Origin of the sequence: Brotonthovivens ammoniilytica, from assembly GCF_025566885.1 — a bacterium.
GTDB lineage: Bacteria > Bacillota > Clostridia > Lachnospirales > Lachnospiraceae > Brotonthovivens > Brotonthovivens ammoniilytica.
In genome coordinates this window covers 256,023-362,551 of the sequence record NZ_JAOQJQ010000004.1, presented here as the reverse complement: position 1 = coordinate 362,551, position 106,529 = coordinate 256,023, and the positions used below count along the sequence as shown (strand labels likewise).

General features: G+C 44.5%; 92 protein-coding genes, 13 tRNA genes, 1 rRNA gene, 2 pseudogenes and 1 other annotated feature (1 of these 109 only partly in view). Of the genes and pseudogenes, 99 read left to right on the top strand and 9 right to left on the bottom strand.

Annotated elements, in window-relative coordinates; genetic code table 11:
• From OCV88_RS11645 to OCV88_RS11580, 14 genes are all read left to right on the top strand, one after another.
• Nucleotides 1-96: ribosomal RNA gene (locus tag OCV88_RS11645) — 23S ribosomal RNA — on the top strand; the annotation flags it as partial.
• A gap of 239 nt (nucleotides 97-335) precedes the next feature.
• Nucleotides 336-409: transfer RNA gene (locus OCV88_RS11640), tRNA-Asp, on the top strand.
• A 5-nt stretch (nucleotides 410-414) separates the two neighbouring features.
• A tRNA-Val gene (locus OCV88_RS11635) sits at nucleotides 415-487 on the top strand.
• Nucleotides 488-605: 118 nt separating this feature from the next.
• Nucleotides 606-678 (top strand) — tRNA-Thr (locus OCV88_RS11630).
• Nucleotides 679-722: 44 nt separating this feature from the next.
• Nucleotides 723-804 (top strand) — tRNA-Tyr (locus OCV88_RS11625).
• A 26-nt stretch (nucleotides 805-830) separates the two neighbouring features.
• Nucleotides 831-904: transfer RNA gene (locus tag OCV88_RS11620), tRNA-Met, on the top strand.
• A gap of 5 nt (nucleotides 905-909) precedes the next feature.
• Nucleotides 910-982: transfer RNA gene (locus tag OCV88_RS11615), tRNA-Phe, on the top strand.
• A 22-nt stretch (nucleotides 983-1,004) separates the two neighbouring features.
• Nucleotides 1,005-1,077 (top strand) — tRNA-Lys (locus OCV88_RS11610).
• 30 nt (nucleotides 1,078-1,107) lie between these two features.
• Nucleotides 1,108-1,182: transfer RNA gene (locus OCV88_RS11605), tRNA-Pro, on the top strand.
• A gap of 6 nt (nucleotides 1,183-1,188) precedes the next feature.
• Nucleotides 1,189-1,259: transfer RNA gene (locus tag OCV88_RS11600), tRNA-Gly, on the top strand.
• A gap of 27 nt (nucleotides 1,260-1,286) precedes the next feature.
• Nucleotides 1,287-1,360: transfer RNA gene (locus tag OCV88_RS11595), tRNA-Arg, on the top strand.
• Between the two features lie 50 nt (nucleotides 1,361-1,410).
• Nucleotides 1,411-1,484: transfer RNA gene (locus OCV88_RS11590), tRNA-His, on the top strand.
• Nucleotides 1,485-1,517: 33 nt separating this feature from the next.
• Nucleotides 1,518-1,589: transfer RNA gene (locus OCV88_RS11585), tRNA-Gln, on the top strand.
• A 15-nt stretch (nucleotides 1,590-1,604) separates the two neighbouring features.
• Nucleotides 1,605-1,677, top strand: a tRNA-Lys gene (locus tag OCV88_RS11580).
• A 223-nt stretch (nucleotides 1,678-1,900) separates the two neighbouring features.
• On the opposite strand, the gene OCV88_RS11575 is transcribed toward OCV88_RS11580, so the two are convergent.
• Complete coding sequence (locus tag OCV88_RS11575) at nucleotides 1,901-2,668, bottom strand: SDR family NAD(P)-dependent oxidoreductase (protein ID WP_158425625.1); 768 nt, start codon at nucleotides 2,666-2,668, stop codon at nucleotides 1,901-1,903.
• A gap of 123 nt (nucleotides 2,669-2,791) precedes the next feature.
• On the opposite strand from OCV88_RS11575, the gene OCV88_RS11570 reads away from it, so the two are divergent.
• Genes OCV88_RS11570 through OCV88_RS11560 form a run of 3 tightly spaced genes read left to right on the top strand, consistent with a single transcriptional unit; the run spans nucleotide 2,792 to nucleotide 5,008 of the window.
• Nucleotides 2,792-3,682, top strand: coding sequence for a LysR family transcriptional regulator (locus OCV88_RS11570; protein WP_158425624.1), 891 nt, complete (start codon nucleotides 2,792-2,794; stop codon nucleotides 3,680-3,682).
• Nucleotides 3,682-4,215 (top strand): gamma carbonic anhydrase family protein, encoded by a 534-nt coding sequence (locus tag OCV88_RS11565; protein ID WP_262591233.1) that lies wholly within the window; start codon nucleotides 3,682-3,684, stop codon nucleotides 4,213-4,215. The genes OCV88_RS11570 and OCV88_RS11565 overlap by 1 nt, the downstream gene beginning before the upstream one ends.
• A gap of 43 nt (nucleotides 4,216-4,258) precedes the next feature.
• A complete protein-coding gene (locus tag OCV88_RS11560; protein ID WP_262591231.1) occupies nucleotides 4,259-5,008 on the top strand; it encodes a helix-turn-helix domain-containing protein in 750 nt (249 codons plus the stop codon).
• Nucleotides 5,009-5,170: 162 nt separating this feature from the next.
• Here the strand turns inward: OCV88_RS11560 and OCV88_RS11555 are convergent, their stop codons facing one another.
• On the bottom strand, nucleotides 5,171-5,875 hold the full coding sequence (locus OCV88_RS11555; protein WP_158425622.1) for an HAD family hydrolase: 705 nt from the start codon (nucleotides 5,873-5,875) through the stop codon (nucleotides 5,171-5,173).
• 288 nt (nucleotides 5,876-6,163) lie between these two features.
• On the opposite strand from OCV88_RS11555, the gene OCV88_RS11550 reads away from it, so the two are divergent.
• The 17 genes from OCV88_RS11550 (at nucleotide 6,164) to OCV88_RS11470 (ending at nucleotide 22,683) form a co-directional block, all read left to right on the top strand.
• Nucleotides 6,164-7,024: a patatin-like phospholipase family protein gene (locus OCV88_RS11550; protein WP_158425621.1), complete on the top strand. Its 861-nt coding sequence runs from the start codon at nucleotides 6,164-6,166 to the stop codon at nucleotides 7,022-7,024.
• A gap of 1 nt (nucleotide 7,025) precedes the next feature.
• On the top strand, nucleotides 7,026-7,613 hold the full coding sequence (locus OCV88_RS11545) for a histidine phosphatase family protein (protein WP_262591229.1): 588 nt from the start codon (nucleotides 7,026-7,028) through the stop codon (nucleotides 7,611-7,613).
• 24 nt (nucleotides 7,614-7,637) lie between these two features.
• Nucleotides 7,638-8,081, top strand: a complete 444-nt coding sequence (locus OCV88_RS11540; RefSeq protein WP_158425619.1) for a GNAT family N-acetyltransferase — start codon at nucleotides 7,638-7,640, stop codon at nucleotides 8,079-8,081.
• Complete coding sequence (locus tag OCV88_RS11535; RefSeq protein WP_158425618.1) at nucleotides 8,071-9,429, top strand: MATE family efflux transporter; 1,359 nt, start codon at nucleotides 8,071-8,073, stop codon at nucleotides 9,427-9,429. The genes OCV88_RS11540 and OCV88_RS11535 overlap by 11 nt, the downstream gene beginning before the upstream one ends.
• 121 nt (nucleotides 9,430-9,550) lie before the next feature.
• Nucleotides 9,551-10,294 carry a GNAT family N-acetyltransferase gene (locus tag OCV88_RS11530; RefSeq protein WP_262591227.1) on the top strand — a complete coding sequence of 248 codons (744 nt, stop codon included), beginning with the start codon at nucleotides 9,551-9,553 and terminating at the stop codon, nucleotides 10,292-10,294.
• Between the two features lie 175 nt (nucleotides 10,295-10,469).
• Nucleotides 10,470-11,864 (top strand): radical SAM/SPASM domain-containing protein, encoded by a 1,395-nt coding sequence (locus tag OCV88_RS11525; RefSeq protein ID WP_158425616.1) that lies wholly within the window; start codon nucleotides 10,470-10,472, stop codon nucleotides 11,862-11,864.
• A 16-nt stretch (nucleotides 11,865-11,880) separates the two neighbouring features.
• Nucleotides 11,881-12,915 carry a lysylphosphatidylglycerol synthase transmembrane domain-containing protein gene (locus tag OCV88_RS11520; protein WP_158425615.1) on the top strand — a complete coding sequence of 345 codons (1,035 nt, stop codon included), beginning with the start codon at nucleotides 11,881-11,883 and terminating at the stop codon, nucleotides 12,913-12,915.
• 76 nt (nucleotides 12,916-12,991) lie between these two features.
• Nucleotides 12,992-14,842 (top strand): glycerophosphodiester phosphodiesterase, encoded by a 1,851-nt coding sequence (locus OCV88_RS11515; RefSeq protein WP_158425614.1) that lies wholly within the window; start codon nucleotides 12,992-12,994, stop codon nucleotides 14,840-14,842.
• 254 nt (nucleotides 14,843-15,096) lie between these two features.
• Complete coding sequence (locus tag OCV88_RS11510) at nucleotides 15,097-15,321, top strand: FeoA family protein (RefSeq protein WP_158425613.1); 225 nt, start codon at nucleotides 15,097-15,099, stop codon at nucleotides 15,319-15,321.
• Nucleotide 15,322: 1 nt separating this feature from the next.
• Nucleotides 15,323-15,544, top strand: coding sequence for a FeoA family protein (locus OCV88_RS11505; RefSeq protein WP_158425612.1), 222 nt, complete (start codon nucleotides 15,323-15,325; stop codon nucleotides 15,542-15,544).
• An 83-nt stretch (nucleotides 15,545-15,627) separates the two neighbouring features.
• Nucleotides 15,628-17,772 (top strand): ferrous iron transport protein B, encoded by a 2,145-nt coding sequence (feoB, locus tag OCV88_RS11500; protein ID WP_158425611.1) that lies wholly within the window; start codon nucleotides 15,628-15,630, stop codon nucleotides 17,770-17,772.
• Between the two features lie 22 nt (nucleotides 17,773-17,794).
• On the top strand, nucleotides 17,795-17,935 hold the full coding sequence (locus OCV88_RS11495; protein ID WP_158425610.1) for a FeoB-associated Cys-rich membrane protein: 141 nt from the start codon (nucleotides 17,795-17,797) through the stop codon (nucleotides 17,933-17,935).
• Nucleotides 17,936-17,937: 2 nt separating this feature from the next.
• Nucleotides 17,938-18,207: a Fur family transcriptional regulator gene (locus OCV88_RS11490; protein WP_158425609.1), complete on the top strand. Its 270-nt coding sequence runs from the start codon at nucleotides 17,938-17,940 to the stop codon at nucleotides 18,205-18,207.
• Between the two features lie 252 nt (nucleotides 18,208-18,459).
• Entirely contained in the window at nucleotides 18,460-20,505 is a 2,046-nt protein-coding gene (locus OCV88_RS11485; protein WP_158425608.1) for a DHH family phosphoesterase, read from the top strand.
• The gene (rplI, locus tag OCV88_RS11480) at nucleotides 20,505-20,951 is read left to right on the top strand and encodes a 50S ribosomal protein L9 (RefSeq protein WP_158425607.1); all 447 of its coding nucleotides are present in this window, start codon (nucleotides 20,505-20,507) and stop codon (nucleotides 20,949-20,951) included. The genes OCV88_RS11485 and rplI overlap by 1 nt, the downstream gene beginning before the upstream one ends.
• Nucleotides 20,952-20,955: 4 nt before the next feature.
• A complete protein-coding gene (gene dnaB / locus OCV88_RS11475) occupies nucleotides 20,956-22,290 on the top strand; it encodes a replicative DNA helicase (protein WP_158425606.1) in 1,335 nt (444 codons plus the stop codon).
• Between the two features lie 15 nt (nucleotides 22,291-22,305).
• A complete protein-coding gene (locus OCV88_RS11470) occupies nucleotides 22,306-22,683 on the top strand; it encodes a metal-dependent transcriptional regulator (RefSeq protein ID WP_158425605.1) in 378 nt (125 codons plus the stop codon).
• Nucleotides 22,684-22,788: 105 nt separating this feature from the next.
• Here OCV88_RS11470 and feoB (OCV88_RS11465) read toward each other — a convergent pair.
• A pseudogene (gene feoB, locus OCV88_RS11465) lies at nucleotides 22,789-25,028 on the bottom strand (ferrous iron transport protein B).
• Nucleotides 25,029-25,476: 448 nt separating this feature from the next.
• On the opposite strand from feoB (OCV88_RS11465), the gene OCV88_RS11455 reads away from it, so the two are divergent.
• The 5 genes from OCV88_RS11455 to OCV88_RS11435 all read left to right on the top strand — a co-directional run bounded on the left by OCV88_RS11455 (nucleotide 25,477) and on the right by OCV88_RS11435 (nucleotide 29,793).
• Nucleotides 25,477-25,986, top strand: a complete 510-nt coding sequence (locus OCV88_RS11455; protein WP_158425604.1) for a hypothetical protein — start codon at nucleotides 25,477-25,479, stop codon at nucleotides 25,984-25,986.
• Nucleotides 25,987-26,400: 414 nt separating this feature from the next.
• Complete coding sequence (gdhA, locus tag OCV88_RS11450) at nucleotides 26,401-27,735, top strand: NADP-specific glutamate dehydrogenase (protein WP_158425603.1); 1,335 nt, start codon at nucleotides 26,401-26,403, stop codon at nucleotides 27,733-27,735.
• Between the two features lie 114 nt (nucleotides 27,736-27,849).
• Complete coding sequence (locus OCV88_RS11445) at nucleotides 27,850-29,019, top strand: cation diffusion facilitator family transporter (RefSeq protein WP_158425602.1); 1,170 nt, start codon at nucleotides 27,850-27,852, stop codon at nucleotides 29,017-29,019.
• Between the two features lie 148 nt (nucleotides 29,020-29,167).
• Nucleotides 29,168-29,425 carry an HPr family phosphocarrier protein gene (locus OCV88_RS11440; RefSeq protein WP_158425601.1) on the top strand — a complete coding sequence of 86 codons (258 nt, stop codon included), beginning with the start codon at nucleotides 29,168-29,170 and terminating at the stop codon, nucleotides 29,423-29,425.
• Between the two features lie 14 nt (nucleotides 29,426-29,439).
• A complete protein-coding gene (locus tag OCV88_RS11435) occupies nucleotides 29,440-29,793 on the top strand; it encodes a DUF3783 domain-containing protein (protein ID WP_262591220.1) in 354 nt (117 codons plus the stop codon).
• A 184-nt stretch (nucleotides 29,794-29,977) separates the two neighbouring features.
• Here OCV88_RS11435 and OCV88_RS11430 read toward each other — a convergent pair whose 3' ends face one another.
• From OCV88_RS11430 to murC, 4 genes are all read right to left on the bottom strand, one after another.
• A complete protein-coding gene (locus OCV88_RS11430; RefSeq protein ID WP_158425599.1) occupies nucleotides 29,978-31,165 on the bottom strand; it encodes a ribose-phosphate pyrophosphokinase in 1,188 nt (395 codons plus the stop codon).
• A gap of 165 nt (nucleotides 31,166-31,330) precedes the next feature.
• Complete coding sequence (locus OCV88_RS11425) at nucleotides 31,331-32,314, bottom strand: ATP-binding protein (protein ID WP_158425598.1); 984 nt, start codon at nucleotides 32,312-32,314, stop codon at nucleotides 31,331-31,333.
• A gap of 11 nt (nucleotides 32,315-32,325) precedes the next feature.
• Nucleotides 32,326-33,375, bottom strand: a complete 1,050-nt coding sequence (locus OCV88_RS11420) for a DnaD domain protein (protein ID WP_158425597.1) — start codon at nucleotides 33,373-33,375, stop codon at nucleotides 32,326-32,328.
• Nucleotides 33,376-33,670: 295 nt separating this feature from the next.
• Nucleotides 33,671-35,047, bottom strand: a complete 1,377-nt coding sequence (murC, locus tag OCV88_RS11415) for a UDP-N-acetylmuramate--L-alanine ligase (protein WP_158425596.1) — start codon at nucleotides 35,045-35,047, stop codon at nucleotides 33,671-33,673.
• A 602-nt stretch (nucleotides 35,048-35,649) separates the two neighbouring features.
• On the opposite strand from murC, the gene OCV88_RS11410 reads away from it, so the two are divergent.
• From OCV88_RS11410 to OCV88_RS11280, 27 genes are all read left to right on the top strand, one after another.
• Nucleotides 35,650-36,921, top strand: a complete 1,272-nt coding sequence (locus OCV88_RS11410) for a glucose-1-phosphate adenylyltransferase (protein WP_158425595.1) — start codon at nucleotides 35,650-35,652, stop codon at nucleotides 36,919-36,921.
• On the top strand, nucleotides 36,921-38,039 hold the full coding sequence (glgD, locus tag OCV88_RS11405) for a glucose-1-phosphate adenylyltransferase subunit GlgD (RefSeq protein ID WP_158425594.1): 1,119 nt from the start codon (nucleotides 36,921-36,923) through the stop codon (nucleotides 38,037-38,039). The genes OCV88_RS11410 and glgD overlap by 1 nt, the downstream gene beginning before the upstream one ends.
• Before the next feature lie 221 nt (nucleotides 38,040-38,260).
• Nucleotides 38,261-38,851 carry an aminoacyl-tRNA hydrolase gene (pth, locus tag OCV88_RS11400; protein WP_158425593.1) on the top strand — a complete coding sequence of 197 codons (591 nt, stop codon included), beginning with the start codon at nucleotides 38,261-38,263 and terminating at the stop codon, nucleotides 38,849-38,851.
• On the top strand, nucleotides 38,844-42,389 hold the full coding sequence (gene mfd / locus OCV88_RS11395) for a transcription-repair coupling factor (RefSeq protein WP_158425592.1): 3,546 nt from the start codon (nucleotides 38,844-38,846) through the stop codon (nucleotides 42,387-42,389). The genes pth and mfd overlap by 8 nt, the downstream gene beginning before the upstream one ends.
• A gap of 56 nt (nucleotides 42,390-42,445) precedes the next feature.
• Nucleotides 42,446-43,471 (top strand): peptidylprolyl isomerase, encoded by a 1,026-nt coding sequence (locus tag OCV88_RS11390; RefSeq protein WP_158425591.1) that lies wholly within the window; start codon nucleotides 42,446-42,448, stop codon nucleotides 43,469-43,471.
• A gap of 247 nt (nucleotides 43,472-43,718) precedes the next feature.
• The gene (locus OCV88_RS11385; RefSeq protein ID WP_158425590.1) at nucleotides 43,719-44,222 is read left to right on the top strand and encodes a shikimate kinase; all 504 of its coding nucleotides are present in this window, start codon (nucleotides 43,719-43,721) and stop codon (nucleotides 44,220-44,222) included.
• A 255-nt stretch (nucleotides 44,223-44,477) separates the two neighbouring features.
• Complete coding sequence (locus OCV88_RS11380) at nucleotides 44,478-45,770, top strand: UDP-N-acetylglucosamine 1-carboxyvinyltransferase (RefSeq protein WP_158425589.1); 1,293 nt, start codon at nucleotides 44,478-44,480, stop codon at nucleotides 45,768-45,770.
• Between the two features lie 246 nt (nucleotides 45,771-46,016).
• Nucleotides 46,017-47,204: a methionine adenosyltransferase gene (metK, locus tag OCV88_RS11375; RefSeq protein WP_158425588.1), complete on the top strand. Its 1,188-nt coding sequence runs from the start codon at nucleotides 46,017-46,019 to the stop codon at nucleotides 47,202-47,204.
• Between the two features lie 331 nt (nucleotides 47,205-47,535).
• Nucleotides 47,536-49,044 (top strand): sensor histidine kinase, encoded by a 1,509-nt coding sequence (locus tag OCV88_RS11370; RefSeq protein WP_158425587.1) that lies wholly within the window; start codon nucleotides 47,536-47,538, stop codon nucleotides 49,042-49,044.
• Nucleotides 49,037-49,726 (top strand): response regulator transcription factor, encoded by a 690-nt coding sequence (locus OCV88_RS11365; protein ID WP_158425586.1) that lies wholly within the window; start codon nucleotides 49,037-49,039, stop codon nucleotides 49,724-49,726. Before OCV88_RS11370 ends, OCV88_RS11365 begins: the two co-directional genes overlap by 8 nt.
• Before the next feature lie 19 nt (nucleotides 49,727-49,745).
• Nucleotides 49,746-50,429 (top strand): RluA family pseudouridine synthase, encoded by a 684-nt coding sequence (locus OCV88_RS11360; RefSeq protein ID WP_158425585.1) that lies wholly within the window; start codon nucleotides 49,746-49,748, stop codon nucleotides 50,427-50,429.
• Between the two features lie 100 nt (nucleotides 50,430-50,529).
• Entirely contained in the window at nucleotides 50,530-51,570 is a 1,041-nt protein-coding gene (locus tag OCV88_RS11355) for an AI-2E family transporter (protein WP_158425584.1), read from the top strand.
• A gap of 35 nt (nucleotides 51,571-51,605) precedes the next feature.
• Nucleotides 51,606-51,807, top strand: a binding site (T-box leader).
• 101 nt (nucleotides 51,808-51,908) lie between these two features.
• Nucleotides 51,909-53,348, top strand: coding sequence for a proline--tRNA ligase (gene proS / locus OCV88_RS11350; RefSeq protein WP_158425583.1), 1,440 nt, complete (start codon nucleotides 51,909-51,911; stop codon nucleotides 53,346-53,348).
• 100 nt (nucleotides 53,349-53,448) lie between these two features.
• Nucleotides 53,449-54,783 carry a CCA tRNA nucleotidyltransferase gene (locus OCV88_RS11345; protein ID WP_158425582.1) on the top strand — a complete coding sequence of 445 codons (1,335 nt, stop codon included), beginning with the start codon at nucleotides 53,449-53,451 and terminating at the stop codon, nucleotides 54,781-54,783.
• Nucleotides 54,784-54,850: 67 nt separating this feature from the next.
• Complete coding sequence (locus OCV88_RS11340; protein ID WP_158425581.1) at nucleotides 54,851-55,840, top strand: CotS family spore coat protein; 990 nt, start codon at nucleotides 54,851-54,853, stop codon at nucleotides 55,838-55,840.
• 129 nt (nucleotides 55,841-55,969) lie between these two features.
• Nucleotides 55,970-57,703 (top strand): phospho-sugar mutase, encoded by a 1,734-nt coding sequence (locus OCV88_RS11335; protein WP_158425580.1) that lies wholly within the window; start codon nucleotides 55,970-55,972, stop codon nucleotides 57,701-57,703.
• Nucleotides 57,704-57,861: 158 nt separating this feature from the next.
• Nucleotides 57,862-58,134 (top strand): HU family DNA-binding protein, encoded by a 273-nt coding sequence (locus tag OCV88_RS11330; protein ID WP_158425579.1) that lies wholly within the window; start codon nucleotides 57,862-57,864, stop codon nucleotides 58,132-58,134.
• 183 nt (nucleotides 58,135-58,317) lie between these two features.
• Nucleotides 58,318-58,557: an RNA-binding S4 domain-containing protein gene (locus OCV88_RS11325; protein WP_158425578.1), complete on the top strand. Its 240-nt coding sequence runs from the start codon at nucleotides 58,318-58,320 to the stop codon at nucleotides 58,555-58,557.
• Nucleotides 58,558-58,613: 56 nt separating this feature from the next.
• On the top strand, nucleotides 58,614-58,901 hold the full coding sequence (yabP, locus tag OCV88_RS11320) for a sporulation protein YabP (protein ID WP_158425577.1): 288 nt from the start codon (nucleotides 58,614-58,616) through the stop codon (nucleotides 58,899-58,901).
• 1 nt (nucleotide 58,902) lies between these two features.
• A complete protein-coding gene (gene yabQ / locus OCV88_RS11315; RefSeq protein ID WP_158425576.1) occupies nucleotides 58,903-59,352 on the top strand; it encodes a spore cortex biosynthesis protein YabQ in 450 nt (149 codons plus the stop codon).
• Between the two features lie 13 nt (nucleotides 59,353-59,365).
• Nucleotides 59,366-59,671, top strand: a complete 306-nt coding sequence (gene ftsL, locus OCV88_RS11310; protein ID WP_158425575.1) for a cell division protein FtsL — start codon at nucleotides 59,366-59,368, stop codon at nucleotides 59,669-59,671.
• 324 nt (nucleotides 59,672-59,995) lie between these two features.
• On the top strand, nucleotides 59,996-61,837 hold the full coding sequence (locus OCV88_RS11305; RefSeq protein ID WP_158425574.1) for a SpoIIE family protein phosphatase: 1,842 nt from the start codon (nucleotides 59,996-59,998) through the stop codon (nucleotides 61,835-61,837).
• A complete protein-coding gene (gene tilS / locus OCV88_RS11300) occupies nucleotides 61,834-63,249 on the top strand; it encodes a tRNA lysidine(34) synthetase TilS (RefSeq protein ID WP_262591216.1) in 1,416 nt (471 codons plus the stop codon). Before OCV88_RS11305 ends, tilS begins: the two co-directional genes overlap by 4 nt.
• On the top strand, nucleotides 63,246-63,770 hold the full coding sequence (hpt, locus tag OCV88_RS11295; RefSeq protein WP_158425572.1) for a hypoxanthine phosphoribosyltransferase: 525 nt from the start codon (nucleotides 63,246-63,248) through the stop codon (nucleotides 63,768-63,770). The genes tilS and hpt overlap by 4 nt, the downstream gene beginning before the upstream one ends.
• A 9-nt stretch (nucleotides 63,771-63,779) precedes the next feature.
• Nucleotides 63,780-65,654: an ATP-dependent zinc metalloprotease FtsH gene (gene ftsH / locus OCV88_RS11290; RefSeq protein WP_158425571.1), complete on the top strand. Its 1,875-nt coding sequence runs from the start codon at nucleotides 63,780-63,782 to the stop codon at nucleotides 65,652-65,654.
• 285 nt (nucleotides 65,655-65,939) lie between these two features.
• Nucleotides 65,940-68,066 carry a glycoside hydrolase family 13 protein gene (locus OCV88_RS11285; RefSeq protein ID WP_158425570.1) on the top strand — a complete coding sequence of 709 codons (2,127 nt, stop codon included), beginning with the start codon at nucleotides 65,940-65,942 and terminating at the stop codon, nucleotides 68,064-68,066.
• Nucleotides 68,067-68,121: 55 nt separating this feature from the next.
• On the top strand, nucleotides 68,122-69,072 hold the full coding sequence (locus tag OCV88_RS11280) for an L-lactate dehydrogenase (protein WP_158425569.1): 951 nt from the start codon (nucleotides 68,122-68,124) through the stop codon (nucleotides 69,070-69,072).
• A gap of 142 nt (nucleotides 69,073-69,214) precedes the next feature.
• Here the strand turns inward: OCV88_RS11280 and OCV88_RS11275 are convergent, their stop codons facing one another.
• Nucleotides 69,215-70,990, bottom strand: coding sequence for a Na/Pi cotransporter family protein (locus OCV88_RS11275; protein WP_158425568.1), 1,776 nt, complete (start codon nucleotides 70,988-70,990; stop codon nucleotides 69,215-69,217).
• A gap of 272 nt (nucleotides 70,991-71,262) precedes the next feature.
• On the opposite strand from OCV88_RS11275, the gene OCV88_RS11270 reads away from it, so the two are divergent.
• A complete protein-coding gene (locus OCV88_RS11270) occupies nucleotides 71,263-72,015 on the top strand; it encodes a NifB/NifX family molybdenum-iron cluster-binding protein (RefSeq protein ID WP_158425567.1) in 753 nt (250 codons plus the stop codon).
• Nucleotides 72,016-72,067: 52 nt separating this feature from the next.
• Entirely contained in the window at nucleotides 72,068-72,646 is a 579-nt protein-coding gene (locus tag OCV88_RS11265; RefSeq protein ID WP_158425566.1) for a TetR/AcrR family transcriptional regulator C-terminal domain-containing protein, read from the top strand.
• Here OCV88_RS11265 and OCV88_RS11260 read toward each other — a convergent pair.
• Nucleotides 72,643-72,924, bottom strand: coding sequence for a GNAT family acetyltransferase (locus OCV88_RS11260; RefSeq protein ID WP_158425565.1), 282 nt, complete (start codon nucleotides 72,922-72,924; stop codon nucleotides 72,643-72,645). The two genes, OCV88_RS11265 and OCV88_RS11260, sit on opposite strands and share 4 nt — an antisense overlap.
• A 181-nt stretch (nucleotides 72,925-73,105) precedes the next feature.
• Between OCV88_RS11260 and OCV88_RS11255 the strand changes: the two genes are divergently transcribed.
• The 31 genes and pseudogenes from OCV88_RS11255 to OCV88_RS16150 all read left to right on the top strand — a co-directional run.
• Nucleotides 73,106-73,744: a corrinoid protein gene (locus OCV88_RS11255; protein ID WP_158425564.1), complete on the top strand. Its 639-nt coding sequence runs from the start codon at nucleotides 73,106-73,108 to the stop codon at nucleotides 73,742-73,744.
• 298 nt (nucleotides 73,745-74,042) lie between these two features.
• Entirely contained in the window at nucleotides 74,043-75,611 is a 1,569-nt protein-coding gene (locus OCV88_RS11250; RefSeq protein ID WP_158425563.1) for an ASKHA domain-containing protein, read from the top strand.
• A 137-nt stretch (nucleotides 75,612-75,748) separates the two neighbouring features.
• Nucleotides 75,749-76,441 (top strand): cobalamin B12-binding domain-containing protein, encoded by a 693-nt coding sequence (locus OCV88_RS11245; RefSeq protein WP_158425562.1) that lies wholly within the window; start codon nucleotides 75,749-75,751, stop codon nucleotides 76,439-76,441.
• Nucleotides 76,416-78,152, top strand: a complete 1,737-nt coding sequence (locus OCV88_RS11240) for a B12-binding domain-containing radical SAM protein (RefSeq protein ID WP_158425561.1) — start codon at nucleotides 76,416-76,418, stop codon at nucleotides 78,150-78,152. The genes OCV88_RS11245 and OCV88_RS11240 overlap by 26 nt, the downstream gene beginning before the upstream one ends.
• Before the next feature lie 36 nt (nucleotides 78,153-78,188).
• Nucleotides 78,189-78,821, top strand: a complete 633-nt coding sequence (gene nth, locus OCV88_RS11235; protein ID WP_158425560.1) for an endonuclease III — start codon at nucleotides 78,189-78,191, stop codon at nucleotides 78,819-78,821.
• Nucleotides 78,815-79,543, top strand: coding sequence for a 3'-5' exonuclease (locus OCV88_RS11230; RefSeq protein ID WP_158425559.1), 729 nt, complete (start codon nucleotides 78,815-78,817; stop codon nucleotides 79,541-79,543). The genes nth and OCV88_RS11230 overlap by 7 nt, the downstream gene beginning before the upstream one ends.
• A 224-nt stretch (nucleotides 79,544-79,767) precedes the next feature.
• On the top strand, nucleotides 79,768-81,357 hold the full coding sequence (locus OCV88_RS11225) for a VanW family protein (RefSeq protein ID WP_158425558.1): 1,590 nt from the start codon (nucleotides 79,768-79,770) through the stop codon (nucleotides 81,355-81,357).
• A gap of 156 nt (nucleotides 81,358-81,513) precedes the next feature.
• Nucleotides 81,514-82,497, top strand: coding sequence for an AIR synthase family protein (locus tag OCV88_RS11220; RefSeq protein ID WP_158425557.1), 984 nt, complete (start codon nucleotides 81,514-81,516; stop codon nucleotides 82,495-82,497).
• A gap of 72 nt (nucleotides 82,498-82,569) precedes the next feature.
• A complete protein-coding gene (locus tag OCV88_RS11215; protein WP_158425556.1) occupies nucleotides 82,570-83,052 on the top strand; it encodes an Lrp/AsnC family transcriptional regulator in 483 nt (160 codons plus the stop codon).
• The gene (locus tag OCV88_RS11210; protein WP_158425555.1) at nucleotides 83,049-84,224 is read left to right on the top strand and encodes an aminotransferase class I/II-fold pyridoxal phosphate-dependent enzyme; all 1,176 of its coding nucleotides are present in this window, start codon (nucleotides 83,049-83,051) and stop codon (nucleotides 84,222-84,224) included. The genes OCV88_RS11215 and OCV88_RS11210 overlap by 4 nt, the downstream gene beginning before the upstream one ends.
• A 16-nt stretch (nucleotides 84,225-84,240) precedes the next feature.
• Nucleotides 84,241-84,747, top strand: coding sequence for a tRNA (cytidine(34)-2'-O)-methyltransferase (locus OCV88_RS11205; RefSeq protein ID WP_158425554.1), 507 nt, complete (start codon nucleotides 84,241-84,243; stop codon nucleotides 84,745-84,747).
• Nucleotides 84,748-84,846: 99 nt separating this feature from the next.
• Entirely contained in the window at nucleotides 84,847-85,707 is an 861-nt protein-coding gene (locus tag OCV88_RS11200) for an energy-coupling factor transporter ATPase (RefSeq protein ID WP_158425631.1), read from the top strand.
• On the top strand, nucleotides 85,683-86,525 hold the full coding sequence (locus OCV88_RS11195; RefSeq protein ID WP_158425553.1) for an energy-coupling factor transporter ATPase: 843 nt from the start codon (nucleotides 85,683-85,685) through the stop codon (nucleotides 86,523-86,525). The genes OCV88_RS11200 and OCV88_RS11195 overlap by 25 nt, the downstream gene beginning before the upstream one ends.
• A complete protein-coding gene (locus OCV88_RS11190) occupies nucleotides 86,519-87,319 on the top strand; it encodes an energy-coupling factor transporter transmembrane component T family protein (protein ID WP_158425552.1) in 801 nt (266 codons plus the stop codon). The genes OCV88_RS11195 and OCV88_RS11190 overlap by 7 nt, the downstream gene beginning before the upstream one ends.
• Nucleotides 87,316-88,053 carry a tRNA pseudouridine(38-40) synthase TruA gene (truA, locus tag OCV88_RS11185; protein WP_158425551.1) on the top strand — a complete coding sequence of 246 codons (738 nt, stop codon included), beginning with the start codon at nucleotides 87,316-87,318 and terminating at the stop codon, nucleotides 88,051-88,053. The genes OCV88_RS11190 and truA overlap by 4 nt, the downstream gene beginning before the upstream one ends.
• A gap of 36 nt (nucleotides 88,054-88,089) precedes the next feature.
• Nucleotides 88,090-88,584 carry a zinc ribbon domain-containing protein gene (locus tag OCV88_RS11180; protein WP_158425550.1) on the top strand — a complete coding sequence of 165 codons (495 nt, stop codon included), beginning with the start codon at nucleotides 88,090-88,092 and terminating at the stop codon, nucleotides 88,582-88,584.
• A 290-nt stretch (nucleotides 88,585-88,874) separates the two neighbouring features.
• On the top strand, nucleotides 88,875-89,303 hold the full coding sequence (gene rplM / locus OCV88_RS11175; RefSeq protein WP_158425549.1) for a 50S ribosomal protein L13: 429 nt from the start codon (nucleotides 88,875-88,877) through the stop codon (nucleotides 89,301-89,303).
• 22 nt (nucleotides 89,304-89,325) lie between these two features.
• Entirely contained in the window at nucleotides 89,326-89,718 is a 393-nt protein-coding gene (rpsI, locus tag OCV88_RS11170; RefSeq protein ID WP_158425548.1) for a 30S ribosomal protein S9, read from the top strand.
• A gap of 442 nt (nucleotides 89,719-90,160) precedes the next feature.
• Nucleotides 90,161-90,325 (top strand): hypothetical protein, encoded by a 165-nt coding sequence (locus OCV88_RS11165; protein ID WP_015535538.1) that lies wholly within the window; start codon nucleotides 90,161-90,163, stop codon nucleotides 90,323-90,325.
• Nucleotides 90,326-90,470: 145 nt separating this feature from the next.
• Nucleotides 90,471-91,319 (top strand): ParA family protein, encoded by an 849-nt coding sequence (locus OCV88_RS11160; RefSeq protein ID WP_105204999.1) that lies wholly within the window; start codon nucleotides 90,471-90,473, stop codon nucleotides 91,317-91,319.
• Nucleotides 91,273-92,244, top strand: a complete 972-nt coding sequence (locus OCV88_RS11155; protein ID WP_015535536.1) for a ParB/RepB/Spo0J family partition protein — start codon at nucleotides 91,273-91,275, stop codon at nucleotides 92,242-92,244. Before OCV88_RS11160 ends, OCV88_RS11155 begins: the two co-directional genes overlap by 47 nt.
• Nucleotides 92,245-92,527: 283 nt before the next feature.
• Entirely contained in the window at nucleotides 92,528-96,757 is a 4,230-nt protein-coding gene (locus OCV88_RS11150; RefSeq protein WP_015535535.1) for a SpaA isopeptide-forming pilin-related protein, read from the top strand.
• Between the two features lie 189 nt (nucleotides 96,758-96,946).
• Nucleotides 96,947-97,189 carry a hypothetical protein gene (locus tag OCV88_RS11145; protein ID WP_015535533.1) on the top strand — a complete coding sequence of 81 codons (243 nt, stop codon included), beginning with the start codon at nucleotides 96,947-96,949 and terminating at the stop codon, nucleotides 97,187-97,189.
• Nucleotides 97,182-97,421: a hypothetical protein gene (locus tag OCV88_RS11140; protein ID WP_015535532.1), complete on the top strand. Its 240-nt coding sequence runs from the start codon at nucleotides 97,182-97,184 to the stop codon at nucleotides 97,419-97,421. Before OCV88_RS11145 ends, OCV88_RS11140 begins: the two co-directional genes overlap by 8 nt.
• Nucleotides 97,421-98,044: a hypothetical protein gene (locus OCV88_RS11135; RefSeq protein ID WP_015535531.1), complete on the top strand. Its 624-nt coding sequence runs from the start codon at nucleotides 97,421-97,423 to the stop codon at nucleotides 98,042-98,044. Before OCV88_RS11140 ends, OCV88_RS11135 begins: the two co-directional genes overlap by 1 nt.
• Nucleotides 98,041-98,679 carry a DUF7007 domain-containing protein gene (locus OCV88_RS11130; protein ID WP_015535530.1) on the top strand — a complete coding sequence of 213 codons (639 nt, stop codon included), beginning with the start codon at nucleotides 98,041-98,043 and terminating at the stop codon, nucleotides 98,677-98,679. Before OCV88_RS11135 ends, OCV88_RS11130 begins: the two co-directional genes overlap by 4 nt.
• Nucleotides 98,679-99,635 (top strand): hypothetical protein, encoded by a 957-nt coding sequence (locus tag OCV88_RS11125; protein ID WP_015535529.1) that lies wholly within the window; start codon nucleotides 98,679-98,681, stop codon nucleotides 99,633-99,635. Before OCV88_RS11130 ends, OCV88_RS11125 begins: the two co-directional genes overlap by 1 nt.
• Nucleotides 99,632-100,177 carry a hypothetical protein gene (locus OCV88_RS11120; protein WP_015535528.1) on the top strand — a complete coding sequence of 182 codons (546 nt, stop codon included), beginning with the start codon at nucleotides 99,632-99,634 and terminating at the stop codon, nucleotides 100,175-100,177. Before OCV88_RS11125 ends, OCV88_RS11120 begins: the two co-directional genes overlap by 4 nt.
• Nucleotides 100,178-100,187: 10 nt before the next feature.
• Entirely contained in the window at nucleotides 100,188-100,496 is a 309-nt protein-coding gene (locus tag OCV88_RS11115) for a hypothetical protein (RefSeq protein ID WP_015535527.1), read from the top strand.
• A gap of 18 nt (nucleotides 100,497-100,514) precedes the next feature.
• A pseudogene (locus tag OCV88_RS16155) lies at nucleotides 100,515-104,837 on the top strand (LPD25 domain-containing protein); the annotation flags it as partial.
• A gap of 21 nt (nucleotides 104,838-104,858) precedes the next feature.
• Nucleotides 104,859-106,529 carry the beginning of an LPD11 domain-containing protein gene (locus tag OCV88_RS16150; RefSeq protein ID WP_416795187.1) on the top strand. Its footprint extends 3,747 nt past the window's final position, so the window shows 1,671 of its 5,418 coding nt (coding positions 1-1,671); its start codon is at nucleotides 104,859-104,861; its stop codon lies off the right edge, out of view.

Genomic DNA, 106,529 nt, shown 5'->3' with positions numbered 1-106,529 from the left:
TAAGGACCCTTAGAGAGTATGAGGTAGATAGGTCAGAGGTGGAAGTGCAGTAATGTATGGAGCTGACTGATACTAATCGTCCGAGGGCTTGACCAAAAAGGGAAGAAAGCGGGTTTCCGAAACCGGGAGCACAGGGAAGAAAAGTTATTTTCTGAGCTGTGGGAGCTGGTTGAAGGAAAGGTATTTGCAGAGCAAATGGCACCGAGAAAGCGAAGCTTTTGAGGTGACCCGGTTTCAAAAAAGGAAAATGGTTTTAGTGAATCGAACTTCCTTAAACATGTCTGGAATGCTTTCACGGAAATCTGTATGAAGTTTTGAAGGTATATACCTTTAATGGCCTAGTGGCTCAGTTGGTTAGAGCGCCGCCCTGTCACGGCGGAGGTCGTCGGTTCGAGTCCGATCTGGGTCGTTAATGGGATCTTAGCTCAGCTGGGAGAGCATCTGCCTTACAAGCAGAGGGTCACAGGTTCGAGCCCTGTAGGTCCCATTGATTTTCGAAAATTAAATATGCCGGTGTGGCTCAATTCAAGACAATTGAGGATTGGAATGAGTCAAGCGTAGATATAAGCAGACTGATTGTAAATCAGCTGCGACAAATAGCATACGCCGATGTGGCTCAATTGGCAGAGCAGCTGATTTGTAATCAGCAGGTTATCGGTTCGAGTCCGATCATCGGCTTTACATTATGCATGTTTTATTGTAAAATGTTGTATAGTGTTAATGGATGGATTCCCGAGTGGCCAAAGGGGACAGACTGTAAATCTGCTGCAAATTGCTTCGGTGGTTCGAATCCACCTCCATCCATTTGGCATAAGCCTTTAATTTCATAACGCGGGGTGGAGCAGTCTGGAAGCTCGTCGGGCTCATAACCCGAAGGTCATAGGTTCAAATCCTATCCCCGCAACTCATGCCCAGTTAGCTCAGTTGGTAGAGCAGAGGACTGAAAATCCTCGTGTCTCTGGTTCGATTCCGGAACTGGGCATTCTCAAGGAATTGAGAGTGATGGGATATTAGCTCAGTTGGTAGAGCACTTGACTTTTAATCAAGTTGTCCGGGGTTCGAATCCCCGATGTCTCATTATATAATTTGATAGTGAAAATAGTAATACGGGGTGTGGCTCAGCTTGGCTAGAGCGCCTGGTTTGGGACCAGGAGGTCGCAGGTTCGAATCCTGTCACCCCGATTGTATGCGGGTGTAGTTCAATGGTAGAACACCAGCCTTCCAAGCTGGATACGTGGGTTCGATTCCCATCACCCGCTTTCTTTTTTCAAGAATATTTGATATTTGTGTTTGTAGCTCAGCTGGATAGAGCAACGGCCTTCTAAGCCGTGGGTCGGGGGTTCGAATCCCTCCAAGCACGTTTCTGGGAAAGCAGATTTTCAGAAGTACTATGTATACTTGGCAATTATGGTGGGTATAGCGCAGTTGGTTAGCGCGCCAGATTGTGGCTCTGGAGGCCCAGGGTTCGAATCCCTGTATCCACCTTTTACAGTATAAAAGCTGTAAGTTTGTAATGTTGGGCTATCGCCAAGGGGTAAGGCATAGCACTTTGACTGCTACATTCGTTGGTTCGAATCCAACTAGCCCAGTTTATTTTTATGTGTGGGATATTAGCTCAGTTGGTAGAGCACTTGACTTTTAATCAAGTTGTCCGGGGTTCGAATCCCCGATGTCTCATGAAAAAAGAGACTATCAGTGAAAAACGCTGATAGTCTTTTTTCGATTCTAAGAAATGTAAAACCAGAGCAGCGAATATCTTTCTATTGCCCATATTTTATGGATTAAGAAGAAGGGAAAATATAGAGACATATGGCATGGCTTGCAGGAAATAAAGGATTTTGCTAAAATAAAAACCATCATAAAAGTAAAATCCCCTATTCAATGAATAGAGGATTAGAAATTATACGAATGAGGTGCCTCCGTCAATAATCATAAACTGTCCCGTAATATAGCTGGAAGCATCGCTGGAGAAAAATAAAATTGCACCGTTTAATTCTCCGGGCTGCCCAGGTCGTCCAAGGGGGCACTGGTAGCTATACGCTTTTAGAAATTCTTCGGACTGGAATAAAGTACTTGAGGTCATTTCTGATTCGAAAAGACCGGGGCAGATAGTATTTACTGTGATATTGTATTTTCCGTAGGAAGCAGCCATGCCCATGGATAAACCTAGTACTGCGCTTTTGGAAGCATTGTAGGAATGGCGGATGAACAGATCTGCTTTATCGCCTATGAATGCGTTTACAGAACTTGTATTGATGATCTTACCATAGTGTTGTTCCATCATATGTGGGACCACATATTTAGAAACAAGAAAGATACCTTTTACATTTGTATCCATAGAACGATTCCAATCATCCTGAGACAGGGTATCTACACCGCCCTTAACTGCAATGCCGGCATTATTCAGAAGGATATCAATTTTACCGAAATGTTCAATTACCTGCTGCACAGCAGATTTTACACTAGCTTCATCGGTTACGTCACAGGAAACAGCCAGGACGTTTGTGTGATCGCTTTTTAGTTCTTCAGCAAGGGCCTCTAATTTTTCTTTCCTGCGCGCCAAAATAGCAACCGAAGCTCCGGCTTTTGCATAAGCTCTGGCAGCATCGGCTCCAAGACCGCTGGAAGCACCTGTTACAACAGCAACTTTTCCTTTTAAATTAAACATAGTTAAATCTCCTTTTGTACTGAAATAAATACAATATTTATGAGCTAAGTATACGGTGCGGGCCTGCAGATGTAAAACAGTTAATAATTGTGCTGGTACAAATTTTAGTTGTGGAGGATTAAAATGGAGTTAAAGCAATTAGAATATTTTGCAGCAGTATACAAACAGAAAAGTTTTACAAAGGCGTCAGAGAAAATGTTTGTTTCCCAGCAGGCGCTGAGCAAAGCCATTTCAGCTCTAGAAGAGGAACTAGAGGTAAAGCTTTTTTTAAGAAATAATAAAGGCGTTCAGGCTACAGAGGCCGGATATTATCTGAAAGAAAAATTAGATAAGATTCTTCCGGAATTATATACTGTAAAGGAGGCGATATGCCGTTTTCGGAAAAAAGATGTTGTTCGTATCTGCCTCACAACAGGAGCCTCCATAGTTTATCCTTTATCTATGGAACAGGAATTTTTGCAGAAATACCCGGAATATTCTCTGCAGCTTTTGGAGCTTCGGGAAGAAGATTGCATTAAAAATCTGCGAAAAGGTTTATGTGATGGAATTATTATCAGTGAAGCAAAGCCCTGGGCGGGATGTGAAACTTTTGAAATTGCTCAGGAGGGTTTGAGCATTATGCTCCATAAAGAGCATGAGCTGGCAGGCACGGGTGTAAAAAGCTGGAACGATTTTGAAGGCGTTTCTTTTATTGTGGTAGAGTCCCTTCAGAAAAGTAACCGCAAAGTATTGAAAATCCTGGAAGAGCAGGGAGTGAAATTAGCTCATGTTTATACAGTGAATAATATTGTAACAGCTTTGGAGATGTGCCGGGATCAGGTTGGAGGTACTGTATTCATATCAAAATTGTGCAATACTATTTCATATCCGGATATTCTTTCCATACCGATTCCGGAGGAACTGTTTCAATGGAATTTGTATTTTGTAAAACGAAAGGGAGAGAACATACCATTGCTGCCGGAGTTAATACAATTTTTCTCAGCAGATAAAAATAGAAGGGAGGAAAAAAGATAGTGGACAAAAAATACAGCACGGCAAATCGTGTTTTTATTGCGGAAAGCGCAGATGTATGGGGAGATGTAAGTTTGGAAGAAGACAGCAGTGTATGGTTTCATTCTGTAATAAGGGGAGACCATGACAGCATTAAAATTGGAAAAAGCAGCAACATTCAGGACGGATGTATTCTTCATGCGGATGCCGGGTTTCCGGTTAAAATAGGCGATTATGTAACCATTGGCCATGGGGCAGTTGTTCATGGGTGCGAAATTAGTGATGGAGCATTAATTGGCATGGGAGCTATTATTTTAAATGGGGCCAGAATCGGGAAAAATTCAATAGTTGGCGCCGGAGCACTGGTTACTCAAGGGATGGTGATACCTGATGGAATGGTCGCTCTGGGAAGTCCTGCGAAAGTCCGCAGAAAAGCCACATATGAGGAAATTACAGAAAATCGGAAGAATGCCATTGATTATGCCGTTTTTGGGAAAAAGTATCTGTCCGGGGAAATAATCCGTATGGATTCAAGTCAGAGAGTAGAAAAGCAGTAATTGTACTTTTAAATAGATTGGATGGAAAGAGGTGGAACAGTAGTTGAGGACTGTAGCGGCAAATAACTGGAGTGTTTTGAATAATATTATTTATAAAATATATACCACTGCTGACTTAACGCTGATGCGTCAGCAGTTTCTGGAACAGATGAAAATGGTATTGGATTTTGACGGAGCAGAATTTTATCTTACAGAGGTGAATGAGGGACACAAATTTTGCAGATCTGTAAAATATAATTGTGAGATTGACGGTGAGGGAATGTTTCATGAAATGATGAAAAAAAGCACCCTTTCTTTTTTGGGAAAGAGTATTGTTTTTAGGGAAACAGATATTATCCCCACGGAAATCCGTCTGAAGTCCTCTTATTATAAAGAATATTATGTGTTAAATAATTGGCAGTATTCCATGCATCTTTTACTTGGAGATGGGAAAGACTGTGTGGGATTGGTGACGCTGTACCGAACGATCGGGAAAGATAATTTTGACTCTGATGATATGTTTATATTTGAGTTAATGAAAGATCATCTGTTATTTCGATTATCTGAAGAGCGGAGAAACCGGCAGGAAATTCAGGAAAAGCTTACAGTGTCAGAAGCGGTACAGAAATATCATTTAACAAAACGGGAAAACACGATATTGTCCCTGCTTATGAAAGGAAAGGATAACAATGAGATCAGCGGGGAACTGGTAATCAGTGTGAACACATTGAAAAAACATATTTTAAATATATATAGGAAGCTTGATATTAATCATCGTGTTCAGTTATTTAAGATGATTAAAGAAAAAGAGTAACTGTTATAAAATAAAGTGCTAAAAATACCTGACAGACTATATAGGAATGAAGGGCTTTTAAATATCAGACAAAAGTCTGGCAATTGAAGGCCTATTCCGATATAAATGCTGTCAGGTTTTTTGCAGCTGTTTATTCTGCTTTTATAAAACCGAAGATAACGTCTAATTTGAACAAGGATTTGCATTTGAAGAATCAGACATTTTAAAAATTTCCTTTAACAGCTCATCCGGAGAGGAGACAATCACCGAGGCGTGATGCTGCTGTAAGAAGGCAGTATCTTTAAATCCCCAATTTACTGAAATACATGGAATCCCGGTATTGGCAGCTGTTTCAATATCTACTTCAGAATCTCCTACATAAATGCAGCGGCTGGGTATTGAATGAAGCTCTTCTATAGCTTTAAAAACCGTGTCCGGTGCAGGTTTTCGGGCGATATGCGGGGATTCACCAATGGCCGAAGAAATATAGCGGGAAAAGAAATCATTACAAAGTCCCTTTACCGCTGCATCGAATTTATTGGAAACGACAGCAAGTTTATAGTCTTTTGCTTTTAAAGCCTGGAGCATAGGGATAATTCCGGAAAATGGGCCGGTCTGATCCAGCATATGATTTTTATAGTATTCCTGGAATACTGCAACACAGTCAGAATAAAAAGGAGTGTTTCTGCCGTTGGGAAGTGCTCTTTCCAGCAGGGAATTAACACCGTTTCCAACCATCTTGCGGACATCCTCACGGGAATGCAGGGGACAGCCGAATTTTTTCATACAATAGTTTACGCTGGCTGTGAGATCGTCTAAAGTATCCAGCAGTGTGCCGTCAAGGTCAAAAATAACAGTGTCAAATTTTAAAGCAGTTTGTTGTTTCACAGTGATACCTCCATAAGGTTCTTGTCTGCCCGGCCAGGATACAAAAGAAAAGTATTCTAATTGCTAGATTTCTGTAAACAGTTTTGTATGGCCTCTGGCAGTTGAGGTTAATATTTTTCGAGAAGTAATATAGCATAAAAGACCGGGCTTGAAAAGAAATTTTATGAGTAAAAGGGTAATTTATTTTCAGATCAGGAAGAAAAAAGAGTAATACAAATTTTGAAATATAGTAAAAATCATGTTATATTGGTTTATAAATCTGTTGTTTGGAGAGAAAGGGGCGGAAAAATGAAACTGGGCATCGTTATGGAAGGCGGAGCAAGCCGGACAATATTTTCCTGCGGGGTAGCAGATGTATTTTTAGATGAGCATATTATGCCGGACTATTTTATCGGCGTATCCGCCGGAATTGCATATGGAGTTTCTTACATATCAAAACAGCGGGGCAGAAATGCGGAGTTTACAAAACTATATATGCATGACAGGCGATATATGGGAGTCCATCATTTATTAAACCCGAAAAAACGCTGTTACTATAATCTGGATTTTGCTTTTGATGAGATTCCCAATAAATTAGTACCCTATGATTATGATGCGCTGGCGGATTATTCTGGCAAAGTGGTAGCTGTAGTTACTAATATTGCAACCGGGGAGGCGGAATATATGGAACTTCCGGCATATGAGAAGCGTTGGGAAACAACCATCGCCAGTTGTTCCCTGCCTGTGTTGTTTCCACCGGTAAAGCTGGGTGAAAACTATTATATGGATGGCGGGATTGCCGATTCCGTGCCGTTTAAGAAGGCTATGGAGGAGGGCTGTGATAAAATTATTGTAATATTGACCAGAGAACGGGATTATGAAAAAGGACCGGAGAGGTCTCAGAAACTGATTAATCGTCTTTGCAGAAAATATCCCAAGATTGTAGAGCGGATGAATCGAAGAGCCCAGGAGTATAATGAAACCTGCAAAGAATTATTTAAATTGGAAAAACAGGGAAAGGTGTTTGTAATAGCTCCAAAGAATACCTATGGTGTGGGCCGGACAGAAGGTGATTGGAACCGCCTTGAACCTTTGTATCAGGAAGGAATACGGGAGGCCCAGGAGCAGATGGAAGCCTTAAAACAATATCTTGTCAAAGAGGGGGACTAGGTTGGAAATCTATTTAATCAGACATGGAAAAACGAAAGGTAATCTGGAAAAACGTTATGTGGGACGGACAGATGAAGCATTGCTGGAGGAAAGCTGCCGGCAGCTTAAGCGTATAGGAGGCATGCTTAGGGATGTTCAGCTGGTGTATACAAGCAGAATGAAACGCTGCCGGCAGACAGCACAGATCTTATTTCCGAAACAAAATATACTGATATGGAACGGACTGGAAGAGACGGATTTCGGTGATTTTGAGTACAGGACATATCATGAATTGAAGGATCTGCAGGCATACAGGAGCTGGATTGACAGTATTGGGCTAGGAGACATTCCTCATGGAGAATCTGGATCAGACTTTCGGGTTCGGTGTCAAAATTCATTTTTGGAATGTCTGCGGGATGCGGCAGAAAGAAAGCTGTCACGTATTGGAATCGTCGCCCATGGGGGAACGATAATGTCTGTGATGGAAAAATTTTCAGCACAGCAGAAAGATTTTTATTTTTGGCAGGCAGCTAACGGGGGAGGCTATCTGGCTGTATGGGACGAAAATGTAAAGGACGTACGATTACAGGTAAAAATGAAGCTGGAGTAATTTGAAAGAAAAGAGGAATTTATTATGGTGCAGGGAAAGTTTTATTCGGGACAGGAGGATTTAGCTGTAATAAAAGAAATCAGAAAGCAGGTATTCAAAGATTCCTTTATGTGGGAGGATGAAAAGGAGTGTTTAAGTATGCATGCCGTTGTCTATGCTGATGACAGGGCTGTAGGGACAGGACGCATTTTTTATGATGGATGGGAATGCATCATCAGCCACGTAGGAGTGCTTAAAGCTTACAGAGGACGGGGGCTTGGAGACTTTATTGTCAGACTGCTTATTGATAAAGCGGTATTGTCTAATGTGGAAGAGATCTGCCTGACAGCAGGAAAAGACACCTTTGCTTTTTTTGAAAAAATTGGTTTCAAAAAAGAAAGCGGGAAACACGGTCAGGAAGAGGAAGCCGTGAATATGAGGCTGAACAGGAAAGACATTTCCAGGTGCTGCGATTGTCATGAGAACTGAAAGTGATTTTTCAAAAGGCAGTATTGTAAAAATATTAATGCGTCTGGCTGTGCCAATGACCATCGCCCAGCTGATTAATGTACTATATAATGTAGTAGACCGTATGTACCTGGGCAGATTAAAGGGCGCTTCTATGAACGCCCTGACTGGTGTGGGGGTCTGTCTCCCAGTAATCACCATGATTATAGCCTTTGCCAATTTAATCGGAACCGGAGGAACGCCGCTTTTTTCTATTGAGCGGGGACGGAAAAATACAGAGGAAGCCTCTGCCATACTGGGAAATAGTTTTACCTTGTTATTAATATTTTCTGGGGGACTCACTGTGGCGGGACTGTTGGCACGTGAGCCGCTGCTATGGCTGTTAGGAGCCAGTCAGGAAACGTTTCCTTATGCGGTACAGTATTTAACGATCTATTTGTTTGGAACGGTTTTCGTGCTTATAAGTCTGGGGCTGAATTCATTTATTAATGCCCAGGGATTTGGAACGATTGGACTATTGACTGTCTTAATTGGAGCCGGGCTTAATATTGTACTGGATCCTTTGTTTATCTTTGTATTCCGGCTGGAAGTGCGCGGTGCAGCCATTGCTACAGTAATCTCTCAGGCGGCTGCAGCATTGTGGACCTGGCGTTTCCTGCGGGGAAAAAAGGCGCTGATACCGCTTCGGATAAAAGATATGAAGCTTCAAAAACGAAGAGTTTTAAAAATTCTTTCTCTTGGGCTTTCCGGATTTACTCTTTCAGTTACCAACTCAGTGGTGCAGATTGTATGCAATGCAACCCTTCAGGTGTTTGGCGGAGATATTTATGTGGGAATTATGACGATTATTAATTCCATAAGGGAAGTCATATCCGCTCCGGTGCTGGGACTGACCAATGCCGGGCAGCCGGTGCTGGGATTTAATTATGGGGCCAAAGCCTTTTCCAGAGTAAAGAAAACTATTCGCATTTTGTCGTTGATAACCATTGTATATACCCTGGCTGCGTGGGCAATGGTAGCTGGCTTTCCGGAGATATTTATAAACCTTTTCAGCAGTGATACACAGGTGGAAACTCTGGGACGTTCGGCAATTCATATATATTTCTTTGGATTCTTTATGATGGCTTTCCAGTTTTGCGGACAATGTACATTTACTGCGCTGGGAAAATCCATGCGGGCAGTATTTTTTTCTATTTTCAGAAAAATTGTAATTGTAGTGCCGTTAACGCTGCTGCTGCCTGGTTTGTTTCAGATGGGCGTAAATGGTGTATTTTGGGCAGAGCCTATCTCCAATGCCATTGGCGGGCTGGCCTGTTTTATAACAATGCTGATTACTGTTTATTTCAGGCTTGGAAAAAAAGATGTATAAAAGGGTGTATTTTTTTGGAAGAATACGTTAATATAACAGAATAGGACTTTAGATGATAAGGACGCAGCTGGAGAGCCATCTGCAGATAATTATAAGAAACAGAAGATCGGGAGGAAAATGTATGGAGAAAATACTGCTTCCGGAAAGCAGCTTTAGCGACCTGTGCCAGTTTATTTCAGATACGGAGGGAAAGATGGTACAGACCGGTAAGGGGTACCGCTTTTATAATGTAGAAACCAGCAGATGGAGCAACCGTTTTTGTCTGGATAAAATGGATGAGGATACAGTACCATATATTATAGAAGGAATCCGGATACATAAGCCCGGACTGATCAGCTATACAAAAGAGTGTGTTCCTGAAAATGTGGCAGGGACACTCAGAGAACTTGGGTATGAAGTGCGCAAAGAGCAGACAGGAATGCTTTTTCATATAGAAGAAAATTTTAAAATTTCTGAAAAAGATCTTAGTCCTAATATTGAGCAAATCAATGCTGATCGTTTGAAAGAATGGTGTGATGTGACGGCAGAAGCCTTTCCCAAACCAAGTGAGTATCCGGCATTTCGAATGCTGATGGAACGGCACCCTGAAAAGCTGGCCTTTTTTGGTTATGTGGAACAGGGAAAGATTATTGGAACGATAATGGTTTATAAAAAAGGGCCCAATCCTGGGATTCATGAAGTTGCGGTTCTGCCTGACCAGCGGGGGAAGGGAATTGCGCGTAAGCTTGTAATGGCGGCTTTAGAGGAGTGCAGGATGGAAGGTTTTAGGATGGCATCCCTTCAGGCTTCTGAAATGGGACGTGGATTATATGAACATCTTGGGTTCGAGGCAGTCAGTACCCTGGTAATTTGGAATCAGGTTTAGGATAAAAAATTTAATTTACAGAACAAAAGAATAATGATGTCACTCATAAAGATACAAAGTGGAGTAAATGTATTAAAATGAAATACAACTAGATCAATTTGCATATATTCAAGCTGATAAAATCCAGATATACTGTGTGGCAGTTGGTTCAGTTATATTTAATGGAGGAGAAAGCATGGCAAATTTAAAACATACAGTACAGAGAAAAGCATTTAGTGCAGCGATTGACATTGCATTGAAACGTTTAAATAAAGATCGTCAGAAAGGTTTACTGGAAATCGTTGATCTTGCCCAGAAATTTATGGGAGACAATTTCAGTGCAGAAGCATATGACGGTGCAAGAGCAATTATTAAGAATCCGGATCATAAATGGATGAGATTTGTCAATACTATGTTAGATGAGTTACATCCAAATGTGGCAAAAATGACAGCACTGAACCTTGGTTTTGAAGCGGCTTTTTATGGAACAAAGCAGATTCGTAAGAACAGAGATATATATAATTGCAATATTCCATGGTTAATTCTCATGGATCCTACCAGCGCATGTAATTTAAGATGTACCGGCTGCTGGGCTGCAGAATATGGTTATAAATTAAATCTTACTTTTGAAGAGATGGACAGTATTGTTACACAGGCAAAAGAGCTTGGTGTATACTTCTATATGTTTACCGGCGGTGAGCCTCTTGTCAGAAAAGCAGACATTATAAAACTGTGTGAAAAACACCGGGATTGTGCATTCCACAGCTTTACAAATGGAACACTTATTGATGAAGAGTTTTGTAAGAAAGTTCAGGAACTTGGAAACTTATCTTTCTCTTTAAGTCTGGAAGGGTTTGAAGAAGCAAATGACGGACGCCGTGGTGAAGGTATTTTCCAGAAGGTTCTTCATGCTATGGATTTAATGAAGGAATACGGATTATTCTTCGGGACATCTGTATGTTACACAAGAAAAAATATGGATGCAGTTACTTCTGATGAATTTTATGATCTGATGATTGATCATGGATGCCGTTATGCATGGTATTTCCATTATATGCCGGTTGGAAATGAAGCAGATGTTGAGTTAATGCCTACTATGGAGCAGCGTGAATATATTTACAAGAGACTTCGTGAGGTTCGTGCCCTTGAAGGCGGAAAACCAATTTTCCTTATGGACTTCCAGAATGATGGTGAATTTGTAGGTGGATGTATTGCCGGAGGAAGAAACTACTTCCATATAAATGCTAATGGAGATGCAGAACCATGTGTATTCATTCACTATTCAGGGGCAAACATTCGTGAGAATACAATTCTTGAATGTCTGCAGCAGCCATTATTCCAGGCATACAGAGACAATCAGCCATTTAATGATAATATGCTGCGTCCGTGTCCGATGCTGGAAAATCCGGAAATGCTTCAGAAAATGGTAAAAGAAACTGGGGCTAAATCAACCGATTTACAGTCTCCGGAGACTGCAGAGCATCTCTGCGGTAAGTGTGAACCATATGCGGCAGAATGGAAAGAGCATGCGGAGAAAATCTGGTCAGAGCATCCATTTGAGAAAAAAGGTTATAAAAATTATAAAAAATAGCTAGGAGTTGAGGCTTTTGAAGAACAAAAAAATGTGGGCGAAGATTATTTTCGTAATTGTTCTTCTTGCAATTATCGCATACACGTTTCGTGATTTGGCGGGGCCTATTTTAGGTCAGCTGAGGAAGACCTCGGCGGTGGTGCTGATAGCAATCTGTATTTCATCCGTCATCTATCATCTGTTTGAAGCCTGGATTACATATTCGCTGGCGAAGCGGTATAATCCGGATATCAAATATAGCAGAACGGTGTGCTGTGCCTTTTACTGTTCCTTTTACCGTCTTGCTACTCTAGGAAGTGGCAGCGGAGTTGCGGCAATATATTATCTTGGGCAGTCGGGAGTGGAATACTCTAAAGGCGCTGGATTATATATGATCCAATACGTAATGCATAAGGTCAGCATCGCACTTTTCAGTGGGATGCTGTTTCTTATTAACTGGAATTTTATGGTAAGGAACTACAGTGAATATGCAGTGTATCTTGTCCTGGCTTACGGGCTGACAGCGATAATCTCCATTTTTTTAATTCTGTTTGCGGTTTCGGCAAAATTTCACTGGCTGCTTTTTAAGATTGGTGGAATTTTCAATAAATCCGGCAAATTAGATGGTGTAATGGAAAGTTTGCGGAAGAACTGTGATATTATGGAAGTGTCTACAGCAGAGTTACTGAAAGATAAAAAGACATTAGTTACTACCGTTTTGAAGAATCTGATAAAGTGCTGTTTCTGGTATGGAATCCCTTTTTTGATTTTGTTTGGAACCGGGGGTCTGACTTTGTTTCAGTCTCTTGCGGTATGCTCTCTTTCTGTAATGACAGCTGCCGTGATACCTACTCCGGCCGGAATCGGCTCTGTTGAGGTGATTATGACAAGCTTAATCGGGGTGGTTGTAGGTGTCCATGTTTCCGGTGCGGTAACCCTTCTGTACCGTTTCGCAACATTTATTTTTCCGTTTGCTGTGGGAGGCATATATGTTTTGTACAGGCGCTGGAAGGTAAAGCAGGACAGACAGCAGAGTGAGATGGAAAAACCTAGCGGCGTCATAAAAGATTAACAAAATAGAAATGAATTTACACGAAAAAAAACTCTTATTTGTGCTATACTAAGAAAAGTACAAAAGGAGTTTTTTTATGGTTAAAGTTTTTCGATTTATAAAATTTGCGTGGGGGCTGTTGAAATATAATATAGGTACGCTGCTTGTTTTCGAGATTTTATATAAATTTTCTATGGCAGCGATTTTCAGGCCTGTATTGCTGGCGGCCTTCAGGCTTTCCCTTAAGGTTCGGGGGCTTTATTATCTTTCGGATGAAAATATCGGGGTTTATCTGAAAGGGCCAGGCGTCTGGATTATTTTGTTTTTGCTGCTTTTGTGCCTGGCATTTTTTACGCTTCTGGATATCTGCTGCATCATTACCTGCCTTCATGCGTCTTACAGGAAGCAAAAGATACCTCTGCTGGCGCTGCTGCGCAAAGGGACTCTCAGCGCTTTAAACATCTTTAAACAGAAAAACTGGCTGATGATACTTTATCTTCTGATTATTATACCGGTTACACATTTTGCACTGATCAGCGGTTATATTTCCAGCTTTGAGCTTCCGGAGTTTATTTTTGAGTATATTCAAAGCCATACACTGCTGTTTATAGTTTATATTGCATTCTGGGTTTATATAGGCTATAGATCCTTTCATTGGATATACAGTATTCATTATTTTTGCCTGGAGAAGGCTTCTTTTAAAGAAGGACGGAGAAACAGCTGGATTTTAATCAAGGGACATTTCTGGAAGGATATTTTGGTTTTGTTTGTCTGGAACGGAATTATTCTGGGTGTCTATTATGGTATTATCATGGGCGGAGCTTATCTGATTTCGGCTATCAACAGAGCTATGGCGTCATCGGATTTGTTCAGCAGTCTGACACTGTCAGGAGTATCCATTCTGCTGGGTGTTATGGGAATGCTGTATTTTTGCTTCTGCCTTTCTAGTGTATATCTGTGCATTAGTATGCTGTTTTACTACCGGAAAGCAACTTCAGGGGAGCCTATTACAGGTCCCTATGATGATCTGCAGAATGCATACAGGCTTCAGGAAACAAAGTGGGCTAAAAAGCTGTATCAATACAGGAAACGGATTATTGCAATTGCAGTGGTGGCGGCTCTGGGTATTAATTTTATTTATTCCTTCGGCGAGAAAAAAGGTGTTATAGATCTTGGACTGCAGAGTGATATTAAGATCACGGCTCACCGGGGATATTCTGAGATGTATCCAGAAAATACGATTCCGGCTTTTAAAGGTGCTGTAGAAATAGGTGCTGACTGCATTGAATTGGATGTCCAGCAGACAAAAGACGGCGAAATAATTGTTATGCATGACTCTAACTTAAAGAGAACCACCGGTGTAGATAAAAACATATGGGAGACAACCTATGATGAGATGAAATATCTGGATGCGGGCAGCTGGTTCGATAAAAAATATAAAGAAACAGTGATTCCAACTCTGGATGAGGTGCTGACTTACACCAAGGGTAAGATCAGGCTGAATATAGAATTAAAACCTACCGGATACGAAACGGACTTTGAGCAGTCAGTAGTGGATATTGTGGAGAAGCATCACTGCCAGAAGGAAGTGGTGTTATCGTCCATGAAATATGAATGTCTTGAGAAGATAAAGGAGATTAACCCTAAAATTCAGACGGTATATATTACATCGGTATCTCTTGGGAATTTTACCGTACTGGATGCGGCGGACGGATACAGTGTTGAGGCTATGATGCTGACGCAGAAGTTTGTAAATCAGGCTCACCGGGCGGGAAAAGAAGTGTTAGTCTGGACAGTAAATTCTGAGGACTCTATGGAGCGGGTGTTGGAAATGGGGGTAGATGGCATTATTACAGACAAGCCGGCAGCGGCTCAGAAGCTGATTTATCAGAAAAAACACAGCGGACTGTGGGACCAGTATATTGAGAAGCTTCTGGGACTTCAGTAAGACGCCGGCATTTATAACGGTATCAAAAAATAATACAGACCTTCAGACTGAGGTAATGATAAATTATCTGGTTTGAAGGTTTGTTTTTTATGCCAAAGGAAAGAGCCGTGTCTCCTATAGCGTAAAAACACATTTTATTCTTAAATAATTGAAAAAAAGTTTCAATAAGGAAGAAAATGGTTGACATGTGGGTTAGATGATGCTAACCTTTGGGTGTTAGAAAGAACTAACCTAAAATACAGATAGGAGATGTTATGATGCCGTTGACCTTTGTAAAACCGGGAGAAAAGACAACAATCAAAAAAGTGGGAGGAAAAGAAGAAACAAGAAAATTTCTTGAGACCCTGGGATTTGTGACCGGAGGATTTGTGACAGTAGTGAATCAGATCAATGGGAACGTGATTGTTAATGTAAAAGAATCGCGGGTTGCAATCAGCAAAGAAATGGCAGGTAAGATCATGGTTCAGATGGAGGATTAAGATGAAAACGTTAAAAGACATAAAGCCAAACGAAACGGCTTCCGTTGTAAAGCTTCATGGGGAAGGAGCAGTTAAGAGACGGATTATGGACATGGGAATTACAAAAGGCTGCCAGGTGTTTGTACGGAAAGTAGCACCGCTGGGAGACCCCATTGAAGTAACAGTAAGGGGATACGAATTATCCATCCGGAAAGCGGATGCAGAGATGATAGAAATATCATAAAAAGAAAAATAGCAGGGACTATTTTTTTTACATAGCGGTTAGCAGGGACTAATCAGGAACAAGAAATGCAGGAGGAAATGAAAATGTCAATAAAGATTGCACTCGCCGGCAATCCAAACTGTGGTAAAACCACACTGTTTAACGGATTGACGGGAGCAAATCAGTTTGTAGGAAACTGGCCGGGCGTAACGGTAGAGAAAAAAGAAGGAAAATTAAAAAATCATAAGGATGTAATTATTACAGACCTTCCAGGTATATATTCTCTTTCACCATATACGCTGGAGGAAGTTGTAGCAAGAAAATATTTATTAGAGGAAAAACCGGATGTTATTTTAAATATCATTGACGGAACCAATCTGGAGAGGAATCTGTATCTTACCACCCAGCTGGTAGAACTTGGAATCCCGGTAGTTCTTGCCGTAAACATGATGGATATTGTAAGCAAAAACGGCGATGATATTAACCTGAAAAAATTGTCGGAAAAAATCGGATGCGAGGCAGTTGCCATCTCCGCGTTAAAGGGCGACGGAATTATGGAAGCAGCTAAAAGAGCAGTAGCTCTTGCCAGCAAAAAAGCAGCAGTTCCGGTTCACTCTTTTTCAGATGAAGTGGAAATTTATCTGAAAGATATTGAGAATAAGCTGGGGGCTGATATTCCTCAGGAGCAGAAACGTTTCTTTGCTATTAAATTATTTGAAAGAGACGATAAAATTAAGGCAGAAATGAAATCTGCACCAAATGTAGAGTCAATTATCACAGAGGCAGAAGGCGCGCTGGATGATGATTCCGAGAGTATCATCACAAACGAACGTTATGTATATATTGCATCAATGATCGACAGCTGCTATAAGAAATCCAGCAGAGGGAAAGAGACACTTTCTGATAAAATTGATAAGGTGGTTACCAACAGAATCCTGGCGCTGCCAATATTTGCAGGAATTATGTTTCTGGTATATTTCCTTTCCGTAACAACTGTTGGCGCGACGCTGACTGACTGGGTAAATGATGTAGCCTTTGGCGAAAATGGAATCCCGATGTTTTTAACTACGTTCCTCACAAATGTGCATTGTGCAGAATGGCTGATGGATCTGATTGTAAATGGTATTGTAGCCGGTGTAGGTGCGGTGCTTGGTTTCGTACCTCAGATGCTTGTACTGTTTATCTGCCTGGCATTTTTAGAGGCGTGCGGTTATATGGCCCGTGTTGCATTTATTATGGACCGTATTTTCCGTAAATTCGGACTTTCCGGAAAATCATTTATTCCAATGCTGATTGGTACCGGCTGCGGCGTTCCCGGAGTTATGGCTTCTAGAACAATTGAAAGTGACAGAGACCGTAAGATGACAATTATGACAACTACCTTTATTCCATGCGGAGCAAAACTGCCGATCATCGCTTTGATTGCCGGTGCTTTGTTTAATGATGCATGGTGGGTAGCTCCAAGTGCATATTTTGTAGGTATTGCAGCAATTGTATGCTCTGGTATAATACTTAAAAAGACGAAACCTTTTGCAGGAGAACCGGCGCCGTTTGTTATGGAGCTTCCGGCTTACCACATGCCTACGGTTGGAAATGTTCTGCGCAGCATGTGGGAACGCGGCTGGTCCTTTATTAAAAAAGCCGGCACAATTATTTTACTTTCCACAATCTTTATCTGGTTTACCTCCAACTATGGTATGGTGGACGGACACTTTGGAAGAGTCGATGAGCTGAGTGAGGGAAGTATTCTCTGCGGAATTGGTACAGCAATTGCATGGATCTTCAAACCTCTCGGATGGGGCGAATGGAGAATGTCCGTGGCAGCTATCACCGGTCTGGTAGCGAAGGAAAATGTAGTAGGAACACTTGGAATACTCTTTGGTGTGGCAGAAGTTTCGGAAAATGGAGCTGAGATCTGGGGAACTCTTCAGGCAAGCATGACATCAGTAGCAGCATATTCCTTCCTGGTATTTAATCTTCTTTGTGCTCCATGCTTTGCAGCAATGGGAGCTATCAAACGGGAGATGAATAATCACAAATGGTTCTGGGCGGCAATTGGATATCAGTGCCTGCTGGCTTATGTGGCATCCTTGTGTATCTTCCAGCTTGGAACATTCTTCACAACAGGCGTATTTTCTGTAGGAACTGTTGTTGCAATTGTAATTGTAATCATCTTCCTGTATTTGCTGCTTCGTCCGTATCGTGAGAATAAGTCTTATGTGGTTGGAACAAAAATGATGAAAGCATAGTTTATAGAAAAGAGGTAATTTCATGGCAGCTACAATTATTGTCGCTCTGCTTGTTGTGGGAGCAGTGATACTGGCCGTTAGGTCGTTAATCAAAGATAAAAAGAGCGGGAAGTCCTGCAGCGGGTGCAGTGGGAATTGTGCGGGCTGTCATAAGGAGAGCTGAACATGAGCAGACAGGACTATGTACTGCAGGAATTAAAGAAACATGGAAAACGGATTACCGGTCAGCGGAAAATAATTCTCGAAATAATTTTGCAGCAGGACTGGGAAAACTGTAAAGATATCTACTATGAAGCAATTAAAAAGGACAGTAGTATCGGAATCGCCACGGTATACCGTATGCTGGATACTCTGGAGGAAATCGGTATTCTCGAAAAACGATGCAGTTACTGCGTCAGACAAGAGAAATTTGTAAACTGTCAGGAGGCAAAATAGTAGTATGATATTAGGCGCCGGGACCAGCGGCTGTCCCTGTAAACCGGGTAATTACCGGGGGTACAGGAATAGCCGGGGTTTCGGCGTTTTTGCATACTCACGTGCTGTGACATAAAAATAATTTAGAAAGACCGCGCTGCCGCGGACAGGAATAAGCTGCCGGGGCTTTTTTCAAAACAGGTATTGTGTTATAATAACATAATCGGTGTATTTATACCCTGATGCCTAGTTAGTATTGAGAAGGAGAAATTTATGGGATCGGAGATTAAATTAAAAGGAAAATTGAAAGCCTATATATTAACACCATTAATGCTGACGTTTTTATTTCTGGCGATGGATATCTGGATGTATTTCCTGAATATTAAGGCCGGAGTGTTTGGAACTGTTTGTGTGGGAGTATATTTTGTGATTGTTTTGGCGGCGTATCAGTATCACAAACCTGTTATATTAAATGAATTAATTGACTTTGCAACACAATATGGAACTGTTCAGAAACGTCTGCTTAATGAGTTTGAAATTCCTTATGGACTGCTGGATTCTAATGGGCGAATCCTCTGGATGAATAAAGAATTTTCAAGGATTACCGGAAAAGAAAAACGTTACAATAAATCCATCGCGTCTATTTTTCCTGAAATGACCAGAGAACAGCTTTTAAAAAGCGATGAGCAGGAGTTTGAAGTTCCTTTCGAACAGCAGATATACAGGGCATCTCTGAAAAAAATATATTTTACGGAAATGATGCGTGAGAAGGGGCTGGTAGATACAGAAGATAAGCAGCAGTATCTGATGGTTGTATATTTATATGATGAGACAAAACTCAACCGGTACAGGAAAGAGATTCAGGATGTGCAGCTGGTTGCGGGGCTGGTCTATATCGACAATTTTGAAGAGGTAATGGAGAAAGTCGAAGAGGTAAAACAGTCATTGCTGCTGGCACTGGTAGATCGTAAAATAAATAAGTATTTTTCGGAAGTGGATGCTCTAATTAAGAAAACAGAAAAAGACAAATATTTTGTTGTATTTAAACAGCAGTATCTTGGAAAATTGGAAGAAGATAAATACAGTATTCTGGAAGAAGTAAAGACGGTCAAGGTCGGAAATGAAATGGCAGTGACTTTGAGTATTGGTATTGGAAGCGGCTGTAAGGAATATATGCAGAACTATGAACATGCCAGAACATCTATTGATCTGGCATTGGGCAGGGGCGGCGATCAGGTAGTCAGAAAAACAGAGAATAATGTTTATTATTATGGAGGCAACAGCCGCCAGGTAGAGAAAAATACCCGGGTAAAGGCTCGTGTGAAGTCTCTGGCATTGCGGGAAATTATGATGAGCCGTGATAAATTTTTTGTTATGGGGCATTGTATTGCGGATATAGATTCCTTTGGAGCGGCCATTGGTATTTATTGTGCGGGGCGTCAGCTGGGAAAAAAAGTCCAGATTGTGCTAAATGAGGTGACTACATCTCTGCGTCCGGTAAAAGAAGGATTTTCGGTGGAAAACGGATATCCGGAGGATATGTTTATCAGCAGTAAAGAGGCTATTGAGAATTATGATTACCATACGGCAGTGGTGGTGGTAGATACGAACCGGCCAAATTATACAGAGTGTCCCCAGCTTCTGAATAAATCCAAAACGATTGTTGTTTTCGACCACCACCGCCAGGGAAAAGATGTTATTAAAAACGCGGTTCTTTCTTATATAGAGCCATATGCATCTTCCACCTGCGAGATGATTGCAGAAGTACTGCAGTATTTTGATGAGGATATTAAACTGTCGACCAGAGAAGCAGATAGTATTTATGCAGGTATTTTAATTGATACCAATAATTTTATGACTAAGACAGGTGTACGTACTTTTGAGGCAGCAGCCTATTTGAAGCGCTGCGGTGCAGAGGTTACACGGGTGAGGAAAATGCTTCGGAATGATATGAATGCCTATAAGGCCAGAGCGGAGGCTGTGCGCCATGCTCAGGTATACCGGGGACAGTTTGCCATCAGTGTCTGCCCGGCAGACGACATAGAAAGTCCAACTGTAGCGTGTGCCCAGGCAGCCAATGAGCTGCTGAACATAATAGGAATCCGGGCCTCTTTTGTACTGACTGAATACCAGGGAAAAATATATATCAGTTCCAGGTCTATAGATGAAATAAATGTTCAGAGAATTATGGAGAGGCTGGGAGGCGGCGGTCATATGAACACGGCCGGTGCCCAGCTTACCAACTGTACCATGGAGGAAGCCTGCGAAACCATTCAGGACACTCTGGATGAAATGATGAAAGAAGGAGACATAAAATAATGAAAGTAATTTTATTACAGGATGTAAAATCACTGGGGAAAAAAGGTGAAATTGTTACTGTAAGCGATGGCTATGCAAGGAATATGATTCTGCCTAAGAAGCTTGGTTTGGAGGCTACCGGAAAAAATCTTAATGATCTAAAACTTCAAAATCAGCATGCAGAAAAGGTGGCGCAGGAACAGTACGAGGCAGCTTTAGAGCTTGCGGATCACATCAAAGATAAGATTGTGGAAGTTAAAATTAAATCCGGGGAAGGCGGCCGTACATTTGGCTCGGTATCCACAAAAGAAATTTCAGCGGCAGTAAAGCAGCAGCTGGATTTGGAACTAGATAAAAAGAAAATGATTCTTTCTGAACCCATAAAGAGCCTTGGAATGGTTGAGGTGCCGGTTAAGCTGCATCCAAAAGTTACGGGAACGCTGCGGGTAAAAGTTACAGAGGCATAATAAAATGGAAGAGACACTGTTAAACAGAATGATGCCAAACAGCAAAGAAGCAGAAGGGGCCGTTATTGGTTCTATGATATTGAACCGGGATGCCATTGTTACTGTTTCGGAAATGCTGACAAAAGGTGATTTCTATTACAGCCAGTATGGAATTTTATTTGAGACCATAGTGGAGCTTTATAATGAAGGAGCTCCAGTGGATCTGATTACACTGCAGAATCGCCTGAAAGAAAAAAATGTTCCTCCGGAGATCAGCAGCCTGGAGTATGTAAAGGATCTGTATGAAACAAATCCTGTTTCAGCCAATATAAAACATTATGGGAAAATAGTGTCCGAGAAAGCGGTTCTGCGCAGATTAATTAAAGCAGCAGAGACCATAGAGAACGATTGCTATCAAGAACAAGAAGGGCTGGATTCTATTCTGGAAGAAACGGAAAAGAATATATTTGGACTGCTTCAGAATCGTTCCAATGATGATTATGTGCCAATTCGAAAAGTTGTTATGAATGCGCTGGACCGGATTGAGGCGGCGTCAAAAACACAGGGTAATGTTACCGGTATTCCCACTGGATTTAACAGTCTGGATTATAAGCTGTCCGGATTGCAGCCCTCTGATATGGTACTGGTTGCCGCGAGACCTTCTATGGGAAAAACTGCTTTTGTGCTGAATATCGCACAGCATGTTACCCTAAAGGAGCATATGGCTACGGCCATCTTCAGTCTGGAAATGTCAAAGGAACAGCTGGTAAACCGACTGTTTGCTCTTCAGGCGCCTATGGATGCTCAGGTTTTAAGGAGCGGTAATCTGGCGGATTCCGATTGGTCAAAACTGATGGAGGCCGCGGGACAAATTGCGGCATCCCCGCTGATTATTGATGACACTCCGGGTATTTCCATTTCGGAACTGCGCAGTAAGTGCAGAAAGTATAAGCTGGAACATGATCTAAAACTGGTAATTATTGATTACCTTCAGTTAATGTCCGGAAGTGGAAAAAGCGATTCCAGACAGCAGGAAATCTCGGATATTTCTAGATCTTTAAAGCAGCTGGCCAGGGAGCTGTCCGTACCGGTGGTTGCATTATCCCAGCTGAGCCGCCAGGTGGAACAGCGTCCGGAACACCGTCCCATGCTTTCTGATTTAAGGGAGTCTGGTGCAATTGAACAGGATGCCGATGTAGTTATGTTTATTTATCGTGACGATTATTATAATAAGGATTCTGAAAAAAAGGGAATTGCGGAAATCATTATAGCAAAGCAGAGAAATGGTCCTATTGGAACTGTTGAACTGGCTTGGCTGCCCGAATTTACCCGGTTTGAAGATCCGATTCAATATGAATAGCAGGAGGAGGCAACTATGGAGATACATGAATCTGCAGAAGACTATCTGGAATGTATATTAAAGCTGAGTAAAGAAAAACCGGTTGTAAGGTCCATTGACATAGCGGTGGAAATGAATTATTCAAAGCCCAGTATCAGTGTGGCTATGAAAAACCTCCGGACAAACGGATATATTAATGTTGATAAAAGCGGTTTTATTACATTGACAGATATGGGGAAGGAGATTGCGGAGGCCATCTATGAAAGGCATCTTCTGATCAGTGAATGGCTGGTATGGCTGGGGGTAGATCAGGAGACTGCGGCAAAAGACGCCTGCAGAATTGAACATGATTTAAGCCCGGAAAGTTATGAAGCCTTAAAGAAACATGTGCTGACTGAAATAAAGAATGGTTAATATCTGTCCTGTGGACATAAGAAAATGCCTGTTCCTTGAACCGCTCCTGACAGCCAGAGTCTGCTCTGGCTGTCAGGAGCGGTTCTATTTGGAACAGGCATTTTTTTATCCCAATATAATGCGCATAATCTGATATGCAAGAAAGGAGGCTGCCCAGGCGGTACCGCACTGGAGAACAACTACACCCGCTGCCTGCTTTACGGAGCCCATTTCTCTGCGGATTGCCGCAATTGCTGCTACACACGGGGTATAAAGCAGAGTAAATACAAGAAAACTTACGGCGGAGGCGGGAGAAAATATCTGGCTTAAGGTCGCGGTTACTCCGGATGCGGTGGACCCGGATAATACACTGATGGTGCTGACAACTGCTTCCTTGGCGGTAAAGCCGCTTACAAGTGCAGTGGCGGCTCTCCAGTCGCCAAATCCCAGGGGGGCAAAGATAGGGGCGATCAGCTGTCCAATCAGGGCCAGAAGGCTGTCATGGGCATTTGTAACCACATTCAATCTGGCATCAAAAGACTGCAGAAACCAGATGATGATGGTTGCAAGAAAAATTACGGTAAAGGCTCTGGAAAGAAAATCCTTTGCCTTTTCCCACATAAGCAGAAGGACACTTTTTAAGGACGGCAGACGGTAATTGGGAAGCTCCATTACAAAGGGAATGGGTTTTCCTTTAAAAGCTGTCTTCTTAAAAATAAGTGCAATTAGAATACCAGCAGCGATACCGGTTACATACAGTGCCAGCATTACAATGGCGCCATGATCCGGAAAGAATGCTGCCGTAAAAAAGGAATATATCGTAATTTTGGCAGAGCAGCTGATAAATGGTGTCAGCATAATGGTCATTTTCCTGTCCCGTTCAGAGGAAAGGGTCCGGCTGGCCATAACGGCAGGTACCGTGCATCCAAATCCAATAAGCATAGGAACGAAACTTCTTCCGGACAGGCCTATTTTCCGGAGCAGTTTATCCATAACGAAAGCAATTCGGGCCATATATCCTGAATCTTCCAGAAAGGATAAAAAGAAGAAAAGAACAATAATAATAGGAATAAAGCTCAGTACGCTTCCAACTCCTGTGAAAATACCGTCAATTACCAGACTGTGTACCACCGGGTTTATTCCATAGACCGTAAGCGCATGGTCTGTAAGGGCGGATAAAGAATCTATGCCGAAGCTTAAAAGATCGCTGAGAGCGGCTCCTATCACTCCGAAGGTCAGCCAGAAGATAATCAGCATAATTCCAAGAAAAACGGGGATTGCAAGAATACGGTGTGTCAGCAGTTTGTCAATTTTAACGCTGCGGCGGTGTTCTTTGCTCTCCTGGCATTTGATAACTGTCTGGCGGCAGATATCTTCTATGAAGGCGTATCTCATATCTGCCAGCGCCGCATTACGGTCCATCTTGTGTTCGTTTTCCATCTGGGCGACGCTGTGTTCAATTAGTTCTAGCTCATTTGGATCCAGCCGAAGCTTCTGAACCATTTCGTGATCGTTTTCAATTAATTTTGTTACAGCAAAGCGCAGAGGGATACCAGCATTTTCTGCGTGGTCTTCTATCTGCAGGGCGATGGAGTGGATGCAGCGGTGAATAGGACCGGGAGCGCAAAAGTCAGTAATGGCGGGCAGTGTCTTTTTACGCGCAGTTTCCAGTGCTGTGTGGATTAACTCATCTACCCCTTCGTTTTTGCTGGCAGCAATAGGAATTACAGGAATACCCAGTTTTGCAGAAAGCTGTTCTGTGTCAATGGAACCGCCGTTACTGCGTACTTCGTCCATCATATTTAATGCAAGAACCATGGGAATCTGCATTTCTATTAACTGCAGTGTCAGATATAAATTTCGTTCAATATTGGTAGCATCTACAATATTTATGATTCCGTCGGGTTTTTCGTTGAGGATAAAATCCCGGGTAACAATCTCCTCGCTGGTATAAGGGCGGAGAGAGTATATTCCGGGCAGATCAACGATGGAACAGTCCTTGTGAGAACGAATGGTGCCGGTTTTCTGATCTACAGTGACACCGGGAAAGTTGCCCACATGCTGATTGGAACCTGTCAGCTGATTGAAGAAAGTGGTTTTACCACAGTTTTGGTTTCCTGCTAAAGCAAAAATCATGGCTTTTCCTCCGTGGAAATAATAATTTTTTCCGCATCTTCTTTTCTCAGGGTCAGCTCATAGCCCCGGAGGTGGATTTCAATTGGATCCCCAAGAGGTGCAGCTTTTTGCATAGTAACAGCAGTTTTTGGAATAAGTCCCATATCAAGAAAACGGCATCTGAGAGATCCTTCTCCTCCGACGCGGATAATTCGTGCTGTGCTTCCGATTGGAAGTTCATTTAATGTCATAATAATCTCCCGTCATAATGTAATGGCTGATCTGATTTACAGAAATCCGAAAGCCGTAGAAAATAGATAAAAGGGCGGATTTCTGCTTTTGATAGGCTATAAGTTAGGATATAATAACTGATAAAAAATGTCAATAACAGCAGGAGAAGCCTTTTGGGGAATAGAGATTATGTAAACAGTAAAACAGGAAGCTGGAAGAAATTTCAAATAAAGTTATCTGGTAGAGGAAATAAAAGGAAACCATATATATAGTGTTTTTGTGAAAAATATAAGAATTGAATCAGAAACGGAAGGAAATAAAAACGTCCTTTGGTAGATTTACATAAAATTGAAAAAAATGTAATTTTTTGTACACTTATGACGAATTTTCGTATATACTAGATATAGTAGTTAACAAATATTATTCTACAAGTCGGAAAAAATTATGTACAGCAGTTTGGAGTAAAAAGTGGATTCAGATTATAACATAGATTATGAGCCAAAAGGACGGTACTATAAGTTTGAAACGGGTGCTAAAGGTTCCGTTGTATTAAAGCCGGTTAAGGTTCCTGCTCATGTTCTGGCAGAACGAAAAGAGCAGTTTCGAAAAAAAGAAATACAGCGGAATGTAGTAAAAAATCGTGAACGTGCGGCGTCCATGAATATAGGCTTTATTTTTTTTATGACTATCGCACTGGGAATCTGTGGATTTGTCTGTTATATCTATATTTCCCTTCAGGGAGAAGTGGCTTCCCAGATGACGGAGGTTGCGGCGTTAGAGCAGCAGTTAGAAGAGTCTGTATCAGACAATGACGCTTACGAGAAAAGAATAGATGCCAGTCAGAATTTAAAGGAAATAAAAGAAAAAGCAGATAGGGAGCTTGGCATGACGGCAGCAGACCCGGGACAAATTAAATATTATTCTGTGGCCAGTGAAGATTATATGCTTCAGTATCAGGATATAGAGGAAACAGATTAGAGCAGAGATGATGAGCAGGTGTCATTTCTGCTCTTTTGCTTTAGGGAGGGAAAGAGGAGCTTTTGGGCTGTAAAAACACTTGAGTAATCACGAATAATAAAGTTGGTACTTTTTGAGTAAGAAAGTAAATAAAAATAATTATATAGAACTTATTGAGTAATAAAAATAATTATTTAGTTCTAGACAAAGTGCAAAAAATAGTAGAAAAAATTAGTGAGGATTATGTTATAAGCACAAAAATACAAAAAAAGTGTGAAATCAGAGAAAAAAAGATTGCACATTTGGAAACAAAATACTAAAATAGATATCGACAAGTTAACGTAATAAATTATGCCGCTGATGCGGCCCGCCGCAGGCGGAGAATTCTGCATATGCGGGATTCTTTTAAAGAATAAGATAAAGGAGATTTGAAACATGGGTTACATTGATGAAGTACTTGCTAAAGTGAAAGAAAAAAATGCAGCTGAACCTGAATTTCTCCAGGCAGTAGAAGAGGTTCTGGAGTCCATTCGTCCCGTTGTGGAAGCGAATGAGGAAAAATACCGCAAAGAGGCGATTCTGGAGCGTATTACAAATCCGGACAGACAGCTGATCTTCAGAGTGCCATGGGTGGATGATAATGGCCAGGTACAGGTGAACACCGGTTACAGAGTACAGTTTAACAATGCCATTGGACCATATAAAGGAGGGCTTCGTCTTCACCCGTCTGTATATCTTGGAATCATTAAATTCCTTGGTTTTGAGCAGATTTTCAAAAACTCTTTAACAGGACTTCCTATTGGCGGCGGTAAAGGCGGTGCAGATTTTGATCCAAAAGGAAAATCTGATCGTGAAGTAATGGCATTCTGCCAGAGCTTTATGACTGAACTGTGCAAATACATTGGAGCTGATGTGGATGTTCCGGCTGGTGATATTGGTACCGGTGCCCGGGAAATCGGATATATGTTTGGCCAGTATAAAAGAATTAAAGGTATGTATGAAGGGGTTCTGACAGGAAAAGGGCTTACATACGGAGGCTCTCTGGCGCGTACAGAAGCAACAGGATATGGTCTGCTGTATATTGTAGAGGAACTGATGAAATGCAAAGGCCAGGAGATGGCAGGCAAAACAGTGGCAGTTTCCGGTGCCGGCAACGTGGCAATTTACGCAATACAGAAGGCACAGCAGCTGGGTGCAAAAGCAGTAACTTGTTCTGATTCTACCGGGTGGATTTACGATCCGGAAGGAATTGATGTGGCTTTATTAAAAGAAATAAAAGAAGTAAAGCGCGCACGTCTGACAGAATATGCAGATGCAAGACCCAGTGCAGAATATCATGAGGGCCGCGGCGTGTGGTCTGTAAAATGTGATATTGCGCTGCCATGTGCAACACAGAATGAACTGCTTTTAGATGACGCTAAGGCTCTTGCAGCCAACGGATGTATTGCAGTAGCAGAAGGCGCAAATATGCCAACGACTATGGATGCAACGAAATACCTGCAGGATCAGGGAATATGGTTTATCCCCGGTAAAGCCTCAAATGCAGGCGGGGTGGCAACATCGGCGCTTGAGATGTCACAGAACAGCGAGAGACTCAGCTGGACATTTGAAGAGGTAGATGCTAAATTAAATCAGATTATGGTAAACATTTACCACAATATTGATGATGCTGCAAAGCGTTATGGAAAAGAAAATGATTATGTAGCAGGCGCTAATATTGCAGGCTTTGAGAAAGTTGTAGAAGCCATGATTGCCCAGGGAGTCTGCTAATAGTTTACAGTTTGGATAAAACGGCCGCACCGCCTGTGAGACGGTGCGGTCTTCTTTGCATGTGGGGAAGGACAGCATTGACTGTTGAGTCTGAAGAAAAGGGAGAAAAGATTTATGATTAAACTACTGGCAAAGATATTTCTTAAACGCCAGGAGGCAGGGAGCGCCGGGGAGCGGGAAGCATATGGTATTCTGTGCGGACTTGTAGGAATTTGCCTGAACTTGCTGTTGTCTGCAGGGAAATTTCTGGCAGGAACTTTAAGCGGTTCCATTGCTATTACGGCAGATGCCTTTAATAACCTGTCGGATGCAGGTTCATCCCTGGTAACTATGGTTGGATTTAAGCTGGCCGGGGCCAAACCGGACTCGAAACACCCCTTTGGGCATGGGCGTATTGAGTATGTTTCCGGGCTTATCGTATCTGCGATTATTCTGCTTATGGCATTTGAACTGCTGAAAACATCTGTAGAAAAAATAATTCATCCGGAAGAGGTAGATTTCAGCTTTGCAGCGATTTTAATACTGGCCGTGTCTATACTGGTAAAATTATATATGGCGTTTTATAATCGGCGGATTGGAGAACGAATACGTTCTGCCGCTATGAGAGCAACTTCCGTGGACAGCTTCAGTGATGCGGCAGCTACCGGAGTGGTTCTTGTTTCTGCCATTGTATCAAAAACAGCAGGAATCGGGATTGACGGCTGGTGCGGTGCCGCTGTCAGCATATTTATTTTTTATGCAGGTATCAGTGCGGCCAGGGAAACGCTGAATCCGCTGCTGGGGCAGCCGCCGGAACCGGAGTTTGTAGAGGAGATTGAGCGGATCGTGATGGAGTATAAAGAAATCAGGGGGATTCATGATCTGATTGTTCATGATTATGGGCCCGGAAGGGTAATGGTTTCACTTCACGCAGAGGTTTCTGCCCAGGGAGACATTTTAATTCTGCATGATGTGATAGATAATGCAGAACAAAAAATTAGGGAAAAAATGAAATGTGAGGCAGTGATTCATATGGACCCGGTAATAACCCGGGACCCTGTGGCTTTAAAATTAAAGCAGCAGGTGTACGAGCTGGTCCGTCAGATTGATGAAAAAATGTCTATACATGATTTTAGAGTTGTTGCAGGTCCTACTCATACAAATCTGATCTTTGATGTAGTTGTTCCGTTCCGCTATCGAATGTCGGATGAAGAGGTGGAAAAGATTATAGAAATAAAAGTAAAAGAGCAGATGGGAACGGAATATACCACAGTGATACAAGTTGACAAATCATATACAGGTTAATTGGCAGTATTATTTGACTATAAAAATGCATAATAAAAAAACAAAAAAAATATTTCCTTCGTTGAAAATAACAGTTTTGTTTAAAGATGCTTGTAAAAAGTATATTTTCGGTCTATAGTAACAAGCAGTAATAGTTGGAGGTAATGCTATGCTTAAAGAAAGAATTGTCGCTGCTGATATTATAAAACAATATGAAAATCCCATTGGTGAGCTGGTTCAGGTTGCATGTCGGTTTTCAAGTGATATTAATCTTTTAAATGGCAGTAAAAAGATTAATGCAAAAAGTATTATGGGAATCATGGCATTTCAATTGTGCAAAGGAATGGAAGTCGACATTGAGGCCAGCGGAGAGGACGAAACGGACGCGGTAAAAGCAATGTCAGATTTTTTGAAGTGCCAAAGATGACCCGGGCGGTTTTAATGTATAATCTGGATTCTGAAAAGGGAAGAAAGATAAAGATGATCTGTTTAAAGATGAAATTAAGGATCATAATGGTTTCTTCCGGACAGTATCTAGAGCCCATTGGCAGTCTGGCTGGGGTGTCTGGAATAGAGCCGGCGGGTACAGTATATGAAGGAAACGGCTTTGGGGATGAGATGCTTGTATTTAAAGGGTTTGATAATGGAACATTGGACCGGTTTCTGAGAGAGTTAAAGGCCAGTGGTGCCGGGAAAGTCTCATTAAAAGCAATCTTAACACCGGATAATGTAGTCTGGTCTTCTTTAGAACTGTATGAAGAGTTAAAAAAAGAACACGAAGCATTAAATTCATGATGCTTCGTGTTCTTTTTTTGCTCTATAGGATATACCGTGTTGTGATAAAGCTGAAAAGCACCGATTCCTATAGAGCAAAAAAACGCTCCGCTGTGGATCGCACTGCGGCAGAGTGAAATCATGTTGCTTGCGCAACCCGCCGCAGGCGGAGAATCCTGCCGTGGCAGGATTCTTTTGTACATTCTTAAGATAGATCACCGTTATTTGCAATATATTTGGATACCAGACGCTGGATTTTCTCGTATGGATCCAGTAAATCACTGATGGAAGTGTCGTGATTTAAGGTATCTATGATATAAGCAATATATTTGCCCATATCACAGTTAATGTAGTATGGTTTGCTTAAAAGCTCAGGTGTCTGATATGTAAGATTTGTAGTAACAATACGGTAAATAGTACCGTCTTCTACTGCTTTGTCAAATTTTGCAAGGCCGTTGGTAAATAAACCGAAGGTTGCCACAACGAAAATTCTGTTGGCTTTTCTCTTTTTCAGCTCAGTTGCTACATCAATCATGCTGTCTCCGGAAGAGATCATATCATCCACAATAATGATGTCTTTGCCTTCTACAGAGGAACCTAAAAATTCATGTGCTACAATGGGGTTGCGTCCGTCTACAATGCGGCTGTAATCCCGTCGTTTGTAAAACATACCCATATCAATACCAAGAACGTTTGCCAGATATACAGCGCGGTTAGTTCCCCCCTCATCCGGGCTTACAATCATCATATGGTTGTTGTCTAACTGCAGGTCGGGTTCAGAATATAGAATGCTCTTAATAAACTGGTAAGATGCGTTAACTGTTTCAAAACCGTTTAAAGGTATGGAATTCTGCACCCGGGGATCATGAGCATCAAAGGTAATAATGTTATCTACGCCCATAGAAATTAATTCCTGAAGAGCAAGGGCGCAGTCTAAGGATTCTCTAGAAGTACGTCTGTGCTGGCGGCTTTCGTACAGGAAAGGCATAATAACTGTAATTCTTCTGGCTTTTCCGGCAACGGCAGCGATCATACGTTTCAAATCCTGATAGTGATCGTCCGGGGACATGTGGTTAACCATGCCGCATAATTTATAGGTCAAGTTGTAATTGGTAACATCTACTAAAATAAATAAGTCATAACCGCGGACAGACTCGTTTAATGTACCTTTAGCTTCGCCGGTACCAAAACGGGGGCAGTTCCCTTTGATTAAATAGGAATCTCTTGTATACCCTGTAAAAGTTATATCTCCCTCATGTTCATGTTCGCGTACGCGTCTCCATTTTACAAGATACTTATCAACTTCTTCGCCGATAGAACGGCAGCTTTCTAATGGCAGTAAACCTAAAGCTCCCGCAGGGATCGTCTGTAAATTTCTTCCGTCATCTTGCATTGAAAAGTTCCTCCATCATCTTTTCTTTTGGTTATATATTATTGGCTTCATACCTCAAAACGAAGTCGGTTAAATTTGCAACGTATGCATTATAGCATTCCGTAAGTTGCATTACAAGAAAAAAATCGCCTTTTACCTGAAAGTAAAACTGTAAAACGGCAGGTTCTAGTCGGAAAGTTTCTTTAAAATCCGGATATCATCTCCGAAAAGCTTTAATAATACAAAGTGGCTTGTGATTCTGGATGCAATTCTTTCTGAATAGATTCCAGCAATATCATTTAAAGCCAGATTTGTTGATATAATCGTGGATTTATGTCTTAATATTCTTTCGTTGAGGCATTGGAAAAACTGCGAAATTGTAAAGGAATTGGGAACCTCTGTTCCAAGGTCATCAATAATCAGCAGATCGCAGTTAAAAATATTCTGGTAGTCGCCGGCAGTTTCCGGAGATTTTCCAAATACATTTTTTGCTAAAATATCAAATAACTGAAAGGCGGAAAAGTAAATAACAGAATGGCCGCTGTCTAAAAGCTCTTTTGCGATGCAGTTTGTTAAAAAAGTTTTCCCGGTGCCGGTATTTCCATATAATAACAGGTTAGGGTGCGTCTGATCAAATTCGCTGATAAATGCTTTGCTTTTAGCCGCTGCATGACGGGCCAGCTCCAGGGAAGAGACCTGGCTTTCCGGATCTATCAGGTTTTCCGGGTAATACTGAAATGTATATGTATTGAAATTTTCCCGTTTCAAAATCGTCCGCAGATTTGATTGCTTATAAACATAGTCAACTTCAGCCTGACGGAAACAGTGGCATTTCTTTCCGTTTATATATCCGGTATCTTTACAGTCCGGACAATGATACTGTGGTTCTAGATCCTGTGGTTGATAGCCCAGCTCCTGTAAAATATGTTCCTTTTGGAGTGCCAGTTTTTGTATGGACTCTGTAAGACCGATAAGGGAGGCTGTATTTCCGTTAATAAAGTTTTTAGCCTGGGAAACGCTGATAGATGCAATTTCCTCATCAATCCGGGCCAGCTTCGGAGCTTTTTGGTAAAGTTCATTTTTCAGCTTTTTTGAGGCCTCATGGGCCTTTAATTGTCTGTGGTTATATTGACGCATTATTTCGTCATATTGAGCATTTGTTAAAGACATTAGACAGCTCCTTAACGTATAGATTTCTCAAGCAGTTTTCGGGAGAGCTGATCGTAATCATAGTCCCGCTGCTGAAAATTATTAAATTTGTTGTTTTTGGCTGTGTTTCCGGTAATTTTAATACGGTTGGACGCAGTTTTGGCCGCTTTGCTTTTTTGAAAAGCTTCATCCGCATTTTTAATATCTTCTATAGTATGAACGCCGGCCTGATGCCAGTTGCTAAGAATGGAATCTGCATATTCAAAGCTGGGTTCGTGTATCTTTTGGATTGTGCGCCGGCATGCTTCTGAAATAATCTCTCTGGAAAAACCATAGCTGCCTGTCCATTTTTTCAGTAAATTCATTTCAGAAGGAACTAGATTGCGTCCCCGGATGCCAAAAGCTTTCATTACCATATAGTAAGTCTCGTTATTACTGCTTACGAGGCGTTTGGCTTCTTCTGGTGTTTTAATATTCTCAGAGGCCCAGTCTTCAGCGACTCTTTGCATATAGTGAAGGCTGGAGTGTCCCTTGGCAATACAGTTTTCTACCAGAAATTCAATTAATTCCGGAGAAAAAGAAAGCTGATCGTACCATGAAAATATAAAATTCAAATCGCTCTGATTCATAGTACGGCCAAGGTAGGTTTCGGTGAGAAAAATAAGCTCCCGTATTTCCTCACGCTGGCAGAAGGCCTTCATCCCGTCGGCAGTAAGATCTGTCTTTGGGGCGGTATTTTCACTGCCTGATGATGCCGGACGGGGGAGTGTGTCTGTGCTTTCCGGCTGGCTGGGCAGCAGACAAATACCGGAAAGATGATTTTCTCCATCGTATTCCAGTTTTAAAAGCTGTACTTTTTCCCAGTATTTTAGTGCCCGGCGGATGTCTTTTTCCGTGTGATCAAAATGGTCAGCCAGTTTAGACAGCGAAAAATTGCAGCCAGGCTGATTGATACAGCGCAGAAGATATAAATAAATTTTAACATACTCGCCGTTAGCCGTGGTCATATAGTCGTCAATAAACTTGTTTGGGACATAGGTTGCAGTGTCGGACAAGCTGTTGTACAGTGTAATATTTGCCATAAAACTCTCTCTCTTTCACCCAATAAAACTGGTTCACATTATAGCATAACTAAAATAAAATGAGAAGCTATAAAACCTCGTTTCAACTCTTTAAAAAGTATGGATAAACAGAGTGTGGAAAATGTGGATAATGTGGAAAATTGACAATAAAATATAGTAGAAACCTGGAATGTTTTAAGAAAACGCCGCATACATTAGGATATAAACAGGCTTGTCCAAACATGAATAAGGTAAAAAAGTATCCACATAAAATATCGCATCTGTACACGATAATTATGTGGATAATGTGGATAACTTACAGTCCCAGAAGGCTTTCGCCGATTTTATATACATCTCCGGCACCCATAGTTATCAACAGATCGTTGTTCATAGAATTTTCTAATAAAAAGTTTTCTATTTCATCAAAGCTTGGAAAATAATGGCATTCTGTACCTGCGGCCAAAACAGCGGCAGCCAGATCTCTGGAAGAAATTCCCAGTGTATCGGTTTCCCTTGCGGCATAAATATCAGCCAGTACAACAATGTCGGCCAGGGCCAGAGCATCTGCAAATTCATGAAAGAATGCTTTGGTACGGGTGTATGTGTGAGGCTGAAAAACACATATAATCCGGTCGTGAGCTACATTTTTTGCGGAAGATAAGGTGGCTTTAATCTCGGTTGGATGGTGTGCATAGTCATCTATGACGGTGACACTGCCAAGTTTTCCTTTAAATTCAAAACGTCTGGCGGCACCCCCAAAGGATTTTAGCCCCAAAATGATTCTATCCGGTTTGATGCCGGCCTCAAGGGCGCAGGCAAATGCAGACAGAGCGTTTGAAACGTTATGTTCGCCGGGAACCTGAATCTGAACAGGATATGTGTTTTGGCTGTGGTTTACAGTAAATGAGGCGCAGCCATGATTATTGTAAGTAATATCCGAAGCAAAATAATCTTCTGTACCGGACAGGCCAAAGGTTATAACCCGGCAGGAAAGATCCGTAGTAATTTCCGAATAATCCGGAATACCGCTGTTTATAAATACAATTCCGTTCTCTGCGGTATTTGCGGCAAACTGCCGGAAAGAGTGACGGATCTCCTGAATATCTTTGAAAAAGTCCAGATGATCTTCTTCTATATTTAATATGATGTTGTATTTTGGATAAAAGTTTAAAAAACTGTTTGTGTATTCGCAGGCTTCCGTTAAAAAGATATCGGAACTTCCCACTCTGATATTCCCGCCAATTGATGAAAGCATACCGCCTACAGAGATAGTGGGATCTGCCTCTGCAGTGAGCAGAATTTCTGTAAGCATTGAAGTTGTTGTGGTTTTACCGTGGGTACCGCAGACGGCGATAGAGTTATGGTAATGTTTCATAATCTGACCAAGGAGCTCGGCACGGGTCAGCATGGGAATCTCCTGTTTCACTGCCTGTGCAAATTCCGGATTATCTTCATGGATGGCCGCTGTATAAACAACGAGATCTGTATCATCTGAAATATTTGCCGCCCGTTGTCCGATATAGATTCGTGCCCCCTGTAAAGCCAGCAGTTTGGTAAGATGAGACTCTCTTGCATCAGAACCGGAAACTGTGAATTTTTCTTTTAATAATATTTCGGCAAGGCCGCTCATGCTGATGCCGCCGATACCAATAAAATGAATGTGGATTGGTGAGTTGAAATTTATTTCATACATAAAAATACCTGCCTGTTATAGATTTAGATGAAAAGTATTTGACGATTCTGTAGTTATCGTATTAGCGATAAGTACTTAAGAATCTGGCAAAAAATCAAATGTCTGTTTCATAGCGCTTGATTTTTTACTGAAAAGTAAAAGCACTCCAGAATCCAGCTGCAAAAGCAGCTGCCGTGCCTAAAGGCACTCAAAGATTCTGTCGTTATCATATCAACAAAAAATCAAATGTCTGTTCCACAGCCGCTTGATTTTTTACTGAAAAGTAAAAGCACTCCAGAATCCAGCTGCAAAAGCAGCTGCCGTGCCTAAAGACACTCAAAGATTCTGTCGTTATCATATCAACAAAAAATCAAATGTCTGTTCCACAGCCGCTTGATTTTTTACTGATATGATATATTATACCATAAATTTATGATTTGAAAATAAAATAATATACAGTATGTGGAAGGGAGGATTCGTTGTAAAAATATAGTGAAATTGTATGAAATGTCAAAAAAATACAAAAAAAATGAAAATTATTGGTAAAAATGTGTACGATTTATGAAAGTTGTGTTATAATATTTATGAGATTTTTTAATGAAAAGAAACAAGAGGTGAACAATATGATCCGTAAGGAAATGATAGCTATGCTTCTGGCCGGGGGACAGGGAAGCAGATTGGGGGTACTTACATCAAAAGTTGCAAAGCCGGCAGTTGCTTTTGGTGGTAAATATAGAATTATTGATTTCCCATTGAGCAATTGTATTAATTCCGGAATTGATACGGTGGGAGTATTAACACAGTATCAGCCGTTACGGTTAAATACACATATTGGAATAGGAATTCCCTGGGATTTAGATCGTAATCATGGAGGCGTTACCATACTTCAGCCCTATGAGAAGAGTGAATGCAGTGAGTGGTATTCTGGTACTGCAAATGCCATTTATCAGAATATGAACTATATTGATAGCTATGATCCGGAATATGTGCTGATTCTTTCGGGTGACCATATTTATAAGATGGATTATGAGGTGATGCTGGATTTCCATAAAGAAAATAAGGCGGATGTCACCCTTGCTGTTATGCCGGTTCCCATGGAGGAAGCCAGCCGTTTTGGTATTGTGGTGACAGATGAGGAGAAACGGATCAGGGAATTTGAGGAAAAGCCTGCCAATCCAAGCAGTAATCTTGCTTCCATGGGTATTTATATTTTTACATGGAAGGTTTTAAGAGAAGCTCTGATCGCCATGGCAGATGTGGAGGACTGTGATTTCGGAAAGCATATTATTCCGTATTGTCATGGAAAGGGCGATCGTATATTTGCATATGAATATAATGGTTACTGGAAAGATGTAGGTACATTGGGGTCCTATTGGGAATCCAATATGGAATTAATTGATCTGATACCAGAGTTTAATCTTTACGAAGAGTATTGGAAGATTTATACCCGTACAGAAGTAAATGCACCTCAGTATATTGCAGCCGGGGCAAAGGTGGAGCGTTGTATCCTTGGGGAGGGAACAGAGATATACGGAGAAGTTAAAAACTCTGTGATCGGCTCTAATGTTACTATTGGAAAAGGCTGTGTGGTTCATGACTCTATTATTATGGGGGATACCAAGATCGGGGATCATACAATGATAGATAAAGCTATTATAGCGGAGAATTGTAAGATTGGTTCCGGCTGTGAACTTGGCATTGGAGAAGAGAAGCCAAATAAATTAAAAGAATCCGTATATTCCTTTGGCCTGGTGACCATCGGGGAGGATTCTGTTGTGCCGCCCAATGTAAAGATCGGAAAGAATACAGCCATTGCCGGTGTAACAGAACCGGAGGATTATCCCGGAGGATTACTAGACGGCGGAGAATATATTATTAAGGCAGGTGGCAGATAATGAAAGCTCTTGGAATTATTTTAGCAGGCGGCAATAACAATAAAATGCAGGAATTATCAAATAAACGTGCGATTTCGGCTATGCCTGTAGGAGGAAGTTACCGCTGTATAGATTTTTCCCTCAGTAATATGAGCAACTCGCGTATTCAGAGAGTAGCGGTGCTGACCCAGTACAATTCGCGGTCTTTGAATGAGCATTTAAGCTCTTCTAAATGGTGGGATTTTGGACGTAAACAGGGCGGCTTATATGTCTTTACGCCTACATTGACAGCAGATAATGGCTTCTGGTATCGGGGGACGGCAGATGCTATTTATCAGAATATTGATTTTCTGAAACGCAGCCATGAGCCATATGTCATAATTGCAGGGGGAGATTGTGTATATAAAATAGATTATAATAAAGTTCTGGATTTTCATATTGAAAAGAAGGCGGATATTACCATTGTATGCAAGGACATGCCGGTAGGAACAGATGTCAGCCGGTTTGGCGTGGTCCGTATGAATGAAGAATCCAGAATTGTGGAATTTGAGGAAAAGCCTATGGTTGCCAACTCCAATACGATTTCCACAGGTATATACATACTGAGAAGACGGCAGCTCATTGAAATGCTGGAGAAATGTGCGGAAGAAGAACGCTTTGATTTTGTAAATGATATTTTAATTCGTTACAAGAACATGAAGCGTATTTATGGATACAAAATGGACAGCTACTGGAGCAACATTGCTACGGTTGACGACTATTACAGAACCAATATGGATTTTCTGGATCCTAAGGTACGCAGCTTCTTCTTTAAACAGGAACCAGCAGTTTATTCGAAAATTGATGATCTTGCACCAGCGAAATACAATATCGGCGCGGATGTACACAACAGTTTAGTTGCAAGCGGCTGTATTGTGAATGGTACTGTTGAGAATTCTGTCTTATTCAAACAGGTATTTGTGGGAAAAAACTGTGTGATTAAAAATTCCATTATACTGAATGACGTATATATTGGTGATAATACACATATTGAGAACTGTATTGTGGAGAGCCATGATACTATTCATGCTAACACCTATCTGAGTGGGGAAGACAGCGTTAAAATTGTACACGAGCGAAATGAAAGATACATAATGTAAGAATGATCCGCGGCGGGGATTGGCCAGGAAAGCTGGATACTGTTCTATAATGTATTGGATTATTATATAATTCAGGCAGAAGGCCTGCGGCACGATTCGTAAGAATTGCGCCGCAGGTCTTTTGCTTATGAAAAATAGATGACATCCGCAGGAAAATTGGGTAGAATAAAATCTGAAACCAGAAAAGCGTTATGTTTTAAGAAGAAAAGGAAAGGGAAATAATGTATTTAATAGCCGGACTTGGAAATCCTGCAGCTAAATATGAAAAAACCCGTCATAATATTGGATTTGATGTCATTGATGCTGTAGCGGACAGATATAATATACATGTAACAGAAAAAAAATCAAAAGCTTATTGTGGCAGCGGCTATATGGAGGGGCAGAAGGTTCTGCTTGTAAAGCCGCAGACCTTTATGAATCTTTCGGGAGACAGTATCGCTCCTTTGATGAAGTTTTATAAATTGGATCCGGCGGATCAGATGATTATTATCTATGATGATATCAGTCTGGAGCCCGGAAATTTAAGAATCCGCAGAAAAGGAAGCGCCGGAGGCCACAACGGAATAAAGGATATCATTGCCAAAACCGGATCGGATCAATTCTCCAGAATAAAAGTTGGAGTAGGTCAAAAGCCTGCAGACTGGGATCTGGCTGATTACGTACTAAGCAGATTTTCAACAGGTGAACGCTGTCTTGTGGATGAGGCGGTAATGGAAGCTGTGGAGGCGCTTGGGCTGATGGTTCAGGGTGAGACGGATGAGGCGATGAACCGATATAATAGAAAGAAAACGGTGAAACAGGAAGATGCTTGAGGGATTTTATCAACCATTACAAGAACTGGAATGTTACAGGCTGCTGGAAGAACACGTTTGTCATAATCAGGGGCCGGCCCTGGCGGCAGGATGTATTGATCCTTTAAAGCCTCATATTATGAGTGCGTTAAAGAGGGATGAAAGCAGCAGATTAATTGTTACTTACAGTGAGCAGAGGGCCAGAGAGCTGCTGGCGGAATATCATTTTTACAACCGGAAGGCAGTTTATTATCCGGCCAGAGATATTTTATTTTACCAGTCGGATATCAGAGGGAATGTGCTGACTAGAGACCGGATGCTGGCGTATCAGGCAATTTTTGAAGAAGAATATCCGGTAGTTATTACGACTGTAGATTCCCTGCTGGAAAAACTAATCAAGCCGGAGCTGTTAAAAGATGCGGTAGTGGGGCTGCAGAGCGGTCAGGAGTGGAATCTGGAACAGCTGCGTTTAAAACTGGTTCAAAATGGCTATGAATGTAGCTATCAAGCTGAACAGCCCGGTCAGTTTGCTGTGCGGGGAGGTATTGTGGATGTTTTTCCTTTAACGGAAGAGGTTCCCTACCGAATTGAGTTCTGGGGAGATGAAATAGATTCTATCAGAAGCTTTGAACCCGGCAGTCAAAGATCTATGCAGAATCTGGAGGAAATCCGGATTTATCCGGCCACGGAGCTGGTTTTGGATGATGAGACACTGAAGATCGGCGTACGAAAAATAAAAGAAGAGCGGGATGTTCTCTGTGAGAGATTTCGCCAGGAGATGAAAACAGAGGAAGCTTTTCGGCTAAAAGAACATACGGATATGCTGTTAGAGCAGCTTGGGGAATTAAGTAACATTGCGGGTGCAGAAACATGTCTGCCGTATTTTTATGATGAGGCTGTCAGCGTTATAGACTACTTTTTGGCGGTGGGGAATGGCCGGCAGCCGCTGCTGCTGATTGATGAGCCGGTCAGATGCCAGGGGCGCGCAAAGGCTTTGGAAAAGGAGTTTTCAGAGAGTATGCGTCATCGGCTGGAGAAAGGTTATGTTCTTGCCCGGCAGCTGGATGTTTTGTATGGAGCCGGAGAGATTTTTGCCAGATGCAGCAATTGCTGCTCGGTATTTTTTTCTATGCTGGATGCTGCTTTGGAAAATATTTCTTTTCAAAATATCTGCCGCTTTCAGGTAAGAGCTGTGAATACATATAACAGCAGCTTTGAGCTTCTAGTGAAAGATCTGAAAAATTATCAGAAGCAAAAGTACCGGGTGATTGTTTTGTGCGGGTCCAGAACAAGAGCTGCCAGGATGGCAGAGAATCTGCAGCAGGAAAATATCGGAGCCTTTTACAGTGAGGATACGGACCGCATTCTGGCTCAGGGTGAGATTATGGTTCAGTACGGCAAGCTGGCCAGAGGCTTTGAGTATCCGGAAGTTAAGTTTGTAGTGCTTACGGAGACGGATATTTTTGGTGCCGAAAAGACCAGGCGTAAAAAACGCCGTCAATATGAAGGGGAAAAAATTCACAGCTTCTCTGAATTAAATACTGGGGATTATGTAGTTCATGAGAATCATGGACTTGGGATTTACCGCGGAATAGAGAAAGTAGAAATCAATAAAGTAGTAAAGGATTATATTAAAATTGAATATGCCAAGGGCGGGAATTTATATATTCTGGCCACACAGCTGGATTTGATTCAAAAATATGCCGGTTCCGATGCCAGGAAGCCAAAACTGAACCGGCTGGGGGGCCAGGAGTGGGTCAGGACAAAGTCAAAGGTGAAAGGTGCGGTATGGGAAATTGCCCAGGAGCTGGTAAACCTGTATGCGGTCAGGCAGAACCGGGAAGGATATGCCTACAGTCCGGATACTGTCTGGCAGCGGGAGTTTGAGGAAATGTTTCTATATGAAGAAACAGAGGATCAGCTCAGCGCCATTGAGGCAGTCAAAAAGGATATGGAGAGCCGTAAAATTATGGACCGGCTGATCTGTGGTGATGTAGGTTACGGGAAGACGGAGGTTGCTATACGGGCGGCATTTAAGGCAGTGCAGGATGGAAAACAGGTGGCATATCTGGTTCCCACGACGATTCTGGCTCAGCAGCACTATAATACCTTTGCAAAAAGGATGAAAGATTTTCCCGTTCAGGTAGATCTGCTCTGCAGATTTAAGACCGCCGGAGAACAAAGACAGGCAATCCAGGATTTAAAGCGGGGGATGTGTGATGTAGTGATTGGAACACACCGGCTTTTGTCAAAAGATGTGGAATTTAAAAATCTGGGACTGCTGATTATTGATGAAGAGCAGCGTTTTGGGGTGACCCATAAAGAGAAAATCAAACAGATGAAACAGGATGTTGATGTATTGACGCTGACGGCGACGCCAATTCCAAGAACCTTACATATGAGTCTTATCGGTATCCGGGATATGAGTGTGCTGGAAGAGCCGCCAAATGACAGAATGCCGGTGCAGACTTATGTGATGGAATACGATGAAGAAATGGTCAGAGAGGCGATTTTGAGGGAGCTGGCAAGAGACGGCCAGGTATATTATGTGTTTAACCGTGTCAACCAGATTGAGGATATGGCGGCCCGGTTGTCGGCACTGGTTCCAAACGCAGCGGTGGCATTTGCCCACGGGCAGATGCATGAACGGCAGCTGGAAGATATTATGTACCGTTTTATTAACGGTGAAATTGATGTGCTGGTCTCAACGACAATTATTGAGACAGGACTGGATATTTCAAATGCCAACACGATGATTATCCATGACGCAGACAATATGGGATTGTCCCAGCTTTATCAGCTCCGGGGAAGGATCGGCAGATCCAGCCGTACATCCTATGCATTTTTGATGTATCGAAGGAATAAAATGCTCAGAGAAGTTGCAGAGAAGCGGCTGTCCGCCATCCGGGAGTTTTCAGAGCTGGGCAGCGGATTTAAAATAGCAATGAAAGATTTGGAGATCAGGGGAGCAGGAAATCTTTTAGGGGAGCAGCAGCATGGACATATGGAAGCTGTGGGATATGATATGTATTGTAAAATGCTGAATCTGGCAGTGAAAACGCTGAAAGGTGAAAGCAGTCAGGAAGAATTTGATACGGTGATGGACGTGGAGCTGGATGCGTTTATACCGCCTTCTTATATTCAGAATGAGGGGCAGAAGCTGGATATTTATAAGCGGATTGCATGCATAGAAAATGAGGATGAAAGCGTGGAAATGCTTGATGAGTTAATTGACCGGTTTGGGGAACCTCCAAAGAGTGTGGAAAATCTATTGCTGATTGCAAAATTAAAAGCCATGGCTCATGAAGTATATCTTACTGAGATCAAGGAAACAGGTACTCAGATTCAATTTAGCTTTTATGAGAAAGCCTGTATTGATCCGGCAAAAATTCCGGAACTGGTTTTAAAATATCAGCCTGATCTGCTGTTTCGGGCTGACAGCAAGGCTCCGATTCTTTCTTACAAAAGGAAAAAGGGAAGTCCGGAAGCGGTAACGATCATTGGAAAGATTCTAACGGATTTGAAATCTATCGTTATAAGTGAAAACATTGCAGGATAGGCGGAAAGAAGATATACTGTAAAAAACAAAGGAAGACAGGCTACAGGAGGAATCAGATGAAAATAAAAAGAATAGCGGCGTTAATGATGGCAGGGGCACTTACTGCGGCATCTTTAACCGGCTGTGGAAGTATAGATCCACAGGCAGCAGCCGTAACAGTAGATGGAACAGAGGTATCTATGGGATTTGCCAATTTTGTGGCAAGATATCAGCAGGCTTTATATGATCAGTATTACATTCCGTATATTGGTGAAGATGCCTGGCAGCAGGAATCCAGTGCTGATTCAGGGAAAACCCGGCAGGAAGCACAAAAAAGTACTATTATGGAAATGCTGGAAAACTGGTGTCTGCTGGATGCCAATAAAGAAACTTATAAAGTTTCAGTTTCAGAAGATGAGAAGGCGGAAATTAAAAAAGCAGCAGAGCTTTTTATGGATGACAATTCCAAAGCTGCAGTAGAACAGGTCGGAGCAAAACAGGAATATGTGGAGCAGATGCTTTATTATTACCTGCTGGAGAGCAAAATGAAAACAGCCATCCAGGATACTGCCGATGTAACAGTAACGGAAAAAGAGGCGGCCCAGAGAACATTCAGTTATCTGAGCTTTGATGTGAAAGGCTATCGGGATTCTGATCAGAATTACGTAGAATACAGTGAGGATGAGTCAAAGCAGCAGCTTAAAAAGGCAGAAGAGATTGCAGAAAAGGCAAAACAGGACTTTGATGCGGCTGCTAAAGACAATGATCTAGAAGCATCCACATATTCTTACGGGGCTGATGATGAGAGTATGGATGATGCTGTTATCGAAGAAGCAGACAGTCTGAAAGAAGGAGAAGTCTCTGATCTGATTCAGGGAGAAGATAAGTATTATGTGCTCCGCCTTGACAGCGAACATGATAAAGAGGCGACTGCAGCGAAGAAAGAAGAGCTGCTTGCCCAGAAAAAGACAGAATTTTATAATGAAATGCTGGAAAGCTTTCGGAATGATGTAAAGATAGAAGTGAATAAAGCACAGTGGAAAAAAGTGGCTTTTAAAGAACTTTTTAATGTAGTTTCAGATGAAACTGAGACTCAAGAATAAAAGTAAATGAAAAAGACAGCCGGTGGGCTGTCTTTTTCTTGGGGAGATTGAGTTATGAAAATGTTAATCTATATCTTTTATTGAACATTGGGGGGTTCAATAAAGATGAATAAGAGATATTTCGTATTTGATGATTTTATTATAGGAATCAAATGTGTACGAAGTGTGGCAAAACTATGAAAACTATCTTAAGGAATCTAAAAGAAAATTAAAAAATATAAAGAAACTCTAATGAGAAAGGCGAAAAATGTTGAAAAATGTAATTTTAATTGGAATGCCCGGTGTGGGTAAGAGTACTATTGGAGTGATTCTGGCAAAGGTGCTGGGATATCAGTTTATAGATGCCGACCTGGTAATTCAAAAGGAAGAGGGAAAGCTGCTGAAAGAAATTATTGCAGAAAAAGGGACACAGGGTTTTATTGAGGTGGAGAACAGAGTCAACAGTAACCTGCAGGTGGAGCATTCGATTGTGGCTACCGGGGGAAGTGTGGTATATGGCAAAGAGGCTATGGAACACTTAAAATCTATTGGTACGGTGGTTTACTTAAAGCAGTCTCTTTCTGTCCTGGAAAAAAGGCTTAAGAATATTCGGAACCGGGGTGTGGTTTTAAAAAAAGGGCAGACGTTAAAAGATTTATACCGGGAACGGACATTACTTTATGAAAAGTATGCCGATATTGTTGTGGATGAATACGGGCTTGGTATTGAAGATACAGTTTCGGCTGTCCGCCGTGCCCTTGAAGAACAGTAACAAAATAACGGGATTCGCATATATATAATAAGAGAACTTTTGTCAATTATGTAAAATTCTGTTAATGGAAAGTTAATATTTTTTGATTTTACAAGGATTTTATTTATGATATAATATATTTTGAATCTTTTTGGGCTGATTGAAACACTGGTTGTTTGAACTTGTCTGAAAATAATGAATTGAAATGATTGACATTGAGAATGAAAAGTTACTATAATAAGAACTTGTTATAAATAGACAGCATAGAGGTGCGATATGGATCAATATGTAATAAAGGGTGGAATCCCGTTAAACGGTAAAGTTGAAATCGGCGGCGCAAAAAATGCGGCTCTGCCTATTTTGGCCGCTGCTGTTATGACGGATGAAACTGTTGTAATAGATAACCTGCCAAATGTAAGAGATATCAATGTACTGCTTCAGGCCATTCAGGAGATTGGGGCAAAGGTTGAGAGAACCGGTGAGCACTCGGTGAAGATCAATGGCTCTTTTATCCATGACATAAGCGTTGATAATGAATTTATAAAAAAAATCAGAGCTTCCTATTATCTGCTGGGGGCATTACTTGGAAAATATAAGAAGGCTGAGGTTGCGCTTCCGGGGGGCTGTGATATTGGAAGCAGACCCATTGATCTGCATCAGAAAGGTTTCCGGGCTCTGGGTGCAGAAGTGGAAATCCGCGGAGGATTGATTTCGGTGAAAGCTGAGAATCTGCGGGGAAGTCATATTTATCTGGATAAGGTTTCCGTAGGAGCTACCATTAATATTATGATGGCTGCTGCCATGGCAGAGGGAAAAACTGTCATAGAGAATGCGGCAAAGGAGCCTCATGTTGTAGATGTGGCAAACTTTTTGAATTGTATGGGCGCTAATATCCGCGGTGCGGGTACAGATGTCATCCGCATTGAAGGCGTGGAAAAGTTACATAAAACAGAATATTCCATAATACCTGATCAGATTGAGGCGGGAACGTTTATGTTTGCCGCTGCTGCTACTAGAGGAGATGTAACGGTGCTGAATGTAATTCCCAAACATCTTGAGGCAACTACCGCCAAACTTCTTGAGGTTGGCTGCCGGGTAGAAGAAGGGGATGATTATGTTAGAGTCGTTGCCCCTGAGCAGTTAAAGCACACCCAGGTTACGACACTGCCTTATCCTGGTTTCCCTACAGATATGCAGCCTCAGATGGGGGTTGTTCTGGGAATTTCCCAGGGAATCAGCACAATTACAGAGAGTATTTTTGAAAATCGTTTCCGGTATGTGGATGAACTCACAAAAATGGGGGCGGCTATAAAGGTGGAGAGCAATATTGCCATTATCAGTGGAGTCCACAGATATACTGGTGCTCGCGTCAGTGCGCCGGATTTAAGAGCAGGCGCAGCTCTTGTAATTGCAGGGCTGTCAGCTGAGGGAATTACAGTTGTAGATGATATTTTTTATATAGAACGGGGTTATGAAGCGTTAGAGAAAAAGTTTATGGCTTTGGGAGCCCGGATTGAACGGGTCAGTTCAGAGAAGGAAATACAGAAATTTAAGTTGAAAATATCTTAAGACATGGGGCCTTCATAAAAAACACCTGAGGGGAATCGCTCTGGGGGCGGATAAGGTTTAAGACAAATAGTATAAGATGATCACTAAAAAGAAATAAAATTTAAAAAATGTATTTTGAAAATATACAAAAATGTATCAGTGTATAAAAACAAAATACAAAAATAAAAGATTGCATATATTCAATCTGATAAATTACCGATATACTTTGTGGCAGTTGATTGAGATAAATAAAACGGAGGAGAAATTATGGAGAAATTATTATTTACTTCTGAATCAGTTACAGAAGGACATCCAGATAAAATGTGTGACGCGATTTCTGATGCGATTCTAGATGCCTGCATGGCTCAGGACCCCATGAGCCGTGTTGCCTGTGAAGCTGCAAGCTGTACAGGATTTGTGCTTGTGACAGGAGAAATTACAACAAAAGCTCAGCTGGATATTCCTGCAATTGTTCGTGAAACAGTAAATGAGATAGGATATGACAGAGCAGAGACCGGATTCGACGGACATACATGTGCGGTTATGGTAGCGTTAGATCAGCAGTCACCGGATATTGCAATGGGTGTTGATAAAGCATTAGAAGCAAGGGAAAACAGCATGTCAGATGCACAGATTGAGGCAATCGGAGCCGGAGATCAGGGAATGATGTTCGGATATGCATCTAATGAGACAGAAGAATTTATGCCGTATCCCATTTCACTTGCTCATAAAATGGCTCTTCAGCTTACCAAGGTGCGTAAAGACGGTACATTAAGCTATTTAAGACCGGATGGAAAGACCCAGGTTTCTGTAGAATACGATGAAAGCGGAGCTCCAAAAAGACTAGAAGCGGTAGTTTTATCTACCCAGCATGATGATGATGTAACACAGGAACAGATTCATGAGGATATCAAGAAATATGTATTTGATCCGGTGCTTCCAAAAGAAATGATTGATGATGAAACAAAATTTTTCATTAATCCTACCGGACGTTTTGTAATCGGCGGACCTCATGGTGACGCAGGTTTAACAGGACGTAAGATTATTGTTGATACATACGGTGGATATGCACGTCACGGTGGCGGCGCATTTTCCGGAAAAGACTGCACAAAGGTAGACCGTTCTGCAGCGTATGCAGCGCGTTATGTTGCGAAAAATCTGGTTGCGGCAGGTCTTGCAGATAAATGTGAGATTCAGCTTTCTTATGCAATCGGCGTTGCACAGCCCACTTCTATTATGGTGGACACATTTGGAACCGGCAGGCTGTCTGATGATAAACTGGTAGAGATTGTACGTGAAAATTTTGATCTTCGTCCCGCTGGTATTATTAAAATGCTTGATTTAAGAAGACCAATCTACAAACCTACAGCTGCATATGGACATTTTGGAAGAAATGACCTGAACCTTCCCTGGGAAGCACTGGATAAAGCTGAGGATTTAAAAAAATATTTATAAGTGAATGACCAAAGGCTGCGCCATTTTTGTAACGGCGCAGTCTTTATTTTTTTATATCATAAGAAATTGCTCCTATGATATAGAAAACGCTCCGCTGTGGACCGCACTGCGGCGGAACGGAATTATGCCGTTATGGCGACCCGCCGCAGGCGGAGAATCTTGCAAGCGAGATTCTTTTTAAAAATTAAGATCCGGCAGGGCTTTTTGAACAATAAATAGGTTCACCTGTGAAAAGTTTATTAAATATATGCGAATCAGTGCCGTCAGAGATGAAAAAATGGTATAATATAAAAAATTTTACTGTTTTAGAAAGATAGTGACAGGTGAAGCTATGAAATTAAAAACACGTCTAATCTTTTCATTTTGTTTTATCCTCTTTCTGCCCATTGCTCTTTCCTGTGCGGTATTGTTTGGATTTTATCAGCTTCAGGTGCATTCTATGAAGCAGACTTATGGGCTGGAAAAAGAAGAAGGCTCTATTTTTTTTATGAATTCCGTTCAGGTGCTGAATAGATATACAAAGGCTGATTTTGAGGAGTTTCAGAAACTGGCCCGGACAAATGCTGACAAGCTTGAGAATGTATCCTATCTGAAAGAAAAAAATGAAAAGCTAAAAGAAAAAGAAACATTTCTTGTGGTCAGTAAAGGAAATCAGATTATTTATAATGGTGATGAGGGAAGCAGTGCCTATACAGAACAGGAACTTGCTAAAATGCTTCCCGATTACAGTGATAAAAGTAATGGAAAAGAAGAGAGCGGATATTATCTAGATGACGCCATGCAGCTGATTGTGAAACAGGTAAATTTTGAGGATTCAGCTGGGGTGAAAGGGAGTTTGTATCTTTTAACAGATACAGACAGTATTTTACCGGAAATGCGGCAGCTTATTTTGGATATGGGGATTTCCATTGTACTGATTCTTATTTTGACAGCTGCAGTGATGACCATATGGATTTATAAGGGTATTATAAATCCCATTGCCAAGCTGAAAGTGGCTACACAGAATATCCGGGATGGAAATCTGGACTTTACTATAGATGCGGAAAATGATGATGAGATCGGTGAGCTTTGCAGAAACTTTGAGCAGATGCGGCAGCGGCTGAAGTATTCTACAGAGGAGAATATTTCTTCGGAAAAGGAAAATAAGATACTGATCAGTAACATTGCCCATGACTTGAAGACCCCCATAACTACTGTAAAAGGTTATGCTGAGGGTATTATTGACGGGGTTGCGGATACTCCGGAGAAACGGGATAAATATATCCGCACAATATATAATAAAGCAAATGAGATGGACAGGCTGATTAATGAACTGACCCTTTATTCTAAAATTGATACCAATCGTATTCCATACAATTTTAAGAAGATAAATGTAGCGGACTATTTCAATGACTGTATTGAGGATATTGGACTGGAACTTGAGGCAGGCGGAATCGGACTGGCATATTATAATTACGCGGATGAAAAGACGGATATTATTGCTGATCCGGAGCAGTTGAAGCGGGTAATCAGTAATATTATCAGTAATTCTGTTAAGTATATGAATAAACCCAAGGGATTTATCAATATAAGAATTAAAGATGTGGGTGATTTTATACAAGTGGAACTGGAAGATAACGGATGCGGTATCCCGCCCAGGGAGCTTCCGTACATTTTTGACCGTTTTTACCGGACGGATTCTTCTAGAAATTCCAGTACCGGAGGCAGCGGGATCGGATTGTCTATTGTTAAGAAAATTATTGAAGATCATGGCGGAAAAATCTGGGCAACCAGTAAGGAAAATACGGGTACAATTATGTATTTTGTAATCCGGAAATATCAGGAGGTAGTGAATGAGTAAGATTTTGATTATTGAAGATGAAGAGGCGATAGCGGATCTTGAAAAAGATTATCTGGAGTTAAGCGGGTTTGAGGTGGAAATTGAAACCCGGGGAGACAGCGGACTAGAGCGGGCGCTGAATCACGATTTTGATATGTTTATTCTGGATTTGATGCTGCCTGGTGTGGATGGATTTGAAATCTGTAAGCAGATTCGTGAAGTAAAGAATACACCTGTTTTAATGGTATCTGCAAAGAAGGATGATATTGATAAAATAAGGGGACTTGGTCTGGGTGCTGATGATTATATCACAAAACCCTTTTCACCAAGTGAACTGGTGGCCAGAGTGAAAGCGCATCTTGCCCGTTACGAAAGGCTCATTTCTAGTAATGTTCAGGAAAATGAAGTTATTGAGATCAGAGGGATTCGGATAGATAAAACGGCCCGTCGTGTCTGGGTTAATGATGAAGAGAAGCAGTTTACCACAAAGGAATTTGATCTGCTGACATTTCTGGCTCAGAACCCTAATCATGTGTTTACCAAGGAAGAATTGTTTAGCAGAATATGGGACATGGAATCCATTGGAGATATTGCAACCGTTACGGTTCATATTAAGAAAATCAGAGAGAAGATTGAATATAATACAGCAAAGCCTCAGTATATCGAGACAATCTGGGGTGTGGGGTACCGTTTTAAATTGTAGAAAGATTCAGGGGATGGAAATGAGAAACAGTGCACCAGAAATTATATATGAAGATGAAGCAGTTCTGGTTTGTATAAAAGCGGCGGGAATGCCGGTGCAGACAGCGGGTTTAGGGCGTCAGGATATGGTAAGTGTTCTTAAAAATTACCGGGCTGCCCGAAAGGAAGAGCCTTATCTTGGACTGGTTCACCGGCTGGACCAGCCTGTGGAAGGGGTTATGGTATTTGCAAAAACTAAAATGGCGGCGGCAGCTTTAAGCCGTCAGATGGCGGATCAGGGGATGGATAAATGTTATCTTGCCGTTGCATCCGGTGCAGTAAACTCCGGGCAGGGACGGATAGAGGATTATCTTTTGCGGGATGGCAGACAAAATATATCCAGAGTGGTTCCTGCGGGGACGCCTGGGGCAAAGCTGGCCAGGCTGTCCTATCAGGTGCTTGGATATACGCCGGATGGGGCAGCGTCTTTGGTGAGGATTGATCTTGAAACCGGGCGGCACCATCAGATCAGAGTGCAGATGGCCAATGCGGGGTTTCCGCTGGAGGGAGACCGGAAGTATAATCCCGGCTGGAGAGGCAGTGAAAATATCGCCCTTTGTTCTTTTAAAATCGGATTTGTACATCCTGTTACAAAGAAGAAAATGGAGTTTTCCATCCGGCCTTCAAATAAATATTTTGAGCTGTTTGAGCATGTGAATTTGTAAAAATATTTGTTTTTCCCAGAGATTGTTTTAGATATCTGCAGGCCGTGGAAACGGATGTGTTCAAAGAATAAAAAGAAGTGATTCTGACATACTAGCTAGTATGACAGAGAGACGAAAATTTATTTTAACGGGAATAAAATATACGGGAATTACCCTTGTTGTCTTTGCTGTGTTAAAGTGGCTTTTGATATTGGTAATTCCCTTTTTAATTGCTTTTCTGCTGGCTAAGTGGCTGCATCCTCTGGCTGTAAAACTGCAGAAGCGCTGGAAGGGAGCGGGAGGTGTTCTGTTAATTATTCTATTTGCGCTGATTGCGGTTGGCATTGGGCTGCTGATATGGGGGATTGTGGTTTCCTGCCAGCAGGTCTGGCAGGAACGGGATGCAATCGGCGGACAGCTGATGGCTGTATGGGACGACTGCTGCTGCAGAATAGCAGATGCCACAGGATTTGAGGGAATTGACCAGATGGGGGAGTTTCTGCAGACAAAAATGCCGGATTTGGGCGGTAAGATTGAACAGGCGGCCATGAGCCAGGTAATGAACTGGTCGGCGAAAAGTATGAAGGGATTTCTTACAGTCTGTGGAATTGCCCTGGCAGCTATTGTCTCATCTTTTTTAATTCTGAGAGATTATGTGCAGATTAAGGCCAGAATCCGAAAAAACCAGTGGGGAAACTGGCTGATAAATATTGGAAATGTAGTGCTCCATACATGCGGCACTTATATAAAGACTCAGGTAGTTGTTATGGGAATTATCAGCGGGGTATGCGTGGGGATTTTAGCTCTGTGCAAAAATCCGTATGCTGTCCCAATTGGTATTGCTATTGGTATCTGCGATGCGCTTCCCTTTATTGGCACGGGAATGATATTTGTTCCCTGGGCGCTGGTGGACCTGTTAAGAGGAGAGTACCTGCTGGCCTGTGTTTATGCAGGAGCCTTTGCACTGTGTACATTTTTAAGGGAGATACTAGAACCTAGAATTATGGGAAACGGCCTTTCTGTGCATCCGGTGGCGGTTATGGTCAGCTTGTATGTAGGAATCTGTGTATATGGACTGCCCGGAGTGATACTTGGACCGGTTTCTCTTGTTTTAATACGTGAAATAGGTCGAAGTTCCTATTTTTCCATACTTGACAATTAGGAGGGTTTCACTTACAATATGCATCGTAAACAGAGGTAAAGGCGAAGATGAGGAATAGTACGGTCAGGAAGATCTTCAGAGAGAAAATCAGTGGTGGGAGATTTTTGGTTGGAATGGCGGGAACCGGCCCTTTAAGCCCAGTATGAAAAATACTGCGCAGGTCTGCGTTATGGACAGAGAGAGAACATGCGTCTGCATGTTAATCAGGGTGGTACCGCCGGTATTCCGGTCCCTAGGGGACGGAAATACCGGTGTTTTTTTGCTGACTGCTGTTTGTTACATACGGGGAAATTCCTTTGGATTTTATATAAGAAGCATGATTAAGGAGAATTAGAGATATGGCGAAAGAAAAGAAATTGGTAGAAGCAATTACATCTATGGAGGCAGATTTTGCCCAGTGGTATACAGATGTGGTGAAGAAGGCAGAACTTATTGATTATTCCAGCGTAAAGGGCTGTATGATTATTAAACCGGCGGGGTATGCCATCTGGGAAAATATTCAAAAGGAACTGGATGCGCGTTTTAAAGAAACCGGCGTTGAAAATGTATATATGCCGCTGTTTATCCCGGAAAGTCTTCTTCAGGTAGAAAAAGATCATGTAGAAGGATTTGCACCTGAGGTTGCCTGGGTGACTCATGGGGGATTAAATCCACTGCAGGAGAGGCTTTGTGTACGTCCCACCTCAGAAACTCTGTTCTGTGATTTTTATAAGAACCTGATTCAGTCTTACCGTGATCTGCCAAAGAATTACAATCAGTGGTGCTCAGTGGTGCGCTGGGAAAAAGAAACGAGACCGTTTCTTCGCTCCAGAGAATTTTTGTGGCAGGAGGGTCATACTGCACATGCCACAGCGGAAGAAGCAGAGGAAAGAACCGTTTTAATGCTGAATGTGTATGCAGATTTCTGCCAGCAGGTTCTAGCTATGCCGGTAATAAGAGGAAGGAAAACTGAGAAGGAAAAATTTGCCGGAGCGGAGGCGACCTACACCATTGAGGCACTGATGCATGATGGAAAGGCTCTTCAGTCAGGTACCAGTCATAATTTTGGAGATGGTTTTGCCAAAGCCTTTGGCATTCAATATACAGATAAGGACAATACATTAAAGTATGTTCACCAGACTTCCTGGGGCATGACAACGCGGCTGATCGGCGCTATTATTATGGTGCACGGAGATGATTCCGGACTGGTACTGCCCCCGAGAATCGCCCCGACACAGGTAATGGTAATACCGATTATGCAGCATAAAGAAGGCGTTTTAGAGAAAGCCGGCAAGGTCAAAGAGCGCCTGAGTAAAGTATGCCGGGCGAAGCTGGATGATTCAGATAAAAGTCCCGGATGGAAGTTCTCAGAGCAGGAAATGCGCGGGATACCGGTGCGTGTAGAACTGGGACCAAAAGATATTGAAAAAAACCAGTGTGTACTTGTGCGCCGTGATACAAGGGAAAAGACAGTTGTTTCTCTGGATGAAATCGACACAGCAGTTCCAAAGCTGCTGGAGCAGATTCAAAATGATATGTTTGAACGGGCAAAAGCACATAGGGATGCTCATATTTGGGATGCTCATAATTATGATGAATTTAAGGAAATTGCAGAGTCAAAACCAGGATTTATTCGTGGAATGTGGTGTGAGGATCAGGCATGTGAGGATAAAATCAAAGAGGAAACAGGTGCAACCTCACGCTGTATGCCATTTCATGATCAGGAGCAGATAGCAGGCACCTGTGTGTGCTGTGGAAAACCTGCCCGTAAACTGGTATACTGGGGGAAGGCGTATTAAGCGGCGTCCAGACACAGCAGGCAGGCATCATACCTGCACATCGGATAGTGGTACTGCTGGATAAAACAGATTGTGTTAATAAGGAAGGAGGTGACAGCCGTTGAACATTAAGCTGCCGCAGAAAGTAGCAAAAATCATTGATTGTCTTCAGTCTTATGGGTATGAGGCCTATGCTGTGGGCGGATGTGTCAGGGACAGCATACTTGGGAAAGAGCCGGATGACTGGGACATTACCACCTCTGCAAAGCCGGAGGATGTAAAGCGGCTGTTTCCTCATACAATTGATACCGGAATTGCCCACGGTACGGTTACCGTGATGTTAGGGCATGAGGGGTTTGAAGTTACCACATACCGGATAGATGGGGAATATGCGGATGCCAGGCATCCTGATGAGGTAATATTTACGCCTGATCTGAAGGAAGACTTAAAGCGCAGGGATTTTACCATTAATGCCATGGCGTACAATGATTCGGAAGGGCTTGTGGACTGTTTTGGGGGAGCTTTGGATCTGAAAAACGGCGTAATCCGCTGTGTGGGAGATGCCAAGGAGCGGTTTGGCGAAGATGCCTTAAGAATGCTGCGCGCAGTAAGGTTTAGCGCCCAGCTTGGCTTTGAAGTTGAAGTGCAGACTCAGGATGCGATAAAAAAGCTTGCCCCTTCCCTGGCTAAAATTAGTGCGGAACGGATTCAGACGGAACTTGTAAAGCTGCTGATTTCGCCTCATCCGGAGGCTATGCGCCAGGTGTATGAACTGGGGATTTCCGATGTTGTCCTTCCGGAGTTTTCGGTTATGATGCGGACACCTCAGCATAATATCCATCACATGTACTCTGTGGGAGAACATACGATTCATGCCCTGGAGCTGATCAGGCCGGATAAGGTACTGCGCCTTACCATGCTGTTTCATGATGTGGCAAAACCGGTCTGCAGAACCACCGATGAGGACGGGGTAGATCATTTCAGGCAGCATCCTCAGACAGGAGCCAAAATGACGGAACAAATACTGCGCAGGCTTCGGTTTGATAATGCCACTATTCAGCGGGTGACTGCACTGGTAGAGATTCACGATCAAAAGCCGCCGTTACAAATAGTGAAAGTCCGCCAGACGATATCCAGAAACGGGCTGGAGCAGTATCCGGAGCTTTTTGAAGTAAAACGCGCTGATATCTGCGCTCAGAGTATGTATCAGCGGAAGGAAAAGCTGGCATACGTCTGTGGATATGAAAGATTGTATGAGGAAATTCTTCGCAGAGGCGACTGTCTTTTGATAAAAGACCTTGCTGTCAGCGGAGATGATTTGATTGCTGCAGGGATGGAGCGGGGAAAACAGATTGGCGAGGCTCTTTTACTGCTTTTGCAGGATGTGCTGAAACATCCGGAATGGAATCAAAAAGAGATTTTATTAAAGAGATGCCGACAAAGAGAATACTTTTAAACACCTTTTCATATGATGAATAGACATAAATAGTTGTCTTAAACTTCGTGTGAAGGGGTGTTTTTTTATGTATTATCAGATAGAACAAGTGCTGGAAACATACGGTCTGGGCGATGCACAGACTTATAAAGGAAGAGGTGTACTGGTATGCGAAAAAAATCATGAGCTATGGGCTTTAAAAGAGTTTCAGGGGTCTCAGGAAAAAGGAGAATTTTTATACCTGCTGGGCGGCTATCTTGCAGAACAGGGAATTGTAAATGACAGGCCGAAAAAGAACAGGGAGGGTGAGCTGATTACGGAAGGCCCCGACGGCATACGTTACATTATGCATCAGTGGTACAAAGGAAGAGAATGTGATGTGAAAAACAGAATGGATATTTTGATGACGGTGTCCCATCTGGCCAGATTTCACAGTGCTGTCCGGGGATTTTCCTGCGGGGAAGAGACTTTAGCATACCGGAAAGAAAGTGTGCTTTCTGAATACAGCCGCCATAACCGGGAGCTGATAAAAATTCGCAATTATATAAGAAAGCGAAAACAGAAGAATGATTTTGAGCGGCTGTTTACAAAATGCTTTTCCGATTTTTTTGAACAGTGTCTGAAAGTGGAAGAGGCTCTGCAGATGGCGGAGGAAAAGGAAATTACCGGAAAGACCGGAATCTGCCACGGGGATTTTAATCAGCATAATATTTTGTTTCGTGCGGCTGATCCGGTTATGATTCATTTTGAAAAGGCAAAATACGGCGTGCAGATTGCTGATTTTGGTAATTTTATGCGCAAGATCATGGAAAAATATAATTGGGAGGAAAGCCTTGGAACTGCAATGCTTGAGGAATACCACAGAGTAAATCCGTTAAACCGCGGGGATTTTCTACAGCTGTATTACCGGCTGTCATACCCGGAAAAATTCTGGAAAATTGCAAATCACTATTACGGTTCAAATAAAGTGTGGATATCAAACAGAAATCTGGAGAAACTTCAAAAGGAGATCCATCAGCATAAGTCAAGATGCCGGTATCTGACCGGCCTTCTAGAGGCGTTAAATAAAGAGGTTTAAGGAAATTTTTGGGGAAGAATGGTATGGAATATTTTGCAGATGTGGTATAATGACTTCAGGTCTTTAAATGACTGGGATAAACTGTCGGTCTGATGTGCGGACAGAAAATGAAATCAGGAGGAAGTTTGGATGGGTTACAAAGAAATTTATGAAGCGTGGCTGAAAAATCCTTATTTTGATGAGGCTACAAAAGATGAGTTAAAACAAATCGCAAATGATGAGAAAGAAATAGAAGACCGCTTTTATAAAGAGCTTGAATTTGGAACAGCGGGACTGCGGGGAGTCATTGGCGCAGGAACAAATAGAATGAATATTTATACTGTTCGAAAAGCAACGCAGGGACTTGCAAATTATATTCTGGGGTTAAATACACAAAAGCAGGGGGTGGCTATTGCGTATGATTCTAGACATATGTCTCCGGAGTTTGCCGATGAGGCTGCGCTCTGCCTGGCTGCTAACGGAATTAAAGCATATGTATTTGACAGCCTTCGTCCCACGCCGGAACTGTCCTATGCAGTGCGTAAATTGGGCTGTACAGCCGGCATTAATATTACAGCCAGCCATAATCCGCCGGAATACAACGGATATAAAGTATACTGGGCAGACGGGGCTCAGATTACACCGCCTCATGACAGCGGAATTATGGACGAAGTAAAGCAGGTGACTGATTACGGACAGGTAAAGACTATGGAGCGGGAGAGCGCCGTGCTGGCCGGTTTGTATGAAACCATCGGAGCAGATATAGATGTTCCGTATATTGAGGAGCTCAAAAAACTGATCCTTCATCCGGAGGCTATTAAGGCGGCTGCGGATGAATTAAAAATTGTATATACGCCTCTTCATGGCACCGGAAATATTCCGGTACGCAGGGTACTTGGCGAGCTGGGCTTTAAGCATGTATTTGTAGTACCTCAGCAGGAACTGCCGGACGGCGATTTCCCAACGGTAAGCTACCCGAATCCGGAGGCTGAGGAGGCATTTGAACTTGGGCTGAAACTGGCACAGGAAGTGGATGCTGATCTTGTTCTGGCAACAGATCCGGATGCGGACCGCCTGGGTGTTTATGTTAAGGATCAAAAGACTGGTGAATATCATGCCCTGACCGGTAATATGTCCGGCTGTTTGATTGGAGCTTATGAGATTGGCCAGAGAAAAGCGCTTTATGGCCTTCCTGAGAATGGAGCTTTGGTGAAATCCATTGTAACAACGAATCTGGCAGATGCAATTGCTGCAGATTATGGGATACAGCTTTGTGAGGTTCTCACAGGATTTAAATTTATCGGCCAGAAAATGCTGGAATTTGAGACCAAGGGTACCGGAACGTACTTGTTTGGATTAGAAGAAAGTTATGGCTGCCTGCCGGGCACCTACTGCAGGGATAAGGATGCAGTGGCCGCGTCTATGGTATTGTGTGAAGCTGCCGCATTTTATAAAACCCAGGGAAAAACCCTTTGGGATGCGATGATAGAACTTTATGAAAGATATGGTTATTATCTGGACGATGTCACTTCCATTACCCTGAAGGGAATCGAGGGTCTAGAGAAGATCCAGACAATTATGAATACCCTCAGGGAAAACACACCGGAAAAAATCGGTGCTTACCAGGTAGTGTCTGCAAGAGATTATAAGAAAGGGATTGTAAAGAATATGAGTGACGGAAGTGAGACCTCTACAGGACTTCCGGCGTCTAATGTTCTTTATTATGATCTTCCGGATGCCGCATGGGTCTGCGTAAGACCATCCGGTACGGAGCCAAAAGTAAAGTTTTATTATGGTGTAAAAGCAGATAGTCTTAAGGATGCAAAAGCGAAATCAGAGGCATTGGGAAGTGCTGTACAGGAACTTGTAAAACCAATGCTGTAGAAAAATGGAAAATTATGGAAATTAGCCGTGATGATTTTGTGAAGAACCCTTTAGGGCGGAATAAATTTCTTGACAAACATATGGAAACCAAGTATATATATTCTATAAGCTTATCATGAGAAAGAGGCTATATTTTTATAATGTAGGAGGAAATATTAATGAACAAATCTGAATTAGTTGCAGCTATGGCTGAGAAAGCAGGATTACAGAAAAAAGATGCAGATAAAGCATTGGCCGCATTTACAGAGGTAGTTGCAGAAGGTTTAAAGAATGGTGATAAAATTCAGTTAGTTGGTTTTGGTACCTTTGAAGTTTCTGAAAGAGCAGAAAGAGTTGGAAGAAACCCACAGACTGGAGCAGAAATGAAAATCCCGGCTTCTAAATCTCCGAAATTCAAAGCAGGTAAAGCTTTAAAAGACATGTTAAACTAATGATGAGCAGAGGTTGTTCTCAAAAATGTTTGGGAACAGCCTTTTTCTTTAATCTATAGGAAATACCGTGTTGTGATAAAGCTGAAAAGTGCCGATTCCTATAGAGCAAAAAAACGCTCCGCTGTGGATCGCACTGCGGCAGAGTTGCATTCTTTTTAGTTTTTGTATCAGCAGAGGTGAAATATGAGATTAGATAAATTTTTAAAAGTTTCCCGGTTAATAAAACGCAGAACGGTTGCAAATGAAGCCTGCGATGCAGGCAGGGTATTGGTAAATGACCGTCCGGCCAAGGCGTCCTGCAGTATAAAGGAAGGTGATCTAATTGAGATTGCCTTTGGGACAAAGTCTGTGAAAGTAGAGGTGCTTAAGGTGGCCGATACATCCAGGAAAGAAGAGGCCGGTGAATTGTTTCGATATTTATAAAATACTGACATAAATTAAACTTCCCTTCATATAAATTATCAAAGGGAGGGAACGATATGGAAGAAAGACAGGCATCCAGACAGCATAAAATGATTATCACAGACCGGGCCGGCGGGATTTTAAGTGGTGTCCTTGATATTCTGGCATTTGATGTAAATGAAATTATACTGGAAACAGAGCAGGGAATGCTCATGATTAAAGGAAAAGACCTGCATGTGAACCGGCTTACGCTGGAAAAGGGAGAGATTGATATATCCGGTCATATTGATTCACTTCTTTATTCTGATGTAGCTAAAAAGGGTACAAAATCAAACGAATCTATTTTCAGCCGGTTATTTAAATAATATGGTCAGTCTTGATATTTTAAATCAGGGGCATTTGTTTTTAGCGGGACTAATCTGTGGACTGTGTATGCTGTTTGTGTATGATTTGCTGCGGATCTTTAGGAGAGTTGTTTCCCATGGAACTGTCTGGATTGCGGTGGAAGACATTTTGTACTGGTGTGGCTGTGCGCTGATGATTTTTCGTATGCTGTACCGTCAGAATGACGGATTAATCCGGGGCTTTGCCATGATTGCAATCTTTGTGGGAATGCTGCTGTATAACTGGCTGCTGAGCAGATTTATTATAAAGGCTGGAGTGAAGATATTTGGCGGCATAGTAAAAGCTCTGGTGTTTATTGTGAAAACGATTACGGCCCCCATTCGCTTTGTGTTGAAAAAAAACGGACGTTTCTTAAAAAAACGATTGAAAAAAATATGGAAAACCATTAGAATGGGATTATGTAAACTATAAGCAGGTGGATCATATGAATTACAGCAAAAGGCGAAAAAGAAAAAATCAGAAAAATCGTGTTGGTAAAGTGTGCGTCAGTTTTACAGTACTTTTTCTTGTTATGATTTTGTCTGTGCAGATTCTGCATTTGTACCATAAGAATCAGACCTATAAGGCCCAGCAGGAGCAGCTTCAGGCCCAGCTTGAAGAGCAGCAGGAACGGGCAAAGCAGCTGAAAGAGAAAGAAGATTATGTAGGCTCCCAGGAGTACATAGAAGATATTGCCAAGTCAAAGCTCGGGATGACCTATGACAATGAGATTGTTTTTAAAGAGAAATAAGCCAGTATATTGGCGGTTAGGATGAGCTCCTTTTGTGACTGCTGCAGCAGATACAAAAGGAGTTTTTTCATATCATAAGAAATCGCTCCTATGATATAAAAAACGCTCCGCTGTGGATCGCACTGCGGCGGAAAAAATTTCTGCAGGCCGGGTTCTTTCGTGTTAAAATCTTAAAAAAGACGAAGTCCCTCGAATCGGGAAAATCTAATTTTTGAAAGCATTTTTTGGCGAAAAGTTTTTTTTCAGGCCGCGGCCGTTTGACAAACATTTTTGATAAATCGTTTTAGAATAGCTCCTACATCGAAAAACCAGGAGGGGAATGAAATGAAACGATTTGATTGGAAACAGCTATGTATTTATGCGGCGGCAGTATTATCGGCAAAGGCAGGTGTGGCGGGTGCGTATCCTTTTATACCGGCGGTATTTATGGTAGGATTTATGTCCGGAGTGAACAGGAGCCTGCTTTTTTTCTGCTCGCTGGCGGGGCTTTTGGTATTTGTTCCGGTGGTTTTTTTAATAAAGTACAGTCTGGCGCTGATTCTTGCCATGATCCTTGTGAAAGGTCTTGAGTGGTACAAAAAGAACTGCTCCTGTATTCAGTCAGCATTGATTGCGGGGGGGAGTACTCTTTGTATGACTGTGTTTGGTTATGGACTGCATCTGCGCACCGGCGGGAGTATACCTATCAGTATATTAGAAGGCGTTTTTATAACCGGATTTGTTCATGCCCTTGGGAGGTATGGATATTTGTTTATGGAATGGGAACCATTACATAAGGTGCCGCCCCAGATACTGGTAGGCGGAGGACAGCGTCTGGAGGGTTATGCGGAATCTTTTGAAAAGCTGTCAAAGACATTTAATCAGATGAATCGTTATAAGGAAGATTTTACTGCGGAGGAGCTTGGCAGGATGCAGTCAGAAGTCACCGGGAGGGTGTGCGTCTCCTGCGGTCAGTGTGCGGTATGCTGGGATTCAGAGAATCCGCCCATGTATCAGGTGTTGTACCGTTTTTTGCAGAAGCTCCAGAGAGGTCAGGATATTGAAGAGAATACGCAGGAGCTGGAGCAGTATTGTCCATATTATGGAGAACTAATTGAGCAGATCCTTCAGATCTTTGAAAAGGCCCGGCTGAATATGGCCTGGTACAACAGACTGCAGGAGAACCGGGAAGTGATTGCACAGCAGCTGAATGCCATGGCTTATATTATGGAAGACTGTGCGAAAGAAAATAAAGATATCAGTTTGAAAGAGGGAAAACTGCTGGCCACGGTAAAGTATGCCCTAAAAGAGGCCGGGGTGCAGGTGGAATATTTAAAGCTGCTGGAAAAGGCAAATGGAAAGAAGGAATTTCTGCTTCAGGGCAGGTCTAGAAATTCAAAGTGTATTCCTGCAAGAGAGATTGCAAAGCTGATTACACATCTTGCCGGAGCGCGCTATGTATCCGGAAGGGAAAACCGGGCCCTGCTTGGACAGGAAACCGTATTGTTTACGTTTTTGGAGGATACCAGATTTTCTGTGTACCACGGAATTGCAAGGATGATGAAGGAGGGAGAGCAGCTTTCCGGGGATAATTTTTCTTTTCTGCCCCTGGATAACGGAAACTTTGTTATGAGTTTGTCTGACGGTATGGGATGCGGTGTACAGGCCTGCAAAGAGAGTGAGATGGTAATTGATTTACTGGAGAAATTTCTGGAAGCAGGATTTCATCCGGAGACAGCTATTCGTATGATGAATTCGGCCATGGTAACCCATGGAGAGAATAATTTGTTTTCAACGGTAGATATTATGAATGCAGATCTGGACAGCGGCCAGTGCGAGTTTTATAAAATTGGAGCGGCCTCTACTTTTATAAGAAAGAAAGATACGGTGGAATGTCTGGCATCTGTAAATCCCCCGGTGGGCGTTTTTTCAAAAATGGAAATACAAAATATCAGAAGACAGCTGCACAGCGGTGATTTTGTGGTAATGGTATCGGACGGCGTGCTGGATCACCTGCATGTGCCTGATGCCAATGTGGCTATGGCGGAAATTATAACTTCGCTGGATACCAACAATCCGGGACAGATGGCCAAGCAGATTCTGGAGCATATTTTATTGTATACCGGAGGCCAGGTACGGGATGATATGACTGTGATGGTAGCTGGAATATGGGAGAAAGAAACATGATAAACAAGATTCTGGAATTTCAGGAAAAATATCATATGATTCAGGAAGGAGACAAAATTGTGGCGGGGTTTTCCGGCGGTGCAGACTCTGTCTGCCTGCTGCTGGTGCTTAAGCTTTTGCGGGAATGCCTTGATTTCGAATTTATGGCGGTGCATGTAGAACATGGCATTCGTGGGGAGGAGAGCCAAAAAGATGCAAAGTCTGCCCAAAAATTCTGCCAGCAGAATGAAATTAAAATAGAGGTATTTCATGTAGATGTGCCGGCTAAAGCGGCAGCTGCAGGAATGGGACTTGAGGAGATGGCCAGGCAGCTGCGGTATCAATGTTTTTATGATGCATGTGAACGTTTCGGCGGGAATAAGATAGCAGTAGCTCACCATAGTGATGACTGCGCTGAGACGATGCTGTTTCAGCTGAGCAGAGGGAGCGGTATCCGCGGACTAACCGGAATTATGCCTGTACGGGATAACATTATACGGCCGCTTCTTTGCGTCAGCCGCAAGGAGATTCTTGAATTTCTAAAAGAGAGAGGGCAGGAATACTGTACGGACAGCACGAACGATCAGGATGTTTATGCCAGAAACCGGATACGAAAGTATGTAATTCCGCAGCTTTTGCAGATTAATAATCAGGCGGTGGAGCATATGCAGCGTACGGCCAAGCTGGCGGCAGAAGTATGTGATTTCCTGGATACAGCGGCCTGGGATGCCGGAAGCGAAGGCGTTATAATTTCTTATGATAAGGCGGATACAGAAAGGATCCGGGAGCTGCGCATGAGGAAAGATGTTTTGGCGCGTATGCATCCGGTGCTTCAAAAAAATTTCCTGTATCAGCTGCTTGGCAGGCTGGCCGGCAGCAGGAAGGATATTGGAAGTGTGCATGTAACGGCGCTTTTTGAACTTTTCGGGCAGCAGGCAGGAAAAGAGCTGAATCTGCCCTACAGTCTGAAGGCTGTCTGTGAATATGATTATGTATGGATATTTAATCAGGAATTGTACCGGCGGGAGAATGCGCCGGATGAAATAGTCCTTGCCCCTCCGGGTGTCTGGGATTTGAAAGACGGCAGAAAGCTTGAGGCCAGGGTATTTGACTTTGACGGAGATTGTAAAAAAATTCCTGAAAAAAGATATACGAAATGGTTTGATTATGATAAGATAAATAGTAATGTGCTGCTGCGGAAAAGGCGGACAGGGGACTATTTTATAACAGATTCGTCCGGAAACCATAAAAAGCTGAAGGCGTTTTTTATTCAGGAAAAAGTTCCAAGACTGCAAAGGGACCTGGTGTGGCTTCTGGCAGATGGCTCCCATATTTTGTGGATCGTAGGCTATAGAATCAGTGAAGCCTATAAAGTAACGCAGGAGACAAAACGGATTTTGGAAGTATACGTAAGCGGAGGAAATGAGAAATGAGTGAATCAATTCGTGTGATGTATCCAGAGGAAAAGGTGAATGCAAAGATTGCGGAGCTTGCCGCTGCCATCAGCGAAGATATGAAGGGTGAGCCAGTGAAGCTCATCTGTATTTTAAAAGGCGCATGTTTTTTTGCATGTGAACTAGCGAAGAGAATAACGGTTCCTGTATTTATTGATTTTATGTCTGTTTCCAGCTATGGAGATGAAACGGAATCCAGCGGAACGGTACGGATATTAAAAGATTTAGACAGTTCTATAAAAGGAGAAAATGTTCTCGTTGTAGAAGACATTATAGATTCCGGAAGAACTCTTGGGTATCTGCTGGAAAACTTAAGAAGCAGAGGGGCAAAAAGTGTGAAGCTTTGTACTCTGCTGAGTAAACCGGAGCGCCGGGTAGTGGATGTGCCTGTGGATTATGTAGGGTTTGAAATTCCGGATACCTTTATTGTTGGATATGGACTGGATTATGCTCAGAAATACAGAAATCTTCCATATATAGGGATTGTAGAATTTGATTAAGGAGGAGTAGTGCAGTTGAAAAGGTCACCGTTTAGAAGCATAGGTATCTATGTTCTGGTGCTGCTGATTATCATGGGAATCTGGTATTCTTTTGATGCACGGCGTACACTGGGTAATACATATACCTATGATCAATTTAAAGAGGCATTGCAAAAGGAAGAGGTTTCCTCGGTGCAGATTAATCAGAACCGGGAAGTTCCCACTGGCGAGGTGCTTGTGAAGCTTACAGATGACAGCCAGAAAAGTTTTCAGGTCAGTGATGTAAATGAAGTACAGACTTATCTGGAAAGTCAGAATTTTAAGGATTTTACCCTGTCGGATATTCCGGGGACAAACTGGATGGTCTATATTCTTCCGGCGCTGATACAGGGGATTGTTCTGTTCTTGATTATTATGCTGTTTATGAATGCTCAGGCAGCAGGAAGCGGCGGCAGCAATAATAAAATGATGAACTTTGGAAAAAGCAGGGCCAGAATGACTACCGGTGAAAACATAAAGGTAGGATTTGCCGATGTGGCTGGATTGAAAGAGGAAAAAGAGGAGTTAGAAGAGCTTGTTGATTTCCTGAAAGAACCGGAAAAATATACAAAACTTGGTGCAAGAATACCAAAGGGGGTTCTTTTGGTAGGCCCTCCGGGAACCGGAAAAACCTTGCTGGCCAAAGCGGTTGCAGGAGAAGCCGGGGTCCCGTTTTTCAGCATTTCCGGTTCTGATTTTGTGGAAATGTTTGTAGGTGTCGGGGCTTCCCGTGTTAGAGATTTATTTGAGGATGCCAAAAAACATGCTCCCTGTATCGTATTTATTGATGAGATTGACGCTGTAGCCCGAAGGAGAGGAACCGGAATGGGCGGCGGCCATGATGAGCGTGAGCAGACGTTAAATCAGCTCCTTGTGGAGATGGATGGGTTTGGCGTGAATGCAGGAATTATTGTAATGTCGGCAACAAACCGTGTGGATATTCTAGATCCGGCCATTATGCGTCCGGGCCGTTTTGACAGAAAGGTGCATGTGGGGCGTCCGGATGTGGGCGGTCGTGAAGAGATTTTGAAAGTACATGCGAAAAATAAGCCCGTCGGTGACAATGTTGACCTGAAACAGATTGCGCAGACTACCGCAGGCTTTTCCGGAGCAGATCTGGAAAATCTGATGAATGAAGCAGCAATCGGTGCAGCAAAGGAAAACCGTGTTTATATTGAGCAGGGGGATATTAAAAAAGCTTTTGTAAAAGTTGGAATTGGAGCTGAAAAGAAAAGCAGAATTATTACGGAAAAAGAGAAGCGGATTACTGCGTATCATGAGGCCGGTCATGCAATTTTGTTCCACTTGCTGCCGGATGTGGGACCTGTGTATTCAGTATCTATTATTCCTACAGGAGTAGGGGCGGCAGGATATACGATGCCGCTGCCAGAGCGGGATGAGATGTTTAATACGAAAGGAAGAATGCTTCAGGAGATTGTTGTGGATCTAGGCGGCCGTGTTGCAGAGGAGCTGATTTTTGATGATATTACAACGGGAGCATCACAGGATATTAAGCAGGCTACAGCAGTTGCAAAGGCAATGGTTACTAAGTATGGAATGTCTGAAAATGTCGGCCTGATTAATTATGACAATGAAGACGATGAAGTGTTTATCGGAAGGGATCTTGCTCATACAAGGGGTTACGGAGAGCAGATTGCAGGTGTAATTGATCAGGAAATCAAACGGATTATAGACGAATGCTATGCAAAAGCGCGGCAGATGATCCGGGAAAACAGAGATATTCTTGAAAGCTGTGCACAGCTGCTTCTGGAAAAAGAGAAAATCGGGCGTGAAGAATTTGAAGCGCTGTTTGAGAAGGAAAGTGTTGGAGCCCAGGCGGCTGATACTGAGATGTTTGAAGAGTAAGGATGGGCAGAGCAGTTTGGAATATACAGAATTCCTATAAAGAAGATAGAACATAACTTTTCGGTAACTTTGAAAAGTTACAAAAACTCGTGATAATTTTTTTTATCTTTGTGCACACTTCTATATAGATGGATGCTATAATAACAACTGTAAAAACCCCCAATACATTATATAGTTTTTTGCTACACCCCATAGTAAAAAATACCTTCTCCTAAAAAAGGCAGCAGATCGACAGGCTGCCTTTTTTTCTTATATATAAAATTAAAAATAAAAAGGCGGTATAATATGAATTACGATTCTATTAGGAAGTGGAACAGTATGCATAACTATATTATGCAGATGCGGCCTATTTTGATGAAGTGGGCGTTGTTTTCTGATGAAACCCAGGATTACAGAAGTCCTCAGGAGCCGGATTTTTATGATACAGTAACCATAAGATTCAGGACTGCAATGGATAATGTGGATCGTGTAGTTCTTTGCTTTGACGGCAGAAGAATCGAAATGAAGCTGGCGGAGCAGGAGGGTGAATTTGATTATTACCAGGCAGAAGTGAAGCTGGGGTGCGAACGCTGTGAATATTATTTTGAGATTATTTCGGGGATGCTTTGCTGTTACTATGATAAAGTTGGCGTGGCTAAGGAGTGCAGGCCGCAGTATAATTTTGTAATTGTGCCGGGATTTAAGGTGCCAGACTGGGCCAGAGGAGCGGTGATGTATCAGATTTTTACGGACCGTTTCTGTAATGGGGATCTTTCTAATGATGTAGAAAGCGGCGAATATTATTATATTAACCGCCTGACAAAAAAAGTGGAAAACTGGGATAAATGTCCGGATGATTTTGACGTTGCGGATTTTTACGGAGGAGATCTGGAAGGGGTTATTTCAAAGCTTGATTATTTAAAGGATCTGGGTGTTGAGGTATTGTACTTTAATCCGCTGTTTGTGTCTGCTTCCAGCCATAAATATGATACCCAGGATTATGATTATATAGATCCTCATTTTGGTGTAATACTGGAGGATGACAACCAGCTGATGAATGCCGGCGATACGGATAACCGGAAGGCCGGAAAATATCAGAGGCGTGTAACGAGCCTGAAAAATCTAGAAGCCAGCAATCAGCTGTTTATCCGTTTGGTTCATGAGGCCCACAGCCGTGGAATGAGAGTAATACTGGATGGAGTGTTTAATCACTGCGGCTCATTTAATAAATGGCTGGACCGGGAAAAAATCTATGAAGGAAAAGAAGGATTTCCTCCTGGCGCTTATATTGATAAAGACAGTCCGTACCACCGGTATTTTCATTTTCAAAATGAAAATTCTTTTCCGGATAATGTGACTTATGAAGGCTGGTGGGGACATGATACGCTTCCGAAGTTAAACTATGAAGGCTCTAAGGAATTGGAAGATTATATTCTGAAGGTCGCTGCAAAGTGGGTTTCGCCGCCTTTTAATGCGGATGGATGGCGTCTGGATGTGGCTGCAGATCTGGGGCATTCTCAGGAGTATAATCACCATTTCTGGAGAGAATTCCGGCGTGTTGTAAAGGAGGCAAATCCCAAGGCCCTGATTCTTGCGGAACATTACGGAGATCCCAAAGCCTGGCTTGGCGGAGATCAGTGGGATTCTGTGATGAACTATGATGCATTTATGGAACCGGTCAGCTGGTTTCTCACTGGAATGGAAAAGCACAGTGAAGAATATAAGGATTATATGCTGGGAAATCTAAAGAGCTTTCAGGATGCCATGGGGCACTATATGGCAAATTTTATGACTAATTCGCTGCAGTGTGCAATGAATCAGCTTTCGAATCATGATCATTCCAGATTCCTTACAAGAACCAACCACAAAGTAGGGAGAGCCTATTCCCTCGGGGCTGGGGCGGCGTCAGAAGATATTGATAAGGGCGTAATGAAAGCAGCTGTTGTAATCCAGATGACCTGGCCGGGGGCACCAACCATCTATTATGGAGATGAAGCAGGTGTGTGCGGCTTTACTGATCCGGATAACCGGAGAACATATCCGTGGGGACACGAGGATAAAGATCTTCTTGAATTTCACAGAGAGATGATTGCTCTGCATAAATCCAGTCCGGCTTTAAAAAGAGGTTCTGTGAAATTTTTAAACGGTGAACAAAATCTGCTTTGCTATGGACGTTTTACAAGAGCAGAGCAGTTTGTCATCATTGTAAATAATGATGCCTGCTCCCGCTGCGCTGAATTCTCTGTAAGCCCTTTGGGAATTGAAAAAGAGGCGGTATTGCAGCAGGTGATGTATACAAAGGAAGATTCCTATTCCACTGTGCCGGTGGAGTATAAGGTCCACGGAGGCAGTCTGAGAATTACACTGCCCAAAAAGTCCAGTGTTGTGTTGAAGAAAGCGGATGCAGACGAAACAAAAGAAGATAATGTGTAGGAGCTGAATAAGAGCATCTTGATTGTGAAAGCCTATAAATAAAAAGGAGGCTTTTATGATAAATATAAGAAAAGCAGCTATTATAGGATGCGGTTTCGTAGGCTCGTCCATTGCATTTAGTCTGATGCAGAGAGGTTTATTTTCAGAATTGGTGCTTATTGACGCAAATAAAAAGAAGGCGGAAGGCGAGGCCATGGACCTGGCCGACGGGATGCCTTATGCGGCTTCCATGGATATTTATGCAGGAAGCTATGAGGATATTTCAGACTGTGCGCTGATTATTGTTACCGCAGGGGCCAGTCAGGAACCAGGGGAGACCCGTTTAGATCTGATTGACCGAAATGTGGAAATTCTGAAAAAGATAGTACCGGAAATTCAAAAAAGAGGGGTAGAGGGAATCCTGATGATTGTATCAAATCCGGTGGATGTGCTGACTTATGCAGCTTATCAAATATCAGGATTTCCGGTGAACCGGGTTATTGGGTCTGGAACGGTGCTGGATACTGCCCGTTTAAAGCAGCTTTTAGGAGAGCATTTAAGTGTTGATGCAAGGAGTGTCCATGCATTTATTATAGGAGAACATGGAGACAGTGAGCTGGCGGTCTGGAGCGGGGCGAATGTTTCCGGGATTGATCTGCATCATTTTTGTGAGCTCAGAGGACATTTTAAGCATGAAGAGTCTATGGAGAGGCTGTACGAAGGCGTTCGGGACAGTGCGTATGAAATTATCAGCAGAAAAGGCGCTACTTATTACGGTATCGCAATGGCTGTAACGCGGATAGCAGAGAGCATTGTTAAAGATGAGCATTCTGTACTTCCTCTATCTGTAGTGCTTAATGGGCAGTATGGACTTTCTGATATGGCGCTGAGTATTCCTTCTGTAACCGGGAAGCATGGTGTAGAAGAGATTCTGGAAATTCCGCTGAATGAAAAGGAGCGCAGTGCCCTTCTGGCTTCTGCTGGGCAGTTAAGAGCGGTAATAGAGAAACTGAATATGAAGATATAACAGTATCAACAAATAGAAAGCTTGTACTGCTTTCAATGCAGTATCATTTGCAGATAAAAGGAAAGAAGGTGTGCCCCTTCTGTTTTTGGCAGACGGCGGCACACCTTCTTTGAAAAAATGCTATTGTGATATGACTTGGCTGTTATGATTTTTTGATCTGATATTTTTCTTTGAATGCTTCGTATTCACGGTTGAATGTCTCTGTCTCTATTTCGTCAAGCTGCTCCCGGTAGGCATGTTCTTCAATGCTGCTGTCTGCAAGCTGCAGCTCATAAATAGCAATATTGGAACAGTGATCGGAAATGCGCTCCATATGTGTTGTAATATCAGACAGAAGCATACCAAGTTCCACAGAACATTTGCCGTTTCTCAGGCGTTTCATATGCTGTTTGTTGACAGTTTTATTAATGCTGTCAATTACTTCTTCTAGAGGTTCTACAGAAAGTGCAAGCTCTTGATCTTTGTTAATAAATACCTGAGCACAGCGGCTGCTGATATCTTTCAGTGCTTCGCTGTATACAGACAACTCCTCCCGGCCTTTTTTGGAAAATTCAAAATTCTGCTGATGGATGGAAGAGGCATATTGTCCGATATTTATGGATAAATCGCTGATTCGTTCAAAGTCTGTGATACAGTGCTGCAGGACTGAAATATCCCGGCCGTCTTTAAAGGTCACGTTCTGACCATTTAGTTTTGACAGATAGCTTGTCAGCCGGTCCTCATACATATCAGCAGTATTTTCTAACTCTTCCAGCTGGTCAAATTCCTTCTGCGAATAATTAAATAACAGATTCATGGCCTTGCCTACAGATTCCTTTGCAAGATTAGCCAGGTCACAGGAAAGGATTCTGACGTTTTCTAATGCAAATGCAGGGCTTGACAAATAGCGGTCGCTGAGCATACGGAAACGGTCTTCCTTGGATTCTGTCTGTTCCTCTTCCGTTGTACGCGGAAGTGTAAGATAAGCCAGTTTCTCTAGTCCTTTGGTAAATGGCAGCAGAATAAAAGTTGTAAAAATGTTAAATATACTGTGGATCAGTGCGATTCCTCCCGGCCCTACAACTGAGTTTGTAAAAGGGAAATGGATAATTGCATTCAGTATATAATACAGCGCAAGAAATATGATAGTACCTATTATATTAAAGTACAGATGCACCAGAGCAGTTCGTTTTGCGTTTCTGTTTCCGCTGAGACAGGAAATAATCGCTGTTACACAGGTTCCTATATTCTGTCCCATAATAATAGGAATTACAGACCCGTAAGTAAATCCGCCGGTAATAGACAGCGCCTGAAGAATACCTACTGATGCGGAAGAGCTCTGGATAATGCCGGTTAGAACGGCTCCGGCGATAACACCAAACAGGGGATTGCTAAATAAAGTAAGGATGTTAGTAAACTCAGGAACGTCCGCTAAAGGAGCCACAGCTGCACTCATGGCGTCCATTCCGAACATTAGTGTTGCAAAACCCAGCATAATTTCGCCGATATCTTTCTTTTTGCTGTTTTTTCCGCCAAGATAAAGTAAAATACCTATCACGGCCAGAATCGGTGAAAAAGAGCTTGGTTTTAACATCTGCAGAAATACATTGGAACTTTCAATTCCCGTAAGGCTTAACAGCCAGGCGGTGATGGTTGTTCCAATATTTGCGCCCATAATCAGGCCGATGGCCTGAGATAATTTCATAATGCTTGAATTAACAAAGCCTACCACCATAACTGTTGTGGCAGATGATGACTGAATAACTGCGGTCACTCCGGCTCCCAGCAAAACGGCTTTGATTGGATTGGATGTTAATTTCTCCAGAATCTGTTCTAGACGTCCGCCGGAAACTTTTTCCAGTCCGCTGCCCATAACATTCATTCCGTAAAGGAATAAAGCAAGCCCGCCAATCATTGACAGTATTCCAAAAATGTCCATGGATTTCTCCTCCTCAGATACGTATTTTCATAAACTCAATATTTTTCATGTGCTTTACAATCCCCACCATATCGAAGAAAATTTTGTTTGTCAATATATAGTTTTAACATTTCGGTAATAGAAAATACGTATGTTAAATCTATGTTAAATAAATGTAAAAACAGAGCCGAAAAGCAGGGGAAAAGTTAAAATTAACAGTTTATATAAAAAAACATTGTAAAAAATCAGAAACAAATATATAATTGACATATGCCAATAAAGGAGCCGAACAAATGCCAAGACCGGGAAAAGAAAAACGGATATGCAGGCTGCCTGTATATCAGAATTTTGAAGCAAAGGATCTGGCCTGCAAAGATGATCGTCAGCTGCTTTTGGGAGTAGATGAGTTTGAGACGATCCGACTGATTGATTATCTGGGGATGACCCAGGAGGAGTGTGCGGCTCAGATGCAGGTAGGGCGGGCCACCGTTCAGTCCATCTATGCGGACGCCAGAAAAAAGATTGCAAGATTTCTGGTTGAGGGCGCCAGGCTTAAGATCAGCGGAGGAACATACCGGCTCTGCCGGGAGGTCAGCTGCAGATGTCAGATTCAGAAAAAAATCAGTAAATCAGGAGGAAGAAGGATTATGAAAATTGCAGTTACTTATGAAAACGGAAGTGTATTCCAGCATTTTGGACATACAGAACAGTTTAAGGTTTATGAGGTAGAGGACGGAAAGGTGGTAAATAGCAAAGTGGTTGATACAAATGGAAGCGGACACGGTGCGCTGGGGGGATTTCTTGCGGATCTTGGCGTGGAAGTGTTAATCTGCGGAGGAATCGGCGGCGGAGCAAGGAATGCTTTGGCTGAATGCGGGATTACTTTATATCCGGGAGCTCAGGGACTGGCAGACGGACAGGTTGCGGCATTTCTGGCAGGAACCCTGAACTATGATCCGGATACTGTATGTAAGGACCATGCTCATGCAGAAGGTGAGGGCTGTCATGATCACAGCAGCGAGTCCTGCGGACATGGCTGCCACTAGCATTTAAAGGTTCAGATGTAAGTATAAGGAGCTTATTGCCCACGGAGAAAATATGATTGGAAAAGATAGAAAATCCGTAAATGAACGGCTGGCAGATAGTTTTAAAAAACTGGCGTGCCAGCAGCCCATTGAGAAAATTACAATAAAACAGATCACAGATGGAGCGGGGGTGATACGCCCTACCTTCTATAATCATTTTGAAGACAAATACAGTTTGCTGCAGTGGATTATGATTAAAGATATCGTAACACCGGTACAGCCGCTTTTAAGCAATGGAATGATTAATGAAGCAATGATCCTGATCTTTCAGAATATGCGCAAAGAGAAAGAATTTTATATGCATGCCAGCAAGCTGGAAGGTCAAAACTCTTTCCGGGGGATGGTGGAGTTAGGGATCCAGCTGGTTCTCTGCAGTATGATTGCAGATCAGATGGGAAGCAAAGAGCCCATGAACCGCTGGCTTACCCCCGAGCACCTGTCAGAGTATTATTCTCAGACAATTACATATATTTTGATGACATGGATACAGGGGGGAATGGAAATCCAGCCGGAAGAGCTTGCGCAGGTATATGATTTTATCATTTCACGTTCTTTGTCCGATGTCCTTGAAGATATGTGCGCTCCCCTCTAACGCTGTGTCAGATAGTGCTGCTGATACTGCTGATTCAGATAATCGACGGCCTGCTTCAGGCCGTCATTGCTGAACTCAAATTCGCAGTATTGATTTTGCTCCTGGGCAGTAGTTTCGAAATTATAAGGGCCGGGCCAGGTTGTAACAAGAAGGACTGCTGATTCATCAGCATCTTTTTTTTCGCTTTTTTTAATTTGATAGCGCATAGATTTATAGCTTCCATGAAAAATTTCTTTCTTATAGTAATTAATATTAAAAATATCGGTATACTGTATCACAGACGGACCTCCAATCATTTTTGTATTTATTTTAGCAGAATAAATAAAGATTGGCATGGATTATAAAAAATAAGGCAAAAAAAATACCATCATTCTAAAGAAAGTACCAAACTGCTGAACTATGTTAGCTATACTGGTTATAACAACACATGGAAGTAATAAGTTTTAGGAGGAGATACCAATGGCAGAAATTAGAGAAATCAGTGAATTTTTACAGAAAGGCCGCGCAAAAAATGTAAAAGCGCTTGTAACAGAAGCTCTGGAAGAGGGACAGGATCCAAAAGCCATTTTAAATGACGGCTTACTTGCAGGTATGATGATTATCGGAGAGAAATTTAAAAATAATGAAGTTTTCGTACCGGAAGTACTGGTTGCAGCACGTGCATTAAACGCAGGTCTTTCTATTTTAGAGCCGAAATTAATTGAAGTTGGAAATGAACCGGTAGGTAAAGTTGTAATCGGTACTGTAAAAGGTGACCTGCATGATATCGGTAAAAACCTTGTAGCTATGATGATGAAAGGTGTTGGCTTTGAAGTTGTGGATCTTGGCGTTGACGTGGAGCCTGACGTATTTATCGACAAAGCAGAAGAAGTTGGCGCAGACATTATCTGTATGTCCGCTCTGCTTACAACTACAATGCCTTCTATGAAAGCAGTTATTGATGCATTAAAAGAAAGAGGACTGAAAGATAAATATATCGTTATGGTTGGCGGTGCTCCTGTAAACCAGAGCTTTGCTGAGCAGATCGAAGCAGATTATTATACACCAGATGCAGCAACAGCTGCAGAGGTTGCAAAAAAAGCTGTAACTGAGAAATAATTCCAATTATTAGTAATATTTATTATATCCAAAAAAGAATCCCTTTTACGGGATTCTTTTTTGGGTTAGGGAATTCCTGTCAATCCGAAAACACTTTATACAGGGGTACACTAGGGCGGAGGATGTTTGAATTTCTTCCAAAATACGTCTTATTTTTAGGATAGATTCTTCTATACGAAGAGCTGATTTTGTGGCATTATAAATAATAGAAAAAATTTTGGCTGATGGAAAAGTAAAAGAATGGAAACTGTCCGCTCCTGCCGCCGGCAGAGAGCACCGGGAAAGGAGAAGTTTTGCTATGGAGAACTATAATGTCTGTGTCACCAGGAACGGAGTACAAAAACAAATTGAAATCAAAAGGGGAGAGTCTTTGCTGGATGCATTTATCCGGAATGATATCTACATCAGTGCATCCTGCGGCGGAGCCGGAAAGTGCGGAAAGTGCGGAGTGAAGATAACAGAAGGCTCCACAGAAATAACGGATATGGACCGGAAGTTTTTTTCGGAGGAGGAATTAAAAGATGGCTGGCGTTTATCCTGCCTGTCTTACCCGGCGGGGGAGTGCAGTGTGGTAATTGAAACAGGAGATGAATCTGACTTTGAAATCGTGTCAGATTATCAGGAACGTTCTGATGATACCCAAAGGTCAATAGAAGAAGCCTATGATATTGGAATAGATATCGGGACTACAACGATTGCTTTAAATCTTATTGGAGCAAAGAGTAAAAAGGTCTGTGGTACCTACACAACCATTAACCGTCAGCGGGCTTACGGGGCAGATGTGATTTCAAGAATCCAGGCGGCAAATGACGGGAAGCTGAAAGAGTTAACCAACAGTATCCGGAGAGATTTATATGATGGCATCTTACAGGTGCTAGAAGAAGGAGCGGCAGCTCCCCAAAAGCTTAGGCAGATTGTGATTGCCGGGAATACCACAATGGGACATCTTTTGATGGGATATTCCTGCGAAACGCTGGGGGTATTTCCGTTTACACCTGTCAATATCGGAACTATTTACTGTACATTTGAGGAGCTTTTCGGAGGTGCAGAGAGAGGTTTTGCAGATGTAAAAATCACATTGCTTCCGGGTATTTCTACTTATGTAGGAGCTGATATTTCTGCCGGAATGTTATCCTGCGGCATGGATAGAGCGAAAAAGCCGTGTCTGCTGCTGGACCTTGGAACTAACGGAGAAATGGGACTGGGAAACTGTGAGAAAATCATGGTTACATCCACAGCGGCGGGGCCGGCCTTTGAGGGTGGAAATATCTCCTGCGGCATGGGTTCTGTAAAAGGAGCCATTTGCGGAGTTGAAATTAAAGACGGAGAGGTTCATGTAAAAACCATAGGCCATCAGGCCCCCATCGGTTTGTGCGGTACCGGCGTTATTGAAACAGTGAACGAACTGCTCAGGGAAGAGCTGATTGACGAAACCGGAATGCTGGATGAAGATTATTTTGACGACGGGTATCTGCTGGCGAAGAAGGCTGACGGAGAAAAGATCACTTTTACACAGCAGGATGTCAGAGAAATACAGCTGGCGAAATCAGCAGTACGGGCCGGCGTTGAAACTCTGCTGCTCAGATACGGCATAGGGTACGATGAAGTTGATCAAGTATATCTTGCAGGAGGCTTTGGCTATAAAATCAATCTGGAGAAGGCTATTGGCATTGGTTTGCTTCCGGAGGAGCTTCATGATAAAATTACTGCAGTGGGAAACAGCTCTCTGGGGGGAACGGTTACTTATCTGACACAGGATGATGCACAAGAGCGTATGGAGCATATTATTGAAACTTCAGAAGAAATTGCACTGTCAACAGATAAAGATTTTAACCGTTTTTATACGGATTATATGTTTTTTGAATAAAATGCCTGTATGGCGGCGCACCGGCAGAAGGCAGTGATATGGTTACAGCAGTCTGAAGCAGACAAAAATGTGCGCCAACATTTTATTTAACAAAAGACTGGCTTCCGGAAGGGGGCCGGGAGAAGAAAGAGGTATGAATGAAAGATCGGGAACAAATGCTGGAGGATATTCGCCAGGCTATTCAAAATGGAAAAGCCAAAGGGGCAAAAAAGCTTATTGAACAGGCTCTGGAAGATGGACTTGAGGGGCAGGTTATTATTGACAGATGTTTGTTAAAAGCCATGGATAAAATTGCGGAAGCATTTTCTTCCGATCTTAAGTTTGTGCCGGATGTAATTCTGGCTTCCCGGGCGATGAATGTGGCTACGGTTGTCGTTGAGGAATCTATGGGACTGGAAATGGCAAAAACCTTAGGGACGGCAGTAACGGCTACTGTCCGGGGAGATCTTCATGATATTGGATTAAATCTTGTCAGTATGATGCTGCGCAACGTAGGGTTTAAAGTATATAATATGGGATGTGACGTATCGGCGGATGCTTTAATAAAAAAAGCGGAAGAGGTGAACGCGGATATCATCTGTATGTCGGCGATGCTTACCACTACAATGCCTCAGATTCAGGGTGTTATAAAGCTTCTGGAGAATAAGGGGCTGAGAAATAAGTATTGTGTAATGATTGGCGGGGCGCCTGTTACAGGCCGCTATGCCCATCGGATAGGGGCGGATATCTATACGGGAGATGCCGGGGAAGCCGCGCTGAAAGCAAAAAAATGGATGCAGGAAAATGGGAGATGTAAAGCAGTAAATGAATATTTTATTAACGGCGATTAACGCAAAGTACATTCACTCAAATCTGGCAGTTTACAGTCTGCGGGCCTATGCCCGCAAGTACGGTGAGGAGACAGAGCTGGCGGAGTATACCATTAACCACCGGATAGAAGATATATTGGAAGCATTATATCGGAAACGGCCGGATGTTTTGTGTTTTTCCTGCTATATATGGAATATTGAATATGTAAAGGAACTTGCGTATGAATTAAAACGTCTGTGTCCGGGGATGGAGATCTGGGCAGGAGGCCCTGAGGTTTCCTTTGAAACAGAACAGTTTGTGAAGGAGAATCCTGCCTTTCGCGGTGTGATGCGCGGGGAGGGCGAGCAGACATTTCTGGAGCTGAGCAGATATTACAGAGGAACAGGCAAAGCGCATTTGAATGAGATTGCAGGACTTGTATTTAGGGACGAAAGTCAGAAGATTGTAAAGACCGGAGAGCGGGATATTCTGGATATGAATATGCTGCCTTTTTGTTATGGAGATCTGACAGAATTTGAGCATAGAATTATTTATTATGAATCAAGCAGAGGATGTCCTTATTCCTGCAGTTACTGTCTTTCTTCTGTGGATAAAAGGCTAAGATTCAGAAAGCTGGAGCTTGTACGGAAAGAACTTCAGTTTTTTATTGATCATAAAGTGCCGCAGGTGAAGTTTATAGATAGAACTTTTAACTGCAATCGCAGTCATGCGGACGCTATCTGGCAGTATCTGCTGGAACATGACAACGGGATAACAAATTTTCATTTTGAGGTCTCAGCAGATCTTTTAGAGGAGGAACAGCTGGAACTGATTGGAAGGATGAGGCCGGGGCTGATTCAGCTGGAAATAGGGGTTCAGTCTGCAAATCCTCAGACAATCAAAGAGATCAGACGGAGAATGGATCTTCCTAAACTAAAAAATATTGTATGCAGAATACAGGAGGGCGGGAATGTACATCAGCACCTGGATCTGATTGCAGGTCTTCCATTTGAAGATTTTTTCAGTTTTCAAAATTCTTTTGATGAAATATATAATCTGCACCCGGAACAGCTTCAGCTTGGGTTTTTAAAAATTTTAAAGGGCTCTCATATGTATGAGCATTGTGAAGATTACCAGATTTTATATAGAAGAAAACCCCCTTATGAAGTGCTTTCTACCCGGTGGCTGAGTTTTGATGACATTTTAAAGATACGTAGAATTGAAGAAATGGTAGAAATTCATTATAATAGTCATCAGTTTGAACAGGCCCTGCATATACTGGAAGCGGAGTATCAAAGTCCCTTCCGGATGTATCAGGAACTTGGGGATTTTTATTTTAAGATGGGGTATTACGGGCAGAATTTCAGCAGAATGCGCCGCAGTGAAATTCTTCTGGAATTTGTACGGGAACGTTTTCCTGAGCAGGAAGAGTATGCGGGGGAAGCTCTTTTATTTGATCTGTATGCCAGAGAAAATATGAAGAGCCGTCCATTCTGGGCGGAAGATTTGTCATTATGGAGGAAAGCTCAGCTTACATATCTGCGGCATGAAGGGAAAGAGAAAAAATACTGTCATCTGGAGAGGTTTTCTGCAAAATTTATAGGAAAAACAGAAATACTTAGAGAGAAGGATGCAAAAAAATACATGAGCGGAAACAATGGAAAAATATGGATTTTGTTTGAGTATGAACAGAAAAATCCATTAAACGGACAGGCAAAAATTTCTTTTGCTGATCTTGCCCTCTGGCAGTAATAGTATGAATAAAGCACTTTAAAAGAGGAGAAAACTATGACTAAACGGACAAAAGAAATCTTAAACCGGCTGGATACTGCTTATGGTACGGATTTTATCTGTTATCTGAATCATGACAATGCCTGGCAGTTATTAATAGCAGTGATTCTTAGTGCGCAGTGTACGGACGCCAGAGTTAATATTGTTACAAAAGACTTATTTGTCAAGTATGATACGCTGCAGAAGTTTGCGGATGCAGATATAGCGGAATTGGAACAGGATATTCATTCTACCGGATTTTACCGAAATAAGGCCAGAAATATTATTTTATGTGCCAGACGTCTCATAGAGGAGTTTCAGGGAGAAGTGCCGTCAGATCTTTCGGATCTTACTTCTCTGGCCGGAGTGGGACGAAAGACGGCGAATGTGATTCGTGGAAATATCTATAACGACCCCAGCATTGTAGTGGATACCCATGTAAAACGAATTTCTAAGCGGCTGGGCTTTACGAAGGAATCAGATCCGGAAAAGGCAGAGTATGATTTAATGAAAGTGCTGCCTAAGGATCACTGGATTTTATATAATATGCAGATTATTACACTGGGACGGGAAATCTGTACTGCCAGAAATCCAAAATGCGGGGAATGTTTTCTCAGTGATTTATGCCAGGCTGAGGATAAGAAATGTTAGATTCCTATGTTGCGCTGGACCTTGAAATGACAGGACTAAATGCCCGGCGTGACAGAATACTGGAAATCGGAGCAGTGAGAGTGGTATCTCACAAAACGACGGCTCTGTTTCAATGTTTTGTTAATCCCCATAGAAAGCTGACAAAACAGGTGGAAGCGCTCACCGGTATTTCATCAAAAATGCTTGAAGGTGCCAAAGAAGATAAGGAGGCGCTGCTTAAGCTTATTGAGTTTTGCGGGGAATTGCCATTGCTTGGCCACAATATTATATTTGATTATGGATTTTTAAAGCAATGTGCGGTTAATTATGATATTAATTATCAGAAACAGGCTGTTGATACGCTGAAAATTGCAAGGAAATGTCTTCCGCAGTTAGAATCTAAACGATTGGAATATCTGGGCAGATATTATGGACTATGCAGTAAGCAGAAGCACAGGGCGCTGTCAGATGCAGGATTAACGGCAGATTTATTTGAGATTCTCCAGGAGGAATATGCAGAAAGGTATCCGGAACTATTTGTTCCACGGCCCCTTCAATATAAGGCAAAGAAGCAGGGCCCTTTAACTCCCGCGCAAAAAAGAGACTTGATGGATTTGATATCATATCATAAAATAAGTACAGATATTGAAATTGAAAGTCTTACCAGAAGTGAGGCATCCAGAATGATTGATCAGATTTTATCTGCCTGTGGCAGAAGGAGGGAAGGCAGGGAGCATGTATAGAAATTCCAGAAAAAAAAGAGTGGCGGCAGCCGTAATTGTAATTGTATTAATTATTGCCATGGTTGTTACTATGGTACTGTCAGCGCTTGTTGTATAGGCACTATTGAAAACGGATAGAAATGTGATACAATAATCCACAAATGCCAGTAAGGCGCTGGTGTGTTCGTTAGGTGAGTGGCAGGGCAGATGAAAGATCTGTTTTCTGAAGAGAGGACGCAGCATTTATGAGAAGATGGAAGTATATTTGTGCTGTTGCGGCAGCAGCCGCTGCGGTAACTGCTTTAACAGCAGGAGTATCAGCACAGTCTGAGAAGGATTCGGCGGGTACAATTGCACAAAGGATTCATATCGGGGAAGTTGATGTGAGCGGAATGACGGAAGAAGAGGCATCCAAAGCAGTAGAAGAATATGTGAAGGAGCTTCAGGATGAGGAAGTTACATTAAAAGCCGGAAAAAACACCATCACGGCAACAGTTGAAGAGCTGGGGCTGGTCTGGGGTGATGAGACTGTGGCGGAGGATGCGCTGAACTATGGGAAAACAGGAAATCTTATTTCCAGATATAAAGCTAACAAAGATCTTGAACACGAGGATAAAGTATTTCCGGTTATTTTAAAGGCTGATAAAGAAAAAACCACCAAATATTTAGAAGAGCATAAAGATGATCTGGGACAGGACGCGAAAGATTTCGGCCTTGAGAGGAAAAACGGAGCGTTTACAGTGATTGACGGTGAGGCCGGCGTGGAAGTAAATATAGAAAAATCATTGGAAACTGTAGATCAGTATTTTGCAGAGGGCTGGAAATCCGATGCGCAGATAGAACTAGAAGTAAGCACTGCAGAGCCTAAGGGCTCCAAAGAGGAGCTTTCGAAAGTGAAGGATGTTCTGGGGACCTACCATACAAACTTCAGCTCTTCAGCGTCCGGCAGGGTGAAAAATATTCAGACCGCGGCGGGAAAAATAAATGGCAGTGTAATTTACCCCGGAGAAGAATTTTCGGTGTATGATGTGATCTCGCCTATGGATGCAGAGCATGGATATGCGCTGGCCGGTTCTTATGAGAATGGAACAACCGTGCAGTCATATGGAGGCGGCGTCTGCCAGGTATCAACTACGCTTTATAATGCTGTAATCCGGGCGGAGCTTGAAATTACGGAGAGGTTTGCCCACTCTATGATTGTATCTTATGTAGATCCTTCCAGTGATGCGGCCATTGCGGGAACCTATAAAAATCTGAAGTTTAAAAATAATACAAAAACACCTGTTTATATTGAAGGATATACAAGCGGCAGAGAGCTGTATTTTACTATTTACGGACAGGAGACAAGGGATTCTGACCGGGAGGTTATCTTTGAAAGTGAGACTTTAAGTACTACGCAGCCAAAGACGGAGTTTAAAACATCAGGTGCTGCCCTGGGCAGTATCACAAAGGTTCAAAGTTCCCATACCGGAAGGAAAGCCCAGCTCTGGAAAGTCGTAAAAGTTGGAGGGGTAGAAAAAAGCCGGGAGGTATTTAACAAGAGCACCTACAACGCATCTCCTGCAATTTATGAGGTAGGTCTGGGCGGTGCCAGTGAAGAAGCCAGCGCTGCTATTAAAAAGGCCATTGCCAGCGGTGATCTGGGAACTGTAAAGGCAGCTGTTTCAAAATGGAAGGCTCAGCAGGAAGCAGATAAAAAGCAGGAAGAACAGAAAAAAGAAGAAGAGCAGAAGAAGGAAGAACAGGAGAAACAGGATTCTGAAAATCAGAAGCCTGAAAATTCGGGCTCTGATCAGAATAAACAGGATACAGATGATAAAAAATCTGAAGAATGATATTTAAAGCGGGGCTCTGCAGCATCAGGTGTCAGGGCGCCGCAATGTATGACAGGGCTGTCTCAGAGGAGACAGCCCTGCCTGCATAGATATTAATAGCGAATTAAGAAAGACAGAGGAAAAATATTAAGAATATTTCCGGAGAATAGAAGAAAGATGAAAATTGGAAAATTACCAGAGAGTGTATTAAAAAGATCTGTTTTTAAACAGTTACATACTAAAAGGAAAGAGGTCTGCCAGGGGGCCGGCGTGGGGGAGGACTGCGCGGCAATTGCCCTGAAGGAGGATGAACTGTTTGTGGTGTCTACAGACCCGATTACCGGAACGGTGCAGGACATTGGAAAGATGGCCATGCTGATTACACTGAATGATCTGGCCAGCGCCGGTGCACAGCCTGTGGGTGTTTTGCTGACGGCGCTGTTTCCTGAGGATATTACAGAACTGCAGATCAGGGAAATGATGCAGCAGATCGACGGCGAATGTGAAAAATATAATGTCCAGGTTGTAGGCGGCCATACAGAGGTGACAAAGGCAGTTAATCAGCCTCTTTTAACAGTTACAGGTATCGGGAAAGTGAAAAAAAATCAGATGGTATCTACAGCCGGAGCAAAGCCTGGAGATGATATTGTTATCACAAAATGGATAGCTATTGAAGGAACAGTAATTTTGGCGAAAGAAAAAGAGCAGGAACTTTTATCGCGTTTTCCTGCCGGTTTTGTAGCGGCTGCCAGAGAGCTAGAGCAGTACCTTTCTGTAGTTGCGGATGGGGCTGTGGCAGTAAAAACAGGGGTTCACGCCATGCATGATGTAACAGAGGGCGGTATCTTTGGAGCCCTCTGGGAGATGGCGGAAGCTTCCGGCATCGGACTTGAAATTGATTTAAAGAAAATTCCAATCCGGCAGGAGACGGTGGAGGTCTGCGAATTTTTTGGAATTAATCCTTATGAGCTGATATCCAGCGGAAGTATGCTTATTGCCGCAGCGGACGGAAATCAGCTTGTGCGGGATCTAGAGAAAAACGGAATCCATGGGACTGTTGTAGGCAAGGCGGTTAAGGGAAATGACCGTGTTTTGATAAATGGAGAGGAACACAGGTTTCTGGAACCTCCAAAGACAGACCAACTATATAAAGTGATTTAACCGGGGCTGACGGCATGTAAAAATATTCCATCTCCTGAGAGAATATAGAAAAGATGAAAGGGAGGAATTGTAATGAGAGAAAAAATATTGACATTTATTGAAAAAAACAGCAGGATTGATCTGGCAGAATTGGCAGTTATTTTAGGGGAAGATGAGGCTGCGGTTATGAATGAACTGGAAGCTATGGAGGCGGAGCATGTGATCTGCGGTTACCACACATTGATTAACTGGGACAAAACCTCTATAGAAAAAGTCTCTGCCCTCATTGAGGTAAGTGTTGCCCCTCAGAGAGGACAGGGATTTGATAAAATTGCGGAGCGTATTTATAATTATTCAGAAGTAAATGCGGTATATCTTATTTCTGGCAGCTATGATCTTTTGGTTACTCTGGAGGGGAAATCTCTCCGGGATGCAGCGCAGTTTGTGTCGGATAAACTCTCTACCCTGGATTCCGTTCTCAGTACAAAAACGAATTTTATTTTAAAGAAGTATAAGGACCACGGTACTGTAATGACTGAGAAGGCAAAAGATGAAAGGATGTTGATGAGCCCATGAGAAATCCTTTATCAAAAGTAATTACTGAAATTGAACCCTCAGGTATCCGGAAGTTTTTTGACATTGTAAGTGAGATGAAGGATGCCATTTCCCTTGGTGTTGGGGAGCCCGATTTTGATACACCGTGGAATATCAGAGATGAGGGAATTTATTCGCTGGAACGGGGGAGAACCTTTTATACATCTAATGCGGGATTAAAGGAATTAAAAATTGAGATAACGAAATTTTTAAAGCGCCGGTATGGACTTTCCTATGATTATGCTCATGAAACCCTTGTGACCGTAGGCGGAAGCGAGGCAATTGATATTGCGCTGCGGGCGATGCTTGACCCGGAGGACGAGGTGTTGATTCCACAGCCAAGCTATGTTTCTTATCTGCCATGTACCCGTCTGGCCGGCGGTGTGCCTGTGGTGATAGAATTAAAGGAAGAAAATGAATTTCGACTGACCCGCCAAGAGCTGCTTGGGGCCATTACACCCAAAACTAAAATTCTGATACTTCCCTTTCCCAATAATCCCACCGGTGCCATTATGGAGAAAAAAGATCTGGAGGATATTGCAGATATTATTCTGGAGCATGATCTTTTTGTGCTGACAGATGAAATCTATTCAGAGCTGACTTATCTGGACCGGCATATATCTATAGCATCTCTTCCGGGGATGAGGGAGCGGACCGTCTATATTAATGGATTTTCCAAGTCTCACGCCATGACAGGATGGCGTCTTGGCTATGCCTGCGGACCGGAAGTAATTATCCGGGAGATGTTAAAGATTCATCAGTTTGCTATTATGTGTGCGCCTACTGCCAGTCAGTATGCGGCTGTGGAAGCTATGAAAAACGGTGATGAAAGTGTAGCCGGTATGCGGGAAGAATATAATGGAAGAAGACGTTATCTTCTGCATCGGTTTAAAGAAATGGGACTGAAATGTTTTGAGCCCTACGGTGCCTTTTATGTTTTCCCATGTATTAAGGAGTTTGGTATGACTTCTGAAGAGTTTGCCACAAAGCTTTTAGAAGAAGAAAAGGTGGCAGTGGTGCCAGGAACGGCGTTTGGAGCCTGCGGAGAAGGCTTTCTTAGAATATCCTATGCATATTCTCTGGAAAACTTAAAACTGGCAGTGGGGCGGCTGGAGCGGTTCGTAGAAAAACTCCGGGCAGAACAGAAATTATAGAAAGGCAATAAATGAAATGGCAAAATTGAATATTGTTTTATTTGAGCCGGAAATACCGTCAAATACCGGAAATATCGGGAGAACCTGTGCAGCCACAGATTCTCGCCTGCATTTAATAGAACCCCTGGGATTTAAGCTGAATGAAAAGGCCATTCAACGGGCCGGAATGGATTACTGGAAGGAACTTGATGTAGTAAGATATATTAATTATCAGGATTTTCTGGATAAAAATCCGGGAGCAAAAATTTATATGGCCACTACAAAAGGAAAAAATGTGTATACAGATGTTTCTTATGAGCCGGATTGTTATATTATGTTTGGAAAAGAGAGCGGGGGTATTCCAGAAGAAATACTGGCTCATCACCGGGCAGACTGCATTCGGATTCCCATGGCGGGAGAGAGCCGCTCTTTGAATCTGGCAAATTCCGTGGCGATTGTATTGTATGAGGCGCTTCGCCAGAATGCGTTTTCTCATATGAAGCTGGAGGGAAGTCTTACAAAATTTGATGATTATATTGAATAATCAAATGCGCTGTAATAAAGTTCTGAGCCGTACAGGCAGCAGAATCGAGAGACTTATGGATTGATTATTCATAAAAGAGATAAGAAGGAAACAAAAACTATGTCCTTTGTGAAAGCTAGAAAATTGAAGCATGAATTTGCCCGGCGGGATGAACAGGGTGAAATTAAAGAAGTAATAGAAGCTGTAAAAGATGTAGACCTGGATATTAAGGAGGGAGAGTTTGTGGCCATACTGGGCCACAACGGCTCAGGAAAATCTACACTGGCCAAGCATCTAAATGTTTTGTTAACTCCAACCGGAGGAACACTCTGGGTGGATGGTATGGATGCAGGGGATGAAAATAATACGCTGGATATCCGAAAGGCCGCTGGTATGGTTTTTCAGAATCCGGATAATCAGATGGTAGCAGGTGTTGTGGAAGAAGATGTGGCATTTGGACCGGAAAATATAGGCATTCCTACAGAGGAAATCTGGGAGAGAGTAGCCGCCAGTCTGGAAGCGGTGGGGATGACGGCATACCGCTATCAGCCGCCCGGCCGGCTGTCGGGGGGACAAAAGCAGCGGATTGCCATCGCCGGTATTGTAGCTATGGAACCAAAGTGTATTATTCTGGATGAATCCACGGCTATGCTGGATCCCCACGGGAGAAGGGAGGTTCTTCAGACCGTTTTAGAGCTGAACCGGAAAAAAGGTGTAACGGTAATCCTGATTACTCATTATATGGAAGAGGTGGTTTTCGCTGATCATATGTATGTGATGAATGACGGCGAGATTGCACTGACGGGAGCTCCCAGAGAAGTTTTTGGACAGATAGAGAAAATAAAGAGTCTTGGGCTTTCGGTGCCTCAGATTACACAGCTTGCTTATGAACTGCATCAGGCAGGAGTGCCGGTGCCGGCAGATGTCTTAACGAGAGAAGAATTGGTGGAAGCAATATGTCAATGGAAATACAAAATGTAACTTATATTTATGGCGGTGGGACAAGTTATGAACAAAAGGCTCTGGATGATATCAGTTTTAAAATAAATGACGGAGAATTTATTGGAATAATCGGTCATACCGGTTCCGGAAAGTCTACCTTAATTCAGCTGCTGAACGGGCTTTTAAAACCAGATGCCGGAAAGATTTTGTTTCATAATCAGGATATTCATCAACCGGGTTTTAGCTTAAAGCAGTTGAGAGGAAAAGTAGGACTGGTCTTTCAGTATCCGGAGTATCAGCTTTTTGAGACAACAGTCATTCGTGATGTATCCTTTGGACCAAAGAATCAGGGACTGACGGAAGAAGAGGCTGTGAAAAAAGCCCAGGAGGCGCTGAAAACGGTAGGGCTTGCACAAAAGTACTGGGAAATGTCACCTTTTGAATTGTCAGGGGGCCAGAAAAGGAGAGCTGCCATTGCGGGTGTTCTTGCCATGGAACCTGAAATTTTGATTTTAGATGAGCCTACAGCGGGACTGGACCCTAGAGGCCGTGATGAATTATTTTCCCAGATTCAATTTTTACATCGGGAAAAAAAGATTACTGTGATTTTGGTTTCTCACAGTATGGAGGATGTGGCTGATTATGCGGACAGAATCATTGTACTTGATCATGGCAGGATTTTGCTGGACGGGACAGCCAGGGAAGTATTTTCACACTATAAAGAGCTGGAGAGGGCCGGACTTGCGGCGCCTGAGGTAACTTATCTGCTGCATGAACTGCGGGAGCGGGGAATCAAAGTATCTGCAGACGCAATTACAATAGAAGAGGCAAAGGAAGAAATTTTGAAATTATGTTAAAAGATATTACATTAGGCCAGTATTATCCGGGGAACTCCCTGATACACAAACTGGACCCCAGGGTTAAACTGGTGTCTACAATTATATACATTGTCTCGCTGTTTGTGCTGCAAAGTCTTACGGGTTTTCTTCTGGCAACTGTATTTTTGATTGCTGTTACAGCTATCGCCGGGATCCCGGGAAAACTAATGCTGAAAGGATTGAAATTAATCTGGGTATTAGTGGGTATTACAGCATTTTTTAACTTGTTTTTTACGCCGGGGGATATACTTTTCCGATGGTATTTTATAAAAATTGCGGATCAGGGAGTATATAATGCGGTATTTTTCAGTATCCGCCTGATCTATCTGGTCCTTGGCACTTCTGTGATGACGCTGACTACCACGCCCAACAAGCTTACAGACGGTATGGAGACAGGTCTGCGTCCACTGCAGAAAATTGGCGTGCCTGTACATGAGATTGCAATGATGATGTCTATTGCACTGCGTTTTATTCCATTGCTGGGAGATGAAGCAGATAGAATAAAAAAAGCGCAGACCGCCAGAGGAGCGGATTTTGACTCCGGGGGACTGCTAAAAAAAGCAAAAGCTCTGATTCCTCTGCTGGTTCCTTTGTTTGTGTCCTCTTTCCGAAGAGCGGAAGATCTGGCGCTGGCAATGGAAGCTAGGTGTTACCATGGCGGTGAGGGCCGGACAAAAATGAAACCGCTGCATTATGAGGGCCGGGATTATTGGGCGTATGCTGTTGCGTGGATTTATTTATGTGTTATGATTGTATTGAGGGTTCTTTTATGAAAAGAATAAAGCTGGTTGTGGCTTATGACGGCACAAATTACTGTGGCTGGCAGATTCAGCCCAACGGGGAAACTATTGAAGGCGTGTTAAACCGTACCCTCAGTGGACTTCTGAAAGAAAATATTAAAGTAACAGGTGCCAGCCGTACGGATTCAGGAGTACATTCCCTTGGAAATGTGGCTGTTTTTGATACGGAAACAAGGATACCTCCCCACAAGATTTCTTATGCGCTGAACCGGTTTCTGCCGGAAGATATTGCAGTACAGGACTCCTGTGAGGTGGATTTGGATTTTCATCCGCGGCACTGCGAAAGCAGAAAAACGTATGAATATAAAATTTTAAACCGCAGATTTCCGCAGCCTGTCAATCGCCGGGATACATATTTTTTTTACCGGCCTCTGGATATTGAGAAGATGCAGGAGGCAGCAGAACTGCTTTGCGGAACCCATGATTTTAAAAGTTTCTGTTCTGTGAATACGGCAGTGGAGGATACCGTAAGGACGATTTATTCTCTAAATGTGAAAAAGCAGGGAGATATTATTTCTATACGAGTAACGGGCAGTGGATTTTTGTATAATATGGTTCGGATTCTGGCAGGGACCCTGATACAGGCAGGAACGGGAGATTTAGAACCTTGGCAGATGTCTGAAATATTAAAAGCATGTGACAGACATGCCGCAGGACCGACAGCTCCTGCTCATGGACTTACAATGATAGGAATAGAATTTTTATAAATATACTATAATAAGATAAAAACGGAGGGTATTCAGATGGCATTTTTTGATGATTTAGGCAAAGTAATAGCAGAGAAAGGCCAGGGTGTGTTAAACAAAACAAAAGATCTTACGGAAATCACGAAATTATCCGTTAAGATTGCGGATCTCCAGAGAAAGAACGAGAATCTTTACCAGACCATTGGTAAGATGTACATGGACCGTTACGGAGATCATCCGGATGAAGCATTTAAAGAGGCGGTTCATAATGTACAGGAAAATCTGAAAAGAATTGTAAATTACAAAGAAGATATCAAAATTTTAAAGGGATATCAGAAATGTGATTCCTGCGGAGCCGATGTGCAGAATGGAAGCCAGTATTGCTCTGCCTGCGGCTCAAAAGTAAAAGAAGAAGATATTGTTGCGGAAGCGGAAGTTGTTTCTGAAGAAGTGCAGGAAGATGATTTCAGAGAAGTGAAAGAAGAGGAGATACACGCTGAGGCCGGGACTGAGCAGACACCGGAAACAGCCAAAACAGAGGCGGAAGCTTAAAAACAGCCGCAAGTGGCCATTATAAAAAAGTGTTGACACTGCCATTTTCTTATACTATAATAACTGGGTCTGACAAGGTGAAAAAATGTTTTGATAACATTTTCCTATAGATGCAGGCGGGTGGGACCGCTCTGCGGGAACGCTGTGTTTACAGAGGATTCTCCACAAATTCATCTGAAACCGCGTTCGAATAATGCAGACACATTATTCAATTATTTACAGTTGACAGGCAATCAGTGTGTCCGGACATTCACATTGAAATACTGTCGAAAATCTCAAGGAGGAAAATCATGAATACATTTATGGCCAGCCCGGCAACAATTGAAAGAAAATGGTATGTAGTTGACGCTACAGGATATACATTAGGTCGTTTATCTTCTGAAATCGCAAAAGTATTAAGAGGTAAAAACAAACCGATTTTTACACCTCACATTGATACCGGTGATTTCGTAATCGTTGTAAACGCAGAAAAGATCAAAGTAACAGGTAAGAAATTAGATCAGAAAATTTACTACCATCATTCTGACTATGTAGGCGGAATGAAAGAAACTACATTAAAAGAAATGTTAGCAAAACATCCTGAAAGAGTTGTTGAATATGCTGTTAAAGGCATGCTTCCAAAAGGACCTTTAGGAAGACAGATGTACAAAAAATTATTTGTATATGCAGGACCTGATCACAAACATGAAGCTCAGAAACCTGAAGCTTTAACATTTTAATTGATGTAGGAGGGAAAAGTTCATGGCAACTACTAAATATTACGGAACAGGAAGAAGAAAAAAATCTATCGCCAGAGTTTACCTGGTACCAGGAACAGGCGCAGTTACAGTTAATAAAAGAGACATTGATGATTATTTCGGACTTGAGACTTTAAAAGTTATCGTTCGTCAGCCGTTAGCAGCTACAGAAACAGCAGATAAATTTGACGTTATTGTAAATGTAAAGGGCGGCGGATATACAGGCCAGGCAGGCGCTGTTCGTCATGGTATCGCAAGAGCTTTATTACAGGCTGATCCGGATTACAGACCGGTTCTGAAAAAAGCAGGATACTTAACAAGAGATCCACGTATGAAAGAGAGAAAGAAATACGGTCTCAAAGCTGCCCGTCGTGCGCCTCAGTTCTCCAAGAGATAACAGGCCCGACAAACCAATTCAAAAATGCTCAAAAAGCCCGGAACCATGCGGTTTTCCGGGCTTTTTCCTTTCCAAAAAGTCTGTTGTCCTTTGTCCGATTTTGGAAGGATTTGACCTTGCCTGACCCGGTTTTTCTTGATTAATAATGGGGCAACAGGCCCTTTTTGACCCCGTTATGATTAAAAAATGGGGCAACTGCGAGCCGAAATCGGGGTGTTTTAGAGGGCATTTTCCCCGTCATTTTTTCGATTCCATGACGGCCTTTGTGAACGGTTTTTCTTTTGAAGGGGATGTCCTGATTTGTCAGGATTTGACCAAACCGAATCCAGTTTATCTTGTCCTTCTGAGTTGCCGCTGCTGTGTTTCAAGTGGATGAACTCTCGCACATTTGCGGCGCAGTGTTCCTTCCATATATACTGAAAGCGTAAAGGAGGAACGCCCTATGAAAAAACGGAAATTCAAGATATACCTCACCCCCGCCGAAAACAGCATTGTGATCCAGAGCCTTAATCACCTGCGCAATACTATGCTCCGTGAAAACCGGGACACCGGCTGCCTGGATGAACTTCTGCTCAAAGCCATGTGCGCCCCGGTGAAGAAGATGTAAAATTACATATCGCTGCCAGATGAGCCGCTTATTCTTTTCAGAAAGAGTAAGCGGCTTTTTTCATGTCCATCTTTCGGATTTTCTCATACATAGCCGTCCGTCTTGCCAACGGGCGGCTAAATCTAAGAAGAAGGAGGACATGAAAATGCCGGAACAAAGAAGCCGCCCCAGGGATGGCCGCGTGATCGCGCTGGCCAACCAGAAAGGCGGCACAGGCAAAACCACCACGACGGTGAACCTGGGCATTGGTTTAGCCCGTCTGGGGAAAAAGGTACTGCTCATTGACGCAGACCCACAGGGCGACCTCACCACCTGCCTAGGCTGGCAAGACCAAGACAGCCTGCCCACCACCCTGGCCACCGTTATGGAAAAAGTGATCCGGGATGAGCCATTCACCACGGATGAGGGCATTTTGCACCACAGCGAGGGCGTAGACCTTATGCCCGCCAACATTGAGCTGTCCGCGCTGGAAATGAGCCTGGTCAACGCCATGAGCCGGGAGTTTACTTTGCGGACCTATGTCAATGAAGCCAAGAAGCACTATGACGTGGTTCTCATTGACTGTATGCCGTCCCTGGGTATGATTACGATCAACGCCCTGGCTGCGGCGGACAGCGTGATTATCCCGGTGCAGGCCCACTATCTCCCCGCCAAGGGCATGACCCAGCTTATGAAAACCATCAATAAGGTGAAACGGCAGATCAACCCGGCTCTGAAGGTGGACGGGGTGCTGCTCACTCTGGTGGATGGGCGCACAAACCTTGCCAGACAGACAGCAGATACACTGCGGCAGAGTTACGGGAGCGTGTTGAAAATTTATCGTTCCGAGATTCCCGTAGCCATCAAAGCCGCAGAAATCAGCGCCGCAGGCAAGAGTATTTACGCCTACGACAAGGGGAGCAAGGTGGCCCAGGCTTATGCGGATTTTTCAAAGGAGGTGCTGGCGGATGGCGAAAAGCAACGGGCTAAACTTCAATCTTCCCTCAGTCGATGACCTGTTTTCCACGGAGGAAGAGCGGGCTGAGGCACGGCTTGAAAAAGTTGTCAATCTTTCGCCCACGGAAATCAGCGACTTCCCGAACCACCCGTTTAAGGTGCGGATGGACGCAGCTATGCAGGAAATGACGGAAAGCGTGAAGCAGTACGGCGTATTGGTCCCTGCCCTGGTGCGCCCCAAACCGGAGGGCGGCTATGAAATGGTGGCCGGACACCGCAGGAAAAAGGCGGCGGATTTAGCGGGGCTTGCGAAAATCCCCTGTATTGTGCGGCAGCTCACCGATGATGAAGCCACGATTATCATGGTGGACTCCAACTTGCAGCGGGAGCAGATTCTGCCCTCGGAGAAGGCGTTTGCCTACAAAATGAAGCTGGACGCATTAAAACGACAGGGTCAGCGGACGGATTTAACTTCTTCTCCACTGGATAATAAGTTAAAAGGCGTTACAGCAGCCCAGCAGATCAGCAGGGATAGCGGAGATAGTCAACCTCAGATTTATAGGTATATCCGCCTTACCCACCTTATCCCGGAAATTCTGGAGCTGGTAGATAACTCAGTCCTTAAAGACCAGGAAATGCTCCAGATTGCCATGCGCCCTGCGGTGGAGCTGTCCTACCTGCGAAAAGAAGAACAGGCCGACTTGTTCGCTATCATGGACGAGATGGACTGCACCCCGTCCCACGCCCAAGCCATCAAAATGCGACAGATGTCCGAAGCCAAGACTGGAGGGGAACGGCTGGCCAAAGACGCCCTTGTTTCCATTATGAAGGAGGAAAAGCCCAATCAAAAAGAACAGTTCAAAATCCCAAAAGAAAAAATCAGCCGGTTTTTTGCGCCGGGGACGCCCACGCAGAAGATCGAGGACACCATTGTCAAGGCGCTGGAACTTTACCGCAAACGCCAGCGCAGTTTAGAGAGATAGCCCACTCACAAGGGGGAAGTGCGCCCATTTGCAGGGAAACGGCAGCTTGTGCCGGTTCCCCCTCTCCACACCTCACCCCTTCCAAACAACCTAAACAGCCTAAAAAAAGAAGATATTTGGGGAGCCTGGATGTATATAGAAAGCTCCGGCCTCTTTTCCACAGGCAGACATCGGGCTGCGAGGAAAACCGGGCGGGCCTCTCTTTTTTAGACAGTAACCAACACAAGCCGCAGCACATCGGAAACGGTGTGCTTTTTTGCGGCCATTTCAAGGAGGTAACACGATGAAAGCATTGAGAAAGCCCCTGTCCCTGTTCATGGCCATGCTCATGTGCCTGGGCATATTCGCAGGGACGGGAACCACAGCGTTTGCCGCAGGGGAAACCATGACGACGTATATGGTGGAGTTCCCCCGTGCCAGCGACCCCAACAAGGCAGGCTGGGGACATTCCGCTATGAATTTCTTGGGCGGATGGTCTACCGGCGAAAATAACGGTTTTACCATCCACACGCAGGATTCCTTTAACGGGAAAGTCATCTACTGTATCGAACCCGGCGTCAGCGTTCATTCCGGCGACCAGTTTACTGGCCGGGGCGAGGATTTCTGGGATGATTACCCGTCCGATCTGAACCCCACTATCCCACCGGACACCATCAAGGAATATATCGGGCGGATTATGACCTATGGATGGCAGGGCAACGCCAGCACCTCATGGATGACCGATGACCCGGAGGACGCCAGCAAGATGGCCGGGGCAATCGCCACCCAGCTTCTTGTCTGGGAAACCGTCGTAGGCGAGCGCGACAGCCAGTTTAACCATGTGGACGCCAACGCCCAGGGCAAGAACAATATCGCGGAATATACCAGCCCGGAGAATCCCCTTTACAGCGAGATCTTCAGCCAGTATTCCGCTATTGAGAGCGCGGTAAAACGCCATACCATGCTGCCCAGCTTTTTCAGCAGCACCGCAGACGCCGGGGCCTACGAGCTGAAATGGGACGGCCAGCAGTATTCCCTCACTCTCACGGATACCAACGGCGTGCTGGGAGATTACACCTTTACCAGCAATATTACCGGCCTGAACTTCTCTGTGGACGGAAACCAGCTCACCATCACTTCCAGCCAGGCCATCAAAGGCTCTGTAACGGTAAAAGCAGAAAAAATCTCCGCCCAGCGCAGCGGCGTAGTGGTATGGACGGATGGGATTATCGGCGGCGGCAAGCAGGACTTTGCCACCTACGGGGAAACCGTGTCCGATTATATGGTGGGCTATCTGAACCTGGAAGTAAAAACCGGCAATATGAAGCTGGTCAAGACTTCCGAGGATGGACAGGTAGCCGGGATCAGCTTCACCATTACCGGCGAAGGATACAGCGCCACCAAGACCACCAATGAGGCGGGCGAGATCGACATCTCCGACCTCAATCCCGGCGTTTATACCGTAACCGAGCAGTCGATTGACAAATACGAACCCCAGGAAAGCCAGCGCGTGACCATCGTCAGCGGCCAGACCGCCACCGTGACTTTTAGCAACGTGCTCAAACGCGGCAGCCTGGAAGTGACGAAAACCAGCGAGGACGGGCTGGTGGAGGGCATGACCTTCCATCTGTACGGCACATCCCTCTCCGGGCAGCCGGTGGATGAGTATGCGGTGACAGACGGAAACGGTGTGGCGCGCTTTGAAAACGTGCTCATCGGCACGGGCTATGTACTGGAGGAGGTGGATACCCCCATCCGTTATGTGGTGCCGGATTCCCAGACAGCCACCATCGAGTGGAATGAAGTGACCCACAAGAGCGTGAACAATGTCCTCAAAAAGTTCCGTGTCACTGTCACCAAGAGCGATGTGGAAACGGGCGCGCCCCAGGGCGACGGTTCTCTTGCCGGAGCAACCTATGGGTTGTATAAGGGAGATACACTCATCGACAGCTATACCACCGATGAGAACGGCCAGTTCACCACCGGATATTACGTCTGCGATTCGGACTGGACAATCCGTGAAATCAACCCCAGCGAGGGCTACCTGCTGGATTCCTCTATCCACAAGGTAGGCGCGGAACCGGAATTGTATGAGATTGAGCTGAACGACACCGCCAACGATGTGACGGAGCAGGTCATCAAGGGCGACATTGCCATAATCAAGCATACCGACGACGGGGAAACCCAGATAGAAACCCCGGAATCCGGCGCGGAATTCCAGGTGTTTTTGAAATCAGCCGGCAGCTATGAAAATGCCAAGGAATCTGAGCGCGATGTCCTCGTCTGCGATGAGAACGGCTTTGCACAGTCGAAGAAGCTGCCCTACGGCACCTATATCGTCCGTCAGACCAAGGGCTGGGAAGGCCGCGAGCTGATGGACGATTTTGAAGTGTATATCGCTCAGGACGGCCAGACCTACCGTTATCTCATCAACAACGCCAACTTTGAGAGCTTCATCAAGGTGGTCAAGGTGGACGCGGAAACCGGCGTCACCATCCCCTATGCGGGGGCCGGGTTCCAGATTTACCGTCCCGATGGCAGCAAGGTGGAAATGACCTTCACTTACCCGACGCCGACCACCATTGATACGTTCTACACCAATTCCGAGGGCTATCTGGTAACGCCTGAAAAGCTGGAATACGGCGCGGGATATTCCCTGGTTGAAGTACAGGCCCCCTACGGCTATGTGCTGGACAGCACCCCGGTTTACTTTGATGTGACCGAGGACAATTCCAGCGTGGAAGGCGGCGTGACGGTGATTGAAGTCACCAAGCCCAACATGGCCCAGAAAGGAATCATCAAAGTCAGCAAGACCGGCGAGGTATTTTCCTCTGTGACAGAAAACGAGGGCGTTTACCAGCCGGTGTATGAGGTGCAGGGCCTGCCCGGTGCGGTGTTTGAAATCACCGCCCTGGAGGACGTCTACACCCTGGACGGCACCCTGCGCTACTCTGCGGGCGAGGTAGTGGACACCATCACCACCGGCGAGGACGGGACAGCCCAGAGCCAGCCCCTCTACCTGGGCAAGTTCCAGGTGAAGGAAATCCAGTTCCCTCACGGCATGGTGGATACCGGCGAGAACGTCACCAACGTGGAGCTGGTGTACGCAGGCCAGGAGGTGGAAGTCACCGAAACCTCTGCCAGCTTCTACAACCAGCGCCAGAAAGCCCTTGTGACGCTTGACAAGGTGCTGGAGCAGGATGAAACCTTTGGCATTGGCATGAATGGCGAGATCTCCGCCGTGACCTTTGGCCTCTATGCCCAGGAGGACATCACCGCAGCAGACGGTTCCGTGATCCCGGCAGACGGGCTTCTGGAGATCGTTTCTGTGAATGAGAACGGCCAGGCCGTTTGCAGCACCGACCTGCCTTTCGGCAGCTTCTACCTGAAGGAGCTTTCCACTGACAGCCATTACCTGCTGAATGGCGAAACCTTCCCGTTCACCTTTGAGTACGGCGGGCCTTCTGTTGCCGTGGTAGAGATTTCCGCTAATGATGGCGAGGCTGTCACAAACGAGCTGATCCGCGGCGAAATCAAGGGCCTCAAAACCGATGAGAACGGCACGGGCCTGGGCGGGGCTGTAATCGGTCTGTTTAAGTCCGATGAAACCGAGTTTACCGCCGAAAACGCCCTTGCCACCACTACCTCAGCGGACGACGGCAGCTTTTCTTTCACCAATGTGCCTTACGGTGATTGGGTGCTGAAAGAACTGGAAAGCCCGGAAGGGTTCATCCTCTCCGATGAAGTGATTCCCGTTACTGTGGAGGAAGATGGACAGGTTGTAGAGATTTCCCTTGCCAATGAGCGTGTGTATGGTGATCTGCGGCTCACCAAGGTGGATAAGGATTATCCCGATAACAAATTGACGGGCGCTGAATTTGAAGTGTACCGCGATACCAACGGCAACAAAGAGCTGGACGAGGGTGACGAGCTGCTGGGCAAGCTGGAGGAAACCAGCACCGGCATTTACGAGATGTCCCACATCCTCTACGGCGGCGTGTTCGTAAGGGAAACCAAAGCGCCGGAGGGCTTCCTGCTGGATGAAAACGCCTATTATGTGGAGATCACCGAGAACGGCAAGATTTACGAGGTAGAGAACGAGGCCGGGATTGGTTTCACCAACATGGCCCAGACTGGCTCCCTGCGGATTGAAAAAACGTCCAGCGACGGCAAGGTGGAGGGCTTCTCCTTCCGCGTGACCGGGGCCAACGGCTACGACCAGACCTTCAAAACGGATAAAAACGGCGAAATCTTCATCGAGGGCCTGCGCGTAGGCGATTACACCGTGTCCGAGGTATCGGATGGGGCCAGCGCCAACTATGTGCTGCCTGCGGATAAAAAGGTGACGATTCTGGCGGATAAGACCACTGTGGCGCAAATGCACAATGAGCTGCGCGACACCCCGAAAACTGGTGACGACAGCAAGCCGTGGCTGTGGGCGGCCCTGATGGGCGTATCCGCTATGGGCGCTGCCGCCCTGGGCGTTGCGGCCTATGTGGGCAAGCGCAAAAAGGACAACCATACCGCAAAATAACGGCGGTTTGAATCTGTGTAAGGAGGAATGATTTTATGGAACTGAAAGCGATTATTGCCATTGCGCTGGTGGTATTCATCATCGGCGGCCTGATTTTCCTGAAAGTCAGAAGCCGGAAGAAGTAACCAGCCAGGGGCGGCCATGCGGGGCCGCCCCTTTTACATACCAAAAAAGAAAGGAGCTTTGCAGATGAGAGAACGATTTGAACAACGGCTGTTCCGCATCTTTGCCCAGGCTGGTTACTCCCCGGTGCAGCTTCTCACCATCACCCCGGAGGAGATGGTGGAGGTCCCCGGCATTACCGTTCCCAACATCCGGGCGGTGCTGTGCGTCCAGAACAAGGTGCTGGCAGACCGGAATAAAGTCCGCAGCGGCAGGCTGGTGGAGGAATTGCTGAAAGAAGCTGAAGAAAGCAGGTGTTGCCATGAATGAACTGCACCTGCTGGACATACTGGCGGCTCGGCATGGCTGTTTCATCTCCGACTTAAATCTTTCGCCTATCCTGCGGCGGGCGGCCCTTTTGGACCTGTGCAGGATGGATGAGAACAGCTACCCGCTGTCTCAATGGCAGGACACGGTGCGCTACCTTACCGGGGATGAACGGGATTTTGCCAGTGTAAAGGAAATCAAAGTATTTATTAAACAGGAATTGGAGGCAGAGTGATGAACGATGATTCCACAGAAAAACGCATGGCCGGTGATTATGAGATTATCCAGGCGGTGCAGATTGGCGACCGCGAGGTTGTCCTGGGGGAAAATCCGCAGGATGAAACCGGCATGAAGTATATGTGCGCCTTTTGTCGGCAAAACGCCTTATTTGCAGAATACAGCGAAGTGATGGCCAGTGATGATTTCCCGGAGATTGTGGAGCTGTTCGGCCAGCGGGTTGCCGAGCAAGCGCAGAAAACCCACATAGAACTCAATAAGCCCCGCATACAGGGCATAGACGACCGCCCCATTACAGCGGAGGGCTGCATCCCCATTTCCTATGAGGATGATCTGCACGGGAAAATCGTGGTGATAAAGCCGGAGGTGCTGCGCCGGGAATACCGCAGGGCCACTCGCCAGCTCAAGCTCTGTATGGGAGGCTTTGGGGCTTCCCCGCACAGCAGGGGGTCAGCCTGTTACTGCGTTGACCTTTATACTGGAAAAGAAAGCCGCTATGAGCGCATGGACGTGCTGGGAACGATACAGCCGGAGGACCTTCCCGGCTGGGCCAAGCATGGCCTTACTGCGATTCAGCAGGAACAGGCCAAAAAGAAAACCGCAAAGGAGCGTGAGCGATGATGGATTACAGAGAAAACGCCGGATATATCATTACGGATTCCTGTCATGTGGGCGACAGCGAATTTGTCTTGGGTGTTCATTTGACAGCGCCCCAGCAGTTTGTCACCTGGAAATGTAGTAACCGGACGGACTACGATTGGGGCCACTATTTCAGCGACCTGTTTTCCGCGCAGAAGGATTTGGTGGCGCGGGCGCAGGAGGAGGTGCAGTGCCTGGAGGAACAGCGGCAAAACACCATTGCGCCGGAGGCCCCGCCCTATTCCCCATGGGGCAAAGTCCAGGAGTGCGAAACGCTCTGCCCCGGCGTTTATTCCGTTTCTACCCCAGGGCATGGCGGCGTTATGGTGCGGCGGGAGCTGGCGGAAAAGGTATTCCGAAAAGAAGCGATGGGCTGCGGTTTTATAGCGAGCGGTTATCTTTGCTTTGAGGAAGATAATGACGCGCAGGTGGCTCTCCGGGAGCTGATGGATAAAAAGATGATCCAGGCTCCGGTGAACGGGCGCTTTGCCCCCGGTGCGTATGAGGCTGTTATCAATAGCAGCGTGCAAATTCACCACCCCGAATATTGGCAGGCAAGGGAAAAAGCCATATCGGAGCAAAAACGACAAGCGAAAAAGAAAGGACGTGAGCGATAATGGAACTGACAATTACCAGCATGACCCCGGCGGATCGCCTGTATGCGTACAACCAGAGCAGCCAGCTTGAAGGGCAAACCGGCTGTATCGGCCATCTGCGCGGGGATTTTGGCGCTGGAAAAGAGTTTTACACTTCCTGGTTCGACCATCGGAGGGAATACAAGACGGACGAGTTTAAGGCGGAGCTTGATGAGGTGGTCAACACTCTGCGGGAGAAGAATGGGCTGCTCTGTACCCGTGACAGCATGACCAGGTTTTGCTATCAGAACCCGGAGGCTGAGTTTGAGGGAAACTACTGCGCCGAGTATGGTTTTAAGGTGCAGACGCCGCAGCACACCTATATGCTCCGGTGCAATCCCAATTATGGAGACTACAACTTTTACCTCTACGCCTACGTTTCCCGATTCCTGGAACACCACATGGAAAAGGCCAAACAGGGTATCCGGTTTATCACGCCCGGCTACAAGGAGCTGTTCCGCATTCCCGACGGCGACCACATCCGCATTTTCACTGGCGGCGGAGAAACCCGCGACCGCACCTGCCGGGTCATCGACGAAACCCATTTTGAAACCAGCGGCGGGTATTCCAGCGCCCTGTATCATATCTGCGAATTTGCGGAGCGATTGGAGCAAACTCACGGGAGCGTGATCCCGCTGCGTTCTTCTCTGCCGGTGCAGTGTTTTAGTGTACTGCCCTCATCCGGGGAGCTGATTCTTCTGACCAGGGGCGAAAAAGGCTACAGCCCTTGCTATGATTTTTCAACTCCTGACGCTCAACAGAACCGAGAGTTTGCAGACGACCGCAATGTGAAGAATGGCGTTACCAAAGCACAGGAGGCCGCCATGCTTGCCGGCTCCATGCTTGGCTGGCAGACTCCCGCCGCCGATCCCAGAAACTATGACGAGCAGGGGCAGCCTATCAAGCCCAGGCAGAAAGACCGGGGTGAAGCCCGATGAAGGAGGAAAGACACGTTATCTGGAGCAATTATGGCCTGGACTATGAGGATTGGAGGGATGACCTGGAGGCGGACTACCCGGATTTATCCGAAGATGAGCGCATTTCCCTGATGTATGAGATCAATGGGGATTACCTGGATGATGAACGCGCCAACCTCAATGTGCAGCTCTCCCAACCGATTTTAGTCGTAGGCGACCTGGGCCTGTGGAATGGTCGGCGCATGGGATATAAGGAAATCCCCAGCGGCAATATCCGGGACTGCCTGTATTCCGATACGGATTATTCCACCTGGTATGTGGACCGGCTGGGTGATCTGCGGTGCGACGCCATCCACCATGATGGCACGAACTTTTATCTTTACCGCGTTTACAAGGACAGCGCCAGCCCTTCTCAAATTGAACTGCTGAAAGAAAAACTATATCGCGGCATTGCAACCCGCGCCGATATTACGAGAGTGACCCGCAGGCTGGGCGACGACATCGCCAAAGTCTACGGGTTTTCCATTCCCCGGCAGCGGCAGGCCGTCGCCATGGAAAGATGAGGTGATAAAAATGGCGTCTTTACCGCCCGTAAAACTGGATACGCATGAGGACTGGTTCAACTTGCTGATGACGGTTCTCCATCAGCAGGCGGAACAGAACCCCTATGAAGAATACCGGGAGATGGCTCAAAAGCTGATCGACCAGTTTATGCGCTATGGGAGGCCCTTTGTTGACAGTGACCATGCGCCCTGCGTGGCGCTTCGGATGTACCCGAAGGAGGCCGGAAATACCATCTGGCTGTTGCTGCTCTCCCTGTGCAATCAATATGACCCTGATAAGGATTACAGCGCAGAACTGAAAGCTGCGAAAAAAGAATAAGAAAAGGAGGGGCAACCGATGGCGATACGATATAAAGCCTTGACGGAGCTGTACCAGGAAACGCAGCGCAGCGTGACAGCTCCTGACCAGTGGCGGGCGTTTCTGGCTTCTGCCTGCCGCAACTACCGGCTTTCTTTCGATGAACAACTGCTTGTCTACGCCCAGCGCCCAGACGCCACCGCCGTCCTGGAGATCGAGCGATGGAACCGGCAATTTGGGCGCTGGGTAAACCGGGGCGCAAACGGCATTGCCGTTTTTGACGGTGAACACAATGGAAAACCCCGACTGAAATACTACTTTGATATTTCCGATACCCATGAGGCCCGGTTCCCCCGCCCCGTCCCCCTTTGGACGGTGCGGGAGGAATATGCGCCGGACATCATTGAAACGCTGGAAAACAGCTTTGGAGAGCTGGAGCGCAAGGAGGATTTGGGTGAAGCACTGCTCTCTGCGGCAAAGAACGCCGTGGAGGACAATATGCCCGACTACCTGGCAGAATTGAAAACCCTCACGGAAGGCAGCTTTCTGGAAGAACTGGATGAGCTGAACCTGGAAGTGGAATACCGCAGGGCGGTGCAAAACAGCATTGGATATATGCTGCTGGTGCGCTGCGGCCTTGACCCGTCTGAATATTTTGAGGACATGGATTTCCGGGATGTGACGGACTTTAACACCCCGCAGACGTTGAACGCTTTAGGCGTGGCCACCGGGGACATCTCCCAGATGTGCCTTTCCGCCATTTCCCGCACGGTTCTTGCCCTGCAAAGACAGCCCCAAAAAGAAAATCGCACATTTGAACCCCAGCAGAAAAACCAGTATGCTGTAACTGAACAGGAAAACACACAGCTGGAAAGGAGTTTTGAATATGACCGAGATCACTTACACCAGGCAGGGCGACTACAATCTGCCGAACCTTCTGCCGCCCCAGGAGGAGCCGGTTCCCCATGGGAAATACGCATTGCTTCGGAAGAAATTCCTCAAGGAGCACCGCAGGGTGACGTACACCAACCTGCTGACCAGCGGCAAGCTGAACAGCCATCTGGCGGAGATCCAGCAGACCGCCCAGCGCCGGATGGAGCAGATCGTGGCGCAGATGGCCAAGAACCAGGGCGTGACAGAGGAACTGAAAGCCAGCGACCAGATGAAGTGGGTGCAGATGATGAGCAACCTGCAGAACGCGGCGGAGGAAACGGTGCTGGCGGAGCTGATTTACAGCTAATTGATGAACCGGAAGAAAGCGCAGGTGGCGAACAGCTCCCTGCGCTTTTGGATGAAAAGCAGATCATGGCCATCATCGCCAACAAAGATGATGACCTGAAATATAAGAAAAATCAGATCGAGCTTTTCTTTTCGGTTCACAGCGACGTTCAGGAACGGGCCGACTACCTGAAATCCGCTTATCAGGACCGGTACACTGAGATCATCGCTGACGGGCAGCGCCTGGGATATAAGCCCCAGGAGAATGGCCTGCTCATGTGGGAAGGCTCTTACCCATCCCGCACCAGGGAATCTGTATTTTCCTGGGAAGTGGTGGCAGGCTGGACCGCCCAGCTTATTGACAAAAAAGAATACTTCATTCAGACGGACATCCCGCAGCTCCCTACCCAAGAGAGCCAGCAGATGTCCCTTTTTGATTTTGCGGCGTTTCAGCAGCCAACCCAGGCCGAGGGTACGGCCAAACCATCCATTTTCCCTCACCCGGCTCTGCCTCAGCAGGTAATCGACGAGGCGCTGTGCATTGGTGCTAACGACCAGAACAGCCGCCTCATCATCTGCGCCTATTTCAAAAAGGATAAGCCGGACAATGCCAGGTTCCTGGCAGAGCACTATGGAGAGAACGGCGCTGGCTTTTATCTGGATGGCCGACAGTATGCCATCTGGTACAACGCCGAGGGAATCCGCATTGCCCAGGGCGAAAGCGCCCAGCGTTCCAGCGCCACCCTCATCCCCTGGGAACAGGCGGCGGCCCGTATCCGGGAACTGCTGGACTTGGGCCGATATATGCCCCAGAGCGAGCTTGACCGGGTGGATGAGTATGAGCGCCAGCAACGGGCCGCGCAGCTATGGTATCTCCGGCAGGATTTTGCAGAAGGCACTGCCGACGCGGGCTATCTTCCCACGGTGAATACCATTTACGGTAAAAATCATGGGTTTCCAGAGGAAAGCGCCGCCATAAGCGATTTGTTAGGCCATCCGGAGGGGCTGCAGAACCTGCGGGATGAGCTGGAGCAGTTTGTCCAGGCATACAGAGAGAACCGGGAACTGCTGCGATTCCATTTCCACCGTCCGCAAAAATTGCTGGAGCAGCTTTCCGACCTGCAGCGGGAACCGCTGCACTTTACCGCCGCCGAAGGGTACGCCCCCCAGCGGCGTTTTTTCATCTCCGGGGACGAGATCGACAACCTTCTCCGGGGTGGAAAACGCAGCACCGATTACCGGCTGGCCGTGTATTCTTTCTATCGCAACCACACAGAGCGCAAGGAACGGGAGAATTTCTTAAAGCACTACCACGGCGAGTACAGCGGCCATTCCAGTGGGAATGACGATGTGACCTACCAGCTCAGTAAAGGCGTTTCTTTCAGCCACGGCAGTATCACCGCCCCCTACGCCAAGGTGGAGCTGAAATGGAACGCCGTGGAAAAGCGCGTCAGCGCCATGATCGCCCAGGGGCGGTTCCTCACCGATGAGGACCGCGCCGCCATGCCGCAGTATGAGAAGCACCAGCTTGCCCGGAATATCCGCACTTTCTTTGAAAACGTACCCCAGGAGCAGCCCCACCCCTATCCCTTTGGCTTTGACTATTGGGACGCGGTGAAGCTCATCGAGCCGCAGCTTGACGACCCGGCCCGTGTGGAAGAAATCTATCAGATGATGGTCCCCATTTGGGAGGCCACCCCGCAGGATGACAGGATGTACGCCCTGCGCCAGCAGGCGTTTGAAAACCTCACTGCCTTCCGGCAGGGAACCTTCACGCTCTTTGCAGAGCACAAGGAGCCTGTGGTTCCCACCATGCCGCAAGCCAAAGCCTACGACCTGGGCTACGGCTATTTGGGAAACGGCGTCACGGTGTGGAACCGGCTGGAGGAGGAACACGGTGACTACAAAACGGTTGCCCACATCGCCCCAGACCGCACGGTGACCTTCTACGAGGAGGAAATGCCCCAGGCAGTGCGGGAGGAAATCCAGCGGATTGCTGACACTTCGGAAATGACCATTTCCGCCACCCAGGACGCGCCGGTGTTCACCGTGCCGCCCAGGGCGCAGGAACCACCCCAAAAAGAAGAACCGGTAGACCCCTACCCGAAGCTGGCCGCCCAGGTGCTGCGTTTTGTGGGAGAGTTTGATGGTTCCCGCATGGGTTATGGTGAGGATGACGCCCAGGCGGTGGAAAATATCGCCCGGCAGCTCCATGACCCCGTTCAGAGAGAGGAAATCCGCAGACTGCTTCAATCCTTCCTGGACCATGCGGACCTGGAAGAAGAAATCGCGGTGGACATCACCCTCTGTATGGAGCAGATCGCGGAGCTGCCCCCGGCCCTTACCCCGGAACAGGCGCAGATAGAAGAAATCGCCGGTTATCTGGAGGAGGCCGGATATGCGGTATCCAGCGAACTGGTCGAAGAAGGTTTGATGGATTACCGTGCCCATGGCGGCAAAGGTAACAGCCAGGATGTTGCCGACTTCATTGAGCGCGAGTTTTTGTCCGAGGAGCCGGAACCTGCTTCACTGGAGATTGCCAAAGAATTTATCAACGATTTCTGCGAGGCCGAGTATGGCAGTCCAGCCGATTTCAGTGATCTGGAAAAGGTGGGCATTGCCTACACCACTGTTACGGATGAGGAAATTCCCATCCAGGTCAATGCCGACTTGGTCCATTACCGCATTGAGCGTTATCTGGACGGGCAGTTTTTGGAGCGCAGGCAGTATGAGAGCCTGGATGAACTCATCCAAAATGAGCTGGCCGAACTGGACTTTGACCAACTCACCTCTGTGGACCAGGACTATTTCAATGGAAAATACCCTCCCGACATAGAGCCATACATCTTCTGCGAGTGGAGCGAAAGCCCCGTGTTTGAAGATGGAAAACGCTACGGTATCCGTGAATTTGACACCCTGATGAAACAGGCGGATGAGGAGCAGGTGGCCGGTGCAAAGGCTGCTCTTGAAAAATACGGCACTTGGCAGGCGTGGTACGAATCCGATGACCCAGAAAATGCTCGGTTCCTGGGGTATGACAAGGTGAAATTTACCGTGGTCATGCCAGATGGCACCACCTACACCGAGCGCCAGGATATTGGGGACGGTGACGGGGGCGTTCTGGACTTCCTCGCACAATATCCCAAGTACCAAGACATCCTTCCCTTGTTGCAGCAAAGTACACCACCACAAAATGATTATATGCTTTTAAGCCGCCTGAAAGCCGACTGCGACTATTTCTTGGGCGCTGGCGGGCGGGCAGAAAAGCACCTGTGGGCTGGGAACGTGCGAGAGCAAATCGCCAAAATGCGGGAACTCTATGACGCCCTGCCGGAAAAACCGGAATGGCTCACCATGGAGGACATCGACCGCTATGCCCAGCGCATGGAGCCGCCTTACGAAGTGGTGGTGTACCACCACTTTGAAAATGGCTTTGATGAACGGCTGGATTACCAAACGCTGGCGGAGGCCGAACAAGCTGCGCAGAAATATGTGGCCGGCACTATGGAGGGCGAGGATGGCTTTGCCTATGATGGCGCGGGTATCTATGACCTTCAGGAGAACAGATGGCTGCGGGTTTACGGGAACTTCCCTGATGAACGAGCCATTGAGCAGGCAAAACAAGCCCCTGCCGCAGAGGAACCGTCAGCCAGCCCAGAGCAGGCCGATTTACAGCCTAAAAAAGAAGAAGCACTCCCACTGCCGCCGAAGCACCCCCGCCGTGAGCGCATTACTTTCACAACCCTGCACCCGGAGGTCCCCAGGGATCAGCGCCATGATTTCCACATCACCGATGACGCCCTGGGCCACGGCACCCCCAGCGAGAAATACGCGGCCAATGCTGCCGCCATCCGCACCTTGAAGCAGATCGAAGCTGAGGAACGGCTGGCCACGCCCGAAGAACAGGAAATCCTGTCCCGCTATGTGGGCTGGGGCGGCCTTGCAAACTGCTTTGAACAAACCAGCCCCCATTATGAGGAACTGAAATCTCTGCTGGATTCGGAGGAATACGCAGCGGCCAGGGCCAGCTCCCTCACCGCCTTTTACACGCCGCCTGTGGTCATCCGGGGAATCTATAAGGCCCTCGCTCAGATGGGCTTTACCCAAGGGAACATTTTGGAGCCATCCTGCGGCACCGGTAATTTCCTTGGCTTGCTCCCCACAGATTTGGCGGGCAGCAAAGCCTATGGCGTAGAGCTGGATTCCATTTCCGGGCGGATTGCGGGCCAGCTTTACCAGAATGCCAACATTTCCGTAAACGGCTTTGAAACTGTGCAAATGCCCGACAGCTTTTTTGATGTAGCCGTGGGCAACGTCCCCTTTGGGGATTTCAAAGTGCTGGATAAACGGTACGACAAGCACCACTGGCTGATCCACGACTATTTCTTCGGCAAGACGCTGGACAAGGTGCGGCTCGGCGGTATTGTGGCGTTCATTACCAGCAAAGGCACTCTGGACAAGGAAAACTCCAGCGTCCGAAAGTACCTGGCACAGCGCGCCGATCTCATTGGGGCCATCCGCCTGCCGGATAACACCTTCAAGCGGAACGCCGGAACGGAAGTGACCAGCGACATCATTTTCCTGCAAAAGCGCGACCACATCACCGATTTAGACCAGGATTGGGTGCATTTGGACACCGATGAAAACGGAATCCGCATGAACCGCTATTTCGTGCAGCACCCGGAGATGATTTTGGGCGACATGGTGATGGAATCCACACGGTTCGGGCCGGACAGCGCCTGCAAAGCCCGCGAGGGGGAAGATTTATCCGAGCAGCTTGCCAATGCCATCCAGTTTTTGCAGGCGGAAATCAAGCCCTATGAGCTGGAGGAGCTG

What these genes read in the sequence shown, in the direction of transcription:
- OCV88_RS11570 (WP_158425624.1), top strand. Translation starts at nt 2,792, where the DNA reads ATGGAGTTAAAGCAATTAGAATATTTTGCAGCAGTATACAAACAGAAA.
- OCV88_RS11515 (WP_158425614.1), top strand. Translation starts at nt 12,992, where the DNA reads ATGGTTAAAGTTTTTCGATTTATAAAATTTGCGTGGGGGCTGTTGAAA.
- OCV88_RS11575 (WP_158425625.1), bottom strand. Translation starts at nt 2,668, where the DNA reads ATGTTTAATTTAAAAGGAAAAGTTGCTGTTGTAACAGGTGCTTCCAGC.
- OCV88_RS11365 (WP_158425586.1), top strand. Translation starts at nt 49,037, where the DNA reads ATGAGTAAGATTTTGATTATTGAAGATGAAGAGGCGATAGCGGATCTT.
- OCV88_RS11360 (WP_158425585.1), top strand. Translation starts at nt 49,746, where the DNA reads ATGAGAAACAGTGCACCAGAAATTATATATGAAGATGAAGCAGTTCTG.
- hpt (WP_158425572.1), top strand. Translation starts at nt 63,246, where the DNA reads ATGAGTGAATCAATTCGTGTGATGTATCCAGAGGAAAAGGTGAATGCA.
- mfd (WP_158425592.1), top strand. Translation starts at nt 38,844, where the DNA reads ATGCTTGAGGGATTTTATCAACCATTACAAGAACTGGAATGTTACAGG.
- OCV88_RS11190 (WP_158425552.1), top strand. Translation starts at nt 86,519, where the DNA reads ATGTTAAAAGATATTACATTAGGCCAGTATTATCCGGGGAACTCCCTG.
- truA (WP_158425551.1), top strand. Translation starts at nt 87,316, where the DNA reads ATGAAAAGAATAAAGCTGGTTGTGGCTTATGACGGCACAAATTACTGT.
- OCV88_RS11130 (WP_015535530.1), top strand. Translation starts at nt 98,041, where the DNA reads ATGATGGATTACAGAGAAAACGCCGGATATATCATTACGGATTCCTGT.
- OCV88_RS11510 (WP_158425613.1), top strand. Translation starts at nt 15,097, where the DNA reads ATGATGCCGTTGACCTTTGTAAAACCGGGAGAAAAGACAACAATCAAA.
- OCV88_RS11210 (WP_158425555.1), top strand. Translation starts at nt 83,049, where the DNA reads ATGAGAAATCCTTTATCAAAAGTAATTACTGAAATTGAACCCTCAGGT.
- OCV88_RS11470 (WP_158425605.1), top strand. Translation starts at nt 22,306, where the DNA reads ATGGAGATACATGAATCTGCAGAAGACTATCTGGAATGTATATTAAAG.
- rpsI (WP_158425548.1), top strand. Translation starts at nt 89,326, where the DNA reads ATGGCAACTACTAAATATTACGGAACAGGAAGAAGAAAAAAATCTATC.
- OCV88_RS11200 (WP_158425631.1), top strand. Translation starts at nt 84,847, where the DNA reads ATGTCCTTTGTGAAAGCTAGAAAATTGAAGCATGAATTTGCCCGGCGG.
- ftsL (WP_158425575.1), top strand. Translation starts at nt 59,366, where the DNA reads ATGAATTACAGCAAAAGGCGAAAAAGAAAAAATCAGAAAAATCGTGTT.
- OCV88_RS11540 (WP_158425619.1), top strand. Translation starts at nt 7,638, where the DNA reads ATGGTGCAGGGAAAGTTTTATTCGGGACAGGAGGATTTAGCTGTAATA.
- OCV88_RS11495 (WP_158425610.1), top strand. Translation starts at nt 17,795, where the DNA reads ATGGCAGCTACAATTATTGTCGCTCTGCTTGTTGTGGGAGCAGTGATA.
- OCV88_RS11135 (WP_015535531.1), top strand. Translation starts at nt 97,421, where the DNA reads ATGAACGATGATTCCACAGAAAAACGCATGGCCGGTGATTATGAGATT.
- OCV88_RS11250 (WP_158425563.1), top strand. Translation starts at nt 74,043, where the DNA reads ATGGAGAACTATAATGTCTGTGTCACCAGGAACGGAGTACAAAAACAA.
- rplI (WP_158425607.1), top strand. Translation starts at nt 20,505, where the DNA reads ATGAAAGTAATTTTATTACAGGATGTAAAATCACTGGGGAAAAAAGGT.
- nth (WP_158425560.1), top strand. Translation starts at nt 78,189, where the DNA reads ATGACTAAACGGACAAAAGAAATCTTAAACCGGCTGGATACTGCTTAT.
- OCV88_RS11280 (WP_158425569.1), top strand. Translation starts at nt 68,122, where the DNA reads ATGATAAATATAAGAAAAGCAGCTATTATAGGATGCGGTTTCGTAGGC.
- OCV88_RS11490 (WP_158425609.1), top strand. Translation starts at nt 17,938, where the DNA reads ATGAGCAGACAGGACTATGTACTGCAGGAATTAAAGAAACATGGAAAA.
- OCV88_RS11420 (WP_158425597.1), bottom strand. Translation starts at nt 33,375, where the DNA reads ATGGCAAATATTACACTGTACAACAGCTTGTCCGACACTGCAACCTAT.
- OCV88_RS11340 (WP_158425581.1), top strand. Translation starts at nt 54,851, where the DNA reads ATGTATTATCAGATAGAACAAGTGCTGGAAACATACGGTCTGGGCGAT.
- OCV88_RS11335 (WP_158425580.1), top strand. Translation starts at nt 55,970, where the DNA reads ATGGGTTACAAAGAAATTTATGAAGCGTGGCTGAAAAATCCTTATTTT.
- OCV88_RS11240 (WP_158425561.1), top strand. Translation starts at nt 76,416, where the DNA reads ATGAATATTTTATTAACGGCGATTAACGCAAAGTACATTCACTCAAAT.
- OCV88_RS11355 (WP_158425584.1), top strand. Translation starts at nt 50,530, where the DNA reads ATGACAGAGAGACGAAAATTTATTTTAACGGGAATAAAATATACGGGA.
- OCV88_RS11485 (WP_158425608.1), top strand. Translation starts at nt 18,460, where the DNA reads ATGGGATCGGAGATTAAATTAAAAGGAAAATTGAAAGCCTATATATTA.
- OCV88_RS11380 (WP_158425589.1), top strand. Translation starts at nt 44,478, where the DNA reads ATGGATCAATATGTAATAAAGGGTGGAATCCCGTTAAACGGTAAAGTT.
- OCV88_RS11435 (WP_262591220.1), top strand. Translation starts at nt 29,440, where the DNA reads ATGTATAATCTGGATTCTGAAAAGGGAAGAAAGATAAAGATGATCTGT.
- OCV88_RS11115 (WP_015535527.1), top strand. Translation starts at nt 100,188, where the DNA reads ATGGCGTCTTTACCGCCCGTAAAACTGGATACGCATGAGGACTGGTTC.
- feoB (WP_158425611.1), top strand. Translation starts at nt 15,628, where the DNA reads ATGTCAATAAAGATTGCACTCGCCGGCAATCCAAACTGTGGTAAAACC.
- OCV88_RS11220 (WP_158425557.1), top strand. Translation starts at nt 81,514, where the DNA reads ATGAAAATTGGAAAATTACCAGAGAGTGTATTAAAAAGATCTGTTTTT.
- OCV88_RS11180 (WP_158425550.1), top strand. Translation starts at nt 88,090, where the DNA reads ATGGCATTTTTTGATGATTTAGGCAAAGTAATAGCAGAGAAAGGCCAG.
- OCV88_RS11535 (WP_158425618.1), top strand. Translation starts at nt 8,071, where the DNA reads ATGAGAACTGAAAGTGATTTTTCAAAAGGCAGTATTGTAAAAATATTA.
- OCV88_RS11160 (WP_105204999.1), top strand. Translation starts at nt 90,471, where the DNA reads ATGCCGGAACAAAGAAGCCGCCCCAGGGATGGCCGCGTGATCGCGCTG.
- OCV88_RS11305 (WP_158425574.1), top strand. Translation starts at nt 59,996, where the DNA reads ATGAAACGATTTGATTGGAAACAGCTATGTATTTATGCGGCGGCAGTA.
- OCV88_RS11230 (WP_158425559.1), top strand. Translation starts at nt 78,815, where the DNA reads ATGTTAGATTCCTATGTTGCGCTGGACCTTGAAATGACAGGACTAAAT.
- OCV88_RS11425 (WP_158425598.1), bottom strand. Translation starts at nt 32,314, where the DNA reads ATGTCTTTAACAAATGCTCAATATGACGAAATAATGCGTCAATATAAC.
- OCV88_RS11385 (WP_158425590.1), top strand. Translation starts at nt 43,719, where the DNA reads ATGTTGAAAAATGTAATTTTAATTGGAATGCCCGGTGTGGGTAAGAGT.
- OCV88_RS11505 (WP_158425612.1), top strand. Translation starts at nt 15,323, where the DNA reads ATGAAAACGTTAAAAGACATAAAGCCAAACGAAACGGCTTCCGTTGTA.
- OCV88_RS11140 (WP_015535532.1), top strand. Translation starts at nt 97,182, where the DNA reads ATGAATGAACTGCACCTGCTGGACATACTGGCGGCTCGGCATGGCTGT.
- OCV88_RS11390 (WP_158425591.1), top strand. Translation starts at nt 42,446, where the DNA reads ATGAAAATAAAAAGAATAGCGGCGTTAATGATGGCAGGGGCACTTACT.
- rplM (WP_158425549.1), top strand. Translation starts at nt 88,875, where the DNA reads ATGAATACATTTATGGCCAGCCCGGCAACAATTGAAAGAAAATGGTAT.
- pth (WP_158425593.1), top strand. Translation starts at nt 38,261, where the DNA reads ATGTATTTAATAGCCGGACTTGGAAATCCTGCAGCTAAATATGAAAAA.
- OCV88_RS11530 (WP_262591227.1), top strand. Translation starts at nt 9,551, where the DNA reads ATGGAGAAAATACTGCTTCCGGAAAGCAGCTTTAGCGACCTGTGCCAG.
- glgD (WP_158425594.1), top strand. Translation starts at nt 36,921, where the DNA reads ATGAAAGCTCTTGGAATTATTTTAGCAGGCGGCAATAACAATAAAATG.
- tilS (WP_262591216.1), top strand. Translation starts at nt 61,834, where the DNA reads ATGATAAACAAGATTCTGGAATTTCAGGAAAAATATCATATGATTCAG.
- OCV88_RS11440 (WP_158425601.1), top strand. Translation starts at nt 29,168, where the DNA reads ATGCTTAAAGAAAGAATTGTCGCTGCTGATATTATAAAACAATATGAA.
- OCV88_RS11205 (WP_158425554.1), top strand. Translation starts at nt 84,241, where the DNA reads ATGGCAAAATTGAATATTGTTTTATTTGAGCCGGAAATACCGTCAAAT.
- OCV88_RS11120 (WP_015535528.1), top strand. Translation starts at nt 99,632, where the DNA reads ATGAAGGAGGAAAGACACGTTATCTGGAGCAATTATGGCCTGGACTAT.
- OCV88_RS11270 (WP_158425567.1), top strand. Translation starts at nt 71,263, where the DNA reads ATGCCAAGACCGGGAAAAGAAAAACGGATATGCAGGCTGCCTGTATAT.
- yabP (WP_158425577.1), top strand. Translation starts at nt 58,614, where the DNA reads ATGGAAGAAAGACAGGCATCCAGACAGCATAAAATGATTATCACAGAC.
- murC (WP_158425596.1), bottom strand. Translation starts at nt 35,047, where the DNA reads ATGTATGAAATAAATTTCAACTCACCAATCCACATTCATTTTATTGGT.
- OCV88_RS11165 (WP_015535538.1), top strand. Translation starts at nt 90,161, where the DNA reads ATGAAAAAACGGAAATTCAAGATATACCTCACCCCCGCCGAAAACAGC.
- OCV88_RS11145 (WP_015535533.1), top strand. Translation starts at nt 96,947, where the DNA reads ATGAGAGAACGATTTGAACAACGGCTGTTCCGCATCTTTGCCCAGGCT.
- OCV88_RS11330 (WP_158425579.1), top strand. Translation starts at nt 57,862, where the DNA reads ATGAACAAATCTGAATTAGTTGCAGCTATGGCTGAGAAAGCAGGATTA.
- gdhA (WP_158425603.1), top strand. Translation starts at nt 26,401, where the DNA reads ATGGGTTACATTGATGAAGTACTTGCTAAAGTGAAAGAAAAAAATGCA.
- proS (WP_158425583.1), top strand. Translation starts at nt 51,909, where the DNA reads ATGGCGAAAGAAAAGAAATTGGTAGAAGCAATTACATCTATGGAGGCA.
- OCV88_RS11155 (WP_015535536.1), top strand. Translation starts at nt 91,273, where the DNA reads ATGGCGAAAAGCAACGGGCTAAACTTCAATCTTCCCTCAGTCGATGAC.
- metK (WP_158425588.1), top strand. Translation starts at nt 46,017, where the DNA reads ATGGAGAAATTATTATTTACTTCTGAATCAGTTACAGAAGGACATCCA.
- OCV88_RS11125 (WP_015535529.1), top strand. Translation starts at nt 98,679, where the DNA reads ATGGAACTGACAATTACCAGCATGACCCCGGCGGATCGCCTGTATGCG.
- OCV88_RS11285 (WP_158425570.1), top strand. Translation starts at nt 65,940, where the DNA reads ATGAATTACGATTCTATTAGGAAGTGGAACAGTATGCATAACTATATT.
- yabQ (WP_158425576.1), top strand. Translation starts at nt 58,903, where the DNA reads ATGGTCAGTCTTGATATTTTAAATCAGGGGCATTTGTTTTTAGCGGGA.
- OCV88_RS11430 (WP_158425599.1), bottom strand. Translation starts at nt 31,165, where the DNA reads ATGCAAGATGACGGAAGAAATTTACAGACGATCCCTGCGGGAGCTTTA.
- OCV88_RS11445 (WP_158425602.1), top strand. Translation starts at nt 27,850, where the DNA reads ATGATTAAACTACTGGCAAAGATATTTCTTAAACGCCAGGAGGCAGGG.
- OCV88_RS11195 (WP_158425553.1), top strand. Translation starts at nt 85,683, where the DNA reads ATGTCAATGGAAATACAAAATGTAACTTATATTTATGGCGGTGGGACA.
- dnaB (WP_158425606.1), top strand. Translation starts at nt 20,956, where the DNA reads ATGGAAGAGACACTGTTAAACAGAATGATGCCAAACAGCAAAGAAGCA.
- OCV88_RS11255 (WP_158425564.1), top strand. Translation starts at nt 73,106, where the DNA reads ATGGCAGAAATTAGAGAAATCAGTGAATTTTTACAGAAAGGCCGCGCA.
- OCV88_RS11225 (WP_158425558.1), top strand. Translation starts at nt 79,768, where the DNA reads ATGAGAAGATGGAAGTATATTTGTGCTGTTGCGGCAGCAGCCGCTGCG.
- OCV88_RS11525 (WP_158425616.1), top strand. Translation starts at nt 10,470, where the DNA reads ATGGCAAATTTAAAACATACAGTACAGAGAAAAGCATTTAGTGCAGCG.
- OCV88_RS11215 (WP_158425556.1), top strand. Translation starts at nt 82,570, where the DNA reads ATGAGAGAAAAAATATTGACATTTATTGAAAAAAACAGCAGGATTGAT.
- OCV88_RS11265 (WP_158425566.1), top strand. Translation starts at nt 72,068, where the DNA reads ATGATTGGAAAAGATAGAAAATCCGTAAATGAACGGCTGGCAGATAGT.
- OCV88_RS11275 (WP_158425568.1), bottom strand. Translation starts at nt 70,990, where the DNA reads ATGGACATTTTTGGAATACTGTCAATGATTGGCGGGCTTGCTTTATTC.
- OCV88_RS11325 (WP_158425578.1), top strand. Translation starts at nt 58,318, where the DNA reads ATGAGATTAGATAAATTTTTAAAAGTTTCCCGGTTAATAAAACGCAGA.
- OCV88_RS11150 (WP_015535535.1), top strand. Translation starts at nt 92,528, where the DNA reads ATGAAAGCATTGAGAAAGCCCCTGTCCCTGTTCATGGCCATGCTCATG.
- OCV88_RS11410 (WP_158425595.1), top strand. Translation starts at nt 35,650, where the DNA reads ATGATCCGTAAGGAAATGATAGCTATGCTTCTGGCCGGGGGACAGGGA.
- OCV88_RS11370 (WP_158425587.1), top strand. Translation starts at nt 47,536, where the DNA reads ATGAAATTAAAAACACGTCTAATCTTTTCATTTTGTTTTATCCTCTTT.
- OCV88_RS11245 (WP_158425562.1), top strand. Translation starts at nt 75,749, where the DNA reads ATGAAAGATCGGGAACAAATGCTGGAGGATATTCGCCAGGCTATTCAA.
- OCV88_RS11550 (WP_158425621.1), top strand. Translation starts at nt 6,164, where the DNA reads ATGAAACTGGGCATCGTTATGGAAGGCGGAGCAAGCCGGACAATATTT.